Below are 114,607 nucleotides of genomic sequence, written 5' to 3'. Positions count from 1 at the left end.
CCGATCACGAATTCGGTATTGCGCCAGATGGTTTCGGCATCGTGCTCGACCCAGCCCGGCCGTGGGAACAACTGCTCGTGCTCGCGCTGCCCGAGGCCGGCGATGCGGCCGGAGCGGTCGAACACGATGCACCGGCTCGAGGTTGTTCCCTGATCGATGGCGGCCACGAAGCGTCGCATCCGTGCAGGCTACTAAACCTCGCACGCGCCGCGCATCACATCGCCGCGGGGCCCGGCGGTGGACTAGGGTAGTAGCGATTACCGACGGGTAACGCAGGACGATCCCACCGAACCAGTGCGGAGGAAGTCGAGCGATGAACGAGAAATCACACGGTCAGCACACCGGCGAACTGGGGCCCGAGCAGCGGGAGGCCAGCTGGGAAAGCTTGGGCGCCAAGCATTTCGACGTCATCGTGGTCGGTGGCGGGGTCGTCGGCGCGGGCATCGCCCTCGATGCCGCCACGCGGGGCCTGGAGGTGGCCCTGGTGGAGGCGCGCGATCTGGCCTCGGGCACGTCGAGCCGTTCGTCGAAGATGTTCCACGGCGGCCTGCGCTACCTCGAGCAGCTGGAATTCGGGCTGGTCCGGGAGGCGCTGCGGGAACGTGAGCTCAGCCTGAAGACACTGGCCCCACATCTGGTGAAACCGCTGCGGTTCCTCTACCCGCTGACCCACCGCGGCTGGGAGCGGCCCTACGTCGCCTCGGGCCTCGTGCTCTACGACACCATGGGTGGTGCGAAATCCGTTCCGGGACAACACCATGTGACGCGGTCGGGCGCGCTGCGCCTGGCGCCGGGGGTGCGCCGGGACGCGCTGATCGGCGGGGTCACCTACTACGACACCGTGGTCGACGACGCCCGCCACACCATGACGGTGGCCCGCACCGCCGCCCACTACGGTGCGGTGATCCGCACATCGACCCAGGTCGTGAACTTCCTGCGGGAGGCCGACCGGGTGGTCGGAGTGAAGGTGCGCGACAGCGAGAATGGGCGCACCACCGAGGTCCGTGGGCACGTCGTCATCAACGCGACGGGCGTGTGGACCGACGAATTGCAGGCGCTGTCGCATGTTCGCGGCCGGTTCCATGTGCGCGCGTCCAAAGGCGTGCACATCGTGGTCCCGCGCGATCGGATCGCCAGCGACGCCGCGCTGATTCTGCGCACTAAAACCTCGGTGCTGTTCGTGATTCCGTGGGGCAGCAATCACTGGATCATCGGCACCACCGACACCGACTGGAATCTTGACCTGGCCCATCCGGCCGCCACCAAGGCCGATATCGACTATCTGCTCGAACGGATCAACGAGGTGCTCGTCACCCCGCTCACCCACGACGACATCCAGGGTGTGTACGCGGGGCTGCGTCCGCTGCTGGCCGGGGAGAGCGACGAGACGTCCAAGTTGTCGCGCGAGCACGCGGTGGCGCAGATCGCGCCCGGCCTGGTCGCCATCGCGGGCGGTAAATACACCACCTACCGGGTCATGGCCTACGACGCGGTGGATATCGCCGCCCACGACATTCCGCAGCGGGTGTCGTCCTCGATCACCGACAAGGTGCCGCTGCTCGGCGCGGACGGTTACTTCGCCCTGCTCAACCAGACGCCGCAGCTGGCACAGACCTACGGTGTGCACCCCTACCGGATCGAACATCTGCTCAACCGCTACGGAGCCTTGATCACCGACGTACTCGATCTGGCCGAGGGCAAACCCGAACTGCTGCAGCCGATTACGGACGCACCCAGCTACTTGCGGGTGGAGGCGGTCTACGCTGCGGCCGCTGAGGGGGCGCTGCATCTGGACGACATCCTGGCCCGCCGCACCCGGATCTCCATCGAGTTCTCCCACCGCGGCACCGAATGTGCCGACGAGGTGGCGCGGCTGGTGGCGCCGGTGCTGGGCTGGGACGAGGAGCAGATCCGGCGCGAGGTCGGTACGTACAACGCCCGGGTCGACGCCGAGATCCGGTCCCAGACCCAGCCCGACGACGTCTCGGCCGACGCCTTGCGCGCCGCCGCGCCGGAACCTCGTCCGGAGATTCTGGAACCGGTGCCGCTTCCTCAGGGATAACGGTTAGGGCGTGGTCGACGTGGGCGCGGAAGTGTGGCCGGAATACGTGGGGCCCGTACTCGCCGAGTGCTGCAGGGCATAGGTGAACAGCACCGTGGCCGCGATGGCGATGGCGGTGATCAGCAGCTGAGTGACGAGCCGTGTGCTACGACGCATCGCGGTGCTCGCATATGTCATCTGCCCTGCTTCCCGACTGGTGACGATCTGTGTCGCCCCTATGTCGCATCCACGCTCCGAAACGTTAGCGGCGGAAGGAAATGTAGCTATCGATCGGCAAACAGTACGGTTCATCCCGGTCAGCGGCGAGCCCGGCGTGCGGCCCTCGGTTCCGGGGTCTCGGGTGCGGGCTGACAGCGGGGGCAGAAGTAGATGCCGCGTTCGGTGGCGGTGGTGGCGGCGGCATCCGGGCCGAACATACGGACGAGGATCATCGATCCGCAGCGCCGGCAGGGTTGGCGCTGCCGGCCGTAGACCACCGCGGGCCGGGGTGGATGGTGTGCCGCTCGCTCGAGGATGCGGTGCGCGGCGTCGACGAGTCCGGGGAGGTCGGGCACGGCCCCGACCGGAGTGGCCGGGTGGATCCGCTCGGCGAAACAGATCTCACTGCGGAAGATGTTGCCGACTCCGGCCATGACGGTCTGATCGAGCAGGGCGAGCCCGATCGGCCGCTCGGGGTCCGCGCGCAGTCGGCGGACCGCCTCGGCCGCATCCCAATTCGGGCCCAGGAGATCCGGGCCGAGATGATCGACGGCGGTGTGCTCGTCGGCGAGCGGGAGCACCTCGACCAGGCCGAGGGAGAACCCGACGGCTTCGATGTCGTCGGTGGCGAGAATCAGTCGCGCGGTGAATCCGGGTTTGGTCCACCGCTGGCCGGGGCGGTAGACCCGCCAGGTGCCCTCCATCTTGAGATGGGTGTGGATGCTGACTCTCTCGGTGCGCACGAACAGGTGTTTGCCGTAACTGCCGACGCTGTCGATCCGGCTGCCGCGCAGATCCAGGGTGGCATAGCGTGGGACGCGAAAGTCACTGCGAGCCAGCGTCTTTCCCGCCAGTGCGGTCCGCAGCCGCGCCGCCGCGAGGTAGACGGTATCTCCTTCCGGCATCGCCGTTCACCCCCTGGGTCGCCGGGGGGTGCGCGCCGGTCTCATGCTGTGCTCCGGAGCCGGAAGCCCCGGGGAGTGGCGTGGAATCCGGCGTCGGTGAGGAATGTGGCGAAGGTGTTGCCGTGCACCGATTCCCCGTCGACCCGTTCGACGACCAGTGAGTCGATCCGGCGGTCGTGGACCAGAGCCGCCAGCGCGGCCGCGGCCTCGGTACGGATCTCGGGGTCCTCGGTGAAGGTGAGCAGAGTCTTACCACCGCGTTCCAGGTACAGGGCAAGTTCGCCCGCGGCCAGGACGACCAGGGCCCCCGCCTTGCGGCCCGGACGATGTCCGGCTCCCTCACCCGCGTTCTTCGGCCACGGCAGGGCGGCGCCGTACGGATTGGCCGGATCGCAGGCGGCGAGGGCGACCGCGCCGACCCGGCCGGTGTCGCCGCCGACCCGGTCGGAATCGTAGGAGCGCAGCCGATCCACCACGTCGGTCGTGGAGAACTGCGCCCCGCCGAGAGTATCGACGAAATAACCGCGCCGGCAGCGCCCGCGATCCTCGAATTCGGTGAGCACCCGGTACATGAGCGCGAAGCCGCCCGGAATCTCCTCGTTCTGCACCGCGCCCCGGGTCAGCACCCCGTAGCGCTCCAGGAGAAGATCGGCGGTGGCGTGGGCGCGAATGGTGTTGTCCGGCAGGCGCTGTGGCAGCAGCGACCATCGACCGGCCACCGCGGGCGGGCCGGTCCGGGTCGGCATGGCCGGTCGCGGCAGATACATGCGCCCGCGCGGGGTGCGCCGCGGGGTGCGGTGGGCGGTGGTGCTCCGGGTGGTGCCGGACAGTCGCGCCCGGACCGGGGCGAAGGTGTCACCGGACAGATACCCCGCCCACACCAGTTCCCACAGTGCCGCCGCGACGGCCGCGTCGTCGAGCACCCCGGTGGCGTCGGACAGTTGCCGGAAGAAGTAAGCGCCGCCCGCGACCGCGACGATCCGGTTGCCGCCGAACGCACCCGGTTCGATGGCGGCCGAGTCGTCGGCATCGAGCGCCACCGCGTCACCGACTCCCGCCGTCAGCTCCGCACCCAACGCCGTCAGCAGGCGCAACTGCACATCGGTGAAGTCGATCTCCTGCGGCGGCGCCAGCGTGACCGGCGCCTGATCCGCCGGATGCAGGCCGATCCAGCCGTCCTTGGCGGTGATGGCGCCGTGGCCGGACCAGAGCACCTCACCCGAGGCGGTGAGTTCGTCGAGCATCGCCGGTGTGTAGTCACGCACCCGCGACGGTAGAATGAGCGACTCCCACGCCGAAGCCGGAATCGGCACGCCCGCAAGCTGTTCCACCACCGCGGCCACACCGTCCACGCCGCGCAGTGTCGAGGTGCCGATATGCTGCCATGCCGGCAGGAACCGGCCGAACGCGCCCGTGGATACTGGCTCGACCTCCTTGCGTGCCGCGGCCAGCGAACGGCGGCGCAGCCGGCGCAACACCTGCGCGTCACACCATTCCGCACCGGCCGAACCCGGCGTGAATTCCCCTTCCACCACCCGCTTCTCGGCCCCGAGGTGATGCAGGGCGGTGGCGGCGACGGCCGGGCCGATCCCGAAGCGCCGGGCGACGGCGTCGAGGGTGAACGGGGCGTGGGTGCGGGCGTAGCGACCGATCAGATCGCCCAGGGGATCGGCGACCGGTTCGATGAAGGCCGCCGGGGTGCCGATCGGCAGGGGGACGCCGAGGGCATCACGCAACCGGGCGGCGTCCTCGATCGCCGTCCACCACCGCGATCCCGCGAACGACACCTCGAGAACGCGCCTGGCCTGCAGCAATTCGGCGAACCACGGGTTCGGGTCGGCGGTGCAGCGCGCGGCCGCCTCGGCCGGGGTGAGCGGTCCGAGTAGTCGCAGCAGGTCGGCGAGCCCTTCCGCGTCGCGGGCATGGCGTTCGGGGGTCAGGCGCTGCAGTTCGCGTTCGGTCAGTTCGAGGACCGCGGCGTCGAGGAGTTCGCGCAGTTCCACCCGCCCCAGCAGTTCGGCGAGCAGGCTCGAATCCAGCGACAGCGCGGCCGCGCGACGCTCGGCCAGCGGGCTGTCGCCCTCGTACATGAACTGGCCGATGTAGTCGAACAGCAACGCGTTGGCGAACGGTGACGGGGCGGCGGTCTCCACTTCGACCAGTCGCAGTTTGCGCCGTGCCACGTTCGTCAGCAAGTCCCGCAGGGCGGGCAGGTCGTAGACGTCGCGCAGACATTCGCGCACCGTTTCCAGCAGGATCGGGAAGTCGGGGAATTTCCTTGCCACATCGAGCAATTGGGCCGCGCGCTGGCGCTGCTGCCACAGCGGCGCGCGGCGGCCGGGATCCCGGCGCGGCAACAGCAGCGCCCGCGCCGCGCATTCGCGGAAGCGGGAGGCGAACAGCGCCGATCCGCCCACCTGCTCGGTCACCACGTCGTCGATCTCGTCCGGTTCGAAGACGAACAGTTCCGCGCCCGGCGGATCGTCGGTGGTGTCGGGCAGCCGGACCACGATGCCGTCGTCGGAGGCGGTCGGTGCGGCATCGACCCCGAATCGCTCCCGCAACCGCGCTCCCACCGCAAGCGCCCACGGCGCATGCACCGGTAGACCGTAGGGCGAGTGCAGGATCAGCCGCCAATCCCCGAGTTCGTCGCGAAAGCGTTCGACCAGCAGCGTGCGATCGGTCGGCAGGTGACCGGTGGCCTGCCGTTGCTCGGCCAGCAGTGAGACCAGATTCGCCGTCGCGAAATCGTCCAGGCCGGCGGCGTGGACGAGCTGTTCGAGTTCGACAAGTTCGCCGCCCTGCGCGACGGTCTTACCGGCCGTGCGGACGAATTCGCCCAGGGCCGCGCCCAATTCGGCCGGGCGTCCGAGGGAATCGCCGTGCCAGAAGGGGAGTCGGCCCGGCAGGCCGAACGCGGGGGAGACGAGGACCCGGTCGTGGGTGATCTCCTCGATGCGCCAGCTCGTCGCGCCGAGGGCGAACACATCGCCCACGCGCGATTCGTAGACCATCTCCTCATCGAGTTCGCCGACCCGCGACGCCTTTTCGCCGACCATGAACACCGGGAACAGGCCGCGGTCGGGAATCGCGCCGCCGGAGGTGACCGCGAGGCGCTGAGCGCCGGGGCGCCCGGTCAGGGTGCCCGCGTCGCGATCCCACACCAGGCGCGGACGCAGCTCGGCGAATTCGTCGGAGGGATATCGACCCGACAGCAGGTCCAGCACCGATTCGTACGCCGAGCGCGGCAGCGCGGCGAAACTGCCTGTCCCCCGGACCGTTTCGAACCATTCGTCGACATCGATCGGTTCCAGTGCGCAGGCGGCCACGGTCTGCTGGGCGAGAATGTCGAGGGGATGGGCGGGGATCTTCAACTCCTCGATCTGTCCCGCCGTCATCCGCATCGACGCCACCGCGCAGTGGATCACATCGGTGCGGTGTTTGGGGAAGATCACCCCGCGCGAGATCTCACCCACCTGATGTCCGGCGCGACCGACCCGTTGCAGCCCACCCGCGACCGACGGCGGTGCCTCGACCTGCACCACCAGATCCACCGCACCCATATCGATACCGAGCTCGAGGCTGCTGGTCGCCACCACGCACCGCAACCGGCCGCTCTTGAGGTCGTCCTCGATGATGGCGCGCTGTTCCTTGCTCACCGAGCCGTGATGGGCCCGGGCCAGCAGCGGCGCCGCCCCGTGATTGACCTCGGTCGGCGCCCCGAGCTGGGCGGGCGGCGCGTGCTCGCGGCGTGGCGCGGCCTCCTCCGCCTCGTCGGGTTCGGCAATTCGCTCGGCATATTCCTCGTTCAGCCGCGCCGTCAAGCGTTCGGCCAGCCGACGCGAATTCGCGAACACGATCGACGAGCGGTGCGCCAGCACCAGATCCACGATCGCGGCATCCACATGCGGCCAGATCGACCCCGGCTGATCGGATTCGTCCGGCTCGGTCATATCCGCCACCGGCACCCGCACCGACAGGTCGAACGTCTTCGGCGCCGGCGGCGACACGATCGTGATCGGCGCCGAGCCGACCAGAAAGCGCCCCACCTCCTCCGGCGGCCGAACCGTCGCCGACAACCCGATGCGCTGGGCGGGCCGCTCGGTGAGCTGATCGAGCCGGGCCAGCGACAGGGCCAGATGTGCCCCTCGCTTGGAACCGGCGATCGCATGGACCTCGTCCACGATCACGGTGCCGACCTGCGACAACGTCTCGCGGGCCGCCGAGGTGAGCATCAGGTACAGCGATTCCGGGGTAGTGATCAGGATGTCGGGCGGCCGGCGCTGCAGGGTCCGGCGGTCGGCCGGGGTGGTATCGCCCGACCGCACACCGACGCTGATCTCCGGGGCGGGCATACCGAGCCGTGCGGCCGTGCGGGTGATACCCACCAGGGGTGCGCGCAGATTGCGCTCGACATCGACCGCGAGGGCCTTGAGCGGGGAGATATAGAGGACGGCGGTGCGCTGCGGACCGTCCGTGGGTTCGCGGGTGGCGAGCCGGTCGATCGCCCACAGGAAGGCCGACAGAGTCTTACCGGACCCGGTCGGCGCGATCACCAGCGTGTGTTCTCCCGCGGAGATCGCCTCCCAGGCTCCCAGCTGGGCGGACGTGGGCGCGGGGAACGCACCGTCGAACCACTCCTGGGTCGGCCGGGAGAACTGCTGCATGGGTTCAGTGTGCACCCGGGCACCGACATCGAGACCCGGCGGCGAAGTCCCTCGGGCGCATTTCCCGGGCTCGAGCTCGCCGGACGCGGTCGCCGACGCGGACGGATCGGCGCCGGTCCACGGCTCGTCCCGATAGGCTGGCCGCCACTGCGGTGGCTACCGACGATGGGACCGACATGAGCGAGCGCCCCGACACTGTGACCGAGATTCCGGCCGACCCCGCACAGGTGACGAACGACCCCGCCAACCCGCCGGTCCCACGCAGCACGATGCTGCTGGAATTGGTGCCGGTCCCGGTGCGCGATATCGACCGGGGAATCGAGTTCTATCGCGATCGGCTCGGCTTCCATCTCGACGTGGACGTGGCTCCGGCGCCGGGCGTGCGGATCGCGCAGCCGACGCCACGCCCGGCATATGGCCGACGAACCGGGCCGCTTCCCGCCGCTGCCCCGTCCCCGCCTCGGCGCTCCACGAATGGTGCCCGCCGGCGGACCGGGACACTGGCTCGAGCGTCAGCTTCGCGGCCGATGAGCGCGCAACTGGAATCGGAGATCGCCGCCGTGCGAGCGTCAAGACCTGCCGGACCCGGCGGGCCGAGGTGGCGGTGCCGCAGTATCTCGATCCCGTCGACCTCGCGCGGGCGGCCGCCAGCGAATCGGTCGTGCGCATGGTGCGCGGCCTGTTCGACGGCGACCGGGCGCTGCATCCGGGCGATGCGGCGGTGCGGGCCGCCTACGAGGATCAGGTCCGCGCCATCGCCCGCGAACCGGAGCGTTGAACGCTCAGCCGAACTGAATGCCTTGTGCCAGAGGCAGTTCGGTGGAGTAGTTGACCGTATTGGTGGCGCGGCGCATATACGCCTTCCAGGAGTCGGAGCCCGATTCGCGCCCGCCGCCGGTCTGCTTCTCACCGCCGAACGCGCCGCCGATCTCCGCACCCGAGGTGCCGATGTTCACATTGGCGATGCCGCAGTCGGAACCGTCGGCGGCCAGGAATCGTTCCGCCTCGCGCTGGTCACTGGTGAAGATGGCCGACGAAAGCCCCTGTGGCACAGCGTTGTGCAGGGCGATCGCGGAATCCAGATCGTGATAGGTGAGCACGTAGAGAATCGGCGCGAACGTCTCCTCGCGCACGACCGCGGTCTGAGCGGGCATCCGGATGATCGCGGGACGTACATAGTAGGAATCGTCGCCGCCGACCTCGACGCGCTCACCGCCGCAGATCAATTCGCCCCCGTCGGCGAGCGCACGGTCGATCGCCGCCCGCATCGCGGTGTGGGCGCGGCCGTCGATCAGCGGCCCGACCAAGACCGAGTCGTCGAGCGGATTGCCCACGGGCAGTTGGCGATACGCCGCGCCCATCCGATCCAGCAGTGGCCCGGCGATATCCACGTGCGCGATGACCCGCCGCAGTGTCGTGCACCGCTGTCCGGCCGTTCCCGCCGCAGCGAAAACCACGGCCCGCGTGGTGAGGTCGAGGTCCGCGGACGGGGTGACGATCGCGGCGTTGTTACCGCCGAGCTCGAGCAGGCACCGGCCGAAACGCGCCGCGACCCGCGGTGCCACCGCCTGCCCCATCCGCACCGATCCGGTGGCGCTGACCAGAGCCACCCGTTCGTCGTCGACGAGCTGGGTGCCGACCTCGGTGCCACCCTGGATCAGCTGGTGGATCTGCGGGTCGGCGCCGACGTCGAGGGCCGCGCGCCGCAGCAGCGCATCGCAGGCCAGTGCGGTCAGCGGTGTCGTCTGCGAGGGTTTCCACACCACGGTGTCGCCGCACACCAATGCGATCGCGGTATTCCACGACCAGACCGCGACCGGGAAGTTGAACGCCGAGATCACCCCGACCACCCCGAGCGGATGCCATGTCTCCATGAGTCGATGCCCGGGCCGCTCGGAGGCCATGGTGCGTCCGTAGAGTTGGCGGGACAGACCGACGGCGAATTCGCAGACGTCGATCATCTCCTGCACCTCACCGCGCGCCTCGGCGCCGATCTTGCCCGCCTCCAGGGTCACGAGTCCGGCCACCGCGTCGAGATTGTCGGTCAGTAGTCGTCCCAGCCGCCGCACCACGGCGGCGCGTTGCGGCGCGGGGACGGATCGCCACCCCTGAAAAGCGCTGTGCGCCTTGTCGATCGCGCAGGTCACGTCGAATGCCGAGGTGGCCGGGACGCGCATCAACTCACCGCCGGTGATCGGTGTGCGGGCCGGCAGATCGCCCGAATCGACCGGGTCGACGCCGAGTTCGAGCAGCAGGCGCGCGGCCCGGTCGCGCAGTTCGCCGGTGGTGGGCAGAACGGGTGCGGATGTCATCTGCGGCTCCGTTTCCGAAATCGGTTGATGGGGGACTTCGCACCGGTGGGAGATCGTTTCCGGCCCCGGCCACCGCCCGCTGGGTTAGCCTTCGCTGATGGCGGATGCACCTGCGAAACCTGTTCTCGACGACATCGATCGGCTCCTGATCCGCGAATTGATGGCCGACGGCCGGGCCACGCTGTCCAATCTCGCCGAGAAGGCCAGTCTGTCGGTATCCGCGGTGCAGTCGCGCGTGCGCCGGCTCGAGGCTCGCGGCGTGATCCGCGGATATTCCGCGAAGGTCGACCCGGAGGCGTTGGGACAACTGCTGTCGGCATTCGTCGCGATCACTCCTCTCGATCCCTCACAGCCCGACGATGCTCCCGCCCTGCTCCAGCACATCCCCGGCATCGAGGAATGCCACTCGGTGGCGGGGGAGGAGAGCTACATGCTGCTCGTCCGGGTGGCCTCGCCCCGGCATCTCGAACAGTTGCTGCAGGAGATCCGCGCCACCGCCAATGTTCGCACCCGAAGCACCATCATTCTGCAGACATTTTATGACAGATGATACCTGATCGTAATTTATACGTTTGTTCGTAGTGAAACCGTAAATGTTTTCGTATCCTGTGGGTGTGACCCTCGAACTGGAGCGCCCCGGAACGGCCGACGCGGAGGTCACGAACCCGGCGTCGGTCACCGCCTCGCGCGTACACGACATCCTGTCCGCCCACATGCTCGCCGACGGTTTCGATCTGGTGCTGGACCTGCGCAGATCGCGGGGACTCGATCTGGTCGACGCCCGCGACGGCACCGTCTATCTGGATATGTTCGGCTTCTTCGCCTCCTCGGCGCTGGGGATGAACCATCCGGCGCTGGCGGCGAACGCCCGCTTTCGCGCCGAACTCACCAGGGCGGCGCTGAACAAGCCCAGTAATTCCGACGTCTATACGGTCGCGATGGCGCGCTTCGTCGACACCTTCGCGCGGGTCCTCGGCGACCCGGCACTGCCCCATCTGTTCTTCATCGACGGTGGTGCGCTGGCGGTCGAGAACGCGCTCAAGGTCGCCTTCGACTGGAAGAGCCGCCACAACGCGATGCACGGCCGCCCGGCCGAACTGGGCACCAAGGTGCTGCATCTGACCGGAGCGTTCCACGGCCGCTCCGGCTACACCCTGTCCCTGACCAATACCGACCCGGTCAAGACCGAGCGATTCCCGGCTTTCGACTGGCCGCGCATCGAGACCCCCTATCTGCGTCCCGGCGTCGACATCGAGGTCGCCGAGCAGCGCGCGCTGGCCCAGGCCCGCGCCGCATTCACCGAAAATCCGCACGACATCGCCTGTTTCATCGCCGAGCCGATTCAGGGCGAGGGCGGTGACCGGCACATGCGACCGGACTTTCTCCGGCGCATGCAGCAGCTGTGCCACGAACACGACGCGCTGTTCATCGTCGACGAGGTGCAGACCGGCGTGGCGATGACCGGGTCGACCTGGGCCTACCAGCAGTTGGGCCTGCGACCTGATGTGGTCGCCTTCGGAAAGAAGACGCAGGTCTGCGGCATCATGGCCGGCGGGCGCGTCGACGAGGTGCCCGACAACGTGTTCGCGGTGAGCTCGCGGCTCAATTCCACCTGGGGCGGCAACCTCGCCGATATGGTGCGGGCCCGTCGCATCCTCGAGGTGATCGAATCCGAGGACCTGGCTACCCGCGCGCAGGAGCTGGGCGCGCTGCTGCTCGACCGGTTGCGCGCGCTCGCCGGCCGGCACGCGCGGCTCACCGACCCGCGCGGTCGCGGACTGATGTGCGCGGTGACACTGGATTCCGCCGAGCTGCGCGATGCCGTCCTCGCGGAGGTGCGCGAGCGCGAACGGGTACTGTTCCTCGGAACCGGCGAGCGCGGTATCCGGTTCCGGCCGCCGCTGACGGTCACCGCCGACGAACTCGAGCGGGCGGTGGATGCCCTGGACCGCGTCCTCACGGGCATGGCCGATCGGTGACGATTCCCAGGCGCGCGGGAACGGGTCCGGACCGTCGTTGTGGCACTTCACCAGCGCTTTTCCGCTGGCGGGTAGTCAATAAGGGTACTGGTCGGTAGCCCCCACTGGAATTTCGCCGGGCTGCGCCACTGGTTACACTCCGGGACATGACGAGTGTCCAGAGTCAGCCTTCGCCGGGTTCGGCGGGCGCCCCCGATATCCACACCACCGCAGGGAAGCTGGCTGATCTGCGCAATCGGCTGGAAGAGGCCAAGCACCCGATGGGTGAGGGCGCGGTCGAAAAGGTCCACGCCAAAGGCAAGCTGACCGCGCGTGAGCGCATCCTGGCCCTGCTGGACGAGGGTTCGTTCGTGGAGACGGACGCGCTGGCCCGGCACCGCAGCGTCAACTTCGGCCTGGAGAACAACCGTCCGCTCGGCGACGGCGTGGTCACCGGCTACGGCACCATCGACGGCCGCGACGTCTGCATCTTCAGCCAGGACTCGACGGTGTTCGGCGGCAGCCTCGGTGAGGTCTACGGCGAGAAGATCGTCAAGGTGATGGACCTCGCGCTCAAGACCGGCCGCCCGCTGATCGGCATCAACGACGGCGCCGGCGCTCGCATCCAGGAGGGCGTGGTCTCGCTCGGCCTCTACGGTGAGATCTTCCACCGCAACATCCAGGCCTCCGGCGTGATCCCGCAGATCTCGCTGATCATGGGCGCGGCGGCCGGCGGGCACGTGTACTCCCCGGCGCTGACCGACTTCGTCGTGATGGTCGACCAGTCCAGCCAGATGTTCATCACCGGGCCGGACGTGATCAAGACCGTCACCGGTGAAGAGGTCACCATGGAGGAGCTGGGCGGCGCCCACACCCACATGGTGAAGTCCGGTACCGCGCACTATGTCGCCTCCGGCGAGCAGGACGCGCTGGACTGGGTCAAGGACCTGCTGAGCTACCTGCCCAGCAACAACCGCGCCGAGGCGCCGCGCTTCCCGGCCAGCGACCCGATCGTCGGCGCGATTGAGGATTCGCTGACCGACGAGGATCTCGAACTCGACACCCTGATCCCGGATTCGCCGAACCAGCCCTACGACATGCACGAGGTCATCCGGCGACTGGTCGACGACGACGAGTTCTTCGAGGTGCAGGCCGAGCGCGCGATGAACGTCATCGTCGGCTTCGCCCGCATCGACGGCCGCAGTGTGGGTTTCGTGGCCAACCAGCCCACCCAGTTCGCCGGCTGCCTCGACATCGACGCCTCGGAGAAGGCCGCGCGGTTCGTGCGCACCTGCGACGCGTTCAACATTCCGATCATCACGCTGGTCGACGTTCCGGGCTTCCTGCCGGGCACGGGCCAGGAGTACAACGGCATCATCCGCCGCGGTGCGAAGCTGCTCTACGCCTACGGTGAGGCCACTGTGGGCAAAATCACGGTCATCACTCGCAAGGCCTACGGCGGCGCGTACGACGTGATGGGCTCCAAGCACATGGGCGCCGATGTGAACCTGGCGTGGCCTACCGCCCAGATCGCCGTCATGGGCGCCTCGGGGGCAGTCGGCTTCGTCTACCGCAAGAAGCTGCAGCAGGCCGCCGCGGAGGGCGCCGATGTCGACGCGCTGCGCCTCGAGCTGCAGAACGAGTACGAGGACACGTTGGTCAACCCGTACGTGGCGGCCGAGCGCGGCTACGTCGACGCGGTGATTCCGCCCTCGCACACCCGCGGCCAGATCGTCTCCGCGCTCCGCTTGCTCGAGCGAAAGATGGTTACTCTACCGCCGAAGAAGCACGGCAACATTCCGCTCTGATCCGACGATATGTGCGGTAGCGGAGGCAGACTTTCCGGGAGAGTGGCGAGTTCGTACCGCGCACGATTGCCGCATCCGGGTGAAGATGGTAGGAAAAGGCCTCATTCGATGGGGGCCGCACGAATACCGTTCGCGGCGTGGGTTCGTCCCGCGCCGTGAACGCCGGGCCCTCTCGGTCCGGCACAGACAGGAGGAGTTGGCGCTGTGACGGCTGTGGCTGACGAAGAGATATTGCGCGCTGCCGAACTGGATTTGGCGGTCGACGAATTCGGTGACGGCGACACGAAGCTCGCATCCGACACCGCGGCCGTCGAGGCCGAGGTCGGCCACGGGCCGGTCATCCGCGTTCTGAAGGGTTCACCGACCGACGAGGAACTCGCCGCCCTGGTCACCGTGTTCGCCGTCGCGGGCGCGAACGCCGCCGCGGCGCCGCAGGATCCGGGCCCGGTGGACAACTGGGGCCGGCCCACCATGATGCACCGCGGCACCTCGCCGTTCTCCCCCTACGCCTTCCCTTATCTGTCGCACATCCGCGGCTGACGTGACGGGATTCGTTCTCGGTTCCGCTTCGCCGGCGCGACTGCAGGTGTTGCGCGCGGCCGGGCTGGATCCGGTGGTGCGAATATCCGAGGTCGACGAGGACGCGGTCGCCGCGGCGCTCCCGCCGGACACACCCCCCGCGGGCGTGGTGACCGCTCTCGCCCGAGCCAAGGCCCACACGGTCGCCGCCGCATTGGTCGCCGACGCCGCCGCGTCCGGAGAAAGCCCGGCCGCCCCGGATTCCAATGGCCTCGTCGCCGCCAGAGCCCCGCGATTGGTGGACGACTGCGTGGTCGTCGGTTGTGACTCGATGCTGCTGGTCGGTGGCGTACTGCAGGGCAAGCCCCATACCCCCGACATCGCTCGCGCCCGCTGGGCCGAGATGGCCGGGCGCAGTGCGGATCTGCTGACCGGCCACTGTGTGCTGCGCGTGCGGGACGGCGCGATCGTCGCCGCCGCCCAGGACTGCAGCACCACCACCGTGCATTTCGCCGAACCCGGCCCGGCCGAGCTGGATGCCTATATCGCCACCGGTGAGCCGCTGCGGGTGGCCGGCGCGTTCACCCTCGACGGAATGGGTGGCTGGTTCGTCGACCGCATCGACGGTGACCCGTCCAGTGTCATCGGGATCGGCCTACCGCTGCTGCGTCGCCTCCTGGGCGACGTGGGCGTCGGTATTGCGCAGCTGTGGGTCCGTGCGCAGCTGCGGGCCGACGCGATTGGCTGACGGCGTCGGTAGTCGCGGCCCGGTCCCGGCCTGATCGGGGATGTCGGCGGGATCCGGCAACGTGCTCGACAGTGCCTCCAAGTGGATCACGCACAAATCCGGGCCCACGAACGGGTGCAGCCGGACGTTGACCGCATCGCGTCCGCCGTTGCGGTCCAGCACCTCGCGCATCAGGCCCTGATGCACACCGCAGACCACCTCGGAGTGGGTGCGCGCCAATTCGCGCAGCGGGCAGGCGGTCAGACGGATGTTGAGCTGGTTGCCGGTTTCGGAGGCGGCATCGCGCTCCGGGGCGAAACCCAGTTCGGAGCTCACGGTCACCGCGATGTCGCGCGCATCGTCGAGCGAGGCGATGGGCTGTTCGAGCTGTTCGACCTTGGCGCCCCACGCCCGCCCTGCCGTCACGGCCACATCGGAACGCCGGCGGGGATCACTGCCGAGTTGATCGGCCAGCACCTGCGCGAGATCCTGATAACCGACCGATCGCTGTACGGCCGTATATCCGATGCGCGGGCGGCCGCGGCCGCGGGGCGGCTGCTGGAATTGGCGGACCAGCGACTCCCGGGTGAGAACATCCAGATGAAAGCGGACGGTGGTGACGTGCTGTCCGGTGATGCGCGCCAGTTCCTGGGCATCGAGAGGCTCGCTGGCGCCGCGTAGGATCGCGAGCAGGCGCCGTCGTGGCCAAGAATCGGACATAGCTCACCCCTCCTCCCATGTGACTTTATCGGACGAAGCTGCGACTTAATCGCGCTTCACCCGATTCGTGATGTGAAACCGCCGGCGCGCATTGTTCGCACCTACGATCGGTACTGCCCAGCCGCCCATCGTCTACCGCGCGTGAAGGATCTTCCACCGTGCCCGTCGCTCCGGACTCTCATCCATCCTTCGGCTCTCATGCATATCCACAACGATTGGTAACCACTGAGTGGCTGTCGGCAAACATCGGTACGCCAGGCCTCGCGATCGTCGAGTCCAACGACGACATCCTGCTCTACGACATCGGCCATGTGCCAGGGGCGGTCAAGATCGATTGGCGGGCCGAGCTTACCGACCCGCTCACCCGCGACGTGATCGACGGCGCCCGTTTCGCCGAACTCATGCGTGCCAAGGGCATCGCCCGCGACGACACGGTCGTCGTCTACGGCGACAAGGCCAACGGCACTGCCGCCGCCACCGCCTGGGTCCTCGGCCTGTTCGGGCATCCGGATGTGCGGCTGCTGGACGGCGGCCGGGACGCGTGGATCTCCGAGGCCCGCGACACCACCTTCGAGGTGCCCGACGTCGGGCTGGGGGATTATCCGGTCATCGAGCGCGACGATCGGAGCGGCCGGGCCTTCCTCGGGGATGTGCGCGCCTGTCTGAACGAGGGTGGAACGGGCGTCGGGCTGGTCGACGTGCGCGCGGTGGGGGAGTACACGGGCGACGACGACCGCATCCGGGACCGTCCGGAGGAACAGTCACTGCGCGCCGGGCATATCCCGACCGCGATCAACATCCCGTGGACCGCGGCCGTGGGCGCCGACGGCCGATTCCGCGGCCGGTCGGAGCTGGGGGAGATCTACGCGCCGCTGCTCGGCGCCCAGGACATCATCGTCTATTGCCGCGTCGGCGAACATTCGGCACACACCTGGTTCGTACTGACTTCGCTGCTGGGCGTGGCGAACGTGCGCAACTACGACGGCTCCTGGACCGAGTGGAGCAACGCTGTGCGCACGCCGATCGTCAAGGGAAGTGAACCGGGTTCGGCTCCGGCCGCCGTGTCGGCGGCGGCGCCGTCGGTCTAAGGTGTTGTTCACGTCACGGGGGCCCGGGCTACTGTTCGGTAGCCCCATCCCTGTTCGGAGTCTGTTGGCACACTGCCTACACTCACCCGAGATGTAAGTTGTCCAAAGCACAGGAGGCTCAGTGCCCAGCCATGCCAGCGCGCAGATCACGAAAGTCCTGATCGCCAATCGGGGCGAGATCGCGGTGCGTGTGATCCGGGCCGCCAAGGATGCCGGTATCGCCAGTGTCGCCGTGTACGCGGAACCGGACGCGGACGCGCCATTCGTCAAATTGGCCGATGAGGCATTCGCACTCGGGGGGCAGACCTCGGCCGAGTCGTACCTGGTCTTCGACAAGATTCTCGACGCGGCGCGCAAATCCGGCGCCGACGCGATCCACCCCGGTTACGGCTTCCTTTCGGAGAACGCGGATTTCGCCCAGGCCGTCCTGGACGCCGGGCTGATCTGGATCGGCCCGTCGCCGCAGTCGATTCGCGATCTGGGTGACAAGGTCACCGCCCGCCACATCGCCGAGCGCGCGCAGGCCCCGATGGCCGCGGGCACCAAGGATCCTGTGAAGGACGCGAACGAGGTCGTCGAGTTCGCCAAGCAGTACGGCGTTCCGGTGGCCATCAAGGCCGCGTTCGGTGGTGGTGGCCGCGGCATGAAGGTCGCCCACACCATCGAGGAGATTCCGGAGCTGTTCGACTCCGCCACCCGCGAGGCGACCGCCGCCTTCGGCCGCGGCGAATGCTTCGTCGAGCAGTACCTGGACAAGGCCCGCCACGTCGAGGCCCAGGTGCTGGCCGACAAGCACGGCAACGTCATCGTCGCCGGCACCCGTGACTGCTCGCTGCAGCGCCGGTTCCAGAAGCTGGTCGAGGAGGCGCCTGCGCCGTTCCTGTCCGACGAGGTCCGCGCCAAGATCCACGAGTCCGCCAAGCGGATCTGCAAGGAGGCCGGCTACTACGGCGCCGGCACCGTGGAGTACCTCGTGCAGGGCGAGACCGTGTCGTTCCTCGAGGTCAACACCCGCCTGCAGGTCGAGCACCCGGTGACCGAGGAAACCTCCGGTCTGGACCTGGTGCGCTGGCAGTTCCGCATCGCCAACGGCGAGGAGCTGACCATCAAAGAGGACCCGACACCGCGCGGCCACGCGATCGAATTCCGCATCAACGGTGAGGACGCCGGCCGGGGCTTCCTGCCCGCACCGGGCCCCGTCACCGTTTACAAGGAGCCCTCGGGCCCCGGCGTGCGCGTCGATTCCGGCGTCGTCGCCGGCAGCGTGATCGGCGGACAGTTCGACTCGATGCTGGCCAAGCTGATCGTCACCGGCGAGAACCGCACCCAGGCGCTGGAGCGGGCCGCGCGTGCGCTGGCCGAATACGAGATCGAGGGCCTGGCGACGGTGCTGCCGTTCGACCGCCACATCGTGACCAACCCGGCGTTCGTCGGTCGTGTCACAGCTGACGGCTCCGAAACTTTCGACGTCTACACCAAGTGGATCGAGAACGAGTGGGAAAACACCATCGAGCCCTACACCGGTGGCCAGCCCATCGAGGACGAGGACGAGGGTGCGCGCCAGACGGTGGTCGTCGAGGTCGGCGGCCGTCGCCTCGAGGTGTCGCTGCCGGGCCACTTGACCGTGGGCGCGGGTGCGGCCGGCGCCGCGGGCAACGGGGCGGGTGTGATCCGCAAGAAGCCCAAGCCGCGCAAGCGTGGTGGCGCGGGCGCCTCGGCCGCCTCCGGTGACGCCGTGACCGCGCCGATGCAGGGCACCGTGGTGAAGGTGGCCGTCGAAGAGGGCCAGTCGGTCGAGGCCGGCGACCTGATCGCCGTGCTCGAGGCCATGAAGATGGAAAACCCGGTCAACGCGCACAAGTCCGGTGTGGTCACCGGTCTGGCCGTCGAGGCCGGCGCCGCCATCACCCAGGGCACCGTGCTCGCCGAAATCAAGTAGGTAGTAAGCGATTTCGTGAAACCCCGCTCCGCAACGGAGCGGGGTTTTCGCGTTCCGGGTCCAGGACCGACGGCAACCGGCGTCGGGACGGGTCCGGCGGCGAGCATGGCTCGCATGCCGGTGCGGGGTGATGCCGCACCGCTCGTGGTGCCGGATGCGGGAGCCGCCCGTCGCTATCGGCGCGGGCTGCCGCAGGGGCCGACTCGTCCCGCGCCAGACCTAACCGGCGTGCGGGTGTTGTTTTCCGGACTCTGTCGGTGTGCTGTGCTGGTCCTCGGAATAGCTTGTGACATGCGGGATTTGGAAGGGTGGCGGCAGCACGCCGGTGGGGAAGGGCAGTGGCCGGCGCGGTGGGATGACCGCGGTGGTGTATTCCGGTTCCGGGGTCGCCGGTGCCGCGGTGGTCGGTGCGGGTGTGGTCGCTTCGGGACGGGTGGTCGACTGCTGGTCGGAGGGGGTGCGGGAGCCGCTGCTCAGCAGGGCCGTGCATCCGGCGACGACCGCGAGGACGACGATGGCTGCGCCGGTCAGCGCGGCCGCGATGGTGAGAACCGAACTCCGTGGCGGTGCCGGTGAAACCTGCCGTGCCGCACCGCGCGGCCGCTCGGCCGCGGCGCCCGCGTATCCAGGCACGGGGGCCGGTTCGGAGTCGAATCGCCTGGTTGTCGCGGGTTGTCCGGCCGCCAGGGGCGTAGGGCCGAGTTGTCCGCGTGCCGCTGGCGCGGGGCCGAGCTGCTGCCCGGTCGCCTCCGATATCGCGCGTGGATCGGGGATCTGCGACGGCTCGGATTGCAGTACCGGAGGTGTGTGGTCGACGGTGGTCGTCCCCACTGCGGCTCGGGCCGCCGCGGCCAGCTCGCCCGCGGTGCGGTAGCGGTCGTCCGGCCGCTTCGCCATCCCTCGGGCGACGACCGCGTCGAGCGCGGCGGGAACGTGAGCGGCGACCGTGGAGGGGCGCGGCGGAGGCTCGTGCAGATGGGCGTGCAGTTGCCGGACCGCGTCGGTATCGCCGAACGGCCTTCGCGCGGTGAGGCATTCGTACAGCACGCAGGCCAGCGAGTACACGTCCGAGCGGGAGTCACCGTGCCCGGTGAACCGTTCCGGCGCCATATAGGCGAGCGTGCCGACAGTGAAACCCGTTGCGGTGATGGTGGTTTGACCCGCCGCGCGAGCTATCCCGAAGTCGATGAGATACGCGAACCCGCTCGTGTGCACGATAATGTTGGCGGGCTTCACGTCCCGGTGCACCAGCCCGGCGGCGTGGGCGGCATCGAGTGCCTCGGCGATCTGCGAGATCAGATCGACCGCCTCCGGCGCCGCCATCGCACTCGACCGCACCAGCCGCGCCAGATCCACACCCGGGATGTAGGCCATATCCAGGTACAGCCGCCCGGCGTATTCGCCGAACCGATGGATCGGTGCGATATGCGGATTGTCCAGATGCGTTCCGATCCGGGCCTCGCGCTCGAACCGCCGCCGGTAATCCGCGTCCTCGGCAGCGCTCCCGGACAAGATCTTCAGCGCAACAGTCCGCGCATCCGCCGGATCGTACGCCAGCCATACCTCCCCGGCCGATCCCCGGCCGAGTAGTCGATCGAGCCGGTACCGCCCGAATTCCCGCGGAGTCATCGCATCCGCCCGAGGTGCGTACCGGGCCGGAGGAAGGCGCCGGGAGCCCGGCGGCTGGCCGCTGTCGTGCGCGTCCGGAGCCTCGCACCGCTGATCTGCGGGCGCGTATCGGTACCCGGCTGTGGTGCTCGACCGGTCGTCGCGACGACGAGCGGGGCGGCAGCGGTGCCGATGCCGCGCTGGCGGAACATGGGACCGACGATAGTGCGGATGTGCGGCCGGCGGTACCGCGGGTGGACTGCCGCGGCGACGGGCCCGCTCACCCGCGCCCCGCGCGGTAATCTCGTGCCATGGCTGATTCTCCCGACGTCCGCATCGGTACCGCGGAGCGCGAGCAGGCGATGCAACGCCTGTCGGAGCACTTCGCCGCCGGGCGCTTGTCGGTCGCCGAGTTCGACGAGCGCAGCGGCCTCATCGCGGCGGCAGTGACGCGGGGTGATCTGGCACCGGTGTTCAGCGACCTCCCGGCCGCCGTCCCGGAGCCGCCGGAGCCGCCGGAACCGGCCGCTGCGCAGCCGGGTGGCCGCCGCGAATTCGCCGGTTCGATGATGGGCTTGGTGGTGATCATCGCGCTGGTGCTGTTCTTCACCACCCATACCTGGCTGTGGTTCCTGCTGATCCCCGCGGCCGGCATCATCACCGGCGGCCTCCAGCAGCGCGGCCACGATCGCCGGCTGCTCGCCGGCGACGACCACCGCCCGCTCGACCGCCGCCGTCGGCGCGACCGTCGCCGGAGGCTCTGATGGAACCGATCGAAATCAACGCCGGCAGTTGGTATCTGCGTGCGCTGCGTGCCGACGACCGCATCGACGACCGCCCGGCTCTGGCCGACGGCGGCATCACCGATCCCGGCTATGTCGACCGCCGTGCCCGCGAATGGGCGGAACAGACCGGATATTCGTGGGCGGTGTGTGAGCCGACTACCGCGGAGCTGGTCGCCGAGATCGTGGTGACGCCGCAACCCGATGGCACCGCGGAGATTTCGGGCTGGTCGCGCGAGGGCTACGATTCCGCGCTGCAGTCCGGCCTGACCGCGGTGAGCCGCTTCGTCGCCGGAGCCCTGGGCCTGCAACCTCTGTGAGGCTCGCCGAACACCTTGCACCGCAGCACTTTTCGCGACGAGCGGCAGGGCTCGCCGCTTAATTCGGTGGATTGCCGGGTGTCCGTACCCGTACGGTGAAGACTCCGAAATCAAGCACTGGGGAGGTGCGCGATGTGGGAGTGGAGTAAATCGGTCGCGGAACGGGCCACCGCGACAGCGTGGACCCGGTCGGCCGGAGAGCCGGAGCCGACCGTCGTGGATCCGGAAGTCCGGGCCGAGCGGCCGGAGGAGCAGGCGCCGGAAGAGCTCGGCGAGTCGGCCTCCGACGCCGTCATGGCATTCGGCGGAGCAGGCGCCGGCGGACTGGTGCGCTCGATTCATCTGCCGGAGTACGACCTGGCCCGATGAGAGGAACCGGGAGGCGGGTGCCGCTCAGATGCCGGCACCCGCGTCCTGGTGCCGCCCCCGGCGGGACCGTCCGATGCGGAGCGGCACAACGACCGTCCGAGCCGGCAGGAGTAGCCTGCGAGGCGTGCAGAGGCCACCGTTGGACGTCGATATCCTGCGACATGCCGTCGCCGAACAGCCCGACCTGTCGTTCTTCTCCCGCATCGATGTGGTGGAGTCGACCGGTTCGACCAACGCGGATCTGATCGGCGAGGCCGGCGATCCGTCCTCCGATCGACGGGTGCTGGTCGCCGAATATCAGGACCGCGGTCGCGGCCGCCACGAACGGTCGTGGGTGAGTCCGCCGCGCGCACAGATCGCGATGTCGATTCTGGTGCGGCTCGGCGGTATCGAGCCGGCCGTCCTCGGCTGGTTGCCGCTGCTGACGGGTGTCGCCGTCGTCGACGCGGTCCGCGAGACCACCGGACTGGACGCAAACCTCAAGTGGCCCAATGACGTTCTGATCGGCGGCCGTAAGGTGGCCGGCATCCTGGCCGAGGTCGCCTCCGGTGCGGGTGCGCCGGCGGTCGTGGTCGGCGTCGGGCTCAATGTGAGCCTCACCGAGGACGAACTGCCTGTGCCGCACGCCGTTTCGCTGACCCTGGCCGGTGCGGAGAACGCCGATCGCAACGAGTTGGTCCTCGCCCTGCTGCGCGCCTTCGCCCGCCACTTCACCGAATGGCGGACGGAGAACTGGAATGTCGCGGCGCTGGCCGACGCCTACCGTGCCCGCTGCGCCACCCTCGGCGCCGACGTGCGGGCGGAACTGCCCGGCGGCGAGGTCATCACCGGCGTGGCCACCGATATCGACGCCTACGGCCGCCTGATCATCGGCGATCGTTCGGTATCGGCGGGCGACGTCACTCATCTTCGCCCGGCATAGCGGGCCGGATCAGGGGGTAGGGTTCGCGTATGAGTTATCCGGAGGAGCTGCTCGCGCCGGACGAGCAGCTGCTACTGCACCGTCATCCGCATTGGAAGATGTTGTTCTTGCCGGCGCTCACCTTCATCCTCGCCACGGCGCTGGCCGGATTCCTGAGCGGGCTGGCCTGGCGCAACACCGAGGGCACCACGCGCAACGCCGTTCTCATCGCGATCGTCGTGGTGTGGGCGCTGCTGGTCGTGTGGCGTTGCCTGTCGCAGGTGATCCGTTGGAAGTCAACGCATTTCATCATCACCGATCGGCGGGTGCTGGTGCGCGAGGGCGTGCTCACCCACACCGGCATCGACATTCCGATGAACCGCATCTCCAGTGTGCAGTTCCGCCACGGGTTGTCGGACCGGTTGCTCGGCACGGGCACCCTGATCATCGACGCCGCCTCGGGCGATCCGTTGGAGTACGACGACATTCCGAACGTGCAGAAGGTGCATTCGCTGCTATACCACCAGGTCTTCGACAACCCGCACGGTGATCCGGGCCACGAGCAGTATCAGGACCCTCGCTACGGCCGCCGTCGGTAGCGGCGGCCGCGGTACGGTGGCGCACGCCCGATCGGCCCGGTTCGCCAGTAATCTTGTGCTGTGACCGCCGTACTGCTGGCCGAGGACGATGAGGCCATCGCCGCTCCGCTGTCGCGAGCGCTGGGGCGCGAAGGCTATTCGGTAACCGTCGAGAGCTTCGGCCCCGCCGTGCTGCGCCGGGCGCTGGAGGGTGAACACGATCTGCTCATCCTCGACCTAGGGTTGCCCGGTATGGATGGCCTGGAGGTGTGCCGCCAGGTCCGTGCCCGCGGCGCCGATCTCGCGGTGCTGATGTTGACCGCCCGCACCGACGAGGTCGATTTCGTGGTGGGTCTGGACGCCGGCGCCGACGACTATGTCGGTAAACCGTTCCGTCTTGCCGAACTACTGGCCCGCGTGCGAGCCCTGTTGCGGCGCAGCGGCATCGGCGACGAGGCGGTGGAGATCGGCGGGGTGCGGCTCGAGCCCGCGGCACGTCGGGTGCTGGTCAACGGCCATGAGGTGAATCTGGCCAACAAGGAGTACGAGCTGCTCAAGGTGCTCATCGACCGCGCCGGGCAGGTCGTGCCCCGCGAGACGATTCTGCGCGAGGTGTGGGGCGATGCCGATCTACGCGGCTCCAAAACCCTCGACATGCACATGTCTTGGCTGCGCCGCAAAATCGGCGACGAGGGCCCGGTCGCGGAGCGGCGTATCGTCACAGTGCGCGGTGTCGGTTTCCGCTTCAACACCGATTGATCGCCGATGCGGCGCCGAATTCTGCTGTCCATGCTGGCGGCCTTGACCCTCACCACCGTGGTGCTGGGTATCCCCCTGGCGTTCACCGCCTGGCAGTGGGTGGCCGATATCACCCGCAGCGATCTGCGCGCCCGTCTGGATCGCATGTCGGTGGAGATCGTCGGCCAAGAGCGTGAGGACGGGTTGGTCCACGGCGTGCTCGACCTGCGCTCGGTGCGGCCGCTGATTCCGTCCGGCGGACGTCTCACGATCATCTATCCGACCCCCGAGGACGCCGCGCTGCGCGTGGACGCGGGTGCGCCGGAGGTCGAGAACCCGGTGGTGGAATCGCTGTCGATGGGCACGTCCGGTTCCCTGCGACTCGAGGTGCCGGCCGCCCCCATGCATTCGATGCAGCGGCAAGCGGTGGGCGCGGTGGCGCTGGTGGCGCTGGCCTCGCTGGCCGCGGGCGCCGCGGTGGCGGTGGTGACCGCGCGTCGGGTCGCCGATCCGTTGCGGGATGTGGCCGCGCGCGCCGCCCGGCTGGCGAAGGGCGATTTCCGGCCGGACCCGCGTCGGCACGGGATCACCGAGCTCGACCGGGTCTCGGATGTGCTGGACTCGGCCACGGTGGAGATCGCGGGCCGGCTGCAGCGCGAACACGCGCTGGTCGCCGATGTGTCCCATCAGTTGCGCAGTCGCCTGACGGCGGTGCGGCTGCGCCTCGACGAATTGTCGGCGCATCCGGACCCGGCGGTCGTCCAGGAATCGGAGGAGGCGATGGCGCAGGTCGATCGGCTCACCGAGGCGATCGACGAACTGGTTCGCGATTCCCGCGACCAGGACGCCGCCGATCACGAACCGGTTCCGGTGGTCGCGGAATTGCGCGGGGTCGTCGCCGAATGGCGGCATCCCTTCGCCGAGGCCGGTCGCAAACTCGTGCTTTCCGGCGATCCGGCGCTGCGCGCACCGGTGACCGGATCGCGGTTGCGCGAGGCGGTGGCCGTACTGGTCGACAATGCGCTGGTGCACGGCGGCGGTGACTGTTCGGTGTCGGTGCGCACCGTCTACGGCGGGCCCGACCGGGAACCGCTGGTGGCGGTGGAGGTGGCCGACGAGGGTGAGGGGGTCAGCGACGAACTGGCACCGCACATCTTCGATCGCGGTTTCTCCGGCGCCGGATCGACCGGGGTGGGGCTGGCGCTGGCGCGCGCGCTGATCGAAGCCGACGGCGGCCGGTTGGAACTACAGCGACGGCGTCCGGCGCTGTTCGCGGTATTCCTCGGTAAGCCGACCGCGGGGCGGTCGGGTAACGGCGTCATCGGGGAGCCCCGCTGAACGGTGGGTTCAGCTGAAGCCGAGCGGTTTCTCTTCCTCGTACAGTTCTTCGAATTCTTCGACCAGTGCGTCGATTTCGTCGGGGAACACCCAGCGCTTCATCGCCCAGAATCGGAACACCATCTGCAGGATGTTGCCGATGATGAAGGCGCTGACGAAGTCGGCGATGTTCTCCACGGTCAAGCTGACATCGGGAACGTGCAGATGGAAGAAATACCGCGAAGCCCACAGCGGGAGATTCGACAGCAGCACACCGATGGCGCTGACCACGAAGAACAACAGGGCCTCGTGGTGCTTCTCACGACCGCCGCGACCCTTGAATGACCATTCCCGGTTCAGGATGTAGGACGCGATGACCGCGATAACTCCGGAAATGATCTTGGCCGTGATCGGTTTCGACTCGAGAACCGTCAATTTGAGGATGTAGAAGATACCGCTGTCGATGACGAAAGTGGTCGCTCCGACAATCGCGAACTTGATCAGCTCGTGATGACGAATAGCGAGGTCCCGTAGCGTTTTGGGCAGGATGTTGACCACATCGTCGACAAATGGCACCCGGTGAGTCTACGTCCGCCCCGCGTCGGGCAATCAACCCGCACTCATCCCCGCGTGTGGGCGCATGACAACATGGTGGGCTGTGAGCGAGCGTAGTGGGCCATCGATGGACCCCTCCACCGGGGTGCACGAGGTTGCCGAAGGTGAACCGATGCCGGTTTCGCGCAGTTTCGAGGGCGGTGGAATGCCGACCGTCGCGATGATCGGCGGCGGGCAGCTGGCGCGAATGACGCATCAGGCGGCCGTGGCGCTGGGGCAGCGCCTGCGGGTCCTGGCCGAGCGACCCGACGATCCGGCGGCCCAGGTCAGCCCCGAGTTGGTGCTCGGATCGCATACCGATCTCGCCGCCCTGCGCAAAGTTGCCGTCGGTACGCACGCGGTGACCTTCGATCACGAACATGTGCCGACCGAGCATCTGCTGGCGCTGGTGGCCGAGGGCGTGAACGTGCAGCCTCCGCCGGCCGCGCTGGTCTACGCCCAGGACAAGCTCGCGATGCGGCGCAAGCTGGCCGGGATGGGAGTCCCGGTTCCGGCGTTCACCGCGGTCGAGGCGGTCGCGGACGCCACCGGATTCCTCGCCGAACACGGTCCGTTCGTGCTGAAGGCGGTGCGGGGCGGCTACGACGGGCGCGGCGTGTGGATGATCGACGACGCCGCGGAAGCCGAACGCGTCGTCACCGATCAGCTCGGGCATGGTGTGACCTTGCTCGCCGAGCAGCGGGTGGATCTGAAGCGTGAGCTCTCCGCGATGGTGGCGCGCTCGCCGTTCGGGCAGGCCGCGGCCTGGCCCGTGGTCGAGACGGTGCAACGCGAGGGGCAGTGTGCCGTGGTGATCGCGCCCGCGCCGCAACTGTCGGACGAGGCCGCGACCGAGGCCGAATCGCTGGCCCTGCGACTGGCCGCCGAACTCGGCGTCACCGGCGCGATGGCCGTCGAGCTGTTCGAAACCCGCGCCGGTGATCTGCTGGTCAACGAGCTGGCCATGCGCCCGCACAATTCCGGGCACTGGGGGATGGACGGTGCCGTCACCGGACAGTTCGAACAGCATCTGCGTGCGGTTCTCGACTATCCGCTCGGCGCCACCACGCCGCTCGCGCCGGTGACGGTGATGGCGAACATCCTCGGCGCGGCCGAGGCGCCGGCGATGTCGATGGACGAGCGGCTGCACCACCTGTTCGCCCGGATTCCGGAGGCGAAAGTGCACCTCTACGGCAAGGGCGAGCGCCCGAAGCGCAAGATCGGGCACGTGAACATCCTCGGTGACGACGTGGCCGAGGTGCGGGAGAAGGCCGAACGGGCGGCGCACTGGATGTCGCACGCGGTGTGGACCGATGGATGGGATCCCCATGAGTGACAACGTGGAGGGCGCAGCTGTGTTCGATGGTCGCTCCGCAGGCTCCGCTCCGGCGGTCGGCCTGATCATGGGCAGCGATTCCGATTGGCCCACGATGGAAGCGGCCGCGGAAGCGTTGGCGGAGTTCGGGATTCGCTTCGAGGTCGGTGTCGTCTCGGCGCATCGCACGCCGCAGCGCATGCTCGACTACGCCCGCGAGGCCGCCGGTCGCGGCGTCAAGGTGATCATCGCCGGTGCCGGTGGCGCCGCCCACCTGCCCGGCATGGTCGCCTCGGCCACCCCGCTGCCGGTGATCGGCGTCCCGGTGCCGCTGAAGTATCTCGACGGCATGGACTCCCTGCTGTCGATCGTGCAGATGCCCGCCGGCGTCCCCGTCGCCACGGTGTCCATCGGCGGCGCCCGCAACGCGGGCCTGCTCGCCGTCCGCATCCTCGCCGCCGCCGACCCCCACCTGCGCACCCGCATGGAACAGTTCCAGGCCGACCTGGAAAAACTGGTCCTCGACAAGGACGAAGCCCTGCGCACCCGCCTGCTGGGCTGAGATGGTGCGGGTCTATCGCCCGGCCGAGTGATCTCGCGAGAACATCGGTAACTCATCGGGCACGCCCGGACGGTAACCGAACGCCTGACCGCCGGTCCGAAGCGCGAATGTCGCTGCGCCCAACGACACGCAGAAGTTCCCAGGGACTCGGCACAGCTACCGTTGTGGGGTGCCCAGCGACAATCCGACCCCCGTTCGTGCTGCCGACGCCGCGGAGTTTCGGCTGGCTGTGGTCGATCACGCGTTGCGGCTGTTCGCGGAGCAGGGGTACGAGGCGACGACGGTGGACGAGATCGCGGAGGCGGCGGGGATTTCGCGGCGGACGTTCTTTCGGCAGTTCCGGTCGAAGGAGGATGTGGTCTTCGCCGATCACGAGGAGCAGCTCGCCCGGGCGAAGGCGTATCTGGCTGCGGCGCAGGGTGATCCGTGGGACGCCGTGCGAGAGGCGGTGGTCGGGATCTTCGAGCGGTTCACCGAGACCAGGGAACTGGCCGCGCGCCGGTATCGGGTCGTCCGGCAAGCGTCGGCGCTGCGCGATCGCGAGATCGTGACCGTTTTCCGGTACGAACGGCTGTTCACCGACTATTTGCGCGATCGGCTGCCCGAGGTGCCCGATCTCGCGCTGATCCAATTCAGTGCGGCCGTCACCGCCACCCACAACTATCTGCTGCGCCGCATGGTGCGTGGTCGATCCGAGGCGAGCGCGGCCGATTTGCGTGCGGCGGTCCGGGCGATCGCGCCCCCCGGTGCGGCCTCGGAACCGGGCGAGATGGTGGTGGCGGTCTTCCCGCGCGAGATGCCTGCCCGGCAGGTCGCCGACCTCCTGGCCGACCGCCTCGATAATCTGTGAACCGGGCCGCTGGATCCAAGGATTGGCACTGAGTGCCACCGAGGATGGCGGCTATCCCCTCACGTCGTCGCCCTCGGACGGCGTATACTCGAATCCGACTGGCACTGAGTGCCGAGGTGCGCCAGTGTAGTGCCGGGATTCGCGGACCAGGCGAATCGAAACCCCACGACCAGGAGTGAACCCATGGCGGGCAACCCCGATTTCGAACTGTTCAAGTTGGACGACATCCACGACGAATTGCGCGCGGCGATTCGCGGCCTGGCCGAGAAGGAGATCGCCCCGCACGCCAAGGATGTCGACGGCAACGCCCGGTTCCCGCAGGAGGCGCTGGACGCGCTGAACGCCGCGGGCTTCAACGCGGTCCACGTCCCCGAGGCCTACGGCGGCCAGGGTGCCGACTCGGTCGCCACCTGCATCGTGATCGAGGAGGTCGCCCGCGTCTGTGGTTCGTCCTCGCTGATCCCGGCCGTGAACAAGCTCGGCACGATGGGCCTGATCCTGCAGGGTTCCGAGGAACTGAAGCAGAAGGTGCTGCCCGACCTCGTCGAGGGCAAGATGGCCTCCTACTGCCTGTCCGAGCGCGAGGCCGGTTCGGATGCGGCTTCCATGCGCACCCGCGCCAAGCGCGACGGTGACGACTGGGTGATCAACGGTTCCAAGTGCTGGATCACCAACGGTGGCCAGTCCACCTGGTACACCGTGATGGCGGTGACCGATCCGGAGAAGGGCGCCAACGGCATCTCCGCGTTCATGGTCCACAAGGACGACGAGGGCTTCGTGGTCGGCCCGCTCGAGCACAAGCTGGGCATCAAGGGTTCGCCGACCGCCGAACTGTACTTCGAGAACTGCCGCATCCCGGGTGACCGGATCATCGGCGCCGAGGGCACCGGTTTCAAAACCGCGCTGCAGACCCTCGACCACACCCGGCCCACCATCGGCGCGCAGGCCGTCGGCCTCGCCCAGGGTGCGCTGGACGCCGCGATCGCCTACACCAAGGAGCGCAAGCAGTTCGGCAAGGCCATCTCCGATTTCCAGAACACCCAGTTCATGCTCGCCGATATGGCGATGAAGGTCGAGGCCGCGCGCCTGATGGTCTACACCTCCGCCGCGCGCGCCGAGCGTGGCGAGGAGAACCTGGGCTTCATCTCCGCCGCCTCCAAGTGCTTCGCCTCCGATGTGGCGATGGAGGTCACCACCAACGCCGTGCAGCTGTTCGGCGGCGCCGGCTACACCACCGACTTCCCGGTGGAGCGAATGATGCGCGATGCCAAGATCACCCAGATCTACGAGGGCACCAACCAGATTCAGCGTCTGGTCATGTCGCGCCAGCTGCTGCGCTGATCGCGGGCTCGCTCGACGACGCGGGCGGTGCCGGGGAACGACCCGGCGCCGCCCGCGTCGCCTTGTGACATCAACCGAGGCGGCCCCGCTTCGTGGCGCGTCGCGCACAGCGAGTTGTCAGGACGAGTTACGGTATCGAAGCGCCGAATTCAGTGAATTACCGGCAATTTTCGCTGGTAGAACGGTAATGCCACGAAAATCTCTGCGACGTACTTTCAGATGCAATTTCAAATGTTCGTTCAATCGCAATCGGGCGAATTCGGAATTGTCCCAACGGCTTTCGCGGCGCACTATTGATGCATGGCAGGCGTGGAGATCACCGACAGGTTCGTCCGCCGCACCCTGGACAACGGGCGAATCGAAGAGGTCACCTGGCTGGAGCTGACCGAGGTGCGGATCATCACCACCGCCGACGGTCCCTTCGCCGACGACGTGTTCTTCGTACTGATCGGTGTGCGCGGGAACGGTTGCGTGGTACCGCATTCCGCTGCCGACACCGAGTTCCTGGCCCGCCTGCAGAAACTACCGGGCTTCGACAACGCCGCCGTGATCCAGGCGATGGAGACGATCGGCGACCGCCAGTTCCTGGTCTGGCGGCGCCGCATCTGACGCGGACGCCGCAGGACAACCGTGGCGCCGCAGGAGGGCCGCTAGGCGACCAGGTCGGCGTATTCGCGATGGTCGCCGATGTACTGCTCCACGTACCAGCAGGTCGGCACCACGGCGAAGCCGTTGTCGCGGCAGTCGGTGAGCGCGTATTCGACCAGTTGCGCCGCCACCCCGCGCCCGCGGAACTCGGGGAAGGTGAGGGTGTGGTTGAGATCGCGAATCGGCTTGTCGCCCGCGCTGCTCTCGGCGTAGTCCGCGTAGCCGGCGAGAGTGTCGTCGATGTAGATCTCGTAGCGGCCGGCGGCCGTATTGTGCTCGAGCCTGGTCGTCATATCACGTAGAACTCCCTCGTCGCCTCGATTTGTTCCGGTCTCCGATGTGGCGGACCGCTACAGCACCGCGCCCGGGTTGAGAATGCCGTGGGGGTCCAGGGCCTCCTTGATGCGGCGGGTCAGATCCATCACCTCCGGACCGACCTGATCCGGCAGCCACGCCTTCTTCAACCGGCCGACGCCGTGTTCGCCGGTGATCGTGCCGCCGAGCGCGATGGCCAGGTCCATGATTTCGCCGAAGGCCTGATGCGCGCGTGCGGTCTCGTCCGCATCGGCGGGGTTGTAGACGATCAGCGGGTGGGTGTTGCCGTCACCGGCGTGCGCGATCACCGAGATCAGCACCTCCCGACGCTCGGCGATCTCGGCGATAGCCATGACCAGCTCGCCCAGGCGCGGCAGCGGCACGCCGACGTCCTCGAGCAGCAGCGGACCCTTGCGTTCGACCGCGGGAATCGCGAATCGCCGTGCGGCGCAGAACGCTTCGCCCTCCTCGGGGTCCTCGGTCCGGAAAACCTCGGCGGCTCCGGCGCTTTCGCAGGCCTCGGCGATGATCGCGGCCTCCCGGGCACGGTATTCGCCGGGGGCGTCGGAGCGGGCCACCAGCATCGCGGCGGCCTCGCGATCGAGCCCCATCCCCATCTCGTCCTCGACGGCGTTGATCGCCACCGAGTCCATGAATTCCAGCATCGAGGGACGCAGCCGGGCCGCGATCGCCTCGATCGCCGCGGTGGCCGCGGTGAGGGTGGAAAACGTGGCGACCACGGTGCTCTGTTGCGGCTGCGCGGGGAGCAACCGCAGCGTCAGTTCGGTGATGATGCCGAGGGTGCCCTCGCTGCCGACGAACAGTTTGGTCAGCGACAGCCCGGCGGAATCCTTGAGTCGCGGCCCGCCCAGCCGGACCACCGTGCCGTCGGCGAGTACCACCTCCATACCCAGGATGTAGTCGGTGGTGACGCCGTATTTCACGCAGCACAGCCCACCGGCGTTGGTGGCCGCGTTGCCGCCGATCGAGCAGATCTCGAACGACGACGGATCCGGCGGGTACCACAATCCATGGTCGGCAGCCGCCCGTTTGACCTCGGCGTTCAGCAGTCCGGGCTGGGTGACGGCGGTGCGGGTGACGGGATCGACCGTGATCTGCCGCATGCGCTCGGTACTCACCAGCAGTGCGCCGTCCTGTGCGGTCGCGCCGCCGGACAGTCCGGTGCCGGCGCCGCGCGGCACCAGCGGGACCCGATGTTCGTGCGCCCAGCCGACCACGGTCGCGACCTGTTCGGTGGTCAGCGGCCGGACCAGTGCCGCCGGCATTCCGGCCTGTGGATCGAGCGCGCGGTCGTGGCGGTACCCGGTGAGGATGTCGGGATCGGTGACGACCGTGCCGTCGGGAAGCCGGTCAACGAGTGCTGCGATGTCCACACCCCGAACCTACGTGTTCGCGCGGGATTCGTGCGCAGTACACTGCCGCGGTGTCCGATGCCAAGCTAGAGATCCAGATGCTCCACGACCGGATCATGGTTCGCGTTTCCCAGGAGGAGGGCGAACGACGCAGCAGCGGCGGCATTCTGATTCCCGCCACCGCGCAAGTGGCGAAGCGGCTGACCTGGGGTGAGGTCAGTGGGGTGGGTTCGCATGTGCGCAGCGTGGGCGTCGGCGACCGCGTGCTGTTCAGCGCCGAGGACCAGTTCGAGGTGGAGGTGCAGGGTCAGGCCTACCTGGTGCTGCGCGAGCGCGATCTGCATGCGGTGGCGAGCGAACGCCCCGAACACGGCACCGGCCTGTACCTGTAGTCGGCACGGAAAGCCCCCGGCTGGGTAGCCGGGGACATCGAGCGCATCAGCGGGTGCGTCGCGGCAGCGCCAGCGCGGCGGCGAGCACCACGCCGAGGACCACGATCCCGGCCACCGCGGCCCTCTCCATGGCGGTCACATAGCTGCCGGTGGTGTGCGCCGCGCCCAGCGACGAGAAGAAGATGACGCCGAGAACGGTTGCGCCGATGGCGTTTCCGAACTGCTGCGCGGTGGTGAGCACACCGGCCGCCATCCCGGCCTGCGGCGCGGGGATGCCCGAGGACAGCACGGCCGAGACCACCGACGGGATGGTCATCCCATTGCCGAGGCCGACGATCATCATGCCCGGAATCAGCGCGAGGGCGCTCACCTGTGTGCCCATGTCGGCCAGCACCGCCAGGGTGATTCCCAGGCCGGTCAGGCTGGTGCAGGTTCCGATCACCATGACCCGGTTCCCGAACCGATTGGCGACCCGCGGTGCCAGGAACAGCGAACTGCCCGCGAAGCACAGTCCCAGCGGCGCGAAAGCCAGACCCGCACGCAGCGGCGACAACCCGAGGCCGCCCTGCAGCATCAGCGTCAGGCAGAGCATGAAGCCGGCGAAGAAGGTCAGATAGCCGCCCGCGATCACGAGGCCGAGACTGAACCCGCGTTCGCGGACCATGGCGGTGTCGAGGACCGGTTCCCCGCCGCGGCGTGCCAGCCGGTTCTCGTAACGCAGGGTCGCCAGCAGCACCGGCGCCGCAGCCGCCATCGACACCCAGGTCCACAGCGGCCAGCCCTCCGGCCGGCCCAGTGTGATCGGGATCAGCAGCAGTGCCAGCGCCGCGGAAATGCCCACGGCGCCAACGGGATCCAGTCGCGCCCGGCGAGTGCTGCCGGTGCGGGGGAGCCAGCGTGCGGCCAGGGCGGCCGCGACCAGTCCGATCGGCACGTTGATGAAGAAGATGGTCCGCCAGCCCCAGCCGAACAGATCGGCGTCGAGCAGGACGCCGCCGAGCACCTGGCCCGCGACCGCGCCGAGGCCGATGGTGGCGCCGAACGCGGCCATCGCCCGGGGCCGTTCGAGCGGCGGGAACAGGGTGTTGATCAGCGCCAGCATCTGCGGCACCATCAGCGCCGCGGTGCCGCCCTGCAGCACGCGTGCACCGACCAGCGCCCAGGCATCGGTCGCGAGGCCGCAGACCAGCGACGCCACCGTGAAGGCCAGCATGCCGACCACGAACAGGCGCCGATGACCGAACAGGTCGCCGAGCCGGCCGCCCGTGATCAGGCCCGAGGCGTAGGCGAAGCCGTAGCCGCCGACGATCAGTTCCAGCGCCGCTTCGCCGGCGTTCAGATCGTGTTGTAGCGAGGAGGCGGCGACATTGACGACGAACCAGTCGAACATCGCCATGAACATGGCGCTCAGCACCACCGGCAGCACCCGCCAGCGCGCCGGGTAGGGCATGGGGTCGGCGGGCGGCGTGCGCAGAAGCGGTGGGGCGGTCGATGTTTCGAGGGTGGGCATATCGGACTCCCCGGAATCGGTCGAGAGTGTCGACGGCGCCGCGCTGCGCCGCTGGATGCGGATCGGTCTCCGCGAGGGATGTAACTAACTAGTTGGTTAGGACTATTCCAGCGCCCGCGACGTCGTGTCAACCAATTAGTTGGTTAGCATCGATGACATGCCCCCGCGCGATCCCGAGGCCACCAAGGCCCGCATCTTCGAGGCTGCGACCGAGGAGTTCGCCGCCCACGGGATCGCCGGTGCCCGCGTGGATCGCATCGCCCGCAACGCCAAGGCAAACAAGCAGCTGATCTACGCCTACTTCGGCGACAAACAGCAACTGTTCGAGCAGGTGCTGGAAAAGGCGATGATCGATGTGGCCGCGGCGGTCTCGACCGATATCGACGACATCGACGCCTGGGTGGACGCACATATCGCCTACCACCGCGAACATCCGGAATTCCTCCGGTTGCAGATGTGGGAGGCGTTGGAACTCGCGCCGGACCAGGTCACCGCCGGCGAGGCCCGCGCGCGCCGGTACCGGGACAAGATCGAGAAGGTCGAGGCCGCGCAACGGCGGGGACTGCTGCGCGACGATATGCCGCCCGGCTATCTGCTCACCCTGCTGACCGGGCTGATCAACTATCAGCAGGCGCTCCCGCAGTCCCGGCGGTTCGTCGTCGGCGGTGCCGACGATCCGGCGGAGCTGCGCAACTGGGTGCGCGATGCCGCGCGCCGGATCGTCGCGCCGCGCGCGGATGCTTGAGCCGAACTCTCGCTACCGACGCGCGGCGATCTCCGTTTCGAGGCGGCCAGGTCGGTGGTCAGCGCTGCGCCGGCGAAAGCGGCGCTGCGGGTCAGCTGCGTCGGGCCGTGCCCTCGACCAGCGAGAAGATGCTGGTGCGGCAGTTGCGCGAGCTCGAGGCCGACGGTCTCGTGACCCGGACCGTATTCGACACCGTCCCGCCGCAAGGGGAATACGATCCGACCGCCGAGGGACGCGGCCTCGTGCCGGTGCCGACCGCACTGTACGGACGGCGAAAAGCGGTGTGAGCGAACGGGATCACCCTCGGCTGCGCGGTCGCCCGAACGGAGAGCGATCGGCGGCGGCCGCCGAATTCACCCGCCGGCCAGCACCTCGGTGCATGCGCCGTCGATCACGACGGCATCGTCGTCGGTCAGCGCCCAGTGCGGTGTTCCGGATGCGCGCAGGCGTGCGGCCAAGCGGGTGCCGTGGCCTTCCGGGTCGGTGGCCGGCGAATTCACATGCGGCACGATCGCCCGGTCCACCACGCCGAGTCCGTCCCAGCGAGTGTCGATCCCGCAGGCGGCCCGGACCTCGGCCGGGTCATCGGCGTCCTCCAGACCGCGCAGATCGGGAGTCAGCAGGCAGGCGCCCGCGCTGTAACCGGTGTAGGCCAGGACGTCCTCCGCCAGCAGTTCACGCAGCACGAGATCGGCCGCGCTGCGGGCGAATTGGGCACGCAGGACGAATGTGTTGCCGCCACGTACCCAGAGCGCGGGATAGCCGCGCAGCACGTGCTCCAAGTCCGCCGGGCGGCCCACGTATTCGCGTAGATCGACCACCTCGGGCCGAAATCCGCAGCGCCGTAGGGGAGTCAGATCGCTGGTCACCGCGCCGGACCAGGCCGACGGCCAGGCGTCGCAGGCATTCGGAATCACCGCGATCCGCCCGGGCCCGCCGACCAATTCGGCGAACCGGTCGTAGTGGGCGCCGAATCGGTAGCTGGACAGGAAGAGTCGCACGGCGAGTCAGATGGTGAACGCGAGATTCGCGGCGATCCGCTCACCCAGTTCACGGTCACCGTCGAGCTCGATCTCGTCGCGATGGTCTGCGGCGGCAGTGCGCCCGCCGCAGAGGCGGGCGAACAGGCTCGAACTCAGCCGAATGCCGGTGTCGGCCGGACGATCGGGAGCCGCAACGATTTCCGCGCGCCCGTCGACGCGGATGTGGACCGTCCGGGCGACGGGACCGGTGGTCTCGATCGTGATGCGGGACCCGTCGGGCGCGCCGCCACGCTTGACCACCACACGCCCGAGGAACGGTTCGATCTCGTCGAGCGCGATCTCGGCGCGCCGCCCGCCCTCGTCCATACCCAGGGTTTTCGCATCGCCACCGAGCGTGTCGGTGATGTCGAGCTGATGCATCCAGCAGTCGAACAACCGCACCCGCGTGAGTTCCGCGCGGTCGAGTGAGGCTGTGTTCATGAACGAGTCTCCCTGTCGGTCGGGTCGAGTCGATCCGGCTCCGCGCCCAGCCGGTCGAGCCCGGTGCGGAGCGCGGCCGCGGTGGCCGTCGGATCGTGCGGGCGCCGCAGCAGGAAGCCGCGGGCGAAGGCGAACAGGTCACCACCGCGGCGCGGCACCACGTGCAGGTGGACGTGGTGCACCGTCTGGAAGGCCGCTTTACCGTCGTTGAGTACGAGATTCGCGCCGTCGGCGCCGAGATCGCTGCGCCGCAACGCCTTTGCGATGCGATGGCCTACGCGGAACAGATCCGCGCCCAGCTCGGCGTCGAGTTCGTCGAGGTGGGCGGCATGGCTTTTCGGAATCACCAGGGTGTGTCCCCGGGTGATCGGCCGGATGTCGAGGAAGGCGTACACGCGCTCGTCCTCGTAGATCCGCGTCGCAGGCGCGTCGCCCGCGACGATCCGGCAGAAGATACAGCCACTCACCACGCAGACATTACGGCGGAAGGCGTACCCGGTATAGCCCGCTTCCGCGCTGCGCGAGCGGGGAATGGAGAGAGAAGGCGTGGTGTGATGTGATGTTGATCTCAACTAATCTCACCGGCCTGCCGGGTACAGTTGCGAGAATTATTCCGGAACTTACTGGAAAGTAAGTTCTGCTCGGCCAGACCCAAACAGGCGGCCCACCTGGACATCAGGGGGCCAGCTTGCCGTCACAAGTAAGGAAGTTGACCAGTGGAGACAACGCAGGGCGCGAACGAGGGCGCGCAGCCCGGCGACGACAGTCGCGCGTCGCACCGCACGCGTGTCGGTGTGGTTCGTGAGACCAATGCCGACGAACGACGCGTCGCGTTGGTGCCGAAGATCATCCCGAGCCTGGTGAAGCAGGGTGTACAGGTCGTCGTCGAAGCCGGCGCGGGTGTCGGGGCATTGATTCCGGACGAGGCTTACGAGGCCGCGGGCGCGACGATCGGTGATCCGTGGCAGGCCGAGGTCGTGGTGAAGGTGGCCCCGCCCAACGACGCCGAGATCGCCAAACTGTCGCAGGGCCAGACCCTGATCGGATTCCTGGCTCCGCGCAACGCGGACAACAAGATCGGCGCGCTGCAGAACGCGGGCGTGCGCGCCTTCGCCGTGGAGGCGATTCCGCGGATTTCGCGCGCGCAGGTGATGGACGCACTGTCCTCACAGGCCAATGTCGCCGGATACAAGGCGGTGCTGCTGGCGGCGTCGGAGTCGACGCGGTTCTTCCCGATGCTGACCACCGCGGCGGGCACGGTGAAGCCGGCGACGGTGCTGGTGCTGGGCGTGGGGGTCGCGGGTCTGCAGGCCCTGGCGACCGCCAAGCGCCTCGGTGCGCGCACCACCGGGTACGACGTGCGGCCCGAGGTGGCCGATCAGGTGCGGTCGGTGGGCGCGCAGTGGCTGGATCTGGGCATCGACGCGGCCGGTGAGGGTGGTTACGCCCGCGAGCTGACCGAGGACGAAAAGGCCCAGCAGCAGCAGGCTTTGGAGGATGCGATCAAGGGTTTCGACGTGGTGGTCACCACCGCGCTGGTGCCGGGTCGCCCGGCGCCGCGATTGGTGACCGCCGCCGCGGTGGAGGGGATGAAGCCCGGCAGCGTGATCGTCGACCTCGCCGGTGAGACCGGTGGTAACTGCGAGTTGACCGAACCCGGCAAGACGGTGGTCAAGCACGGTGTCACGATCTGCTCGCCGTTGAACCTCCCGGCGACCATGCCCGAGCACGCCTCGGAGCTGTACTCGAAGAATATCGCGGCGCTGCTCGAGCTGATGCTGAAAGACGGCGAGCTCGAGCCCGATTTCGGCGACCAGGTGCTCGCCGATTCCTGTGTGGCCGGTGCGCCGAGCCGTCCCGCCGACTCCGAGGAGCAGGGCTGATGTATACCGAGCTGTTGGCCAATATCGCGATTCTGGTGCTGTCCGGATTCGTGGGTTTCGCGGTGATCTCCAAGGTGCCCAACACCTTGCACACGCCGCTGATGTCGGGCACCAACGCCATTCACGGCATCGTGGTGCTGGGTGCGCTGGTGACCCTCGGCAAGGTCGATCATCCGTCGGTGATCACCCAGATCATTCTGTTCGTCGCGGTGGTATTCGGAACGCTGAACGTGGTCGGTGGTTTCGTGGTGACCGACCGCATGCTGGGGATGTTCAAGGGCAAGAAGCCCGCTGCGTCGGGCGCGGAGCGCCCTGGTAATACCGAGAAGGCGGGCCGCTGACTCATGGACAATCTGGTCAACATCCTTTATATCGTCGCGTTCTCGCTGTTCATCTACGGTCTGATGGGGCTGACCGGCCCGAGGACCGCGGTGCGCGGTAACTGGATCGCGGCGGTCGGTATGGGCATCGCGGTGATCGCGACGTTCATCTCCATTCGCGACACCTCGAACTGGATCATCATCATCGCGGGCCTGGTTGTCGGTGTGGCGCTGGGTGTTCCGCCGGCGCGGTTCACCAAGATGACCGCGATGCCGCAGCTGGTGGCGGCGTTCAACGGTGTCGGTGGTGGCACCGTCGCGTTGATCGCGTGGTCGGAATTCCTCAACAGCCAAGGCTTTTCGCGGCTGCACGAGCAGCCCACCGTGCACATCGTGATCGGCTCGCTGTTCGCGGCGATCATCGGCTCGATCTCGTTCTGGGGCTCGCTCATCGCGTTCGGCAAACTGCAGGAGATCCTGCCCGGCCGCCCGATCGGACTCGGCAAACTGCAGCAGCCGCTGAACCTGCTGCTGGCCGCGGGTGCGATCGCCTCGGCCGTGGTGATCGGTATCGGCGCCACCAAGGACGGTGTGCCGTGGTGGTGGATGATCCTGCTGCTGGTGCTGGCCGCGGTGCTCGGTTTGATGGTGGTGCTGCCGATCGGCGGCGCGGACATGCCGGTGGTCATCTCGCTACTGAACGCGCTGACCGGTCTGTCCGCGGCGGCCGCCGGTCTGGCGCTGAACAACACCGCGATGATCGTGGCCGGCATGATCGTCGGCGCGTCCGGCACCATCCTGACCAACCTGATGGCCAAGGCCATGAACCGGTCCATCCCGGCCATCGTCGCGGGTGGTTTCGGTGGTGGCGGCGGTGCCGCCGCGGCCGGCGGCGGTGAGCAGAAGCAGGCCAAGGCCACCTCGGCCGCCGACGCCGCGATCCAGATGGCCTATGCCAACCAGGTGATCGTGGTGCCCGGCTACGGTATGGCCGTCGCTCAGGCCCAGCACGCGGTCAAGGAGATGGCCTCACTGCTGGAAGCCAAGGGTGTCGAGGTCAAGTACGCCATCCATCCGGTCGCGGGTCGTATGCCCGGCCATATGAACGTGCTGCTGGCCGAGGCCGAGGTCTCCTACGACGCGCTCAAGGAAATGGACGACATCAACGGCGAATTCTCGCGCACCGACGTGGCTTTGGTGATCGGCGCCAACGACGTCACCAACCCCGCCGCGCGCGAGGACTCCTCCAGCCCGATCTACGGGATGCCCGTGCTAAACGTCGACCAGGCCAAGAGCGTGATCGTGCTGAAGCGGTCGATGAACTCCGGCTTCGCCGGCATCGACAACCCGCTGTTCTACGCCGACCACACCTCCATGCTGTTCGGCGACGCCAAGAAATCCGTCGCAGCCGTCACCGAGGAACTCAAGGCGCTGTAACGATCGCCTCGGCTCCGGCCGCGCTGCTCGCCGCTTCCGGCGACGGTGGGCGCACGCCGCCTCCCGTCCGTGGGTGGCGGACTAGAGTGGCCCGCAAAGCGCGGTGGTGCCGTGAGCGCGGCACAACAACCGGAAGGGGTCGAGATGACGGTTCGGGAGCGGTTCGACCTGCCTGCGGTGGGCGATGATTCGGCGGTCTACGGGACGCCCTATCGAACCCCAGAGGGCGCCACGGTCATCCCGGTGACGCGCCCCGGCGGAAAATTCCGGCGCGCCCGGCCGCTCGGCGTCTTCGTCATCGAGGACGGGAACACCGGCTGGCACGCTGTCACCGACGACACCGCCATCGCGCTGCTGGGCATCTTCGTCGGCTTGGTGGCGACGACGCTGTCCTTGGTCGCGGTCGTGCGGAATCCGCCGTGGCCGAAGGTGACGATTCGGATCGACCGCAAGGAGCGCTGACCAGCGTCATCGCCGCCAGGTGTCGGTGCGCTCGGCAGCGTCGAGAAACGCGTCGACCATGCGGTGGTTGAGCGCCGCGAGCCGACGCAGATCCTCGGTCGACCAGTCCGCCAGCGCGTCGCGCATGTGGCGGCGGCTCACCGCGCGGATCGCGTCGACGGTGGCCCGGCCCTCGTCGGTGATGCGCACGCGCTGTGCCCGGCGGTCCTCCGGATCGGTCACGCGGGCGACGTAGCCGGCCCGTTCCAGGCGCTGAATCTGGCGCGTGACATGCGGCGCCTCCACACCCAGGCAGGCCGCGAGCTCACCCATGCGCATGGGCTCCTCGGCGTCGGCGAGCATCTGCAGCAGCGGCACGTTCGCGCGGTCGAGATTCACCCCGGCCGCGGCGATGGTCCGATCGTGCCGTCTGGCCCGGGTGAGCAGGTGCGCGATCCGGGTCAGGGCGTGCTCGAGTTCCACGATGTAGTCGGCATCGACCACCGATTTGGGACTTCCTTCGGAACGCGGCACAGGGTCATTCTACTACTCAACTTACTTAAGTTAGGTAAGTATGCGGCCAGGGTATTCAGCGGCGCTGGGAACCCTTGCCGTCCAGCATGTTCCGATGGGCGAGAGCGGAATCGCCAGCGGGATCAACTCCGCTGGTGCGTACGGCGGGCAGCGGTATCGCCGGCGCCACTGCGGCACAAGCACGAACGATAGCGGCTAGGCCGACTTTCACCTGATCCCCGCGAGCAGTTCGCCGTGCGAGACGCCCTGTGCCGCGGGAAGTTTCCCGCCGAGCCGGTTGGGGATCCGCCAGAGCGGGGTAGCCACGACACCGGGGAGACGGTGTTGACGCGCACGCCGCGCGGGGCCAATTCCTCACCGAGGCGTTTGCTCGGCGTCGACAGGTTCGGCCGGAGTGCCGTCCCCGACGGTTCGTGCGAACCAGGCGCAGAGCAGGACGGCTGTCAGGGGGAAGGTGAAGGCGAGGGTGAGGGAGGTGAGTTGGGCGAGCCAGCCGATGACCGAGGGGCCGGCGAGGAAGCCGAGGTAGCCGAGGCCGAAGACCTTGGACATGTCGGTGGCGGCGGTGGGGGTGCCCAGATTGCCCGCGGCGGTGAAGATCTGGGGGACGCCACCGGCGAGGCCGAGGCCGGCGAGGATCCAGCCCGCGAGGCTCAGCGGCAGCCACGGTGAGAGCATGATGACCGCGAGACCGGCTGCGCCGAGGACCGAACCCCAGCGGACGACGGCGATGCGGCCGAACCGTTCGCTGACTCGGTCCGCGGTGAAGCGACCGACGGTCATGGCGATGGAGAACGCGCCGAACGACAGGGCGGCGGTGGCATCGCCGACCCCCAGATGTTCGTGCGTCTGCAGGGCGCTCCAGTCGTTGGCCACGCCCTCGGCCATCAGCAGGGCGAAAGCGATCGCGGCCAATGCCAGTACCTTCGGCGGGAGCAGACGCCGGATTCGCCGCCGCGCGGTGGATTCGTCGCGTCGCGCACCGGTGCGGGAATCCGGGGATGGCACGGCGGATTTCACATCCGATTCGCGAGCCGCCGCGGCGACTGGGCCCGCGTGGTCGGCGGCCGGTGCGGCGTATTCGGCCACCTCGCCGCTCGGTTCGACGTGCGAGGTCGTGTGCGGGCGGGGGAGCAGACTCGGCACACTGGCCAGCATCACCAGCAGGCCCAGCACCGCCGCGACCGCGAAACTCACCCGGGTATCGGCGCCGGCGTGCATGGCCGCCGCGCCGGCGAGCGAACCGACCAGACCGCCGCAGGAGAAAAGCGCGTGAAACGCGGCCATGATCGGCCGGCTGTAAACCCGCTCGACCTGCACGGCCTGGGCGTTCATCGACACGTCGAGCGCGCCGTTGCCGAAACCGAAGATCGCGAGCGCGATGGCGAGCTGGATGGGCCCCGTCGCCCACGCCGGCCCGCTCACCGCCACGACCAGCCAGGTGACGGCCGCGCCGACCAGGACCCGGCTGCCGAAGCGGTCGGCGAGCGGACCCGCCGCCTGCATACCGACGATGCTGCTGCCGGCCATCACCAGGATCAGTAAGCCGAGTGTTCCGTGCGATACCCCGGTGCGTTCGGTGATGACCGGAATGTGCACCACCCACATCGCGGCCAGGAACCCGTTGAGCGCGAAAGTCGCGAACACCGCTGCCCGCGCGCGGCGAGCGGCCGGAGCAACCGTCCCGCGCCGTGTCGTCTCCACCGATGAATGCATCGAGTCGACGGTACCGGGCGCGCACCGATTCTTCACCGCGCGAGGCGCGAGGGGCGGTGCCGGACCGGGTGGCCCGGCACGCGGATCCCCTTGGGGCCCAACACCCGAAGCGTCTGCCCCGCGGGTACGACTCCGGAGCGGAGGAGTGCGTCGAAGCGTCGTTGATTCGGCGGCGCCGACCGCGGTCGGCGGCTCCCCGTCTCCCGAACGATCACGGCATCGTCGACGTCACCGCACGGGCCCCGGATGTAACCGGTTTCGATTCGAGTGTATGACCTACCACCGACACGTTTCGGCGGCGCGCCGGGTTCACCTGCCGTCTCCGCCCGCGTCGCTCCGGTCGCGTCACTATTGTCGGGGCGGTGACCATACAGCAGGACTATCCGGTGCTCTGGCCGGTGCCGACCCGATGGGCCGACAACGACCACTACGGCCACGTCAACAACGTGACCTACTACTCGTACTTCGACACCGCGGTCAACGCCTGGTTGATGGCCGCGACCGGCACCGACATCCGGGAACTGCCCGCGATCGGCGTGGTCGCCCAGACCTCGTGTCAGTACCTGGGCTCGCTGAGTTTTCCCGACCAACTACGGGTCGGGCTGCGAATCAGCCGCCTCGGTCGCTCCAGCATCACCTACGACCTGGCGATCTTTCGCGTCCTGGACGCCGGCTCCGCCGCCGACACCACGGGTGAAGATCTGGAGTTGGCCGCCACCGGCACCTTCGTGCACGTCTACGTGGACAACGAGACCCGCAAATCGGTGGAGATCCCGGCGATCATCCGCAGCGCCGCCGCCGCACTGGTGACCGGCGAGGCCCGGTGACCAGCGGGGCCGGCGTCCCGGGAACCTCAGACCCGGCCCAGCAGGGTCAGCGGATCCTCGAGCAGTGAGGCCACCGTGGACAGGAACCGCGCGCCGAGTTCCCCGTCGATCATGCGGTGATCGAAGCTCACACCGAGCGTGGTGATCCACCGGATCGCCGGTTCGTCGCGGTACACCCAGGGGCGTTTCCGGATCGAACCCAGGCACAGAATCGCGCCTTCGCCCGGATTGACCAGCGGTACACCGGTATCCACACCGAAGACGCCGACATTGCTGATAGTGAAGGTGCCGCCGCGCAGATCGGCCGGTGTCGCCGAGCCGGCGCGTGCCACATCGGCGAGCCAGCCGATCTCCCGGCACAGCTCGCGCAGGCTCAGCGACTGCGCCTCCTTGATGTTGGGGACGAGCAGCCCGCGCTCGGTGGCCACGGCGATGCCGAGATTGACGTAATGCTTGGTGACGATCTGATTGGCTTCGCCGTCCCAATAGGAGTTGATCCCCGGGAATTCGGCGATCGCCGCCAGCGTCGCCTTCGCCACCAGCGCCAGCGGAGTGAGCGACAGCCCGGTGAAGGAGTCGGTGCTGCGCAGGTGGTCGAGCAGTTCCATCGAGGCGGTGAAATCGGTGGTCACGAACGCGCTGGCCTGCGGGATGGTGCGAGCGCTGGTGGTCATGGCCGCGGCGATGCGCTTGCGGACGCCGTTGACCGGAGCGCGGGTTTCGCGTTCGCTCGGCGTCGGCCGGATGACGCCGCCGTCGGGCCGCATGGTGGGCACCGGTGGGGCGGCCGGGCGCGGCGCATCGGTGGCCTCCTCCTCGGTGCGCACCCGGCGCGGCGGCTGCGATACCGGCACCGCGTGGCGCACATCCTCGACCGTCACCGCCCCACCCGGACCGGAGCCGGCCACGAACGCGATATTGATTCCGAGTTCCCGAGCCAGCTGGCGGGCGGCCGGAGTGGCGGGCGGGCGGCCCGGGAACTCCGGCGGGATCTCCTCGCTGCCCGTCGGCGCGGCCGAATGCGGCTTCGCCGCACCGTTTTTCGACGCGGAGCGACGCCGGGTGGGCGCTTCGGCCTCGGGGCCGTAACCGACGAGCACCGACGTGCGGCCTTCGGCGGACGCTCCGGAAGTTCCGCCGGGCGCCCCGGAAGTTCCGCCGGCCGTCGTGGAAGCTCGGCCGGTCGCCGCATCGGTGCGCACTCTGATCAACGGCGCGCCGACCGCCACCGTTTCACCGGGCCGGGCCAGCAGCTCGGCGACCTGCCCGGCGAACGGACACGGTAGTTCGACCTGTGCCTTGGCGGTTTCCACCTCGGCGATGGTCTGGTTGAGTTCGACGGTATCGCCGACGGCTACCGACCAGGAGATCAGTTCGGCCTCGGTCAATCCCTCCCCGAGATCGGGCAGCCGGAACTCGAGTATGTGATTGTTGTCGTCCACAGCAGGGTCTTCCAACGGGCACCTCTGTCCGAACGGTTATCAGGCGGTGTATGTAGGGCCTGATGGGGAGGACCTACGTGGTTACGCTGCGCTTCCGCCTCCGGTCCTCGACCCCATCAGGCGGCGAACGTTCGATCGACCGCATCGAGAATGCGATCGGGGTCTGGCATGTGGTGCCGTTCGAGCTTAGCCGGGGGATACGGGATGTCGAAGCCACCGACGCGCAGGACCGGCGCCTCGAGATAGTAGAAACACCGTTCGGCGATACGGGCGGCGATCTCGGCGCCGAGCCCGGCGAAAACCGGCGCCTCGTGCGTGACGATCAGCCGGCCGGTGCGGCGCACCGATTCCTCGATGGTGTCGAAATCGATCGGCGACAGGCTGCGCAGATCGATCACCTCGAGTGAATGTCCCTCTCCGGCCGCGATTTCGGCCGCGGTCAGCGCGGTGGCGACCATCCCGCCGTAGGCGACGACGGTGGCGTCGAGGCCCGACCGGCGGATACGTGCCCGCTCCAGCGGGAGCGGATCCGCGTCGAGGGCGGTGAAATCCACATCGGCCTTGTCCCAATAGCGCCGCTTGGGCTCGAAGAAGACGACCGGGTCGTCGCATGCAATCGATTGGCGCAACAGTCGATACGCATCCTCGGGCGTGCTCGGCGAAACCACGCGCAGTCCGGCGGTATGCGCGAAGTACGCCTCCGGTGACTCCGAATGATGTTCGACCGAACCGATTCCGCCGCCGAAGGGAATCCGGATGGTGATCGGGGCGCGGACCTTGCCCTGCGTGCGGTAGTGGATTTTGGCGACCTGCGAAACGATCTGGTCGAAGGCCGGGTAGACGAATCCGTCGAACTGGATCTCGCACACCGGCCGCAAACCGCGCAGTGCCATTCCGAAAGCCGTTCCGATGATGCCGGATTCGGCCAGCGGCGTGTCGATGACGCGATTGTTGCCGAAATCCTTCTGCAGCGTGTCGGTCACTCGGAAGACGCCGCCGAGCCGTCCGATGTCCTCACCCATCAGTACGACCTTCGGATCGTCCTCCAAGGCCCGGCGCATTCCGGTGTTCAGCGCGTTCGCGAAGGTGGTGATCATGCCCGTACTCCTTCCTCGAAACCCGCCAGGTATCCGGCGTACTCGTCGCGCTCGGCGGCGATCAGGGGATGCGGGGTGGTGTAGACGTGCTCGAACAACTGCATCGGATCCGGATCGAGCATGTCGATGGTCGCGGTGCGGACCGCGGCGCCGACCGCGTCGGCGCGTGCGGTGACCCGCCGCTCGAAGTCGCTGTCCCACAAACCCTCTCGCTCGAGCAGCCGGCGCATGCGGTCGATGGGGTCGCGGCGCTTCCACAGCTCGGTTTCCGCGGCCGAACGGTAGCGGGTGGGATCGTCGGCGGTGGTGTGCGGGCCCATCCGATAGGTGATGGCCTCGATGAACGAGGGGCCGCCGCCGGCGCGGGCGCGGGCGACGGCCTGCCGGGTCACCGCCAGCACGGCCAGCACGTCGTTGCCGTCGACCTGCACGCCCGGTATGCCGTACCCGTAGGCGCGCCGGACGATCGGCGTCTGGCTCTGCACCTGGACCGGTTCGCTGATCGCCCAGTGGTTGTTCTGGCAGAAGAACACCACCGGCGCACTCCAGGAGGCGGCGAAGCCGAGCGCCTCGGCGATATCGCCCTGACTGCTGGCGCCGTCACCGAAGTAGGTCAGCACCGCGATCTCCGCACCTTCGAGATGTGCGGCGTAGGCGTAACCGGTGGCGTGCAGGCCCTGGGAGCCGACGACGATGGCCGGATTGGTCATGTTGATCTCGTCCGGATCCCAGCACGAATGCGCCACGCCTCGCCACAGCCGGGTGATGAGACTGGGATCCACGCCGCGGCAGTAGGCGACACCCGCCTCGCGGTAGCTGCAGAAGACGTAGTCGTCGTCGTGCAGCGCGCGGGCCGAGCCGATCTGCGATGCCTCCTGCCCGAGCAGCGGGGCCCACAAGCCGAGCTGACCCTGCCGCTGCAGTGCGGTGGCCTCGACGTCGATGCGGCGGGTGACGACCAGGTCTTCGTACAGTTCGCGCAGTTCGGCCGGACCGATGTCCGCGATCAGGGCCGCGTGCTCGCGGTCGAGAACGCGGCGCCCGTCGGGCTGAACCAGTTGCACGGGATAGGGGTTCGTCCCGGTGGCGTGCCTGGTTGTGGTGTTGTGCGCGGTGGTGTTGTGCGCGGTGGGGTTGTGCACAGCCGTCACCTCCTTGTTGCCGCGTATGACGGGGTATCCGTCCTCGCGATCCGGCGGACTGCTCTTCGCCAGCTGTGTGCTGTACCTCACAGCATCCACGATTGAGCGGGCTGCGCAAGTGGCAACACGCGAACTGTGCAGAATGCTCGGTCTGGACGGGGTCGGAGCTGTCATACTGCGTCACATGCCCAGTGCCGAACCCGCTCCGGCGACTATCGACGCCACCGACGCCCGGCTGCTGCTGGAACTGGTTGCCAACCCTCGTGCCACCGGGGTGGAACTGGCCACGCGGCTGGGGCTGTCCCGCAATACCGTGCAGGCCCGGCTGGCTCGATGGGAGGCCGCCGGTGTGCTGGCCGGATTCGAGCGGCGGGTCGACCCTCGCGCCCTCGGTTACCGGCTGGCGGCCTTCGTCGCGGTGGTGGTCGATCAGCATCGGCTCGCCGACGTGGTGGCCGAACTCGCCGAGATCCCCGAGGTCACCGAGGTGTGCGGCACGACCGGGCCGACGGATCTGACCGTTCGCGTGGTCGCGCGCGACGCCGACGATCTGTATCGGATCACCGGCGCGATCCTGAAGATCGCGGGCGTGCAGCGCACCAATATGGCGCTGGTGATGCAACAGTTGGTCGGGCCGCGCACCGCGCCGCTGCTGCAGCGGCTGGCCGGAGCCGACGAGGCGGCGGCATCACGAAAGGACACCGGACGAAACGACACCGGACGAAACGACACCGGACGAAACGACACCGGACGAAACAATGCAGGGCGATCCGATGCCGGCGCGAATTCGGTCCAGTTCCGGCGTACTGGCCGCTGACGGCAGGGCCGGCCGCCCGCAAAGATAGCTCGGTGACTGCCACCGCCGATTCCGCATCCCGTCCGCCCGACGTTGCCGAGGCGCGGACGGGCTTCCAGGCGGTCGAGGACGAGCACCGGCCCGGCGGTGCCGGACCGGCGATCGGCGCCGGAATCATCGCGGCGCTGGTCGGTTTCACCGTTGGCGGCCGCGCCCTCGGCCCATCCCGATCCGCGGCGGCGGTGGGTGGTCACGATGGCCGCCGGGGCGTCCTACCTGGTGCTGGCCCCCGCCGCCGCGGCGCTGGTCGCGCTCGCCGCCGTCGCCCCCGCCGGCGTGCTGGAAACCGTTGCCGGACTTGCCCTCCTCGGCACCTTCGCCGCCGCCCTCACCGCGGCGCTCGGGGTGGCCGAACATCGCGTCGCGGCCACGGTGACCTTCCTGGTCTCGGCCTCCGGGATCGCGGTGTTCGGCATCGGCGCCGCGTTCTGGGCGGTGGTCGCGGGCCTGGTCGTGCGGTGAATGCTGACCCGGCGGGACGCGCCCGTGTCGTAGGCTGACACGTGTTCGCGTCACGGGTACATCTGTTGACTGAGGAGCCGGGCTTGACCGCGGTACTGATCTCCCCCGAAGAACTCCGGAAATCGCTGGTGGACAGCGAGAACCGGATGCATCTGCTGGATGTGCGATGGGCGCTGGGCGATCCCGACGGTCCCCAGCACTATCTCGCCGGCCACATTCCCGGCGCGATCTTCGTCGATCTGGAGACCGAGCTGGCGGCCCCGCCCTCCCCGGCGCACGGCCGCCACCCGTTGCCGACGCTTACTCACCTGCAGAAATGCGCGCGCAGCTGGGGGTTGCGCACCGGGGAGCCGACGGTCGTCTACGACGCCACCGGCGGTATGGCGGCCGCGCGGGCGTGGTGGCTGCTGCGCTGGGCGGGCGTGCGCGACGTGCGTATTCTCGACGGCGGCCTGCCCGCGTGGGAGCGCGGCGGCGGCGATCTGGCCGTTGGCACCGAACCCGACCCGACGCCCGGCGACGTCGTGCTCACGCCCGGCAATATGCCGGTGGTGGAGGCCGACGAGGTTGCGGGCTGGCCGGGCGCGCTGCTGGACGCGCGAGCCGGGGAACGCTATCGCGGGCAGGTCGAGCCGATCGACCCGCGCGCCGGCCACATTCCCGGCGCGGTGAGCGTGCCGACCGCGGAAAACCTTACGCCCGAGGGCACTTTCAAATCCCCGGACCAGTTGCGGGCGCGGTTTTCCGAGCTCGTCTCCGGTCCGGTGGCGGTCTACTGCGGATCCGGGGTGACCGCCGCGCATCAGATCGCGGCGCTGTCGGTCGTGGGAGTGTCGGCCGCGCTGTACCCGGGTTCGTGGTCGCAGTGGTCGTCGGATCCGGAGCGCCCGGTCGCCACGGCACTGGATTGATCAGCCCACGGCCCCGGCCGCGAGGGCCGCGCGCCAGTCACCGTATTCGCTGATGTCCTTCCCTTCGGCGGCCGCGGTCCCGTCACATCCGAATGCGGTGTGCCAGGTGCCGTCGTCGAGTTCGACGGCGCCCAGCTGCATCGGCGCCGGTAGTGCGGCGAGGAAGCGGCCGAGGGCGGCGGGGGAGAGCAACCAGCGTTCGCCCGCGACGGACGCACCACCCTCGCACCGGGTCACCGCGGGTTTCGGTGGCGTGGTGTCCAGGGCGGCGAGGCGATAGGCCGCGGCCGTGCGGACCGGCCCGGCCCAGCGCGCGCCGAGCGCGGGCAACTGGTGTGCCAACGGCTGGCCGCGCAGATGTGCCCCGAATACGATCAACTCGCACATCGGCGCCACCGCCAGGGGCCACGGCCGCGTGATCTCCGCATCGCCGGTGATCGACACGGCGATGTCCAATGCCACCGCATCCTCGAACGGACGCGCGAAAACGGTCACACCGAAACAGGATTCGCCGGCCATCCCGGCCGGTACGGCCACCGCGCACAGATCGAACAGATTGCAGAAGTTGGTGTAGGTGCCCATGCGGGAGTTGATTCCGATCGGATCCGCCTCGACCTGCGCGATGGTGGGATGCATCGGGGCGGTCGGCGCGAGCAGGGCGTCGGCGTCGCCCAGGCCCTCCATCGCGAGGGCGCGCAAGCGCTCGAGTTCGGCGCGATCGGCGACCAGCCGATGCGCCGGAATCGCGCCCGCGGCGCGGATGATGCTCGCGACGGTGGGGTCGACGGCGTCGGGTCGTGACTCGATGAATTCGCCTACCGCGGCGTATCTTTCGGCGACCAGCGCCCCGTCGTAGAGCAGCCGGGCCGCGGCCAGGAACGGCGCCGAGTCGATCTCCACGATGCTCGCGCCGCGCCGCCGGAGCACGGCGACGGTCCGCTCGAAAGCCGCCCGCCACACCGGGTCCAGTTCCGGCAGGTCGGCGAAGATCGCGACGGTCGGGCGCGGCGGCGCGGCCAGCCTGGTGTCGGCGGGCCAGGCGCGCCCGGGCGCCCCGGCGGCCATCACCCCCATCGCCTGGTCGGCCCGTGCCGGGTCGGCGGCGAAGATCGTCACGCAATCGTAGGAACCGCAGGCCGGGACGACCCCCTCGGTGGAGACGACGCCCACGGTCGGTTTGATGCCGACGATGCCCTGCAGCGCCGCCGGAACGCGCCCGGAACCCGCGGTATCGGTGCCGATGGCGAGATCGGCCGCACCGGTCGCGACGGCTACCGCCGATCCGGAACTCGAACCGCCCGAAATGAATTCGGGTCGCCGCGAATCGGCGACCGGACCGTAGGGCGAGCGGGTGCCGACCAGACCGGTGGCGAACTGATCCATATTGGTCTTGCCGACCACCACCGCACCCGCGGCGCGCAGGGCCGCGACCGCGGGCGCGTCGCGGTCGGGCAGATAGGCGTAGTCCGGGCAGCCGGCGGTCGTCGGCAGGCCGGCGACGTCGACGTTGTCCTTGACGGCCAGCCGCAGACCTGCCAGCGGGCCGGTGCCGCGCGGGCCCGGATCGTCGGCACAGCGGTGAATCCAGGTGCTCACGTCGGTATCCTCATCCTCGTTCGTGTAATTCGCCCGCCGCCTGCCACGAATCGCGCTCGGCGGCAAACGCTTCCGCCTGAACCGCGCGGAAGGCGGCGATGGATTCGGCATGGGCGGACAGGAAATCGCGATATTCTGCGAGGCGGAATTCGCCCTCTTCCGCACGTAGTACGCCACGGCCGCGGGCGACGTCGGCCCGCAGGTCCAGCAGTTCCTCCGCGGATACCGGGTACCAGCGGATGCGATCGAAATACCGCAGTAGCCAAGGATCTTCGGCCTCGCCGGTGGACCGGTGGTTCCACACCTGTGTGGTGCGGCCGACGAATTGATATCCGCCTGGGCCCTCCATGCCGTAGATGCACAGGTAAGCGCCACCGATGCCGACCGCGTTCTCCGGCGTCCAGGTGCGGGCCGGATTGTATTTGGTGGTGACCAGGCGATGGCGCGGATCGGTCGGCGTGGCGACCGGTGCGCCGAGGTACACGTCGCCGAGCCCGAGCACGAGGTATTCGGCGGCGAAGACAGTGTCGAAAACGTCTGCGACCGTGTTCAATCCGTTCATCCGGCGAATGAACTCGATATTCCACGGGCACCACGGCGCATCGGCCCGCACGCCGTGCATATAGCGGGTGATGGCCTCCCGCGTGGCCGGATCGTCCCACGACAGCGGCAGGTGCACCGTGCGGCTCGGCACCACCAGCTCCGTGGCCGCGGGCAGGGCGGATTCGGCCTCGCGCAGCAGGCGAACCAGTTTCGGCGTGGCCAGCCGGTCCGGATCGAAACGCACCTGCAGCGAACGGATTCCGGGTGTCAGTTCGGTGATCCCCGGCTCGGCATATTCGAGCAGATGCCGGTGCAGGGCGTGGACGCGGGCGCGCAGCCCGAGATCCAGTGTCATATCACCGTATTCGACGAGTACGCCGTCGTCGCCGGCGCGACGGTAGGTGACGGCGGTGGTGTCGTCGGCGTCGGCGCTGGCCAGGATGCCGTCGTCGCCGTCACCGCCGTCGGACAGCACGATCGGCCAGTCGGCGCGCCGGGCCGGGCCCAGAGCCCGGATCGAAGCGGCCCGGTCGGCCCGCACCGGGACGAAGCGCACGGTGTCACCGGGACAGAGCTGGCCGAGTTTCCAGCGCTCTGCCGCGACAACCGTGACGGGACAGACGAATCCGCCGAGGCTGGGGCCGTCCGGCCCCAGCAGGATCGGCGTATCACCGGTGAAGTCCAGGGCGCCGACCGAATAGGCGGTGTCGTGGATGTTCGAAGGATGCAGTCCGGCCTCGCCGCCGTCGCTGCGCGCCCAGTGCGGTTTCGGCCCGATCAGCCGCACTCCGGTCCGATCGGAGTTGAAATGCACCTCGTAGTCGGTGCCGAGGATGGTGTCGATATCGGCCCGGGTGAAGAATTCCGGTGCGCCGTGGGGACCCTCGGTGACCGCGAGTTCCCATCGTCGCGTCAGTACCGGCTGCTCGGCCATCGGCACCCCGGCCCCGACGATGCCGGTCGCCTCGCCCAGGGGTAACCGGTCGCCGGTACGCAGGGCGGTGCCGGTGCCGCCGCCGAATCTGCCGAGCGTGAAAGTGGCCGTGCTGCCGAGATATTCGGGCAGGTCCAGGCCGCCGGCGAACAAGACGTAGGTCCGCATACCCGGCCCCCGCACGGCGCCGACATCCAGCGTGCCGCCCGCCGGGACCTCGACGGTGCGCCACTGGCGTACGCGCTCGTCGTCGACGGTCACCGTCGCGGGCGCACCGGTCACGCACACCCGGGTCGCGGTGCGGAACCGCAGCGCCGGCCCGGCGAGGGTGCATTCGAGCCCGGCCGCGCCCTCGTCGTTGCCCAGCGCCCGGTTGCCGAGCCGGAACGACAGATCGTCCATCGGTCCAGACGGCGGCACCCCGACGTGCCAGTATCCGACGCGGCCCGGCCAATCCTGCACGGTGGTGAGCATCCCCGGCCGCACCACCTCGATGCCGGCCGCCTCCGCCTCCAGAGTCGTTGTGCCGATCTCGATTTCGGTCGCTACCGTCATCGCGTCACCACCATGCGTACCGGCGTCGGATCGAATCCGTTGCACGGGTTGTTGATCTGCGGGCAGTTGGAGATCAGGACGAGGGTGTCGATCTCGGCACGTAGCGTCACCGACTTACCCGGTGCGGAGAGCCCGTCGACGATGCCGAGGGTGCCGTCGGCCTCGACCGGAACGTTCATGAACCAGTTGATGTTCGAGACCAGATCGCGCTTGCCGAGCCCCCAACGCAACGCCTCGGTGAGGAAGTTCTCCACGCAGGCGTGCTGATGGCGGGTGTGGTGGCCGTAGCGCAGCGTGTTGGATTCCTGCGAGCACGCGCCGGCGATGGTGTCGTGGTTGCCGACCTCGTCGGCGACCACGGTCATCAGTGCCGTTCCCGATTCGGCACGGAGCACGCTGCCGGTGGTCAGGAAGATATTGCGTTGGGCGGCGACGGTCGCCTGGGCGCTGTAGCGGTCGGCGTGATCGGCGGCCGAGTAGAGCAGGCAGTCCACCGCCTGGTTGCCGTAAAGGTCGATGATCTGCCACTGCTGACCCGCCCTGACCACGGTCGACCACGGTGCGCAGGCGGCCACGGTCTCGTCCAGGACGACGGTGCGTTCGGTAACGGTGGTCATGCGATCGCCTCCGGATCGTGTGCGGCCAGCCAGGCCTGTTCGGTGTTCTCCACGGCCCGGCGATATTCCGGCTCGGTGTCTTCGGTGCCGTCCGGCTCCCCGGCGTCGCGCCAGGCGACGACGTCCAGCGGCGTGGCGGGCCGGTCGTCGAGCGGATGCGTGCCGTTGGCGATCAGGACGGTCAGCGGCAGGTGGATCAGCAATTCGACCGAGCTGGCCGGGCCGGCGCTGCCGGTGGCGGTGAGGGTGCCGTCCGCGCCGACCCGCACACCGCGGAACAGTGCGACCGAGGGGCCGATATCGCGCGGTGTGAGACCGTGTTTCGCCCCGGCGACCCGCAGAGTTCGCCGTACCTCCGGGGTCGGGCCGCACAGCGTGTCGTGCCGGCCGGACGTGTCGGCGACGATCGTGGCGAGGACGCGACCCTGATCCGACAGCAGCGGATGGCCCGGGCCCGGGTAGGCCTGCCACGGCACCTTGATCGTGTCGGCGACGTTCAACCGTTCCCAGGGTGCCTCGGCCCGCAGGAGCAGCAGGTGGGCACCGGCCGCGCCCTCCGGATCGGCCAGCCGGAGGCGGGTGCCACGGGCGAGCACCGCGGTCGTGTAGCCGTTACCCGGAACTCTTTGGGCGAAGGTCACTTTCGCTGGATCGAGGCCGTCCGGCAGGTCGGGGCCGGCGACGGTCGCGGCCGCGGCTTGCGCTCGCGCGTGGTCGCGGGCGCCGACGGTGGAGGCGGTTGCGGACATGGGGTCTCCTCGCAGTCGGATGGAAAGGTCAGGCGGGTTGCGGCGCGGGCCGGGCCTCGGCAGCCGCGGCGCGGGGTGTGACGATGCGGTGCACCACCGCGCCCACCGCGACGGTCAGGAGCAGGAACAGCGGCGCGGCCCAGCGCATCCACCAGCCGCCACCGGCGGGCGTGTACACTTCCGCGCGCGGCCAGGCCAGGTTCACCGCCATCGCGATGCCCCACACCACCGCCGCGACGTTCACCGCGATGCCGTAGCGACCCAGCGAGAACAGGCCGGGTTCGGCGGCGGGCAGCCCGCGCAGCCGCCGGATCAGCAGTGGCACGGTGACCAGCAGATATGCCACGTACAGCGTCACGATGCAGACGCTGGCCAGCGTCGCGAACAGCGCGGCGTTGCCGAGGTTCACCACCAGTAGCGCCACGGCGAGCACGCCGATGATCACCGCGGGCAGGATCGGGGTGCCGAAGCGCGGGTGCACGGCGGCCAGCCGGGACGCGAACGGCAGGCGGCCGTCGCGGGCCATCGAGAAGATCAGTCGTGAACCCGCCGTCTGAATGGCCAAGGTGCACACCGTGATCGCCACCGCGACACAGCCCAGCAGCACGGTGCCGGCCGGACTGTCGAGTTTGGCGGTGATCACGTAGGCCAGTCCGTCGGTGGCCAGGTGGCCATCGCTGACGCTCGGTGCGGCCATCAACGCGCCCAGCAGGAGCAGGCCGCCGCCGAGGGCGGAGGCGGCGAGCGCCAGCAGGATGGTCCGCGGTGCGACCCGGCGCGGATTCTTGGTCTCTTCGGAGAGTTCTCCGGCGGAATCGAATCCGACCATCACATAGGCGGCCATCAAGCCGGAGACCAGAAACGCCGCCCAGTACGGGCCGGGCGCCGCTTGGTCGGTCTGCAGAACCACATCGGCGCCGCGTTCGGTATGGGTGAAGAACAGGGCGATGACGGCGAGTACACCGACGATTTCGACGGTGACGCCGATCGAGTTGATCCGGGCCATCAGATCGATGCCGATCACATTGATCACCGTCGTGATCACCAGCAGCACGCTGCCCAGCAGGACCGCGTTCGCCGCGCCGTCGGTGGAGGTGAGGGCGGTATCGGTGCCGACCAGCTGGAAGCCGCTCCAGATCGAGGGCAGGACCACCTGCAGGGCGATGGCGGCCGCGGCGGCGGTGACGACCTGCGCGATGATCATCATCCAGCCCGCGAACCAGCCGACCACCTCACCGGCGAGCCGGCGCGACCACTGGTAGATGCAGCCCGAGATGGGATAGCGCGCGGCGAGTTCCGCGAAATTCAGCGCGACGAGGAACTGGCCGGCGAACACGATCGGCCAGGTCCAGAAGAACGCGCCGCCGCCGAATCCGTAACCGAATCCGAAGAATTGGAAGATGGTGGTGAGGATCGAGACGAAGGAGAATCCCGCGGCGAACGAGGCGTAACGGCCGAGTTTGCGATGCAGCACCGGCTGATATCCGAAACGTTCGAGATCGGCGCTGTCACCGATCGGGGATTGCGAGGGGGGATCGAGTGCGATGGCCATGGGCTGTCCTTCGGCGTCGCGGCCAATATCTATCAGGTGACAGTTTTGCGGGCGGGATCGCGCTTTCGGTGACGGCCGTGTATCGCTTGCGGTAACCCGCGTAACGTCTGCGTTGCCGGTATTTCTGTCGAGTGACAGATATTTCACAACCGCAGGTGGGACGCGGTGCGCGGTACGGTGCCGGTCCGCGCGGCGATGGCGATGGCAGGATGAGACGGTGACACACCTGGGTCCGGGCCGTCCTCGCGCCGATCAGCGCAGCCGTCGCGGGCGGACACCGCGCGCCGAGATCCTCGACGCCGCAGCGGAATTGTTCACGGCCAACGGGTACGGCAGCACCTCCACGCGCGGCATCGCCGACGCGGTCGGTATCCGGCAGGCGTCGCTCTATCACCACTTCGCCGCCAAGGACGACATCCTGGACGCGCTCCTCGCCGAAACCATCACCGGCCCACTGGAATTGGCCGAGCGGTTGCGTGCCGAACCCGATCCGGCCGCGGTGCGGCTGTACGCACTGGCACGGGCCGACGTGCGCCAGTTGTGCGCCGCCAAATGGAATCTCGGTGCGCTGTATCTGCTGCCCGAACTGCGCAGCGACCGATTCGCCGACTTCCGCAGCCGCCGGTCCCGGTTGCGCCGCCACTACGAGGAACTGGCGGCGGCGGCGATCGAGGACGCACCCGCCGGCGTCCCCGGCGCGCACGTCCTGCCCTTCCGGATGGTGGAAATGGTCATCAACATTCGCTCCGACGAGGGCGCCGCACCCGACTACGCGGAAACCACCATCCCCGATGCCGCGCTGCGGGTACTCGGTGTCACCGACGACCCGGCCGTGCTGCGCGCCGCCGCCCAGCGGCTACTCCGACGCCTGGACTCCGGCGAATAGTGCTACCGGCTCGGCACACGGTTCGCGGGTATGCGCCGAGCTCCCCGGCTCGACGACGCCATCGCCGACCGTGCCGTCTCGTCCGGCCGCCGCGCACGCCCGACCGGCCGCCGGGCCGACTTCCCAAGGTCCGGGCCGACCGGTGGCGACGGTAGCTGCGTGCCGTGGCCCCACCGGCGGGTTGTCGCATCAGGGACACTGCCGGGCTATACGGGCGAGCGTGGTGTGGTCGGCTTCGGTGATGGGCAGGCCGTACTGCGCAGCCGTGGTGAGGTATTTGCCGGCGTAGAAGCAGTGATAGGCGCCGGCGGGTGGAAGCCAGTCGGCGGGGGTGCGATCGCCTTTGTCCATATTGGCCGGGCCGTCGACGGCCAGCAGATTGAATTCGATGTCGTTGGCGAAGCGCACCCGCTGCTCGGGCGACCAGGCCGCCGCACCCATATCCCAGGCGGCGGCCAGCGGGTAGACGTGGTCGATCTGCACCTCCCGGGCCCGCGCCTTGTCGAAGGTGATCCAGCGGCCGGTGTACGGATCCCGCAGCGTGCCCGCGAGCACCACACAGTCGTGTGTACCCGGCCGGAATCGCACCTCGCGCAGCTGCCGTGCCAGCACTCCGTTGCGCGAATCGCACCCGTCGTGGCCGCCCGGCCCGTCCTGATCGTCCGACCACGCCGGCCCGAATACGCATCCGTGCCCCGCTCCGCAGTCCCGGTCGTACCCGCCCGGATGCGGCCGCCGCGCCACCACGGCCACCGCCCCCAGCAACTGCTCGATCCGGGCTCGGCTCGGACTCCCCGGCGCCGGCTCCGGCCCGCCGAACACCCCACACGCCGCCACGGTCGCCAGCACGACGATCCCCGCCGCCCATCCGAACCCCCGTCCCCACCGCATGACCCAGATCTACCGACCCCGCCCGACAACTTCCGCACCGGAAGCCATGCACAGGGTGCGTTCGTTCGATACGTCCGGATAGCGCGCTGCGGTACGGCCGGGCACTACCCGCACGCGCCGTCTGTGCGCTCCTCGCCGCCGTGCAGGTGCTGTTGCGCCGATCCGTCCGCGCAGCGCACCACCACGCCCGCGGCCGATCGGATAGACAGATCGGATATACACCGGGCCAGTCCGGTGCCGAACGGCACGCGCTCGCCTCCGTGCCGGACACGGCCGGGTGTGTCGGTGGAGGCTGATTGGATGGGGACATGCTGCACGGTTTGTGGTCGCCCGGATCGGGGTTGGTGCTCTGGCGCCCGCCCGGGGCGGCGGCACAGCTGGACACAGGGGGTGAGCTGCCCGATCCGCTGGGGACGATAGCGCGGACTGCGCGGTTTCGGCATCGGGTGCGGGTCCTGGTGGCGGGAGATTCCGGGCCGGAGGTCGCCGAGGTGCGGGGGCACGCCCTGGCGCCGGAGGTGGCCGCCCAGGTGCTCACCCAGCCGCTGCCCGAGACAACGGTAGCGGCGGATCTGCGGTTTCTCGCGCATGCGGCCCGGGGACTGCGGCGCTGGGTGCGGGCGGGGCGGATCGTGCCCGAGCTGCATCGCGCCGACGGCGAGTGGTGGGTGCGGTGGCGGCTGGTCGGCGGGCGGCGGCAGCGGGCCTGGCTGGCCGAACTCGCCGCGGCGATGCCGCCGGCGCTGCGGGTGCCGGATGCGCGGTCCGCGGCCTCGATCCTCGAGGTTTTCGTCGCCGAACTCGCCGACCCGCTCGTCCGGCTCGAGCTGAGCGTCCGGGAACCCTCGCATCCGCTGACAGCCGCGCTGGTCGCGGAGGTCCCGCTGGAATCGGGATCGCACCGGGTGGCCTCGGTGCTCGACGAGTGGCGCGCGAGCCTCACCGCCGGCGAGCCCGAACTGGTGCTGCGCCTGCTCGAACCGGACGACGATCCCGACGACGACCCGCAGGCGGTCGACGCCCTGTGGCGGCTCGAAGTCTGTCTCCGTTCGGAAGGCGAAGCGCCGCAACCGGTTCCGATCCAGGGCGACCCGGCGTTGATCCGGCTCGCCGGAGAGAAGGTGGCGGCCGCGATCCAGGCCTACCCGCGGTTACAGCAGGTCCCGCGCGATCCGTACGGGATGGACTTTCTACTCCCGACGCCGGTGGTGCAGGAGCTGGTCGCCCACGCTGCGCACGAATTGCGTTCGGCGGGTGTGCACCTGATGCTGCCGCGCGCATGGCGCATCGTGTCGCCGAGTATGCGCTTGCGGGTGCAGTCCCCGGCAGCCACCGAAACCGCGGTCGGACTCAGCGGGCTGCTCTCCTACCGCTGGGAACTGGCCCTGGGCGATACCGTCCTCACGCCGGCGGAAATGGGCCGGCTCATCCAAGCCAAATCGGATCTGGTGCGGTTGCGCGGCCACTGGGTGCAGGCCGATCAACGCAGCCTGGCCGCCGCGGCGGCCTATCTGGAGGGCAAGGTCGACGAGCGCCCGGCGACCCTGACCCAGTTGCTCGGCGAGATCGCGGCCACGCAGGTGCGCCAGGTGCCGATCGAGGAGGTCACGGCGACCGGCTGGGTTCGCGAACTGTTCGACGGAGTCCACTCCGGCGATCCGGTCGACCCGCCCGCCGGCTTGAAGGCGCAGTTGCGCCCCTACCAGCTGCGCGGACTGTCGTGGCTCGCGACGATGAGCCGTCTCGGCTGCGGCGCCATTCTCGCCGACGATATGGGCCTCGGTAAGACGGTGCAGGTGCTCGCGCTACTCCTGCACGAGAACGAGAGTCCCGCAACCGCTTCCGTCCCGGGGCCGACCCTGCTGGTGTGCCCGATGTCGGTGGTCGGCAACTGGCAACGCGAAGCCGAACGCTTCGCCCCAGGGCTGCGGGTGCTGGTGCATCACGGCTCGTCACGCCGCTCCGGTCCGGAATTGGATGCGGCCGTGGCCGATTCCGATCTGGTGCTCACCACCTACGCGCTGCTGGCGCGCGATGTGGAGGAGTTGAAGCGCCAGCCCTGGGAACATGTCGTCCTCGACGAGGCCCAGCACATCAAGAACGCCGGCACCCGTCAGGCCCGCGCCGCCCGCGCGATTCCGGCCCGGCACCGGCTGGCGCTGACCGGAACTCCGGTGGAGAACCGGCTCGAGGAATTGCGGTCGATTCTCGATTTCGCGGCGCCGAACGTGCTGGGCAAACCGTCGGAATTCCATGCCCGCTTCGCGGTGCCGATCGAACGCGAACACGACGAGAACGCCGTCAGCCGCCTGCGCGCCGTCACCGCACCGTTCGTCCTGCGCCGGGTGAAAACCGATCCCGCGGTCATCTCGGATCTGCCGGAGAAGTTCGAGATGACGGTGCGCGCCAACCTCACGGTCGAGCAGGCCGCGCTGTATCAGGCGGTGGTCGACGATATGCTCGCGCAGCTGAAGGCTTCCCGGGCCACCGGCTCCAGCGCGGTGAACATGGCTCGCCGGGGTGCGGTTCTGGCCGCGCTCACCAGGCTGAAACAGGTGTGCAACCATCCCGCGCACTACCTCGGCGACGGGTCGGCGCTGCTGCGGCGGGGGCGCCACCGCTCCGGGAAGCTGGCGCTGGTCGAGGATGTGCTGGAGTCGGTGCTGGCCGAGGGGGAGCGGGCGCTGCTGTTCACCCAGTTCCGGGAATTCGGCGATCTGATTACGCCGTATCTGAGCGAGCGGTTCGGCACCGCGATCCCGTTCCTGCACGGCGGTGTCGCCAAGAAGCGCCGCGACGGGATGGTGGAACGCTTCGCCGAGCCCGACGGACCGCCCATCATGGTTTTGTCCCTGAAGGCCGGTGGTACGGGGCTCAATCTCACAGCCGCCAATCACGTGGTGCACCTGGATCGCTGGTGGAACCCGGCGGTGGAGAACCAGGCCACCGACCGCGCCTTCCGCATCGGTCAGCGCCGCGATGTGCAGGTGCGCAAACTGGTCTGTGTCGACACCATCGAGGAGCGCATCGACGATATGCTCACCGGCAAACAGGAATTGGCGAGTCTCACCGTCGGGACCGGGGAGAACTGGATCACCGAACTGAGTACCGACGAATTGCGCGATCTGTTCATGCTCGGCGCGGAGGCGGTCGGCGAATGAGTCCGGCACCCGAAAACCCGGTCCCCGATTTCAGCGTCTACGGGAAGCGCCGCCCGGTACGCGGCGGCGTCGAACCACGCAGCCGCCGTGGCTCTTTCGCACGAACCTGGTGGGGCCGGGCCTTTCTGGAAGCCGTGGAGGAGGTCGCGGACGCCGGCCGGCTCTCCCGGGGGCGCACCTACGCGCGCTCGGGACAGGTCGTCAGCTACCACATCGAGCCCGGGGCGGTGGCCGCCGAGGTTCAGGGCAGTCAACCGCGGCCGTTCACCTCGGTGTTGACGCTGCGGGTGTTGCGCGACGACCGGCTGGACGAACTGGTCGAGCAGGTCCGCGGCACACCGGGCATGCTCGCCCAGCTCGCCTCCGGCGCCCTGCCGCAGGAACTCGGCCCGCTGTTGCTGCCCGGCACCGCCGCCGAACTCGATTTCTCCTGCACCTGCCCGGACGATGGCTGGCCCTGCAAACACGTCGCCGCGCTGTGCTACATCGTGGCCGAACGCCTCGACGAGTCCCCGGCCATCATGCTGACCCTGCGTGGCCTCGATCTCGACACCCTGATTCGCGGAGTGCAGGACGACAGCGGCCCGACGATTTCCGACGACATCTACGGCGAGAACATCGTGCTGCCCGAGCTGCCGGCACCGCAGTTCCGTGCGGCGATCGAGGACCTCGATCCGATTCCCCTGCGGCAGGCGTTGCGGATGACCAGTGCGGACGAAGCGGTCGCCGAGGCCGGCATGCGGGAACTCCGTGCTCTGTACCGCGCCCTCGAGAGCTCCGGTTAGCCCATATGCTGGCTTCGTGTCCGAGGATCTCGTCGACGATCTGAACGCCGCGGTCGCGCTGCGGCGCCCGGTCCGCCGGGTGGTCTCGCTGGTCCCGTCGCTGACCGAGGCGATCGCGGCGAGCCGTCCGGAGTTGCTGCTCGCCGCCACCGACTGGTGTACCCATCCGCCGGAGCTGGCGGTCGAACGGGTGCGGGGGACGAAGAATCCGAATCTGCGCCGGATCGCCGAGCTGGCGCCGGATCTGGTGGTGTGCAATCAGGAGGAGAACCGCCGCCTCGACGTCGAGCGGATGCGCGAGGCGGGAATTCCGGTGTGGGTCACCCGGATTCGCACAGTGGATGAGGCATTCACCTCCATGACGCGGCTGTTCGAGATCGCGCTGGGTGGCCCGGCGCCGTCATGGCTGCACCAGGCCCGCGCGGCTTGGTCCGCGCCCGTGCCGAACCCGCCGATCGATGCGGTGATCCCGATCTGGCGTAAGCCATGGATGGTGGTCGGCCGCGACACGTTCACCGCGGACCTGGCCGGCCGCCTGGGGCTGAACCTGGTACACGCCACGGGTCCCGAACGCTATCCCACGGTGACGGAAACCGAACTGGTACAGGGCGTTCGGCTGGCGGTGCTGCCGGACGAGCCGTACGTGTTCACCGTGACCGACGGTCCGGAGGCGTTTCCGGGCATACCGGTCGCCTTGGTGAGCGGGCGCGATCTCACCTGGTACGGCCCGTCGCTGGTCGAGGCGCGCGAGCGGCTGACCGCTCAGCTGGCCCGCGTGCTCGGCAGCTGAGCCGGGGTGCCCGCGAACACGTAGTCGCCGAGGTCGAAATGGATAGCGCGCCACGCCGCTTCCACGGTGCTCATCGGCTTCAGCGGCACATCGCCGTGTTTGTCGAAGTAGTAACTGTTCGAGACCGCGCAGCTGCCCTGCCAGAAGACCTGTCCGTCGCGGCGTTGGAGCACTTCCCGGAAGTATGCGGCCTCAGGCCAGCAGTTCCGCGTCGATGCCGTAGGTTCGCTGGGCGTTCGTGCGGAAGACCTGCTCGAGCTCCTCGGCGCTGCCGCCGCGGTCGGCCAGGACGTCGATCACGGCCTGCGCGCTGTTGGCGATACTCGTAATCGGTTTGTCCACAGGGTAATTCGAACCCCAGATGAGCCGCTGCGCACCGAAGACGTCGAAGGCGTGGTGCAACAGCGGCGCGGTGCGGTCCAGCAGCTCGGAGACGGGGGTCGCAAGGCCCCGCATCGGCACCGGATGGCCGAGGATCGGCATGGCCAGCCCACTGACCTTCGCCATCACATTCGGATGTGTTGCGAGCGTGGCGATATCGTCGCGCCACTGCACGAACAGTTCGCGGCGCCGGCCCGGTTGGGTGCCGGTGCTCTTGCCGACCGGGCCGAATATCCCGGCGGGCGTGCCGAGATGGTTGAGCACGATGGTCACCTCGGGATAGCGCCGGGCCAGGGCGGAGACCTGCGGGATCTGATGCGAGTAGACCCACGCCTCGAACGACAGGCCGCGTTCGGCCAGAACCGCGAAGCCGTCGAGGAAGGCCGAATCGGTCAGTGCGCCCTCGGCCCGGCAGAACGACCGCACCCCGGGGTCCGGATGGTGGGCGACCATGGTGCGGATACCGCGGAACAGCGGCGACGCGGACTGATGCTTGTCGATGAGTTCGGCGAATCCGGGCGCCGCCGGATCCCCGCTGCCGATGATCGCGCCCAGCGCCGGGGTGTCCACCCCGAACGGCAGGCTGGCCACCCACCGCGTTTCGTCGGCCTTGGCGTCCGGCGCCCGCCCGGCCCACTCGACCTCGATGTGCACCAGCACCTCCACCGGCACCGACCCCAGGTCTTCGCGATAATCCGCGGGCAGGTACGGCCGCAGATACGCATCGGGAATGCCGACGAAATCGCGGTCCCGCTTGGGGGCCAGGCGCGCGGCCTTGTCGACCGGCACCGGCACGAACCGGAACAGTTTCGCCAGCATGCTGAAATCCCGCGGGGTGTTCAGCGGATCCCACTGATGGATATGTGCGTCCACAACGCTGATACCGGCGAGGTCCATGGCGCCCTTCCGTCGCGTTCGACTGTCCGCTCTCCGGCATTGTCACACGGCCGCACACACCGGCGGGCCACATCCGAACCCTTGTCACACATTGCGGCGGTATTGCCCGCCGACGGTGAAGAAACAGTCGGTGATCTGCTGCAGCGTGCATACCCGCGCGGCGTCCATCAGCACGTCGAAGACGTTGTCGTCGCTGCGTGCGGCGGCCTCGAGCCGGGCCAGGGCCGCCTGCGCCGGCTCGCGATGCGCGGTGACGAATTCCTCGGTGCGGCGCAGCTGCGATTGTTTCTCGGCCTCGGTGCCGCGGGCCAGTTCCAGCACCTGATGGGTTTCCCCGTTCGGATTGCGGAACGTGTTCACCCCGATGATGGGCAGCGTGCCGTCGTGCTTGCGATGTTCGTAGCGCATCGATTCATCCTGGATGCGCCCGCGCTGATATCCGGTCTCCATCGCGCCCAGCACCCCGCCGCGTTCGCTGATCCGCTCGAATTCGGCGAGCACCGCCTCCTCCACCAGGTCGGTCAGTTCGTCGATGACGAAACTGCCCTGCAGCGGATTCTCGTTCATCGCCAGGCCCCATTCCTTGTTGATGATCAACTGGATGGCCAGGGCGCGTCGCACCGATTCCTCGGTCGGGGTGGTCACCGCCTCGTCGTAGGCATTGGTGTGCAGGCTGTTGCAGTTGTCGTAGATGGCGATCAACGCCTGCAGGGTGGTGCGGATATCGTTGAAGTTCATTTCCTGGGCGTGCAGCGAACGCCCGGAGGTCTGAATGTGGTACTTCAACTTCTGCGAGCGGTCGTTGGCGCCGTACTTGTCGCGCATGGTGATCGCCCAGATCCGCCGGGCCACCCGCCCGATCACCGAATACTCCGGGTCCATGCCGTTGGAGAAGAAGAACGACAGATTCGGTGCGAAATCGTCGATGGCCATGCCACGCGCCAGATAGGCCTCGACATAGGTGAATCCGTTGGCCAGGGTGAACGCCAGCTGACTGATCGGATTCGCGCCGGCCTCGGCGATGTGATAGCCGGAAATCGACACCGAGTAGAAGTTGCGCACGCCGTTGCGGACGAACCATTCCTGGATATCGGCCATCATGCGCAAACTGAATTCGGTGGAGAAGATGCAGGTGTTCTGTCCCTGATCCTCCTTGAGGATATCGGCCTGTACGGTGCCGCGTACCGTGGCGAGGGTGCTGGCCCGGAGCTCCGCGGCCTCGTCGCTGCTCGGCTCGCGTCCGTTGTCCTCCCGAAATCGTTGCAGCGCTTGGTCTATCGCGGTGTTGAGGAAGAAGGCGAGAATCGTCGGCGCCGGACCGTTGATGGTCATCGAGACCGAGGTGCTCGGTGCGCTGAGGTCGAAGCCGTCGTAGAGGGCGTTCATATCGTCGACGGTGGCGATGGAAACCCCCGAGGTGCCGACTTTTCCGTAGATGTCGGGTCGCGGGGCCGGATCGTGGCCGTAGAGGGTCACCGAGTCGAAGGCGGTGGACAGGCGTTTGGCCTCGGCGTGTTCCGAGAGCACCTTGAACCGCCGGTTCGTGCGGAACGGATCGCCCTCGCCGGCGAACATGCGGGCCGGATCCTCGTTGTCGCGCTTGAACGCGAACACGCCGCCGGTGAACGGGAACCGCCCCGGCAGATTCTCCGAGCGCAGGAAGCGCAGCAGCTCGCCGTGATCGGTGAAGCGCGGCAGCGCCACGCGCGGTATCGAGTTGTCCGACAACGTGGTCCGCCGCAGCGGGGTGCGAATCTCGCGGTCGCGGACCCGGACCACCTGTTCCTCGCCGCGATACGACTCCACGGTGGCGGGCCAATCCCGCAGCAGCGCGGCGGATCCGGGGCTGAGTTCCCCGCTCGCCCGCGCGAGCAATCCGGACACCGTTCGACGTGCAGCCGAAAGATCCTCCGCCGCCGAGAGTTCCGTGCCGGCCGGATCGTCGGTGGCTCCCGCCGGCAGTTCCGCCAGTACCTGTTCGAGGCGCTGCACCCGCTGGGCCGCAGCCACCTGCCGCCGGGTCTCGGCGTGGTAATCACGGACGGTCTCGGCGATCTCGGCCAGGTATCGCACCCGCCCCGGCGGGATGATCTGCGCGAATCGGGTGGAGGCGCGGGTGTCGACCCGGGGCAGCACCCCGGTCTCCAGCGGCAGGCCGCGCGCACCGAGCAGCCCGGCCAGATGCTGATAGAGCGCGGTGACCCCGTCGTCGTTGAATGTCGCCGCGCTGGTGCCGAATACCGGCATATCCTCCGGCGCCGACTCGAACGCCTCGCGGTTGCGCACGAGCTGGCGCGAGACGTCCCGCAGCGCATCCTCGGCGCCGCGGCGCTCGAACTTGTTGATCGCCACCACATCGGCGAAATCGAGCATGTCGATCTTCTCGAGCTGGGAGGCGGCGCCGAACTCCGGCGTCATCACATACATCGAGATGTCGACGTGGTCGATGATCGCGGCATCACCCTGGCCGATGCCCGGGGTCTCGAGAATCACCAGATCGAATCCGGCCGCCTTGCAGGCCAGGATCATCGCGTCGATATTGGTCGGCAATTCGTGCGCGCCACGGGTGGCCAGTGAGCGGAAGTAGACGTGTTCGCTGTCGAGCGAGTTCATCCGGATGCGGTCACCCAGCAGTGCGCCGCCGCCGCGGCGCCGGGTCGGGTCGACGGCGAGGATCGCCACCCGCAATTTGTCCTGCTGGTCGGTGCGCAACCGCCGCACGAGTTCGTCTGTGAGCGAGGACTTTCCGGATCCGCCGGTGCCGGTGATGCCGAGGACCGGCACGGTCCGGCCGGCGGCCGCGGCCCGCAGTTCGTCCAGATCCGCGGCGGGCAGCGCATCGGCCTGCAGGCAGGTCATGGTGCGCGCCAACGCATATCGCTCACCCGCCAGCACCGCCTCGATGGCGGCCGGTTCGGTCGACAGATCCACATCGCAGGCCCGGACGAGTTCGTTGATCATGCCGGGCAGGCCGAGTCGCTGGCCGTCCTCGGGGGAGAAGATCCGCACTCCGGCCGCCGCCAGCCGTTCGATCTCCTCCGCGACGATCACGCCGCCGCCGCCACCGAAGATCTTGACGTGCCCCGCCCCGGCCTCGCGCAGCGCGGTCGCCAGATATTCGAAGTATTCGACGTGCCCGCCCTGATACGAACTGACGGCCACACCCTGGACATCCTCGGTCAGCACCGCGTCGACCACCTCGTGGACCGCTCGGTTGTGGCCCAGATGGATCACCTCGGCGCCTTGTGACTGCAGGATGCGCCGCATGATGTTGATCGCCGCGTCGTGGCCGTCGAACAGGGCCGCGGAGGTGACGAAACGGACGGGATGGACCGGAACGTGCAGGTCGGCCATGTAATCCTCCACCAGAGGCCGGCGCGGAACCGCCGGGCGCCTACGCTTGGCGTCCCGATAGTAGGACGTCAAATCAACTGTACTGTGATACGAACCACGGCGCCATTGGTGGCAAAAATCACATGGTTTCTAATACTTGGATGTCCAACTATAGGATGGCCGTAGATTTGGCGCACACTCCACCACCGTCGACATCGAGGACGCAGAGGCATGGTTCGGGAACTGACACATTTCATCGCCGGCAAGCATGTGGCCGGCACCTCCGGCAAGTTCGGCGACGTCTACGACCCCAGCACGGGCCAGGTCCAGGCGCGGGTGCCGCTGGCCAGTGTGTCCGAGGTCGAGGCGGCCATCGCGAATGCGGCCGAGGCGCAGCGCACGTGGGCCGCGTTCAATCCGCAGAAGCGGGCCCGGGTGCTGATGAAGTTCGTCGCTCTGGTCCAGGACGAGATGGATTCACTGGCCGCGCTGCTGTCGAGCGAACACGGCAAGACCATTCCCGACGCCAAGGGCGATATCCAGCGCGGGCTCGAGGTGATCGAATTCGCGATCGGGATTCCGCATCTGCTCAAGGGGGAGTACACCGAGAGCGCGGGCACCGGGATCGACGTGTATTCGATGCGGCAGCCGCTCGGTGTGGTCGCCGGCATCACCCCCTTCAACTTTCCGGCCATGATTCCGCTGTGGAAGGCCGGACCGGCGCTGGCCTGCGGTAACGCGTTCGTGCTCAAGCCGTCCGAGCGCGACCCCTCGGTCCCGCTGCGGCTGGCCGAACTGTTCGGCGAGGCCGGGCTGCCGGCCGGTGTGTTCAACGTCGTCAACGGCGACAAGCAGGCGGTCGACACGCTGCTGAACGACGAGCGGATCAAGGCCGTCGGCTTCGTCGGCTCCACCCCGATCGCGCAGTACATCTACGAAACCGCCACCGCGAACGGCAAGCGCGCCCAGTGCTTCGGCGGCGCCAAGAACCACGCGATCGTCATGCCGGACGCCGATCTCGACGATGTCGCCGACCAGCTGATCGGCGCCGGCTACGGCTCGGCGGGCGAACGCTGTATGGCCATCTCGGTGGCGGTGCCGGTCGGCGAGGAGACCGCGGATCGCTTGCGCGCCAAGCTCGTCGAGCGCATCGGCAAGCTGAATGTCGGTCGCTCGGACGATCCGGGCGCGGACTTCGGGCCGCTGGTCGGCCGCGACGGAGTGGACCGGGTGAACAACTACGTTCAAATCGGTGTCGACGAGGGTGCCGAGCTGGTGGTCGACGGTCGGGGGCTGAAGGTCGCGGGCGCCGAGGACGGATTCTTCGTCGGCGCAACGCTTTTCGATAGGGTCACTCCGCAGATGCGGATCTACAAGGAGGAGATCTTCGGTCCGGTGGTCGCGATCGTGCGCGCCGCCGATTACGAGGAGGCGCTGCGGCTGCCGAGCGAGCACGAATTCGGCAACGGCGTCGCGATCTTCACCCGCGACGGCGACACCGCCCGCGATTTCGCCACGCGCGTGCAGGTCGGCATGGTCGGCGTCAACGTTCCGATTCCGGTGCCGATCGCCTACCACACCTTCGGCGGCTGGAAGGCGTCCGGTTTCGGTGACCTGAACCAGCACGGTCCCGACTCGATCCGCTTCTACACCAAGACCAAGACGGTCACCCAGCGCTGGCCGCAGGGCCTGCGGACCGAACCGGCTGCGGGGGCGGGTGCCGATCACTTCGTCATCCCGACGATGGACTGACCGATGTTCGTACTCGACGAGGACGAACAGGCGATCGTGGACACCGCGCGCGGTTTCGCCGACGACCTGCTCGCCCCGAACGCCTTGGAATGGGACGAGCGCAAGCACTTTCCGGTCGACGTGCTGCGCAAGGCCGGCTCGCTCGGCATGGGCGGCATCTACGTCGGCGAGGATGTCGGCGGTTCCGGACTGCGCCGGGTGGACGCGGTGCGGATCTTCGAACAGCTCGCCACCGGCTGCCCGGCGATCGCGGCCTACATCTCCATCCACAACATGGCCGCGTGGATGATCGACAGTTACGGCACCGAGGCCCAGCGCAATCGGTGGCTACCGGGGCTGACCTCGATGGATCTGCTGGCCAGCTATGCGCTCACCGAACCGGGCGTCGGCTCGGACGCGGCGGCCCTGAGCACCAGGGCCGTTCGCGACGGCGACGACTATCTGCTCACCGGGGTCAAGCAGTTCATTTCCGGTGCGGGCAGCACCGATGTGTATGTCCTGATGGCACGGACCGACGACGCCGGCGCCCGCGGCATCTCGGCGTTCATCGTGCCCGCGGATACACCCGGTCTATCCTTCGGCGCCAACGAGAAGAAGATGGGCTGGAACGCCCAGCCGACCCGGCAGGTCATCCTCGACGATGCCCGGGTGCCGGCCGCCAATCTGCTCGGCGGCGAAGGCAACGGATTCCGCATCGCGATGAACGGTCTCAACGGCGGCCGGCTCAACATCGCGGCCTGCTCCCTCGGCGGCGGCCAGACCGCGCTGGACCGGACCGTGGCATATATGGCCCAGCGCAAGGCATTCGGGGCGCGGCTGCTCGACAACGCGGCACTGCAGTTCGACCTCGCGGATATGCGCACCTCGCTGGAGGCGGCGCGGACCCTGCTGTGGCGGGCCGCGGCGGCCCTGGACGCCGATGCCGCCGACAAGGTGGAGTTGTGCGCGATGGCCAAGCGCTTCGCCACCGATGCCGGATTCGAGGTGGCCAACAAGGCTCTGCAATTGCACGGCGGCTACGGCTATCTGGCCGAGTACGGAATCGAGAAGATCGTGCGCGACCTGCGCGTGCACCAGATCCTCGAGGGAACCAACGAGATCATGCGGGTCGTCGTGGCCCGCTCGGTGGTCGGCGCGGCATGAGCGGTCAGCACCCGGAGGAGGCAGTGTGCCTAACCACGGAGGGCGCCCGCTCATGCCGAGTGGATACGGCGTAAGGAAAGATATGACCGAAGCAGAAGTACTGTTCGACAAGCGCGACGGCGTGGGTCTGATCACGCTCAACCGGCCCAAGGCCATCAACGCGCTCAATCACCCGATGGCGCTGGCGATTCTGTCGACCCTGCGCGAGTGGGCCGTCGACGACGAGGTCCGCACGGTGGTGCTGACCGGCGCCGGGGAGCGTGGGCTGTGCGCGGGCGGCGATATCGTCGCCATTCACAACGACGCGAAAAACGCGGTGGCGCATGGTGTTTCACGGCGCGACAGCGCCGATTCGCCGAGCGGCCGGTTCTGGCGTGACGAGTACATCCTCAACGCCGTGATCGGCAACTACCCGAAACCGTATGTGGCCGTGATGGACGGCATCGTGATGGGCGGCGGCGTGGGACTGTCCGCTCACGGCAATCGCCGCATCGTGACCGAGCGGTCGATGGTCGGCATGCCCGAGACCGGTATCGGCTTCATCCCCGATGTGGGCGGGACCTTTCTGCTCGCGCGCACACCGGGTGAACTGGGCACCCACATCGCGCTGACGACGGCGCGCATGGGCGCCGGAGATGCGATCGCGGCCGGGTTCGCCGACTATTTCGTTCCCGCCGAACGCATTCCGGATCTGCTGGCCCAGCTGCGTCGCACCGATGCCGACGCCGCGATCGCGGCCTTCGCGCAGCCCGCGCCGGTGTCGGATCTGGCCGCGCAGCGGTCATGGATCGACGCCTGCTACAGCGCCGACACGGTCGAGGAGATCGTCGCGCGGCTGCAGCGCCACGATGCCCCCGAGGCGGCCAAGGCAGCCGGCGATGTGCTGTCGAAATCGCCGGTGGCACTGAAGGTGACGTTGCGTTCCCTGCGCAACGCCCGCGGGGCGGCGAACCTGGAACAGGCGCTCGATGAGGAGTACCGGGTCTCTGTGGCCGCGTTGACCACGCACGATCTGGTCGAGGGCATCCGTGCCCAGGTGGTCGACAAGGACCGCAATCCCCAGTGGTCGCCCGCCACCCTCGCCGAGGTGTCGGATGCCCTGGTGGACAGCTATTTCGCCGATCTGGGCGACCGGGAACTCGGACTGAGCGGAGCACAGGAGTGATGAGCGTGACGAAGGTGGCCTTTCTGGGCCTCGGGCATATGGGCGGCCCGATGGCGGCGAATCTGGTGCGTGCCGGATATCAGGTACTGGCCTACGACCCGGTGCCGGCCGCGCAGGAACAGGCCCGTGCCGACGGGGCGGAGGTATTCGAGACCGCCGCGGCGGCCGTGACCGAGGCCGAGATCGTGATCACCATGCTGCCCAACGGCCGCATCGTGCTCGACGTCTACGACAGTGTGCTGCCGTCCGCCAAACCCGGCACCCTGTTCATCGACTGCTCCACCATCGACGTCGCCGACGCCAAGCGCGCCGCGCACGTCGTTGTGGCAGCTGGACATCGGGCCTTGGACGCGCCGGTGTCCGGTGGTGTGGGCGGTGCCACCGCCGGCACGTTGACCTTCATGGTCGGCGGCGAGGCCGACGATTTCGCCGCGGCGCGGCCGGTGCTGGACGTGATGGGCGGCAAGGTCGTGCACTGCGGCGGCGCGGGCGTGGGTCAGGCCGCGAAGATCTGCAACAACATGATGCTGGGCATCTCGATGATCGGGCTGTCCGAGGCGATCGTGCTGGGCGAGAAGCTGGGCCTCACCCACGACAAGTTCTACGACGTGGTCTCCACCGCCTCGGGCCAGTGCTGGTCGCTGACCACCTATTGTCCGGTGCCCGGCCCGGTGCCGACCAGCCCGGCCAACAACGACTATCAGCCCGGATTCGCCACCGCGCTGATGAACAAGGACCTCGGCCTGGCCGCGAACGCCCTGCGCGACAACGGTGTCGAGGGACGATTCGGTCTGCTGGCGGCCGAGATCTACGAGCAGTTCAACCGGTCGGCGGGAGACAAGGACTTCTCCGCTATCGTCACCGATATTCGTCGCCGTTCCGGCGCGGAGCCGGGCCAGGATTCCGGCGAGTAGCCGAGAGAGGGAAACAGTGACCGACTTCGAGACCATCCTGTTGGAGCGCACCGGACGCGTCGCGGTGATCACCCTGAACCGGCCGAAGGCCCTCAACGCGTTGAATACGCAGGTGCTCACCGACATCACCGCCGCGCTCGACGAGGTGGAGGCCGATGCGGGAATCGGCGCGGTGGTGCTGACCGGTTCGGAGAAGGCGTTCGCCGCCGGCGCCGATATCAAGGAGATGCAGTCCAAGTCCTATATGGACATGTTCCTGGCCGACTTCTTCCAGGGCTGGGACCGGGTCGGCGCATTCCGCAAGCCGATCGTCGCGGCGGTGGCCGGATACGCCCTGGGCGGCGGGTGCGAGCTGGCGATGATGTGTGACATCCTGATCGCCGCCGACACCGCGAAGTTCGGCCAGCCGGAGATCAAACTGGGCGTGATTCCCGGTATGGGCGGCTCACAGCGCCTGACCCGTGCGGTCGGCAAGGCCAAGGCCATGGATCTGATTCTCACCGGCCGCAATATGGACGCCGAGGAGGCCGAACGCGCCGGACTCGTGGCCCGCGTCGTACCGGCGGCGGAACTGCTGTCCACCGCGCGGGAGGTCGCCGAGACCATCGCCGGCATGTCGCTGCCGTCGGTGATGATCGCCAAGGAGGCGGTGAACCGGTCCTACGAAAGCACCCTCGCCGAGGGCCTGCGTTTCGAGCGCCGGGTGTTCCACTCGCTGTTCGCCACCGAGGATCAGACCGAGGGCATGACCGCCTTCGTGGAGAAGCGCGCGGCGAACTTCGAACATCGCTGAGCAGTCTCATCACCGAGCACCGCTCGTAGTGGACGGCCCGGCCGCCGCCGTGTTCGCCTATCCGGCGAGTACGTGCCGACGGGGGACCGGGCCGATCTTCCCGTACGCTCATCGGCGTGAGATGGGTAGTCGCCGCGATCACAGTGGCCACCGCTGTGGTGGTGGCGGGATGCGGCGCGTCCGGGCCCACACCGGCAGCGACGAGTCCGGCCCCGGCGCCGGTCTCCGCGCAGGCACTGGCGGTCGCCGAGTGCGGGTCCGCCACCGATGCGGATGTCGTTGCGGCAACCGGGATTTCCGGCATACAGCAGGTATCGGCCAATCCGCTGCGCTGCCGCTGGGAGGCGGCCGCGGGCACCTCGGTGACCTTCGAATGGTTCCGCGCCAGTCCGATCGCCGCGTATAACGTCACCGACCCCGCGGCCCAGGTGGCGCCGCTGCGGATCGGTGACCACACCGGCCGGATCTTCTCCACACCGCAGTGGTGTGAGGCCGCCGTCGATTCCGGTGCCGCGGATTTCGTCGACTGGCGTGCCGACGAGTCGCAACCGGCTGCGGCACAAGCCTGTTCGGCCGTGCGGCAGCTGGCCGCGGCGACCCTGGCGAAGGCGGGGTGACGGCGATGCGCCGAGCTGGCCGGCTCCTCGTCGCGGTGGCGTTGATCGCCGCCGCGGTCGGATGTTCCTCGGGGCCGATTCCCGCGCAGCGGCCGGTGCAGGCCGAGGACGGACTACTGCAGGGTTGCGGCCCGGAAACCGATGCCGAGATCGCGAATCTGGTGCACGCCACCGCCGTTCACCGCGAGGGCGGGCCGACCGTCTGTGCCTGGGAGGGCAACTACCCGGACGGCGGCGTCGTCGACATCACCTACGCCTGGTTCGCACAGGACTCGTTGTTGCGCGACGGACAGGTCGCCGCGGCGTTGGGCTACCGCACCGAGCATCTGGTGATCGGCAGTTTCGGTGGCCTGATCTGGCACGATCCCCGGGACCCGGGCAGTTGCGGGGTGTCGGCCGCCGATTCCGGGACCGTCACCTACTGGGTGCAGAACCGCTCCCGTCTCGCCTCCCCGGACCCGTGCGTCGCGGCGACGGACGCCGAGAAGGCCACCGTCAAACTCGACGGATGATCCGCCGTTACTTGCCGGGTGCGGGTTCGGCACTGGTACCCGCGACCTCCACGGGACGGGCCGGTGTGCCGTCGTGCGCGGGCCGCGCCGCCTCGTGCCCGGTGACCAGCAAGCCGGTGACCGTCGCGCCGAGCGCCGCGGTCACCGCCAGCGCCGCGACCACTTTGCGTCGCGATACCGCCGGTCGCGGGGTCGAGGCCGCCGATCCGCACTGGGGCGGGGTGAATCGGATACCGCGCACCCGGCGCGCCGACGGTTGTTCGGTGGCCATCAGCACCGCGCCGCGGGCGGAGACGAAATCCGGCTCCGGATCGTAGATCACCGGCAGATCCAGCAGCTGCTCGAGCGACTCCCGGATACTCGGGCTGCGTGCGCAGCCGCCCAGCAGCGCCACCGCCCGTGGCGGGACCCCGGTCTCCTCGATCAACTGCCGCACATACGACACCGAATGATGGATCCCGGCCGCGACCAGATCGTGGAAGTCGCTGCGGGTCACGACGATTCGCGTGCCCGAGCGGGGATCGCCGGCGGTCACCACCCGGGTGGCGCTGAGCTGTTCCTTGTATTCACGCCCGGTGGCATTGTCGATCTCGACACCGCTGTGCGCGAGATGCCAGCGCAGCAGGGCGTCGTGGCCGTCGCCGCCCAGGAGGGTGCTGCGCTTACCGGCCAGAATGGCCTGGGTGCGGCAATCGGCCTCGGTGAGGGTGAGCCCGGAGCTGCCGAGGTCGTAGAGCAGCACCGCGCCCTCGTCGGGCAGCTGTCCGCTGAACCGCAGATAGCGCAGCTGGGCCGGCGGTTCGTCGATGATGGTGAGCCGGCTGCGTTCGGCCGCCGCCCGGATGGCCTCGGCGTGCAGCGCGCAGCGGGAGGTGACGGCGATGCCGGTGACGAATTCGTCGCGTTCGGCCGCGGAGGCTCGCATCGCGTCGATCGCCTCGAAGACCGGCTCCTCGACCCCGGCTCCCGCGCGGCGTGCGACCACGCAGCGTTCGATCGGCGGCAGATGGGGCTGATCCGAGTGGGTGAGCATGGCGCGCGCGCCACCAGCGCCCGCCGACACGCCCAGGACCAGCACCATGGCGTCCATGGTGAACCTTTCGGCCGCCGATGGGAAGGCAGCGCCCCGGGATGTCGCTGCAGGAATGCTGGCAACCCGGCCGTCAGGCCCAGCGAGTCGGCGTGTCGCCGCTGTCGAAGTCCCCCGCCTCGCGCCGGAATTCCGCCAGCAACTGCAGCAGGAGGTGGAGACGCTCCGGAGGTAGTCCCGGCCGGGCGAAGACCTTCTCGTTCAACTCCCGGGTCGCCGCCGCCGCCAGATCGCGCCCGGCGGCCGTGATCTCGATCAGGGTTGCCCGGCGGTCGCTGGGGTGTGGTACTCGTTTGACCAGTTGGGCGGCTTCGAGCCGATCGACGGTATTGGTGACACTCGTCGGGTGGACCTGCAGCCGGGCGCTGGCCATCGCCATCGGCAGCGCCCCGGTCTTGCTGAAGCTGAGCAGCGTCAGCAGTTCGTAGCGGGAAAAAGTCAGTCCCGACGGGCGCAGTGCCTCGTCCACCCGGGCCATCACGATCTGCTGGGCACGCACCAGGGAGGTCACCGCGGCCATCCCGTCGGCGACATCGGCCCAGCCGTGCGAGGTCCACTGGCGGTGGGCCTCTTCGATGGGGTCCAGCGGAAGCGGGCGAGGTGCGGCCATACCGCCGAGTGTATTTGCCCGTCCGCTCCCACGCTGCGGTCCGGAGTCGCCGAATCGGTGATTCAGGACAGTCCCGAAAGATCACCGAGGACAACATGGTTGCGATCGGCGGTGCTGCCCAGTGTGTATTCGGGCATCAATCCGAGATATTCGGCCCGGCTGCGGGTGCTCCACCGCCGCGCGTCCGGGGTGCGGGTTTTGTAGAAATTGACCATGTAGCCGCCCTCGAAGAGGCGCAGCAGGGTGTAGCCGCCCGGATACTCCTTCAGCGCGCCCACTTCAAGGAATTCCACCCGGAGCGGGATGTCGGGCCGGGTGCGGCGATTACGGTGGGTGTGGCCCGCGTGGTGGAAGAACACCCCCGGCGTCGATCGATACAGCTGCTGCAGGGTGAGCGCGTCCGTTCGATTCAGCACGAAATTCGGCCCGGCGAGATTGGTCAGGCCCGATTCCGCGGTGACCGGATGATGTCCGAAGACGACCGTCGGCCGATCGGGGTCGCGGTTCAGCGATTCCCGCAGGCGATCGAATTGCTCGGGACCGATACTGCCTCCGGATCCGTCGAGTTCGGTGGTGTCGAGCCCGATCAGCCGCAATCCACCGAGCCGGTGTTCGCTGAATTGGGCGGGGGGAAGGAAGGATTCGCCCCAGCAGTCGTAGTGATCGGCGGTCACGGCGGGGCAGACGGCGTAGTCGGCGCCGGTATGCGGCCGGTCGTGATTGCCGCGCGCGGCGATCCAATCCCGCCCCTCGATTCCCCAGGCGTCCAGCCGGTTTCGTATCGTCCGGGTCTGCTCGGGAGTAGCTTCCGCGGTCAGATCACCGGCAAGGATCAGATGGTCGGCGCCGCGATCCGGCCGGCGGAGATCGTCGAGCAATGCCGCGAGCATCACCTCGGGATACGGCGGCAGTCCCGGCTCCTGCCGCACGCCCGGCGGTTGGCCGGCGGCGATGATGCCGCTGGTCTCCTCACCCATGTGCACGTCGTTGCAGAGAGCGAGGGTGCGCAGCAGCCGGCCCGGGGGAGCGACCAGAGTGGTGAATTCGCCGGCGCATTCGGGTGCGCCCGGGAGATGGGTGACCAGCTCCGGCGCCGGTACCGCCCGCACGCCGTCCGACCACGCCTCGAATCGATACCGCCGGCCCGGTTCCAGGTTGTCGATCTGGGCGTAGTGATACGGCGTCCGATCGGCCGCCACGGCAACCGTCCGGGCGGGTCCGGTGGAATCCGCAGGAGCCAACCGGATTTCGGTGCCCGCATCGACCGGTACCGGTGCTCCCGCCGCATCGGCGGCCAGGGTCGTCCAGGTGATGATCGCCGACGTGTCGGTGATCGTGACCACCTCGAGATCGGTCGCGCGCAGTGAATTCTCCTGTGCCCGAGCCGAACCCGGGAGTACGAGCGGTGCGGCGGCCGCGGCGGCCAACGCCGCCAGCAGCCGGCGTCGATTCGGCCCGCAGCAGGTCATCGTCGCTCCCTCGGGGGTGGTCGGTTCCGATCCAGAGCCGACCCTACCCAGACCGGCGCCATACCGCGTTCCGGGTCGCGAACCCACCCGGTAGGTTGGCTAGCCGGTCGCCTCGGCGCAATTTCCGATCGGAAGGACGGTCCATGGCATCGGCGCAGCAGCACGAACGCTCCCGGCGGAAACTCGTGCTCGGCGTGGTGGCGCTGGCCGCCTCGGCGATGGTCACCGCCTGTTCGGCGTCGTCGGACGAGCCGGAGATCGTGGTCTACAACGCGCACGATCAGCGCCTGACCCGGCAGTGGGCCGACGCCTTCACCGAGCAGACCGGGATCCGGTTGACGCTGCGCGACGGCGCCGATGCCGAAGTCGCCGACCAGGTGCTGGCCGAGGGGGACCGATCGCCCGCCGATGTGGTTCTCACCGAGAATTCACCGGCCATGGCCCGGATGGAACGCGCTGGACTGTTCGCCGACCTCGACCCCGCCACCCTCGCGCAGGTGCCCGAACGGTTCCGTCCGAATTCGAGGCACTGGACCGGAATCGCCGCGCGCGCAACGGCTTTCGTCGTCCATCCGGCCGATATTCCGTCCGCCGAGCTGCCCGACGGATTGCTGGACCTGCAACAGCCGCAGTGGCACGGCCGCTGGACGGCGGATCCGCACGGCGCGGATTTCCAGGCGATCGCCGCGGCGCTGCTGGAACTCGACGGCGAGAACACCACGCGCGCGTGGCTGCACGGGGTGAAGGACAACGCATCCGTCGCGCCGAACGGTTTTGCCGCACTGAAATCCGTCGGCGCGGGCGGGGTCGGCGGCGCGCTGGTCTTCGCCACCGACTGGTACCGCGCACAGCTCGCGCCCGAGCGGATCACCGGTCCCTCGGTGCCGCATTATTTCCGCGGCGGCGACCCGGGCGGGTACCTCTCGCTGTCCGGTGCGGGCGTGCTGAAGTCGAGCCGGCACGCGGCCGACGCGCAGCGGTTCGTGCGATTCGTGACGGCCGCAGCCGGCCAGCGTCTGCTCAGCGGCGGTGCGGCCATGGAGTATCCGGTGGCTCCCGGAGTGCCCGCCGACCCGGCGCTGCCGCCGCTGGATGCATTGGACCCGCCGCGTGTGAATCCGAGCGACCTCGACCCGGACAGGGTCGAGGCGCTGATGCGCGAGGCCGGGCTGCTGTGATCCGCTACGAAGCGGTCAGGTCGTAGCGGTACCTGCTCGTCGGGATGACATCGAGGTCGCGATCGGCGCCGAAGGTGGCAACGCCGGCCATCATGCGCCCGGCGCGGCGCTGCAACTCCGCGTCGTCACCACCGCTGCCCCAGAACGCGTGCTGGTCGGTCAACGCATCCATCGGGAACAGTTCCTCGACCAGCGCGTCCACCCGCGGGCCCGGAGTGACCGCGGCGACCACGGTGTTCTGCACATAACCGAAGGTCGCCTGGGTTTCGATGGCCACGGTGGTATGCCGATCCTGCCAATTGTGCAGCCATTCGGCGCGGCTCAGTTCCTTCGGAATCCGCAGCAGCGCGATATTGGCCAGCGCGTCGTAGCGGGTTCCGTCCGGGGGCCGCGCGGTCGTGAGCGGTTCGCGTTCCGCCACGATCCAGCCGTTGATCCGCTCGGCGACGCCGCTGAGCACATCGGTGATCGGCCCGTTCTGCCCTTCGCTCCAGACCGGTAATTCCGTCCACCGCGCGACACTCGCGATTCGCCGAACCCGGTCCCGCTCACCGGGACCGAATCGGATGCCGGATCGCCGCGATCGTGCGACGGTCCGGAGGGGTCGGTCGCCTACAGTGAGAGCGACATTCATCCGGTGAGAGGAGACCAGGTGCGCCGCATACTGTTCGCGATGACGCTGTGTGCCGCTGTACTGCCCGCGCTCGCCTGCTCCGCCGAGGCCGACCGCGCACCGGCGGGTACCTCAGCGCCCGCGTCCGCGCCCGCGGCTGCCGACCACGGCACCGACGGCACGATCGAGGTGGTGGCCACCCACGGTCCCGAGAAGTACGCCGCCGCCGGCCTCGCCGCGGGGATCACCACCTGTCAGGCCGGTTCGGTGCTGGCGACCCTGACCACCGGCCGCGACGGCAAGGCCCACCAGGATGTCGCCGCCGACTGCTATCAGGTCCAGGTGACATCGGTTCCGATGGGATGCCGGTTGGCCACCGACACCGCCAAGAAGGTCGATGTGGTGGCCGGCCGGACCGCGACCGCGGAGTTCGGATTGGCCTGCGCCTGAGCGCATGTCACCGGTTGGCGAGTTCGGCGAGCCGGTAGGCCAGCGTTGTGCGCACCGCCGGAACGCGGGTGACCAGGCGGATCGCGGTATTGCGCAGCATGCGGGCCGGTCGCGGGCGCAGGGTCGCCATCCGGGTCATGCGATCGGTGAAGGCGACCACGTCCAGCGCGACCGGGCGACGGGTGCGCTCGTACTCGTCGAGCAGCGCGGCGGGTTCACCGCTCAGGACCCGGGCCAGCAGCGTGCCCAGTAGGGCGGCGTCCTGAATGCCGGTGTTCATTCCCTGCCCACCGGCGGGGCTGTGCACGTGTGCGGCGTCTCCGGCCAGCAGAATCCGCCCGGCGCGGTACCGCTCGGCCACTCGGTGATGTACGCGGAAACGCGAGCTCCACAACACCTCTCGTACCGTGGCGCCCGGGCAGCGGGCATCGAGCAGCGCTTGCACCTGCGCGCGGGTGGGCTGTTCGGGCGCTTCGGCGACGGTGGCGACGATGCGGAAACGATCGTGCTCGGGGTCCGGCAGCGGCGCGACGACGGTGATGCCCTCCGGCGAGACGTGCAGCGATACTTCGTCACGGGGTGCGGGCCAGTCCATCCGCACATCCGCGAGGGCGAACGATTCCGGATAGGTGGCGCCGGTGAATCCGATTCCCGCCGCCTCGCGGACCCGGCTGTGCATCCCGTCCGCCCCGATGACGTAACCGGCCCGGATCGACCCGGATTTCCCTGTGGCATCGGTGAATTCGACGGTGACCGCCTCCTCGCCCGGTATCACCGCGGTGACCTCGACGGGCCGCAGAACCGTTCCGCCCGCCCGGTGCAGCCGGTCGAGCAGGACCGCCTCGGTCGTCTCCTGGCCGATCATCAGCGTGTAGGGGAACGGTGTCGGCAGCCCGGAGAAGTCGATGGTGGTCAGCCGATCGGTGCCTTCGTACATGACGAAGCGCGGTACCTCCAGGCCGCGGCTGTGCAGGGCCGCGGCGATGCCGAATTCGTCGAGTACCTCCAAGGTCCGGGCGTGGACCACCGCGGCGCGGGACGTGTTCGCCCCGGCGGCAAGCCGATCCAGCACAACCACGTCGGCGCCGGCATCGGCGAGCGCGATCGCGGCGGTCAGCCCGGCGGGTCCGGCGCCGACGATGACGACCGCGGCGGTGGCGGGCACGGTGCTGTTCATGACTACTCCCTCAGTTCACCAACGTATGTTGGCCAACAGTTGTTGACATCGAGATTAGAACCGTGCGCGCTGGAAAGTCAACAGTTGTTGGCCTACGGTTGTGGGCATGAGTGAGGACACTGCGCCACGCCGCTCGGACGCCACCCGCGCGGCGATTCTGGAGGCGGCCCGCCGGCATTTCGCCCGCGAGGGATTCGCCAAGGCGACCATTCGGGCCATCGCCGCCGACGCCGGCATCGATCCGTCGATGGTGATGCGGTACTACGGCAACAAGGACGGCCTGTTCGACGCGGCGCTCGATGTCGATCTCGGCCTCCCGGATCTGGCGGCGGTGGCCGAGGACGAGTTGGGCGAGACGGTCGCGCGACGTTTCCTGGAACTCTGGGAGACGCCACCGAGTAACGAACTGCTGCTAACCCTCTTGCGGTCGTCGGTGTCGGACGAGACTGTGGCGCAACGGTTTCAACGTGTTTTCGCCGAACAGCTGATGCCGATGGTGACCCGGGTCGGCGATCCCGCGGACGCGCCGCGGCGAGCCGGGTTGGTGGTCTCGCAGATTCTGGGGCTGGCGGTGTGCCGCTATGTGCTGCGCCTGCCGCCGGTGGTGGCGTTGACGGCCGAGGAGATCGTCGCGGAGATCGGTGCGACGGTGCAGCGGTATCTGGTGTCGGTGCCGATGTGAGACGGGCCGGGAGGAGATATGAGAATGCCCCGAGTCCGGCGTTGCGGGCTCGGGGCGTCAGGGCTGCGGTGCGGTCCTCGAGTGTCGGCGCACGGCATCTACCTCCGTTCGATCGGGTGGATGCTGTCCTGGTCGGTCAGCTGTAGAGACGCTCGACGAATGCGCGCAGGTTGGTGCGCACCCGCTCGGCCTTCTCCTCGTCGGTCAGATCCTCGCGGTAGCGGTTGCCCAGCGCCGGACGCTTCTTGTTGCGCGCGTACAGCGAACAGGCGAGGTCGGTGCACATGTAGATGCCGATCGAATTACCACGCCGCCCGGATTCGCCGACCTTGGGCGCTGTGAGCAGCGACACGCCGCTACCGGTGTGCGTGGTCAGGCAGATCGAGCACAGCTGGGCCCGGCCGGATCCGCCCGTCTCATAGCGCATCGCCACGCCGACCAGCCGATCGTCGTGCGGGGTCACCAGATACGCTCGGCCCGGCATCGACCGATCGTTCCAGCCGAAGAAGTCCAGATCGTCCCACGGTTGCGCGTCGAGATCCCGGGGGACCGGCATGCGTTTGGCATCGCCCTTGGAACAGTTCGCGAACGACGAGCGGATCTCGCGTTCGGTCAGTGGTTGCACGTGTTCACTCCCTTCCGAATGGATGAATGGAAAACGGAGCGAGGCTACGACCACCGACCGCTGCGGGCAATCGAATATCGGCTCAACCGGTGGTGCGCAGGCCGGCGAGGGTGACCGTGATCAGCCGTTCGGCCGCATCGGGTGATGTTTCGCACGCGACGCCGATCCCGTGGCCCAGGCGCAACAGATCGCGTGGTTCGATTTCCGGGCGAACCAACCCGGCTTCCTGAGCCGGTTGCAGGACCGAGGTCGCGGCGTCGGTGATCAGTTTCGAGCACAGCGTGAAGGTCTGCGATCCGTGGTCGATGGCGGCCTTGAGGGTCACCGCCAGACTGCGTTTGTCCATCACGAACCGCACCTGGGCGCGGAACCACTGCTCCAGAGCGTCGAGAGGGCGGAGGGTTTCGGTCAGTTCGGCGGCGAGCTCGGCCAACGCCTCGATGCTCGATCGATAGACGGCCTCGATGAGCGCGTCCCGGTTGGGGAAGTGCCGGTAGAGCGTGCCTGGCCCCACCGCGGCGCGGCGGGCCACCTCGTCGAGGGGCGCCTCGGGGCCGTGTTCGGCGAACGCCTCCCGGGCGCATTCGAGTATGCGCTCGTAGTTGCGCCGCGCATCCGCGCGCATCGGACGCGGCCGCGCCGCGCGCCCGGACCCCTGTGTCGACGGTGCGCTCACGATTCCTCCAGTGGAAGCGGACGAACTCTCCGCTTAGTCTTGCGTAACCGGAGAACTTCTCCATATGCTATCTCCCTTTGGAAACGGAGATATTCTCCGATTAGTTCCGCATCCGAGGGGCTTCGCTCTGTTCTCGGGAGTGTCCAGTGCGGGATTCCCCGGAGCGGTGACCGCGACGGGTGCGGTGGCCGCGCTGGTCTACGGCTTCATCAGCGCCGCGGCGCACGGCCGGGGCGATGTGACGACGATGCGCGCGGTGGCGACGATGTTGATGGGATGCGGTATCGGCCTGGCATTTTCGCCGCTGAACGTGATCGCCATGGCGAACGAGGCGGCCGGTGCGGCGGGTGGTGCGCCGCAGACCTTGCGGCAGACCGGTGCGGCGCTGGGCTGGCGGTACTGGTCACGGTATTCGGCACCGCGGTCCGGGCCGCATCCGGCTCGGCCGTACATGTGCTGGTCTCCGGCATCGCGACCGCCTTCGCCGCTCGCGGTGCTGACATTGCTTGTGGCGTCGACATTTCCGCGTGTGCGGGCGCGGCGGTGAGCGCCGGGACGGCGATATCCAAGATCAACTTCGGGCATATCGGACGATTCGAAACTCGTTGTCGCGCAGTGACTTATCCGATATACGACTCACAGGAACCTTTATGATTGCCGTGCGAAACTCGTCGCGATGCTCACCTATCTCGAAGCGATGGTCATCGGCGCGGTGCAGGGTTTCACCGAGCTGTTCCCGATCTCCAGTCTCGGACATTCGGTTCTCGTGGCGGCCTGGCTGGGTGGACGATGGGGAGCCTTGGCCGACCGGGGCGGAACCGAATCCGCCGCAACCTATTTGGCGTTCGTCGTCGCTCTGCACGTGGCGACGGCGGTCGCACTGGTGATCTACTACCGGCGCGACTGGTGCGCGATCATCGTCGGATTCGTCGAGATGGTGCGGACCAGGCGGCTGGATACCGTTCCGCAGCGGCTGGCCTGGTTGATCACGGTCGCGACCGTGCCGGTCGCGGTGCTCGGCCCGCTGCTGGAGCATCCGCTGCACGACGTCTTCGCGGCCCCTGTGTGTGCCGCGGCCTTTCTGACCGTCAACGGCGTGGTGCTGGTCGTCGGCGAGGGGCTGCGTCGCCGCAACGAGCCCACCCTCGCCGAATACGGCCGTCGCTTCGCCCTGAATCAGGCCAACATCCGAACTCGCACGGCGACAACGCTTTCCCTGCCGCAATCCGACCGACGCCTCGCGGCCCTCGATTCCCGGGACGCGGTCGGCATCGGACTGGCCCAAGCCGGCGCCCTCCTCACCGGCTTCAGCCGGGCCGGCCTCACCATGGTCGGCGGTCTCTGGCGCGGCCTGGAGCACGAACACGCCGCCAAATTCGCCTTCCTCCTCGCCACCCCCGCGATCTTCGGCGCCGGGATAGTCGACCTCCCGGACCTGATATCCCCACGCGCCGAGGTGATCTGGGGGCCGATCCTGGTCGGCGCGGTGGTTTCCGGTGTCACGTCCTGGTTCGCCGTCCGCTACCTCGAACGCTACTTCCGGACTCGAACCCTGTTGCCGTTCGCGGCGTACTGCGTGATCGTGGGGGTGGTGTCGATCATTCGATTCGGGTGAGTCGCGGGCCGCTAGCGCGCCACGGCGGGGCTGTTGTGATACGCGGCAACCGTCCACTTGCCGTCGCGCTGGTGCAGAACCCAGGTCGCGTTGACGTACCGGTCGGCGGGGACGTCGGTTTCACCGGCGAACACAATCGCGGCCCTGCTGACGACCACGGCGTGGTCCGCGCCGAGGAAACGGATATCTCCGATGTCGTCGGTGACAGTGGAGTTCGCGAGAACGGTCGCGAAACTGTCCGCCATACCCTGCCGGACCTCCGCTCGGCTGCGCCGATAGGTCCCCGGCATGATCACCGCGGCGTCCTCGGCGTAGTCCGCGACGAAAGCGTCGGCGTCCCCGGCCGCCCAGGCCTTGTACTGATCGGCCAAGATCTGCGCGATGGCGGCCGAGTCGTCGGTTCGAGTCGTGGTCATGGCATGTCCTTCGTTCGTCGGCGCGGCCCTCGTTCGGGCCATACACCTCTCCGACGCGCGAGCATTTCCCGAATCGACAAACGAGAAAGGTCCCGACCGGGTTGGTCGGGACCTTGCGTTCTGTGCCCTCGGCAGGATTCGAACCTGCGGCCTTCTGCTCCGGAGGCAGCCTTGGCCGATTTTTCGAGGTCTGACCTGGGGTGCCGATGTATCGCGATCATTCGTTTTCGTATGTCGCAGTCCGGGGTGATCGGCGCAACTTGTGACACTGTGGTGACACCGAGCATGCACTGGCGAGCTTCGTTGTTCCGGGCGAGCCAACGTCAGGACGGCTGATGTGGCGTCATGCTGGGCGCGGCGGGTCGACGCCCGGCCATCTCGAAGTGCGGATGGGTCACCTCCCCTGGCCATCTGTTGCATGATTGGTGTTAAGAGCAGAGCGAGAGGAGGTGCGCGGCTATGGGTGACGACCGTGGTAGGGACACCGTCACTATCGACTTGGAAGGGAAGGATTTCGACCCGCGCGCTCTTGCTGACGCGATCATTGCCATCGAGCGCATCGTGAAGAGCTTCGATCACGACATGCGACTCGAGCCACACGGGCGAAGTGAACTCGGCCTTCAATACCTGTGGTTCGGTAGCGCGCACGTAACCATCTCTGCTCCATCGGACGATATCGACACGCTGCAAAGCGGGTTAGACGAGCTCTCGCTGCATCCGGCCATCCCGCCAGGATGGAGTCGCAAGGGGGTAGAAGCGCTGGTTGACCTCGGAAAGGTCAAAAACAAGCGTGGCATTCACCTGGTGGCTCTGACCACGAGCAGAATGGTGGCGCGAATCGATGACGTGATACAGCGCAACGCCGAGAAGGCTCTCGCTCCTGCTACCGTCTCGCTCGGGGCTGTGCGGGGAGTGTTGTACCGCTACACGAACGACGAGACAACGAGCCACCGGTCGGCAGCGCTGCGGGATTACAGGACAGAAGACGTGGTGGCGGTGAACTTTCCAGCCGAGTTGGCGGGGCAGTTCAAGCAGTCTCTAGATGCGGAAGTCGAAGTGTGGGGCGAGGTTTCCCGCGATGAGGAAGGTCGACTCCTCAAGATTCGCGCTGAAGGGGTCGAGATCTTGAATCATGCTGTTCGAGAGCGGGGAGCCGGTTCGGTGATGGGACTATTCGGGCCTGACTGGACAGACGGGCACGATCCGGTCGACTGGGTCAGGACGCAGCGTGACTAAATCACTTCCCCGCGTCGCTGTGGACACATGTGTTGTGGTCGACCTGCTAACCAACGTTGATCCGGTTCGTGCCGCGAACGCGGGGTACCTGCTTGACGGGCATGGCACGCGCTACGAGATTGTCCTTCCAGCAATCGTTCTTACCGAGATTGCAGGGACGGGCGAGATCAGGGGTAACCACCTGCCGGCCGATGTCCGGGGAGAACGCGTCGCCGCCGCTATCAGCTGGATTTCGGCAAGTCGATTCATCGTGGCGGAGCTATCTGAGCGACTTGCACGCAAGGCCGCTGACCTTGCCGTCGAACATCAGTTAAAGGGGCCGGACGGCTCGGTGCTCGCAACGGCCATGGCGTGGAGGTGCGGGAGTCTCTACACGCGGGATAACGGAATCTTGAAGTGCGCTGGGAAGTTTGATGATCTCAAGATCCTTGAACCGCAAGCCCCTCCAGAACCAGAGTTGGACCTCTTCTCGGCCGTTCCGGCCTAGCGGGACCACGTGGGCCCTGGCGGTGGTCGGGTTGCGCACATGGGTGGGCTGGCTCCCGCCTGCCCCATAAGGCCTGCCCTTCTCGCGTAGAGGCTCCGGGGTCAAGGGTGGGCGAATGCCCATCACGTAGTGACGCGTAGCGCCCTTGACGCTGGAGGGGCGCGGGAACACAATGCAGGCCGACCACAGTCAGGGCCACGCGGCCGAAGGTCGCGCAGTCAGTAGATGATCGGCGAGCAGTGTGGCGGCTGGTATGGTCTGTGACGCGAGCTCCCGGCTGTTCTGGGAGGGCCTTCCCGGTGTGAAAGCGGACCACGTTTCTAGGGCCGGCCATAAATCTCACGGCATAGCCGGTACGCCTGGTCCAGCGGATCCGGTTCATTCTTCGTATCTGGAGTGAACCGTGTTCGCAGTGGTTGTATGCGTCTGCATCACATTGATTGTCCTCGCGACTCTCGGCGTTGGGGCGTTGATCTTCTACGTCTGCGCTGGCGCGTCTGTCCTCAGCCGACAGAGCGCAAAGGACCTGGACGCCCTGACCGCCTTCGTGAAGGCGATGCCGAGTCCTGCGTTCTGGCTCTCGGCCGTCAAGATTTCGCTTCCATCAGTTCATGAGCCGCACGAGGAGTGAGATGACACCAGATCGGTCTCCCACCTTCTATCTATAGATATAAGGCGAATTCGGCAGCGACTCAACGCAAGTTGTGGCGGAAACCCGGTGCGGACGGGAAGGACCGTCGTCCGCACCGGGTAACCGGTGTCCCGATGTGACCAGCATCGGGGTGATCGGCTGGAGTCGACGTCGTTGGCGACTCACTCACCGGCGGCGGTGCCGGTGGCCGAAGTGGTGGGAAGGGGGCCGGAGCCCCCTCGGGGTCACTCGTAGGCGGCTGCGGGGTCGTAGGTGTCGGCGGCGGCCTGGTTGGCGAGGTCCTGGGCGTGGTGCGGGTGGCAGCGGTAGGTGGTGCGTCCGAACCGGGGCATCGGGTGGATTTCGGTGGCGGGGGCGTCGCAACCGCGGATTCCGCAGACGGATGTGGTGGTGCTCATCGGGAGGTCCTTCCTCGTTGCTGTGGTCGATCTGGGCTTGTCCAGACCGCCGGTGTGGGGTGCGGAAAAGGGTGGGCGAATGCCCATCACGAAGTGACGCGTAGCGCCCTTTGGAGTGCCCTGCGCCGGTGGTATGCCTTCGGCAGATCGTCCACTGCAATGGGGAAGGATCGGTGAGCGCCGGAACCTGCTGGTGCGGAACCGAACTGCGCCGGCACCGGCACCGTGATTCTGGTGAGCTTCCTCGGATATCCGGCTACCGAGGGCGACCACAGCCGGTCGACTGAGCTGGTGGCCGGCCGATTCGGTCCTCGGCTGCGGGAGGCCCGGTCGGGTACGGCAGACGTCGTGCCCAGCACTGCCACGTCGTTGCATGAAGTGGTCAGAGAGGGAAAGTCGGCGTTCTGCCACGTCGCCAGAGCGGCGCCGACGCGCCCGACGCGCCGCCCTTGATTCGAGAACTCCCGATGGACAACGAGATGGCGGAAGTCCTCAAGCGGGCTCGTCGTCGTCAGGCGGCCGACAAGCTTCAGCTGGGGGAGGCGTATCAGGATCTCGGCTACGTGGCGTGCAACGAGGATGGCACCCCCTACCATCCGGACACCTTGACCCATCGGTGGGCGCGGGCGGTCAAGCGTGCTGGGGTTCGTCACATTCGGCTCCATGACGCTCGTCACACCTGCGGCACGACGATGCACCTGCGCAAGGTTCCCCTGGCGGTCATCGCGGCCTGGCTGGGCCACGCTGACGCGAGTGTGACAGCGAGGATCTACACCCATTCCCAGGCCGACGCGCTGAGGGACGCGGCGAGGAGTTTGGGCGAGGTTGTGACAACTCGTGACACTGAGGCTGTCTGAGGTGACAGACAAGAGAGGCCCCCGACCGGTGAACTGCTGGTCAGGGGCCTTTGTTGTGTGTGCCCTCGGCAGGATTCGAACCTGCGGCCTTCTGCTCCGGAGGCAGACGCTCTATCCCCTGAGCTACGAGGGCGGGGATTGGACCCGGTCGACACCAGTGGATACGTCGTCCGATCGGGCGGGGAAAGCGTATCGCATCACACGGCGTGCGCCAAAAGACAGGTCCGAGCAGGGATTCAGCGGCGGCCCGGCGCTAGCGCGTCGGCATCGGGGCGCCGGGCATGCCGGGGATAGCGGGAATGCCCGGGATATCGGCGGGGAGTTCGTCCATCTGACCGGTGGGCGGGACGGCTTTCTCCTTGTCGGCGTGGTGGCGCGACTTGGGAACGAAATAGACGACCAGCGCGACGACCAGGGCGGCGATCACCACGACCGCGCCGACCAGCGCCCAGGGAACACGCCGGTGCTTCGGAGGGTTGGAATTGCCGTTGTATGCCCCGCCGGGGGCGGATTTCGCGGCGGCACGAATCGCCTTGGCTGATTTCGCGCTGGTGTTCGGCATCGGCGTAGCGCTCTCTTCGGGTGTGTCGGAGGGGTACGGGTGCGGCGGGCCGGGACCGCCGGTGCCGGATGCCGGGTGCGCCGAGCAGGTGCCCGCTGGCGGCGCACACCCGCTCGGACCATAGGATAGAGACTCGTGACTCCAGCTGACCTTGCAGAACTCCTTCGTGCGACCGCGGCGAAGGTGCTCGTCGAACGTGGATCCGACCCTGCGGTCCTGCCCGACGAGGTCAAGGTGGAGCGTCCCCGTAATCCGGAACACGGAGACTATGCCACGAATGTGGCCATGCAGGTGGGCAAGAAGGCCGGAATGAATCCGCGCGAACTGGCCGGTCTGCTGGCCGACGCGCTGGCCGCCACGGACGGCATCGAATCGGCCGACGTGGCCGGTCCGGGCTTCCTGAACATCCGTCTCGCCGCGGCTGCTCAGGGCGCCATCGTGGAGCAGATTCGCGCCGCGGGCGCGGCCTACGGCACCGCGCGGGCACTCGCCGGCACCAAGATCAACCTGGAGTTCGTCTCCGCCAATCCGACCGGCCCGGTCCATCTGGGCGGTACTCGCTGGGCCTCGGTCGGCGATGCGCTGGGCCGCATCCTGGCCGCTCAGGGTGCCGACGTGACTCGCGAGTACTACTTCAACGACCACGGCGCGCAGATCGACCGCTTCGCCGAATCGCTGGTCGCCGCCGCCACCGGCGCGCCCACCCCGGAGAACGGCTACGCCGGTGCCTACATCTCCGAGATCGCGGGCCAGATCACCGCCGCGCATCCGGACGCGGTGACGCTGCCGTCCGACGAGCGGCACGAATTGTTCCGCCGCGAGGGTGTCGAGCTGATGTTCGCCCACATCAAGCAGACGCTGCACGATTTCGGCACCGATTTCGACGTGTACTTCAACGAGAGCTCGCTGTTCGCCTCGGGTGCCGTCGAGAAGGCGCTCGACCAGCTCAAGGCCTCGGGCAACCTGTACGAGAAGGACGGCGCCTGGTGGATCGCCAGCACCGAGTACGGTGACGACAAGGACCGCGTCGTCATCAAGAGCGACGGAAAGTCCGCCTATATCGGCGGCGATATCGCCTACTTTCAGAACAAGCGCTCGCGCGGGTTCGACCTCTGCATCTACATGCTCGGCGCCGACCATCACGGCTACATCGGCCGGTTGAAGGCGGCGGCGGCCGCGTTCGGCGACGATCCGGACACCGTCGAGGTGCTGATCGGCCAGATGGTGAATCTGGTGCGCGACGGTGTGGCGGTGCGGATGAGCAAGCGCGCCGGCACGGTCGTCACTCTCGACGATCTGGTCGAGGCGATCGGCGTCGACGCCGCCCGCTACGTGCTGGTGCGCAGTTCGGTGAACTCGAGTATCGATATCGATCTGGATCTGTGGACCAAGCAGAGCAGTGAGAACCCGGTCTACTACGTGCAGTACGCGCACGCCCGCACCTGCGCGGTCGCCCGCAATGCCACGGAATTCGGATTCGCCGGTGTCACACCGGATCTCGGGCTGCTGTCCGCCGACGAGGAGGGTGAGCTGATCCGCACCCTCGGCGAGTTCCCGGCCGTGGTGGCGAGTGCGGCGAGCCTGCGCGAACCGCACCGCGTGGCCCGCTATCTGGAGGAACTGGCCGGCGCCTACCACCGCTTCCAGACCAACAAGACGCTGCGGATCCTGCCGCAGAACGACGACCTGGTCCTGCCGGTCAATGCCGCCCGCCTGCAACTGGTCGACGCCACCCGTCAGGTGCTGTCCAACGGTCTGGCGCTGCTGGGCGTATCCGCCCCGGAGCGCATGTGAACCGCCGTCGGTCAGGTCATCGTGTGAGGAAGGAATTATTGTGAGTGCGCATCCGGCGGGACCCCGGCACGCCGAGATCCCCCACGCCCCCAACTTGCCGGAGCGGCCCGCGGATCCCCGCGCGATGATCGACCTGCCCGAAAAGGTCTGGCCCCGCAACGCCTCTCGCGATGCCGACGGGGTGGTGCGCCTGGCCGGTATGCCCGTCACGCAGCTCGCCGCCGAATTCGGCACGCCGCTGTTCGTGGTCGACGAGGACGACTTCCGTTCCCGCTGCCGCGATATGGTCCGCGCCTTCGGTCCAGGCGCGCGAGTTCACTACGCGTCCAAGGCATTTCTGTGCGGCGAGATCGCGCGCTGGGTGCGTGACGAAGGCCTGCACCTGGACGTGTGTTCCGGCGGTGAACTGGCGGTGGCACTGCACGGCGGCTTCCCCGCCCAGCGAATCGCATTGCACGGCAACAACAAATCGGTCGCCGAGCTCGAGCAGGCCGTCGCGGCGGGCGTCGGGCACGTCGTCGTCGACTCGCTGATCGAAATCGAGCGCCTGGAGGCGGTGGCCGCCCGTGCGGGCGTGGTGCAGGACGTGCTGGTCCGCGTCACCGTCGGCGTGGAAGCGCATACGCACGAATACATTTCGACTGCGCACGAGGATCAGAAGTTCGGCTTCTCGATCGCCGGCGGCGATGCGATGGAGGCATTGGCCCGGGTCTTCGAGGCGGACAATCTGCGCCTGGTCGGCTTGCACAGCCACATCGGATCGCAGATCTTCGACATCGACGGCTTCGAGATCTCCGCGCGGCGCATGTTGCGACTGCTGCGCGATGCGATCGAGAAGTTCGGCGTCGAGCGCACCGAACAGATCGCGATCCTGGATCTCGGTGGTGGGCTGGGTATTTCGTATCTGCCGAGCGACGATCCGCCGCCGCTGGACGACTTCGCCGCGAAGGTGCGCAACCTGGTCGAGGTGGAGGCGGCGCAGATCGGCCTGCCCACCCCGACCATCGCGGTGGAGCCCGGCCGCGCGATCGCCGGCCCCGGCACCGTCACCCTCTACGAGGTCGGTACCACCAAGGACGTCTCGCTCGACGCGGGCGCACAACGCCGCTATGTCAGCGTCGACGGCGGGATGAGCGACAACATCCGTCCCGCGTTGTATCAGGCCGACTACGACTGCCGGCTGGTCTCGCGCTCCAGCGAGTCCGCCCCCGTGGTGGCACGCGTCGTCGGAAAGCATTGTGAGAGTGGCGATATCGTCATCCGGGACACCTGGATGCCGGCCGACGTCGGGCCGGGGGACCTGGTTGCGGTCGCGGCCACGGGAGCGTACTGCTATTCGATGGCCAGCCGCTACAACATGCTCACCCGCCCGGCCGTGGTCGCGGTCCGCGGCGGGCAGGCGCGGCTGCTGCTGCGCCGCGAGACGGTGGCGGATCTGATGAGCCTGGAAGCGACGGAGGTGCACTCATGACCGAGGCGACGAACCAGGCCCGAGGCGGTGCGTTCGGAATCGAACATCCCATCGGGGTCGCGGTGCTCGGCATGGGCAATGTCGGCACCGAGGTGGTGCGCATCCTGCGCGACCACGCCGACGACCTGCGCTCGCGGGTCGGCGCCCCGGTAGTGCTGCGGGGCGTCGCCGTGCGGCGCCTCGACGTCGACCGCGGCATTCCGGCCGAGCTGCTGACCATCGACGCCGAAGCGCTGGTCGCCCGCGACGACGTCGACCTGGTGGTCGAGGTGATGGGCGGTATCGATCCGGCACGCAAGCTCATCCTGTCCGCGCTCAACGGCGGCAAGTCGGTGGTGACCGCGAACAAGGCGCTGCTGGCCGACTACACCGGCGAGCTGGCCGCGGCGGCCGAGGGCAGCCGCGCCGACCTGTACTTCGAGGCCGCGGTGGCCGGCGCCATCCCGGTGGTGCGCCCGCTGATCCAGTCGATGTCCGGTGACCGGGTGAACCGCGTGGTCGGAATCGTCAACGGCACAACGAATTTCATTCTCTCGGCGATGGACGAGACCGGCGCCGACTACGCCGATACGCTCGCCGAGGCGACCCGGCTCGGCTACGCCGAAGCCGATCCCACCGCCGACGTCGAGGGGTACGACGCCGCCGCCAAGGCCGCGATCCTGGCCTCACTGGCCTTCCACACCCGCGTCACCGCGGCCGACGTCTACCGCGAGGGCATCTCGAAGATCACCGCCGAGGACCTGGAGACCGCGGCGGCGGTCGGCTGCACCGTGAAGCTGCTGGCCATCTGCGAGCGGATGCCCGGTGGCGAGCGGCTGTCGATGGACGGTTCGGCGGTGGCCGTGCCGGGTGAAGCGGGCAGCACGCCCGCCGGCAAGGACCGGGTGTCGGTGCGCGTCTACCCGGCACTGATCCCGCGGCGGCATCCGCTGTCGTCGGTGAACGGCGCCTTCAACGCGGTGGTGGTCGAGGCCGAGAACGCCGGCAGGCTGATGTTCTACGGCCAGGGCGCGGGCGGCGCGCCGACCGCCTCTGCCGTCATGGGCGATCTGGTGATGGCGGCCCGCAACAAGTTCTACGGTGGCCGCGCGCCGGGTGAATCGGTTTATGCTGAGCTGCCGATCGCGCCGATCGGCGACATCCCGACCCGCTATCACGTGAACCTGCAGGTTGCCGACCGCACCGGGGTTCTGCAGGCGGTGTCCGGCAAATTCGCAGAGCACGGTGTCAGCATCTCGACGGTCCGCCAGGAGGGACACGACGAGGGCGCCCGACTGGTCGTGGTCACCCACCACGCACCGGAGTCGGCGCTGGCCGATACGGTGGCAGCACTTGCCGAGCTGGAATCCGTCACGTCCGTGACCAGCGTCTTGAGATTGGAAGGCACCGAGGAATGAGTCAGACAGGAGCGCCGCCGTCGGCCGGGGCCGTGCACACTCCGTGGCCGGGGCTGATCGCCGCCTATCGGGAACGCCTGGCGGTCGGCGCCGACTGGGAGCCGGTCACCCTCTACGAGGGCGGCACGCCGCTGGTGCCCGCGAATCACCTGTCCGAACTCACGGGCTGTGAGGTGTATCTCAAGGTCGAGGGCCTCAACCCGACCGGTTCCTTCAAGGACCGCGGCATGACCATGGCGATGACCGATGCCAAGGCTCGCGGTCAGAAGGCTGTACTGTGCGCGTCCACGGGTAACACCTCCGCCTCGGCGGCGGCCTACGCCACCCGGGCCGGCATGCACTGCGCGGTGCTGATCCCGCAGGGCAAGATCGCGATGGGCAAGCTCGCGCAGGCGGTCATGCTCGGCGCCAAGATCATTCAGGTCGAGGGCAATTTCGACGACTGCCTCGAGCTGGCCCGCAAGGTCACCTCGGACTTCCCCGAGGTCGGCCTGGTGAACTCGGTCAACCCCGCGCGCATCGAGGGGCAGAAGACGGCGGCCTTCGAGATCTGCGACGCCCTCGGCAAGGCCCCCGATGTGCACGCCCTGCCGGTCGGCAACGCGGGCAATATCACCGCGTACTGGAAGGGCTATAGCGAATATCACGCCGATGGCCTCACCACGAGCCGTCCGCGCATGCTCGGTGTGCAGGCCGCTGGGGCCGCGCCGCTGGTCAACGGCGCGCCGGTGAAGGACCCCGAAACCATCGCGACCGCGATCCGGATCGGCGCGCCCGCGTCCTGGAACAGCGCGGTGGCCGCCAAGGAGCAGTCCGGCGGCGCCTTCCGGGCCGCCACCGACGAGGAGATCCTCGCCGCGTACCGCCTGGTCGCGAGCACCGAGGGCGTCTTCGTGGAACCCGCCTCGGCCGCGAGCGTGGCCGGTCTGCTGGCCGCGCGCAAGGAGGGCTGGCTCGATTCCGGGCTCACCGTCGTGTGCACCGTCACCGGCAACGGTCTCAAGGATCCCGACACCGCGCTGCTGGGTATGCCCGCGGTCGAGGCGATCGCGGTCGATCCGGTAGCGGTGGCTCGCGAGCTCGAGTTGGCCTGAGTTGAGTGCGCGCGAAGGTCAGCTCAGTGAGCGGGCGCGGCGAGTCGGACCCGCGGCGCCTTCGTCGGGCGGCGCCGAGCGACAGCACGGTGCCGTGGTGACGCGAACCCTGCCGGCCGGAATCACCGTCACCGCCCGGGTGCCCGCCTCCAGTGCCAATCTCGGACCCGGATTCGATTCGCTCGGTATCGCTTTGGGGCTGTACGACGAAATCGTGGTATGTACCACCGATTCCGGGCTTACCATCCGAGTGGAGGGTGAGGGCGCCGACGACGTTCCCTGGGGGCCTTCGCATCTGGTGGTCCGGGCGATCGAACGCGGGCTGGAAGCCGCGGGTGTCTGGGCCGACGGACTGGATGTGGTGTGCCGCAACGTCATTCCGCATTCGAGAGGGTTGGGGTCCTCGGCCTCGGCGGTCGTCGGCGGACTCGCCGCCGCGCGCGGACTGGCCGCGAAATTCGACCCGGCGCTGACGGGTTCGGATGCCGAATTGGTGCAGCTGGCTTCGGAATTCGAGGGACATCCCGACAACGCCGCCGCCAGCGTGCTCGGCGGCATCGTGGTGTCGTGGACCGAATCCGACCGGGCCGGCGAACTCGACGCGAGCAGCTCGGTCGAGCACTACCAGCGCGTCTACCGTGCGGTGCGGCTGGATCCGCACCCGCGGCTGCGCGCGACGGTGCTGATTCCGCAGGAGCGGTCCTCGACGGCGCACACCCGCGGCCTGCTGCCGGAGATGGTGCCGCACGGCGACGCCGCGTTCAACGTCAGCCGCGCCGCGCTGTCGGTGGTCGCTCTGACCGAGCGTCCCGACCTGCTCCTGCCCGCGACCCAGGACCGCCTGCACCAGGGTTATCGCGCCACCGCGCTGCCGTTGACCACCGCCTGGATCACCCGGCTGCGCACCGCTGGACTCGCCGCGATGGTGTCGGGCGCCGGTCCTACCATCCTGGCGCTGAGCACCGGAGAATTTCCGGACGACCTGCGCAAACTCGCCGAGGACGATGGTCTGCGTGTGGTCGAACCCGACATTTCCGCGGGTGTACGCGTGGATTGATGGCGTGGCTGCCTTGCTGACGTGGTCATACAGAGCTATCCTGAGCACGTCCGTACATCGTGCGCGTCAGACGCCGGTGCTTCATCAGGGCAATCGCTCCAGCAGGCTCCTTGCTCAAGCTCGGTGGCTCGGGGGCTCGAATCACTCGGGACTTCGACCTCGACGTCGGGGACAGCGACTGGAATGATCACTCCCACTCAATGAACCGGTGGCCGTGACCAGGTGGTGATTCCATCGGTCCGGCGGGGCAGGCGATACGGCATCCGAGCTCGGCACAGTGATCGGGCTTCGGGACGAACCCTCGAATATGCACACGGCAATCGAGGGAAGGAAAGGATCTCCGTGACAGATACGGACCTGCTCGCGACACCCGGGGTAGACACTGCAAATCCCTCGGACGGCCGCGAAAGTGACTCCGGACAGATTTCGAAGATGAGCGAACATACCGACGTCGCACGATCGGGGCTGACTGGAATGTTGTTGCCGCAGTTGCGTGCGCTTGCCGGAGAGCTCGGTATCCGAGGCACATCCGGAATGCGTAAGGGCGATCTCATCGCCGCCATCAAGGAAAACCAGGCTTCCGGCGGCAAATCCGCGCGTGGCGGCCGGGGCGATGCGAAATCCGCCGGAGCGGAAGCGGGCGCCGAGCCCGCCGCGAAGTCCGCGTCGAATGCCGGCGCTGCTGCCGAATCCGGTGCGGCCGCGAAGACCGAGTCTTCCCGGACCTCCGAGAACGCCGCCGAGAACGCCACCGAGTCCGCCGGCAAGGGCCGCGCCAAGAACGATGCGCCGAAGAGCACCCGCAACGGTGCCGCGCGCGGTCAGCAGCAGACTCTCGACGGTGTCGGCACCGAGACCGCGTCCGCCAACGCGGAAACCGCGGAATCGGCTGCGCGCCCGGCCGATTCGGGGGACGAGTCCGGCCGTGACGGTGGCCAGCGTGGCCGCGGCCGCCAGCGACGTGGCCGCGACCAGCGTGGCGAGGGCGGCGACAGCCGTGGCGAGAACCGCGGTGGTGAGGCTCGCGCCGAAACCAAGACCGAACCGAAGGCCGAGGGCGGCGACGCCAAGCCGGATCAGGAGTCGGGCGATCGTCGCCGCGACCGCAACCAGTCCGGCGGCCAGAACCAGGTCGGCCAGAACGGCGCCGCCCGCGGTGGCGACCGTGGCGGTGACCGTGGCGGTGACGACGAGGAAGGTGGGCGCGGGCGCCGCGGCCGCCGGTTCCGGGAGCGTCGTCGTGGCGGGCGTGACCGTGAGGGCGGCGAGGGCCGCGAGGTCGAGATCCGCGAGGACGACGTCCTGCAGCCGGTCGCCGGCATTCTCGACGTGCTGGACAACTACGCGTTCGTCCGCACCTCCGGCTACCTGGCGGGCCCGAACGACGTCTATGTGTCGATGAACCTGGTGCGCAAGAACGGCCTGCGCCGCGGCGACGCGATCACGGGTGCGGTGCGTGCTCCGCGCGAGGGCGAACAGGGCAACCAGCGGCAGAAGTTCGATCCGCTGGTGCGGCTGGACACGGTCAACGGCTCGGATGTCGAATCCGCCCGCCGCCGGCCGGAATTCAACAAGCTCACCCCGCTGTATCCGAATCAGCGGCTGCGGCTCGAGACCACGCCGAACAAGCTGACCACCCGCGTGATCGACCTGATCATGCCGATCGGTAAGGGTCAGCGCGCGCTGATCGTGTCGCCGCCGAAGGCGGGTAAGACCACGATCCTGCAGGACATCGCGAACGCGATCGCCACCAACAACCCTGAGTGCTACCTGATGGTGGTGCTGGTGGACGAGCGTCCCGAAGAGGTCACCGATATGCAGCGCTCGGTGCGCGGCGAGGTGATCGCGTCCACGTTCGACCGTCCGCCGAGCGACCACACCTCGGTCGCCGAACTCGCCATCGAGCGGGCCAAGCGCCTGGTCGAGATGGGCCAGGACGTCGTCGTGCTGCTCGACTCGATCACCCGGCTGGGTCGTGCGTACAACAACTCCTCGCCGGCCTCGGGTCGCATCCTGTCCGGTGGTGTGGACTCGACCGCGCTGTACCCGCCTAAGCGGTTCCTCGGCGCGGCTCGCAACATCGAGAACGGCGGCTCGCTGACCATCATCGCCACCGCCATGGTGGAGACCGGTTCCACCGGTGACACGGTGATCTTCGAGGAGTTCAAGGGCACCGGTAACGCCGAGCTCAAGCTCGATCGCAAGATCGCCGAGCGGCGCGTGTTCCCGGCCGTCGACATCAACCCGTCCAGCACCCGCCACGATGAGCTGCTGATGTCGCCCGACGAGATGGCGGTCATCCACAAGCTGCGCCGGGTGCTCTCGGGCCTCGATTCGCAGCAGGCGATCGACCTGCTCATCGACCGTTTGAAGAAGTCGAAGAGCAACGTCGAATTCCTGATGACGGTCTCGAAGACCGCGCCGGGCGCCTTGGACGAATAGGAGAGCGGTACGTCTCTCCGTGCCCGGTGCGCACCGGTAGGTGCCGCTCGGCTCGCGATAATGCGGCCCCGCTTCGGCGGGGCCGCATTGCTGTCCGCGGTAACCGTGCACGTCGATGATCGCGTCGTGGGTCGGAGCGTGGCGGGGTCGGCGAATAGAACAACACGCCGATCACTGCGGCGCCGGTGATCAGGCAGATCAGAATCAGGGCGGTGACGCCGGTGATGGATCCGGTGGAGACCGAGGTCGCGGCGAATTCGTAGGGCCGATCCGGTCCGGCGGGCGTCGCGACGGTCGCGCGGGGCGGGGTGCCGGAGGCAGTCAGCCACCCGGTGAGTACGAGTCCGCCCAGCGCGGCCAATACCGTCGCCGCGCCGATCTCCTTCGTATGTCCACGGCCCGGCATCGGGCGGGTGTCACGGTCTCCCCGGCGGAGGTCTCCGAGGCGGGGCTCGCCGACGGCCGGGGCGCGAGATCTCCTACTCGCCCCCCGCGCGGTGTGGAAAATCACTGCTGTCCCTCGGATCGTCGGTTCGATTGCGATGGGTCTTCTTCTGCCACGAATCTACGAACAAATGTGTTCATATTCCCGAGTAGCCGACTACTCGTTTTCAGGATCGCTCGACAACCGCGAGTACGCGTGCCGTTACTTCCTTGGGGTGTGTCGCCGTCCGGGGCGCGCCGATGCCGGAACAAATACGGTGCGGGGTGCGTTGTGAGAGCGTATCGGCGGTTCTGGCATACTGGACCGTCGGTGCGTCTGCGATCGGCAGACCATCCCGCCTAGTCGGTTCCGGTTCACGTCCATGACGGCAGCACGGCAGATACAGCCGTGGGTTCGGGCGACCCGGGGCCAGATCGAGAGGACACCCATGAAGGCAGGAATTCACCCGGCATACGTGCCGACCACCGTTGTCTGCGGTTGCGGCAACACCTTCCAGACTCACAGCACCAAGGAGTCGGGCCACATCACCGTCGAGGTCTGCTCGCAGTGCCACCCGTTCTACACGGGCAAGCAGAAGATCCTCGACACCGGCGGCCGCGTCGCCCGCTTCGAGGCCCGCTACGGCAAGCGCGCCAAGAAGGCCGAGGGTTCGGAAGCCAAGTAGCTGCCCCGCCAACGCCCGTCCTGCATTCGCAGGCCGGGCGTTGGTGCGTTTATAGGTGACCGAAAGCTCCCAGCAGGAGGCATAATCCGCCATGGCCGACAAGATCACGGCCCCATCCGCCATCGACGACATTCTCGCCGAGCACGCCGGCCTGGAAACCCAGCTGTCGGATCCGGCGCTGCACAACAATCCGGCCGAGGCTCGTCGCGTCGGTAAGCGGTTCGCCGAGCTGGCGCCGATCATGTCGACCTACACCAAACTCACCGCGGCACGCGACGATCTGGCCGCCGCCCGGGAGTTGGCAGCCGACGATTCGTCCTTCGCCGCCGAGGTGCCCGGCCTCGAACGGCAGGTCGAGGAGCTGGAGAAGACGCTCACCGATCTACTCGCCCCGCGCGATCCGCACGATGCCGACGATGTCGTGCTCGAGGTGAAGTCGGGAGAGGGCGGCGAGGAGTCGGCCCTGTTCGCCTCCGATCTGGCCCGCATGTACATCCGCTACGCCGAACGGCACGGCTGGAAGGTGGAGGTGCTCGACGCCAACGTCTCCGACCTGGGCGGATACAAGGAAGCGACGCTTTCCATCAAGAGCCGCGAGCCCAGTCGCGACGGCGTCTGGTCCCGGCTGAAGTTCGAGGGCGGGGTCCATCGCGTGCAGCGCGTGCCGGTCACGGAATCGCAGGGCCGCATCCACACCTCCGCGGCCGGCGTGCTGATCTATCCCGAACCCGATGAGGTCGAACAGGTCCAGATCGACGAATCCGATCTGCGCATCGACGTCTACCGCTCCTCTGGTAAAGGCGGCCAGGGCGTCAACACCACCGATTCCGCGGTCCGCATCACGCATCTGCCCACCGGCATCGTCGTGACCTGCCAGAACGAACGCTCGCAGCTGCAGAACAAGATCCGCGCGATGCAGGTGCTCTCGGCGCGGTTGCAGAGCCTGGCCGAGGAACAGGCCGAGGCCGATGCCGCCGCGGGCCGTGCCTCACAGATCCGCACGGTCGACCGCTCCGAGCGCATCCGCACCTACAACTTCCCCGAGAACCGCATCACCGACCACCGCATCGGCTTCAAGGCCCACAATCTGGATTCGGTGCTGGACGGCGAACTGGACGCGCTGCTGGATGCTCTCGGCGAAGCCGACCGCGCCGCGCGGCTCGCGGCGCAATGATGCCGGTCCCGGGCGAGGCGGGCAAGCACCGGCTGCCGCTGCGACCCGCGATCGCCGACGCGGCCCGCACGCTCGCGGCGGCCGGGGTGCACAGCCCGCAGATCGACGCCGAATTTCTGGCCGCCTTCGTCCTCGAGGTCGAGCGGTCGCGCTTGGCGCTGATCCCGATGGTCACCCCGGAACAGCTCGAACGGTTTCTCAAACTGGTGGCCCGCCGGGCCGAGCGGGTGCCGTTGCAACATCTGACCGGCGCCGCCTCCATGGGTGAGGTGGATCTGGCAGTGGGCCCCGGCGTCTTCATCCCGCGACCGGAGACCGAGCTGCTCTTCGCGTGGGCGCTGGCCCAGCTCGAGGCGGCCGGACACGAGCATCCCCCGATCGTCGTCGACCTGTGCACCGGATCGGGCGCGCTGGCCCTGGCCATCGCCAACGCCCGTCCCGACGCCGAGGTGCACGCGGTCGAAATCGACCCCACCGCAAGGCAATGGGCGCAGCGCAACGCCGATCGGCAAGCCGCGCAAGGAGATACGCCGATCGTTCTGCATGCCGGCGATGTCACCGACGCGCGGGTGCTGGCCGAGCTGAACGGCCGCGTCGACGTCGTGGTCGCCAATCCGCCCTACATCCCGTTCGGCGCGCGGCTGGATCCCGAAGTGGCCGAACACGATCCGCATCTCGCGCTGTTCGGCGGCCCGGACGGACTCGAGGTGATCGCCCCCATGGTCGCCACCATCGCCCGGCTGCTGCGGCCCGAGGGCGTGACCGCCGTCGAACACGACGACTCGCACGGTGCCCAGGTCGCGGCGCTGTTCGCCGGACACGACGGATTCTCCGACATCGTCGAACATCCGGATCTGGCCGGCCGGCCGCGCTTCGTCGCCGCGCGCCGCACTCGCTGACGCGTGGATTGCCGAGAATTTGCGCGAAGCCGGGCAACGTGCCGTGAAACACATTCAATAGACTCACCGCCGTGAGTACCGTCTACGACTGCTCCGATCCCGATTCTCGTGCCGCCGGATTGACCGCCGCGCGGACCACCTTGAAATCCGGACGGCTGGCCGTCATCCCTACCGATACGGTCTACGGAATCGCCGCGGACGCGTTCGATTCCACGGCTGTGGCCGGTCTGCTCGCGGCCAAGCGGCGCGGGCGCGACATGCCCGTGCCGGTGCTGGTCGGTTCGTGGAACACCATCGACGGACTCGTCTTCTCCGTACAGCCGCAGGCGCGCGATCTGATCCGCGCCTTCTGGCCGGGCGGGCTGAGCCTGGTTGTGCAGCAGGCGCCCTCGCTGGCCTGGGACCTCGGCGACGCGCGCGGCACGGTGATGCTGCGCATGCCGCTGCACCCGATCGCGCTGGAGCTGTTGCGCGAGGTCGGCCCGATGGCCGTATCGAGCGCCAACGTCTCCGGGCAGCCGCCCGCCACGACGGTCACCGAGGCGCGACACCAGCTCGGGAACCAGGTTGGTGTCTACCTCGACGGCGGCCCGGCCGAACACGGCGTGCCTTCCACGATCGTGGACCTGACCGGCGACCGCCCGCGGGTGCTGCGGGCCGGTGCGGTGACCGTCGCTCAGGTCGCCGAGGTGCTGGGCATGGCCCCGGACGAACTCTCGCCCGAGACCACCCGCTGACGGCCTGGTAGATGGTTTTCAGTCAGGGTGCGGTCGTCCCGCTGCGCGAGCTGCTTCTGGTGCTGCTCGTGTCCGCGGTGGTGACGATGTTGTCCACCGGCGGAATTCGGGTGCTGGCCATCGGTTTCGGCGCCATCGCGGTGCCACGCGATCGTGATGTGCATCTCGAGCCGATTCCCCGCATGGGCGGGGTCGGCATCTATCTGGGCGTACTGGCCGCGGTGCTGTTCGCCCATCAGCTGCCGGCGCTGCGCCGCGGTTTCGACTATCCGCGCGATATTCCGGCCGTGCTGGTCGCGGGCACGCTGATCGTCCTGGTCGGCATCGTCGACGATCGCTGGGGCCTGGACGCGCTGACGAAGTTCGTGGGCCAGATCTCGGCCGCCGGGGCGATGGCCGTGATGGGCCTGAGCTGGGTGGCCATCTACAACCCGTTCAGCAACACCACGGTCGTGCTCGACCAGCTGCAGGGCTGGGTGGTCACGGTGGCCATCACCGTCACCATGATCAACGCGATGAACTTCGTGGACGGCCTCGACGGTCTCGCGGCGGGGCTGGGGCTGATCGCCGCCGCGGCGGTCTTCGTGTTCACCGTGGGTTTGCTCTACCAGCAGGGCGGTGCGACCGACGGCTATCCGCCGGCCCTGCTGGCCGCCGCGCTGGCGGGCGGATGCCTGGGATTTCTGCCACATAATTTCCATCCGGCCCGAATATTCATGGGCGATTCCGGATCGATGTTGATCGGTTTGATGCTCGCCGCGGTGTCGACCGGCGCATCCGGCCGAATTCCGCTCACCGGATACGGGCCGCGCGACATCGTGGGTCTGCTTTCACCGCTGTTGCTGGTGGGAGCGGTGATGTTCATTCCGGTATTGGATCTGGTGCTGGCAATCGTGCGTCGCGTGCGCGCGGGTGTGAGTTTCTCCACTCCGGACAAAATGCATTTGCATCACCGTTTGTTGCAGATCGGCCATTCGCACCGCCGTGTGGTGTTGTTGATCTACCTGTGGGTCGGCGTGCTCGCATTCGCGGCCGTGGGAACCTCCTTGATGGACCGTCGTGTGGTGGTTCTGCTGTTCGCGGCGGGTTTGGTTTTCGCCCTGGTCGTGACGGCCCTCCCATCGCTGCGCGAAGTGGTCGGGCTCCGCGGTCGCCGCAAGTAAGGAACGGGTAAAGTGGCTCGACGTGAGCACGGCACCCGAATCGCACCCCGACGCGCCACTACGAGCAGCGCTGCGTTACGGCATCACCGGATTGTGTGTGCTGGTGGTGGTTTCGGTCGTCGCCGGCTCGATCGTCGCGGGCTGGGCCGGTTTCTGGGGCGCGCTCATCGGATCCGCGATCGGTGGCTTCTTCATTCTCACCACGGCCGCGCTCGTGCTGTTCAGCGCGAAATTGGATTCCGGCATTCAGGGCATGGTCATGCTGGCGAGCTGGATCGGCAAAATACTGGTCGTGATGGTCGTGGTCGCGATCTTGCACCAGTTCGATTTCTACAGCCCCGGCACCCTCTTCCTGACCGTCGTGGGGGCGTTGCTGATTGTTCTCGGAGCCGAGACGTACGGGCTTCTGCGTCAACGTGTTCCGGTGGTCGACCCGCCCGCGGGGTCCGCCGACCAAGATCGTTCGAACGTCTGAACAAGACCCCCTACACGTTGTCGTAGATACCTTGGTAAACTCTTTACCGTAAGCATCCGAACCAACGGGGCCGACCGCATCGTCGCCGGTGCGAGAGGTTATGCTTGCTGCTGTGCCGGTCCTTCGGTGAGAAGTTCCGGCCCTGCACCGTCGACGATGTCGCCGACGTACAGACGCCACGGCGGGATTTCCCGCGCAGCTGCTGACGAACTTCGAGCCGACCTGAGTCGACCCACCTGATCGTCAATGTCCGATCGAACCGCGAGATGGAACATGTCTCGCGGCCCGAACACGGGAGAGAACGCTGAGCGTCACCACTTTGGCGGGCGAGTTCCACGCGCCTTCGCTGCAAGACTTCTTCCCTCCAGCTGTGCTGTTCGAGGGGACGCCTTTCGAGCTCGACCGTTTGATGCTGATTCGCATCATCATGGCGGCAGTCCTGGTCGCGGTCATGTTGCTCGCATTCCGGAGCCCGCGCCTGGTGCCGCGCGGACTGCAGAACGCCGCGGAAATGGGTCTGCTGTTCGTTCGGGAGCAGATCTGCGACGAGGTGCTCGGCAAGGAAAGTGGCCGCCGGTATTTCCCGCTGATCGCCACGATCTTCTTCACGGTGCTGTTCCTGAACTTCTCCAGCGTCATCCCGTTCTTGAACATCTCCTCGAACGCACGCGTCGGTATGCCGTTGGTGCTGGCGGTCATCGCCTATATCGCCTTCAACTACGTGGGTATCCGCAAGTACGGCTTCTGGAAATACATGCGCTCGTCCATCGTCGTGCCGAATGTTCCGGTCGCGCTGCACGTGCTGCTGATTCCGATCGAGTTCATCTCGACCTTCATCCTGCGTCCGTTCACGCTGACCGTCCGACTCATGGCCAACATGCTGTCCGGTCACATCATGCTGGTGCTGTTCTTCAGCGCCACCCAGTTCTTCCTCTTCGACGCCGCTTCGTGGATGAAGATCTTCTCGCCGTTCTCCTTGCTCGCGGGATTCGGATTCACCCTGTTCGAACTCCTGGTGATCTTCCTGCAGGCCTACGTGTTCGCGCTCCTGACGGCCGTCTACATCGGCCTCGCGCAGCACGCCGACTCGCACTGACCGCACGACCGCACAAGAACTGCCCCACCGGCCGCCGGGCGGGTGGGCAACAGAAAGGGAAAGAAATCTCATGAGCCTCTCCTACGTGGCCGCCGAACTCGCCCAGACCTCGGATCGGGTCAAGGGCTACGGCGCTATCGGTTACGGTCTGGCCGCGATCGGCCCGGGTGTCGGCGTCGGCATCGTCGTCGGTAAGGCGATCGAGGGCATCGCCCGTCAGCCCGAGCTGCAGGGCACCATCCGGACCAACATGTTCCTGGGTATCGCGTTCACCGAGGCCCTTGCGCTGATCGGTCTCGTCGCCGGCTTCATCTTCTGATTCCGATGAACAGCATGTACTTGCTCGCCGAGAATGCAGAGGACAAGAACCCTCTGATTCCGGAGCCATACGACATCGTCTGGTCGGTGGTGTGCGTTGTCGTCATCGGGATCCTGTTCTACAAGTACGTGGTTCCTCGATTGACGAAGGTGCTCGACGAGCGCTCGGAGAAGATCGAAGGCGGCATGGCCAAGGCCGAGGCCGCACAGGCCGAGGCGCAGGAAACCCTGCAGCAGTACCAGCAGCAGCTGGCCGAGGCTCGGCTCGAGGCCGCGCGCATCCGTGAGGAAGCGCGTACCCAGGGCCAGCAGATCCTCGCGCAGCTGCGCTCGGAGGCTCAGGCCGAAGCCGATCGCATCGTCTCCGCCGGTCAGGCCCAGCTCGACGCGCAGCGTCAGCAGATCGTGGCCGAGCTCCGGTCCGAGCTCGGCCGCACCGCGGTCGACCTGGCCGAGAAGATCATCGGGCAGTCCGTGGCGGACGAAGCCAAGCAGGCGGCGTCCATCGATCGGTTCCTCACCGAGCTGGATCAGAAGGCCGGCATCGGGGTCGGAAGGTAACCTGCGCCTGAGAGGTCTTGTCGGTGACGCAAGTCACCGGCGCCCGACCGCTCCGGGCCCCGGAATTCAACACAGTGAAAGTGGGAAGCATGTACGCAGCGAGCCGCGAGGCGAGTTCCCGTGCGAGGGAAGCTCTTTCGGCCGCACTCACCGGGAGTGGCTCCGTCGCCGCCACGACGGGCTCCGAACTGTTCGCCGTAGTCGCCGTGCTCGACGACCAGCGTTCGCTGCGTGTGGCGCTCGCGGATAAGTCGGTGTCGAGTTCGGTGCGTGCCGAACTGGCCGAACGCGTGTTCGGCGGCAAGATCAGCGCGGCCACCCAGGCCGTGCTGACCACTGCCGTCGCCCAGGACTGGTCTCGGACCCGAGATCTGGTCGACACCCTGGTGCTGCTCGGGCAGGAGGCGCTGTTGCGCGCCGCGGCCGACCGCGGACGTATCGACGCCGTCGAGGACGAGTTGTTCCGGCTGGGCCGCACCGTCGAGGACAACCCGGATCTGGAGCAGGCGCTCACCGATCGCGGTAAGCCGGCGGCCGCCAAGCGCGACCTGCTGGCGCGATTGCTCACCGGCAAGGTCGAAGACATCACCATGCAGCTGGCCGAGCAGGCGGTCGGCCGGTCGCGCGGTGATGTCGGCGTCGCCTTCGATCAGTTGTCCGGCCTGGCGGCGTCGCTGCGCAAGCAGATCGTCGCGCACGTTCGTTCGGCGACGGCCCTGACGCAGCAGCAGCGGGAGCATCTCGCCGCATCGCTGCAGCGAATCTACGACAAGCCGGTCACCATCCACGTGCAGGTCGATCCGGCACTGCTGGCCGGTGTCGTCGTGCGCATCGGCGACGACGTCATCGACGGCAGCGCCGTCGGCCGACTGCAGCGCCTGCGCCAGGCCCTGGCCTAGCCGAGCCATCGAGCCCGGCAACCACCCCGACATTCCAGACCACAGCGAGAGCAGGAAGAACCATGGCGGAGCTGACGATCTCCCCCGATGAGATCCGTAGCGCGATCGAAAGCTACACCCAGAGCTACACCCCCGAAACCTCCATCGAGGAAATCGGCACGGTCACCGACACCAGTGACGGCATCGCGCACGTCAGCGGCCTGCCGTCCGCGATGACCAACGAGATCCTCGAATTCCCCGGCGGTGTGCTGGGTGTCGCGTTGAACCTCGACCCCGACGAGATCGGTGCGGTCATCCTCGGTGAGTTCGACGGCATCGAAGAGGGCCAGCAGGTCCGCCGCACCGGTGACGTGCTCTCGGTGCCGGTCGGCGACAAGTTCCTGGGCCGCGTCATCAACCCCCTCGGCCAGCCGATCGACGGCCTGGGCGAGATCGAGGCCGACGAGCGCCGCGTGCTGGAGCTGCAGGCCGCGACCGTGCTGGAGCGCCAGCCGGTCGAGGAGCCGATGGCCACCGGCATCACCGCCATCGACGCGCTGACCGCCATCGGCCGCGGCCAGCGTCAGCTGGTCATCGGCGACCGCAAGACCGGTAAGACCGCGGTCTGCATCGACGCCATCCTGAACCAGAAGGCCAACTGGGAGTCCGGCGATCCGAAGAAGCAGATGCGCTGCATCTACGTCGCGATCGGCCAGAAGGGTTCCACCATCGCCGGCGTGAAGTCCGCGCTCGAGGCGCACGGTGCGATGGAGTACACCACCATCGTCGCGGCCCCTGCCTCCGACTCCGCCGGTTTCAAGTGGCTCGCGCCCTACACCGGTTCCGCGCTCGGCCAGCACTGGATGTACCAGGGCAAGCACGTCCTGATCGTGTTCGACGACCTGTCCAAGCAGGCCGAGGCCTACCGCGCCATCTCGCTGCTGCTGCGTCGCCCGCCGGGCCGTGAGGCGTACCCCGGTGACGTCTTCTACCTGCACTCCCGTCTGCTGGAGCGTTGCGCGAAGCTGTCCGACGAAATGGGCGCCGGTTCGATGACGGGTCTGCCGATCATCGAGACCAAGGCCAACGACATCTCGGCGTTCATTCCGACCAACGTCATCTCCATCACCGACGGCCAGGTCTTCCTCGAGTCCGACCTGTTCAACAAGGGTGTGCGCCCGGCCATCAACGTCGGTACCTCCGTCTCCCGTGTCGGTGGCGCCGCGCAGACCAAGGGCATGAAGAAGGTCGCCGGTTCGCTGCGCCTGGAGCTGGCCTCCTACCGCGAGCTGGAGGCGTTCTCCGCCTTCGCCTCCGACCTGGACGCCGCCTCGCTGGCTCAGCTCGAGCGCGGTGCACGTTGGGTCGAGCTGCTCAAGCAGGACCAGTACTCGCCGGTCGCCGTCGAGGACCAGATCGTCTCGATCTACCTGGTCGACGCCGGTTTCTACGACTCGGTGCCGGTCGGCGACATCCGCCGCTTCAACTCCGAGCTGCTGGAGACGCTGCACCGCGCCGCGCCGCAGGCCTTCGAGTCGATCGCCGGTGGCAAGGTTCTCGAGGGCGAGGCCGCCGACGCGATCAAGACCGAGACCGAGCGCTTCAAGCAGGGCTTCCTGGCCTCCGACGGCAGCCGCGTGGTCAACGAGGCCGACGCCGGTGAACTGGACCACGAAGAGGTCGAGTCGCTGTCGGTCACCCGCAAGCACGTCGAGAAGTAAGCGGTTCCGATGATGCTTACTGATCAGACACGCGAGGGGAGTGTGAACCGCTGATGGCAAGCTTGCGCGAACTGCGCTCCCGTATTCGTGGTGTGAGCTCGATCAAGAAGATCACCAAGGCTCAGGAGCTGATCGCCACTTCGCGAATCAGCAAGGCCCAGGCTCGGGTCGCCGCCGCGAAGCCCTATGCGGAAGAGATCACCAAGGTGCTCGGCGAATTGGCCAGTGCCTCATCGAATCTCAACCATCCGCTGCTGACCGAGCGGCCGACTCCACGACGTGCCGCCGTCCTGGTGATCACCAGTGACAGCGGTATGTGCGGTGGCTACAACTCGAACGTGCTCAAGCGCACCGAGGAACTCATCACGACGCTGCGCTCCGAGGGCAAGGAGCCGGTGCTGTATGTGATGGGCAACAAGGGCCTGACATACTACACCTTCCGCAACCGGCCGCTGGCCGGTTCGTGGACCGGGTTCTCGCAGCAGCCGCACTACACCGATGCCTCGGCCGCATGCCATCACCTGGTGGATGTGTTCATGGCGGGTTCCGATACCGAGGTGGAGGCCCCGGGCGGCGGGACCATGGAGGGCGTGGACGAGATCCATATCGTCTACACCCGCTTCGTCTCGATGTTGTCGCAGGTGCCCGAGGTTCGCCGGCTCGCTCCGATCCAGGTGAGCTTCGTCGACGAGAACTTCGAGCTCGGCGAGGACATGCTCACCGACTCGCCGGACGCGAAGATCACCTCGCTCTACGAGTTCGAACCGGATGCGGACAAGCTGCTCGGCGCCCTGCTGCCGAAGTACATCAACACCCGCATCTACTCGTCGTTGCTCGAGGCCGCGGCCTCGGAGTCGGCCGCGCGCCGCACCGCAATGAAGGCTGCCACCGATAACGCCACCGAGCTGGTCAACACTCTGACCCGCGAGGCGAACTCGATCCGGCAGGCCAACATCACGCAGGAAATCAGTGAAATCGTCGGCGGCGCGAACGCGCTGGCTGCGTCCTCGGACCGCGACTAAGCCCCCACGGAAGAGAAAAGATGACCGCAGCTGTCACCCAAGAAAACGCAAGCCGGGCGGGCGCTGGCACAGGCCGCGTCGTCCGGGTCAACGGCCCCGTTGTGGACGTCGAGTTCCCGCGCGGCGCCATCCCTGAACTGTTCAACGCGCTGCACGCCGACATCACCCTGCCGTCGGTGGCCAAAACCCTGACCCTCGAGGTCGCGCAGCACCTGGGCGACAACATCGTCCGCACCATTTCGATGCAGCCGACCGACGGCCTGGTCCGCGGCATCCCGGTGTCCGACACCGGCAAGCCGATCTCGGTTCCGGTCGGCGACGTCACCAAGGGCCACGTGTTCAACGCCCTCGGCGACTGCCTCGACACCCCCGGCCTGGGCCGCGACGGCGAGCAGTGGGGCATCCACCGCCAGCCGCCGGCCTTCGACCAGCTCGAGGGTAAGACCGAGATCCTGGAGACGGGCATCAAGGTCATCGACCTGCTGACCCCGTACGTGAAGGGCGGCAAGATCGGTCTGTTCGGTGGTGCCGGTGTCGGCAAGACCGTTCTGATCCAGGAGATGATCACCCGTATCGCGCGTGAGTTCTCCGGTACGTCGGTGTTCGCCGGCGTCGGTGAGCGCACCCGTGAGGGCACCGACCTCCACCTGGAAATGGAAGAGATGGGCGTCCTTCAGGACACCGCCCTCGTCTTCGGCCAGATGGACGAGCCGCCGGGCACCCGTATGCGCGTCGCGCTCTCCGCGCTGACCATGGCGGAATACTTCCGCGATGTGCAGGGTCAGGACGTGCTGCTGTTCATCGACAACATCTTCCGTTTCACCCAGGCCGGTTCCGAGGTCTCGACCCTGCTGGGTCGTATGCCTTCGGCCGTCGGTTACCAGCCGACCCTGGCGGACGAGATGGGTCAGCTGCAGGAGCGCATCACCTCGACCCGTGGTCGTTCGATCACCTCGATGCAGGCGATCTACGTCCCCGCCGACGACTACACCGACCCGGCGCCGGCGACCACCTTCGCCCACCTGGATGCGACCACCGAGCTCTCCCGCCCGATTTCGCAGAAGGGTATCTACCCCGCCGTCGACCCGCTGACCTCGACCTCGCGAATCCTCGAGGCCTCGATCGTCGGCGAGCGGCACTTCGCGGTGGCCAACGAGGTGAAGCGAATCCTGCAGAAGTACAAGGAACTGCAGGACATCATCGCGATTCTGGGTATGGACGAGCTCTCCGAAGAGGACAAGGTCCTCGTCGGCCGGGCGCGTCGTCTGGAGAAGTTCCTCGGCCAGAACTTCATCGTGGCTGAGAAGTTCACCGGTCAGCCGGGTTCGGTCGTGCCGCTGGAGCAGACCATCGACGACTTCGAGCGGGTCTGCAAGGGCGAATTCGACCACCTGCCGGAGCAGGCGTTCAACTCCTGCGGTGGCCTGGACGACGTCGAGGCGGCCGCGAAGAAGATCGCCGGGAAGTAGTCCACCATGGCGGATATGTCAGTTGATCTGGTCGCCATCGAGCGGCGGCTGTGGTCGGGAACGGCGAGTTTCGTCAGCGCCCAGACCACGGAAGGTCAGATCGGTATTCTGCACGGCCACGAGCCCGTACTCGGCCAACTGGTCGAGGGTGGGATCGTGACCATCGACAGCACCGAGGGCGAGCGGATCGTCGCGGCCGTGCACGGCGGCTTCTTCTCCTGCACGGGCGAGGCGGTCCGGATTCTCGCCGAATCGGCGGAATTCGCGGGTGATATCGATCTCGACGCCGCCCGCGCGGTACTGGCCGATCCGAATGCCTCGGAGCAGGAACAGAATGCGGCGACCGCGCGAATTCGCGCGGTGGAAGCGATGAGCGCCTGACGCGAAAGCCTCAGGGCGACAACCGAATAGCGCTACCGTGTGGCGGTCCGGCTCTCCGGGCCGCCACACGGCGTTTCCGCCGGAGCTCGCTCGAATCCGATGAGGAGGAGTCCGGCGGTGTGCTGGACCTGAAAATGCCCGTCGACTACGGCCAGGAATCGCACGAGAACGTCAACCGCCGAGAGCGGGACCGGCCACACCCTGGCCATGGTGATCGTCTGGGATGCGCCCTTCACCATGGGTTGAGCGCGACCCGATGCGGGCGCGAATACGGGGCCCATCGTGAACCCCGCGCACAGCCAACCGTGACGGGCTTCGAATGCCCTTGTGCGAGTGTGCCTCTGATCACCTTCCTCCGTATCGGCGAATCGGCCGATATCCTCGTTTGTGGAACGGATGTACCGGCTGTGTGCCGCGGCGGGCTGGTTTGTAGACTCCCTGCGGGAGCGGCCTTGTCCGGGGATGGCACGGCGCTGGCGACGGCACAGGGGCGAAGCGAAGGGACGGACCTGGATTGCGGACCGGGATGGTGCTTCTGATCATTCTGGTGCTGCTGCTGGTCGGCGTAGCGCTGGTGTCGCTGTATCGCCTGGTCATGTTGCGCCGAGGTGGAACCGCGGCGATTCTGCGCGTACTTCCGGCGCAGGGTGGCCAAGGGTGGCGGCACGGTCTGATTCGCTACGGCGAATCCCGGCTCGTCTTCTACAAACTCACCAGCCTGAAGGTAGGACCGGATTCGACCATCCGGCGGCTGGGCATCGAAGTGGTCGATCGGCGTTCTCCGGTGGGCGACGAGTACGACATCATGACCGACGACATCGTCGTGATCGCGGTCTCCGACGGTGACGGCAGTTATGAACTCGCCCTGGATCGCCCTGCGCTGACGGCATTCCTGTCCTGGGTCGAATCGCGGCCCTCCGAACGCATCCGGCGCCGTCCGGGACGTTGACCCAGAAATAGGTGGTCACCAGCAATGAGTGTGCATCTGACCAAGATCTATACCCGGACCGGAGACGACGGCACCACCGGTTTGAGCGACTTCTCCCGGGTTCCGAAGACCGATCCGCGACTGGTTGCCTACGCCGACTGCGACGAGACCAATGCCGCACTCGGTGTGGCTCTCGCCCTGGGGCAGCCGGAATCGCGCATCGCCGAGGTGCTGCGCCAGGTGCAGAACGATCTGTTCGACGCCGGCGCCGATCTGTCCACCCCGGTCGTGCCGGATCCGAAATATCCGCCGCTGCGGATCACCCAGTCCTATATCGACCGCCTGGAGCGCTGGTGTGACGAGTTCAATGCCGAACTTGCTCCGCTGAATTCGTTCATCCTGCCCGGCGGGACGCCGTTGGCCGCACTGCTGCACACGGCCCGCACCGTGGCACGCCGGGCCGAACGCGCGGCGTGGGCAGCGGTGGACGCACATCCGGACGACATCAGCGTGTTGCCCGCGAAATACCTCAATCGGCTGTCCGATCTGCTGTTCATCCTCGGCCGGGTGGCCAACCCGGACGGTGACGTGCTGTGGCGGCCCGGGGGATCGGAGACCGGCGGACCGGCCGCGACCGACCAGCCCTCCCGTTAGGCTGGCCCCCGTGAGTGAACGGTTTCTGGTGACCGGGGGCAGTCGGCTGGTCGGCGAGGTCGCGGTGGGTGGCGCGAAGAACAGCGTCCTCAAGCTGATGGCCGCCGCCCTGTTGGCCGAAGGCACGACGACGATCACCAACTGCCCGGACATCCTCGACGTGCCGCTGATGGCGGAGGTTCTGCGCGGTTTGGGCTGTGATGTCACCGTCGACGGATCAGTGGTCGCCATCACCACCCCGGCCGAGCCGAAGTATCACGCCGACTTCCCGGCGGTGACGCAGTTCCGCGCATCGGTCTGCGTGCTGGGGCCGCTGATGGCGCGGTGCAAGCGCGCGGTCGTCGCGCTGCCCGGCGGTGATGCGATCGGGTCCCGTCCACTCGACATGCATCAGGCCGGTCTGAGATTGCTCGGCGCGACCAGCGAAATCGAGCACGGCTGCCTGGTCGCGCGCGCCGACGAGCTGCAAGGTGCGCGCATCCGGCTGGATTTCCCGTCGGTCGGCGCGACCGAGAACATCCTCATGGCCGCGGTCCTCGCGGAGGGGGAGACGGTGATCGACAACGCCGCGCGCGAACCCGAGATCGTCGACCTGTGCACCATGCTCACCCGGATGGGCGCCCGCATCGACGGCGCCGGCACCTCGGTGCTCACCATCTCCGGCGTGCGCAAACTCGCGCCCACCACCCATCAGGTGATCGGCGACCGGATCGTGGCCGCGACCTGGGGAATCGCCGCCGCGATGACAAGGGGCGACGTGCGCGTCACCGGCTTGAACCCCAAGCACCTCTCGCTGGTGCTGGACAAGCTGCGTTCGGCGGGGGCGCGAATCACGTTCGAACCCAACGGTTTCCGGGTGGAACAACCGGAGCGGCCGCGTGCGGTGAACTTCTCCACCCTGCCGTTTCCGGGCTTTCCCACCGACCTGCAGCCGATGGCGATCGGCCTGGCGACCATCGCCGACGGGACGTCCATGATCACCGAGAACATCTTCGAGGCGCGCTTCCGCTTCGTCGAGGAGATGATCCGCCTGGGCGCCGACGCCCGCACCGACGGCCACCATGCCGTGGTCCGGGGCATCCCGCGGCTGTCCAGTGCGCCGGTGTGGTCGTCGGATATCCGCGCCGGCGCGGGTCTGGTGCTCGCGGGTCTGGTCGCCGACGGCGTCACCGAGGTGCACGACGTCTTCCATATCGACCGCGGCTACCCCCATTTCGTGGAGAACCTGCGCTCGCTCGGCGCCGAGGTGGAACGGGTCGGAACGCCGGCGTAGTCGGCCGTACATCCGAAAGACCTTCCTGACCAGGCGATTTGACATAGAATCAACCGCCACGTAACTTATTCCAGGTCAGAGCGACACGGACGCCGACCCGGAGCCGAGAGGCCCGGGACAACGAGGTCGGACGAGGAGCGCCTGACAATCACACTGGTTCGGTAAGAGGGACCCCGATTTTGTCGGGAACTTCTGGCTGAGCTAAGCTGTAAAAGTTGCCCAACCGATCGACCGGGAAGAATCCTGCGAGATTGCTGGTGCGTGTGTTCTTTGAGAACTCAATAGTGTGTCGATGAATGTCAGTGCCAAATATTTATTTTGGTTCCGTTCATCCTCTCCCCGTGAGGGTGACGGACATTTTTGTCAGCTATTTTCCGGCTGGCGTTTTAGTTGGGTTTTCGGACTCTGGTTCGAGATACTTCTGATTCACTCTTCGGGGTGTT

109 protein-coding genes, 1 tRNA gene and 3 pseudogenes (1 of these 113 cut by a window edge) are annotated in these 114,607 nt (G+C 68.0%); 74 read left to right on the top strand and 39 right to left on the bottom strand.

The window, feature by feature from the left end:
- Positions 1-179: the 5' end (the start) of a glycerol kinase GlpK gene (gene glpK / locus C5E41_RS20570; protein ID WP_104377430.1), read on the bottom strand. 1,321 nt of this gene lie to the left of the window's left edge; the window shows 179 of its 1,500 coding nt (coding positions 1-179); its start codon is at positions 177-179; its stop codon lies off the left edge, out of view.
- A 134-nt stretch (positions 180-313) separates the two neighbouring features.
- Here glpK and glpD point away from each other — a divergent pair, with 134 nt between their 5' ends.
- Complete coding sequence (gene glpD / locus C5E41_RS20565) at positions 314-2,062, top strand: glycerol-3-phosphate dehydrogenase (RefSeq protein ID WP_104377429.1); 1,749 nt, start codon at positions 314-316, stop codon at positions 2,060-2,062.
- Positions 2,063-2,065: 3 nt separating this feature from the next.
- Here the strand turns inward: glpD and C5E41_RS33995 are convergent, their stop codons facing one another.
- From C5E41_RS33995 to C5E41_RS20555, 3 genes are all read right to left on the bottom strand, one after another.
- Positions 2,066-2,239, bottom strand: a complete 174-nt coding sequence (locus tag C5E41_RS33995; protein WP_181063336.1) for a hypothetical protein — start codon at positions 2,237-2,239, stop codon at positions 2,066-2,068.
- 119 nt (positions 2,240-2,358) lie between these two features.
- A complete protein-coding gene (locus C5E41_RS20560; RefSeq protein WP_104377428.1) occupies positions 2,359-3,165 on the bottom strand; it encodes a DNA-formamidopyrimidine glycosylase family protein in 807 nt (268 codons plus the stop codon).
- 41 nt (positions 3,166-3,206) lie between these two features.
- Positions 3,207-7,832 (bottom strand): ATP-dependent helicase, encoded by a 4,626-nt coding sequence (locus C5E41_RS20555; protein WP_104377427.1) that lies wholly within the window; start codon positions 7,830-7,832, stop codon positions 3,207-3,209.
- Between the two features lie 604 nt (positions 7,833-8,436).
- Between C5E41_RS20555 and C5E41_RS20545 the strand changes: the two genes are divergently transcribed.
- On the top strand, positions 8,437-8,610 hold the full coding sequence (locus C5E41_RS20545) for a hypothetical protein (RefSeq protein ID WP_181063335.1): 174 nt from the start codon (positions 8,437-8,439) through the stop codon (positions 8,608-8,610).
- A 4-nt stretch (positions 8,611-8,614) separates the two neighbouring features.
- Here the strand turns inward: C5E41_RS20545 and amaB are convergent, their stop codons facing one another.
- A complete protein-coding gene (gene amaB / locus C5E41_RS20540; RefSeq protein WP_104377426.1) occupies positions 8,615-10,144 on the bottom strand; it encodes an L-piperidine-6-carboxylate dehydrogenase in 1,530 nt (509 codons plus the stop codon).
- Positions 10,145-10,241: 97 nt separating this feature from the next.
- Between amaB and C5E41_RS20535 the strand changes: the two genes are divergently transcribed.
- The 5 genes from C5E41_RS20535 (at position 10,242) to C5E41_RS20515 (ending at position 15,177) form a co-directional block, all read left to right on the top strand.
- Positions 10,242-10,694: an Lrp/AsnC family transcriptional regulator gene (locus C5E41_RS20535; protein WP_030513603.1), complete on the top strand. Its 453-nt coding sequence runs from the start codon at positions 10,242-10,244 to the stop codon at positions 10,692-10,694.
- Positions 10,695-10,737: 43 nt separating this feature from the next.
- Positions 10,738-12,123, top strand: coding sequence for an L-lysine 6-transaminase (gene lat, locus C5E41_RS20530; protein WP_104377425.1), 1,386 nt, complete (start codon positions 10,738-10,740; stop codon positions 12,121-12,123).
- 146 nt (positions 12,124-12,269) lie between these two features.
- A complete protein-coding gene (locus C5E41_RS20525) occupies positions 12,270-13,910 on the top strand; it encodes an acyl-CoA carboxylase subunit beta (protein WP_104377424.1) in 1,641 nt (546 codons plus the stop codon).
- 204 nt (positions 13,911-14,114) lie between these two features.
- On the top strand, positions 14,115-14,450 hold the full coding sequence (locus C5E41_RS20520) for an acyl-CoA carboxylase subunit epsilon (protein WP_104377423.1): 336 nt from the start codon (positions 14,115-14,117) through the stop codon (positions 14,448-14,450).
- Position 14,451: 1 nt separating this feature from the next.
- Positions 14,452-15,177 (top strand): Maf family protein, encoded by a 726-nt coding sequence (locus tag C5E41_RS20515; RefSeq protein ID WP_104377422.1) that lies wholly within the window; start codon positions 14,452-14,454, stop codon positions 15,175-15,177.
- On the opposite strand, the gene C5E41_RS20510 is transcribed toward C5E41_RS20515, so the two are convergent.
- A complete protein-coding gene (locus C5E41_RS20510) occupies positions 15,085-15,876 on the bottom strand; it encodes a helix-turn-helix transcriptional regulator (protein ID WP_104377421.1) in 792 nt (263 codons plus the stop codon). The two genes, C5E41_RS20515 and C5E41_RS20510, sit on opposite strands and share 93 nt — an antisense overlap.
- A gap of 158 nt (positions 15,877-16,034) precedes the next feature.
- On the opposite strand from C5E41_RS20510, the gene C5E41_RS20505 reads away from it, so the two are divergent.
- Together C5E41_RS20505 and C5E41_RS20500 are read left to right on the top strand one after the other, a co-directional pair.
- Positions 16,035-16,964, top strand: coding sequence for a sulfurtransferase (locus C5E41_RS20505; protein ID WP_104377420.1), 930 nt, complete (start codon positions 16,035-16,037; stop codon positions 16,962-16,964).
- Between the two features lie 121 nt (positions 16,965-17,085).
- Positions 17,086-18,903 (top strand): acetyl/propionyl/methylcrotonyl-CoA carboxylase subunit alpha, encoded by a 1,818-nt coding sequence (locus tag C5E41_RS20500; RefSeq protein WP_104377419.1) that lies wholly within the window; start codon positions 17,086-17,088, stop codon positions 18,901-18,903.
- Positions 18,904-19,122: 219 nt separating this feature from the next.
- Here C5E41_RS20500 and C5E41_RS20495 read toward each other — a convergent pair whose 3' ends face one another.
- Positions 19,123-20,532: a serine/threonine-protein kinase gene (locus tag C5E41_RS20495; RefSeq protein WP_104377418.1), complete on the bottom strand. Its 1,410-nt coding sequence runs from the start codon at positions 20,530-20,532 to the stop codon at positions 19,123-19,125.
- A 290-nt stretch (positions 20,533-20,822) separates the two neighbouring features.
- Between C5E41_RS20495 and C5E41_RS20490 the strand changes: the two genes are divergently transcribed.
- From C5E41_RS20490 to C5E41_RS20460, 7 genes are all read left to right on the top strand, one after another.
- Positions 20,823-21,275, top strand: a complete 453-nt coding sequence (locus C5E41_RS20490; RefSeq protein WP_104377417.1) for a DUF1707 SHOCT-like domain-containing protein — start codon at positions 20,823-20,825, stop codon at positions 21,273-21,275.
- Positions 21,275-21,613 carry a hypothetical protein gene (locus C5E41_RS20485; RefSeq protein WP_104377416.1) on the top strand — a complete coding sequence of 113 codons (339 nt, stop codon included), beginning with the start codon at positions 21,275-21,277 and terminating at the stop codon, positions 21,611-21,613. Before C5E41_RS20490 ends, C5E41_RS20485 begins: the two co-directional genes overlap by 1 nt.
- A gap of 132 nt (positions 21,614-21,745) precedes the next feature.
- Positions 21,746-21,982, top strand: a complete 237-nt coding sequence (locus tag C5E41_RS20480) for a hypothetical protein (protein WP_104377415.1) — start codon at positions 21,746-21,748, stop codon at positions 21,980-21,982.
- A 124-nt stretch (positions 21,983-22,106) separates the two neighbouring features.
- On the top strand, positions 22,107-22,904 hold the full coding sequence (locus C5E41_RS20475) for a biotin--[acetyl-CoA-carboxylase] ligase (protein ID WP_258081112.1): 798 nt from the start codon (positions 22,107-22,109) through the stop codon (positions 22,902-22,904).
- A 29-nt stretch (positions 22,905-22,933) separates the two neighbouring features.
- On the top strand, positions 22,934-23,482 hold the full coding sequence (locus tag C5E41_RS20470) for a PH domain-containing protein (RefSeq protein ID WP_104377413.1): 549 nt from the start codon (positions 22,934-22,936) through the stop codon (positions 23,480-23,482).
- 60 nt (positions 23,483-23,542) lie between these two features.
- A complete protein-coding gene (locus C5E41_RS20465) occupies positions 23,543-24,220 on the top strand; it encodes a response regulator transcription factor (protein ID WP_030513615.1) in 678 nt (225 codons plus the stop codon).
- A gap of 6 nt (positions 24,221-24,226) precedes the next feature.
- Complete coding sequence (locus C5E41_RS20460) at positions 24,227-25,537, top strand: sensor histidine kinase (protein WP_104377412.1); 1,311 nt, start codon at positions 24,227-24,229, stop codon at positions 25,535-25,537.
- A 9-nt stretch (positions 25,538-25,546) separates the two neighbouring features.
- On the opposite strand, the gene C5E41_RS20455 is transcribed toward C5E41_RS20460, so the two are convergent.
- A complete protein-coding gene (locus C5E41_RS20455) occupies positions 25,547-26,092 on the bottom strand; it encodes a GtrA family protein (protein ID WP_104377411.1) in 546 nt (181 codons plus the stop codon).
- A 151-nt stretch (positions 26,093-26,243) separates the two neighbouring features.
- Here C5E41_RS20455 and C5E41_RS20450 point away from each other — a divergent pair, with 151 nt between their 5' ends.
- The 5 genes from C5E41_RS20450 to C5E41_RS20430 all read left to right on the top strand — a co-directional run bounded on the left by C5E41_RS20450 (position 26,244) and on the right by C5E41_RS20430 (position 30,787).
- Entirely contained in the window at positions 26,244-27,446 is a 1,203-nt protein-coding gene (locus C5E41_RS20450; RefSeq protein ID WP_104377461.1) for a 5-(carboxyamino)imidazole ribonucleotide synthase, read from the top strand.
- Positions 27,439-27,987, top strand: coding sequence for a 5-(carboxyamino)imidazole ribonucleotide mutase (gene purE / locus C5E41_RS20445; protein WP_439956423.1), 549 nt, complete (start codon positions 27,439-27,441; stop codon positions 27,985-27,987). The genes C5E41_RS20450 and purE overlap by 8 nt, the downstream gene beginning before the upstream one ends.
- Before the next feature lie 169 nt (positions 27,988-28,156).
- Positions 28,157-28,837 carry a TetR family transcriptional regulator gene (locus tag C5E41_RS20440; RefSeq protein WP_104377410.1) on the top strand — a complete coding sequence of 227 codons (681 nt, stop codon included), beginning with the start codon at positions 28,157-28,159 and terminating at the stop codon, positions 28,835-28,837.
- Between the two features lie 183 nt (positions 28,838-29,020).
- Positions 29,021-30,178 carry an acyl-CoA dehydrogenase gene (locus C5E41_RS20435; RefSeq protein ID WP_104377409.1) on the top strand — a complete coding sequence of 386 codons (1,158 nt, stop codon included), beginning with the start codon at positions 29,021-29,023 and terminating at the stop codon, positions 30,176-30,178.
- A 300-nt stretch (positions 30,179-30,478) separates the two neighbouring features.
- Positions 30,479-30,787, top strand: coding sequence for a hypothetical protein (locus C5E41_RS20430; protein WP_104377408.1), 309 nt, complete (start codon positions 30,479-30,481; stop codon positions 30,785-30,787).
- Positions 30,788-30,828: 41 nt separating this feature from the next.
- On the opposite strand, the gene C5E41_RS20425 is transcribed toward C5E41_RS20430, so the two are convergent.
- Positions 30,829-31,119 carry a GNAT family N-acetyltransferase gene (locus C5E41_RS20425; RefSeq protein WP_104377407.1) on the bottom strand — a complete coding sequence of 97 codons (291 nt, stop codon included), beginning with the start codon at positions 31,117-31,119 and terminating at the stop codon, positions 30,829-30,831.
- 57 nt (positions 31,120-31,176) lie between these two features.
- On the bottom strand, positions 31,177-32,535 hold the full coding sequence (locus tag C5E41_RS20420; RefSeq protein ID WP_104377406.1) for an FAD-binding oxidoreductase: 1,359 nt from the start codon (positions 32,533-32,535) through the stop codon (positions 31,177-31,179).
- 50 nt (positions 32,536-32,585) lie between these two features.
- Here C5E41_RS20420 and C5E41_RS20415 point away from each other — a divergent pair, with 50 nt between their 5' ends.
- Positions 32,586-32,906, top strand: a complete 321-nt coding sequence (locus C5E41_RS20415; RefSeq protein WP_030513633.1) for a GroES family chaperonin — start codon at positions 32,586-32,588, stop codon at positions 32,904-32,906.
- 46 nt (positions 32,907-32,952) lie between these two features.
- On the opposite strand, the gene C5E41_RS20410 is transcribed toward C5E41_RS20415, so the two are convergent.
- Entirely contained in the window at positions 32,953-34,416 is a 1,464-nt protein-coding gene (locus C5E41_RS20410) for an MFS transporter (RefSeq protein WP_104377405.1), read from the bottom strand.
- 157 nt (positions 34,417-34,573) lie between these two features.
- Between C5E41_RS20410 and C5E41_RS20405 the strand changes: the two genes are divergently transcribed.
- Together C5E41_RS20405 and C5E41_RS36250 are read left to right on the top strand one after the other, a co-directional pair.
- Positions 34,574-35,161 carry a TetR/AcrR family transcriptional regulator gene (locus C5E41_RS20405; protein ID WP_104377404.1) on the top strand — a complete coding sequence of 196 codons (588 nt, stop codon included), beginning with the start codon at positions 34,574-34,576 and terminating at the stop codon, positions 35,159-35,161.
- A 107-nt stretch (positions 35,162-35,268) separates the two neighbouring features.
- Positions 35,269-35,448, top strand: coding sequence for a winged helix-turn-helix transcriptional regulator (locus C5E41_RS36250; protein WP_439956424.1), 180 nt, complete (start codon positions 35,269-35,271; stop codon positions 35,446-35,448).
- Between the two features lie 66 nt (positions 35,449-35,514).
- On the opposite strand, the gene C5E41_RS20395 is transcribed toward C5E41_RS36250, so the two are convergent.
- From C5E41_RS20395 to C5E41_RS20385, 3 genes are read right to left on the bottom strand one after another with little or no spacing between them, the layout of a single operon-like run.
- Entirely contained in the window at positions 35,515-36,162 is a 648-nt protein-coding gene (locus C5E41_RS20395) for a Type 1 glutamine amidotransferase-like domain-containing protein (protein ID WP_104377403.1), read from the bottom strand.
- A 6-nt stretch (positions 36,163-36,168) separates the two neighbouring features.
- Positions 36,169-36,624, bottom strand: a complete 456-nt coding sequence (locus C5E41_RS20390) for a hypothetical protein (RefSeq protein ID WP_104377402.1) — start codon at positions 36,622-36,624, stop codon at positions 36,169-36,171.
- On the bottom strand, positions 36,621-37,091 hold the full coding sequence (locus tag C5E41_RS20385) for an HIT family protein (protein WP_104377401.1): 471 nt from the start codon (positions 37,089-37,091) through the stop codon (positions 36,621-36,623). Before C5E41_RS20385 ends, C5E41_RS20390 begins: the two co-directional genes overlap by 4 nt.
- A gap of 327 nt (positions 37,092-37,418) precedes the next feature.
- Here C5E41_RS20385 and C5E41_RS20380 point away from each other — a divergent pair, with 327 nt between their 5' ends.
- From C5E41_RS20380 to C5E41_RS20365, 4 genes are all read left to right on the top strand, one after another.
- Positions 37,419-38,507 (top strand): Re/Si-specific NAD(P)(+) transhydrogenase subunit alpha, encoded by a 1,089-nt coding sequence (locus C5E41_RS20380; RefSeq protein WP_104377458.1) that lies wholly within the window; start codon positions 37,419-37,421, stop codon positions 38,505-38,507.
- Positions 38,507-38,848, top strand: a complete 342-nt coding sequence (locus C5E41_RS20375; RefSeq protein ID WP_104377400.1) for an NAD(P) transhydrogenase subunit alpha — start codon at positions 38,507-38,509, stop codon at positions 38,846-38,848. Before C5E41_RS20380 ends, C5E41_RS20375 begins: the two co-directional genes overlap by 1 nt.
- Before the next feature lie 3 nt (positions 38,849-38,851).
- The gene (locus C5E41_RS20370) at positions 38,852-40,264 is read left to right on the top strand and encodes an NAD(P)(+) transhydrogenase (Re/Si-specific) subunit beta (protein ID WP_104377399.1); all 1,413 of its coding nucleotides are present in this window, start codon (positions 38,852-38,854) and stop codon (positions 40,262-40,264) included.
- A gap of 144 nt (positions 40,265-40,408) precedes the next feature.
- Positions 40,409-40,726, top strand: coding sequence for a hypothetical protein (locus C5E41_RS20365; RefSeq protein WP_104377398.1), 318 nt, complete (start codon positions 40,409-40,411; stop codon positions 40,724-40,726).
- Positions 40,727-40,732: 6 nt separating this feature from the next.
- Here the strand turns inward: C5E41_RS20365 and C5E41_RS20360 are convergent, their stop codons facing one another.
- Both C5E41_RS20360 and C5E41_RS20355 read right to left on the bottom strand, forming a co-directional pair.
- Positions 40,733-41,239 (bottom strand): MarR family winged helix-turn-helix transcriptional regulator, encoded by a 507-nt coding sequence (locus C5E41_RS20360; protein ID WP_104377397.1) that lies wholly within the window; start codon positions 41,237-41,239, stop codon positions 40,733-40,735.
- A 354-nt stretch (positions 41,240-41,593) separates the two neighbouring features.
- Positions 41,594-42,955 carry an MFS transporter gene (locus tag C5E41_RS20355; RefSeq protein ID WP_104377457.1) on the bottom strand — a complete coding sequence of 454 codons (1,362 nt, stop codon included), beginning with the start codon at positions 42,953-42,955 and terminating at the stop codon, positions 41,594-41,596.
- A 362-nt stretch (positions 42,956-43,317) separates the two neighbouring features.
- Between C5E41_RS20355 and C5E41_RS20350 the strand changes: the two genes are divergently transcribed.
- Complete coding sequence (locus C5E41_RS20350) at positions 43,318-43,782, top strand: acyl-CoA thioesterase (RefSeq protein WP_104377396.1); 465 nt, start codon at positions 43,318-43,320, stop codon at positions 43,780-43,782.
- Positions 43,783-43,808: 26 nt separating this feature from the next.
- On the opposite strand, the gene C5E41_RS20345 is transcribed toward C5E41_RS20350, so the two are convergent.
- From C5E41_RS20345 to pdhA, 3 genes are all read right to left on the bottom strand, one after another.
- The gene (locus tag C5E41_RS20345) at positions 43,809-45,224 is read right to left on the bottom strand and encodes a dihydrolipoamide acetyltransferase family protein (RefSeq protein ID WP_258081110.1); all 1,416 of its coding nucleotides are present in this window, start codon (positions 45,222-45,224) and stop codon (positions 43,809-43,811) included.
- A gap of 116 nt (positions 45,225-45,340) precedes the next feature.
- Positions 45,341-46,321 (bottom strand): alpha-ketoacid dehydrogenase subunit beta, encoded by a 981-nt coding sequence (locus C5E41_RS20340; RefSeq protein WP_104377394.1) that lies wholly within the window; start codon positions 46,319-46,321, stop codon positions 45,341-45,343.
- Positions 46,318-47,385, bottom strand: a complete 1,068-nt coding sequence (gene pdhA / locus C5E41_RS20335) for a pyruvate dehydrogenase (acetyl-transferring) E1 component subunit alpha (RefSeq protein ID WP_258081118.1) — start codon at positions 47,383-47,385, stop codon at positions 46,318-46,320. Before pdhA ends, C5E41_RS20340 begins: the two co-directional genes overlap by 4 nt.
- 262 nt (positions 47,386-47,647) lie before the next feature.
- Between pdhA and C5E41_RS20330 the strand changes: the two are divergent.
- The 3 genes and pseudogenes from C5E41_RS20330 to C5E41_RS20320 all read left to right on the top strand — a co-directional run.
- Positions 47,648-48,130: pseudogene (locus tag C5E41_RS20330) on the top strand (Lrp/AsnC family transcriptional regulator); the annotation flags it as partial.
- Positions 48,131-48,460: 330 nt separating this feature from the next.
- Positions 48,461-48,781: pseudogene (locus C5E41_RS20325) on the top strand (benzoate/H(+) symporter BenE family transporter); the annotation flags it as partial.
- A 95-nt stretch (positions 48,782-48,876) separates the two neighbouring features.
- Positions 48,877-49,692: a sulfurtransferase gene (locus tag C5E41_RS20320; RefSeq protein WP_104377455.1), complete on the top strand. Its 816-nt coding sequence runs from the start codon at positions 48,877-48,879 to the stop codon at positions 49,690-49,692.
- Here C5E41_RS20320 and atzF read toward each other — a convergent pair whose 3' ends face one another.
- The 5 genes from atzF to C5E41_RS20295 are packed head-to-tail and all read right to left on the bottom strand — an operon-like array spanning position 49,693 to position 56,238.
- Complete coding sequence (atzF, locus tag C5E41_RS20315) at positions 49,693-51,288, bottom strand: allophanate hydrolase (RefSeq protein WP_258081108.1); 1,596 nt, start codon at positions 51,286-51,288, stop codon at positions 49,693-49,695.
- Between the two features lie 10 nt (positions 51,289-51,298).
- On the bottom strand, positions 51,299-53,320 hold the full coding sequence (locus C5E41_RS20310; protein ID WP_104377390.1) for a 5-oxoprolinase/urea amidolyase family protein: 2,022 nt from the start codon (positions 53,318-53,320) through the stop codon (positions 51,299-51,301).
- On the bottom strand, positions 53,317-53,937 hold the full coding sequence (locus C5E41_RS20305) for an urea amidolyase associated protein UAAP2 (protein ID WP_062994039.1): 621 nt from the start codon (positions 53,935-53,937) through the stop codon (positions 53,317-53,319). The genes C5E41_RS20310 and C5E41_RS20305 overlap by 4 nt, the downstream gene beginning before the upstream one ends.
- Entirely contained in the window at positions 53,934-54,686 is a 753-nt protein-coding gene (locus tag C5E41_RS20300) for a DUF1989 domain-containing protein (RefSeq protein WP_104377389.1), read from the bottom strand. Before C5E41_RS20300 ends, C5E41_RS20305 begins: the two co-directional genes overlap by 4 nt.
- A gap of 28 nt (positions 54,687-54,714) precedes the next feature.
- Positions 54,715-56,238: an amino acid permease gene (locus tag C5E41_RS20295; RefSeq protein WP_104377388.1), complete on the bottom strand. Its 1,524-nt coding sequence runs from the start codon at positions 56,236-56,238 to the stop codon at positions 54,715-54,717.
- Positions 56,239-56,455: 217 nt separating this feature from the next.
- Here C5E41_RS20295 and C5E41_RS20290 point away from each other — a divergent pair, with 217 nt between their 5' ends.
- Complete coding sequence (locus C5E41_RS20290; protein WP_104377387.1) at positions 56,456-57,124, top strand: TetR/AcrR family transcriptional regulator; 669 nt, start codon at positions 56,456-56,458, stop codon at positions 57,122-57,124.
- Between the two features lie 189 nt (positions 57,125-57,313).
- Here the strand turns inward: C5E41_RS20290 and C5E41_RS20285 are convergent, their stop codons facing one another.
- Positions 57,314-58,015: an HNH endonuclease family protein gene (locus C5E41_RS20285; RefSeq protein ID WP_104377386.1), complete on the bottom strand. Its 702-nt coding sequence runs from the start codon at positions 58,013-58,015 to the stop codon at positions 57,314-57,316.
- 308 nt (positions 58,016-58,323) lie between these two features.
- On the opposite strand from C5E41_RS20285, the gene C5E41_RS20275 reads away from it, so the two are divergent.
- The 3 genes from C5E41_RS20275 to C5E41_RS20265 are packed head-to-tail and all read left to right on the top strand — an operon-like array spanning position 58,324 to position 62,751.
- Positions 58,324-61,176: a DEAD/DEAH box helicase gene (locus tag C5E41_RS20275; protein WP_104377384.1), complete on the top strand. Its 2,853-nt coding sequence runs from the start codon at positions 58,324-58,326 to the stop codon at positions 61,174-61,176.
- Positions 61,173-61,961: an SWIM zinc finger family protein gene (locus C5E41_RS20270; RefSeq protein ID WP_104377383.1), complete on the top strand. Its 789-nt coding sequence runs from the start codon at positions 61,173-61,175 to the stop codon at positions 61,959-61,961. Before C5E41_RS20275 ends, C5E41_RS20270 begins: the two co-directional genes overlap by 4 nt.
- 16 nt (positions 61,962-61,977) lie before the next feature.
- Positions 61,978-62,751, top strand: a complete 774-nt coding sequence (locus C5E41_RS20265) for a helical backbone metal receptor (RefSeq protein ID WP_104377382.1) — start codon at positions 61,978-61,980, stop codon at positions 62,749-62,751.
- Here the strand turns inward: C5E41_RS20265 and C5E41_RS20260 are convergent.
- From C5E41_RS20260 to icmF, 3 genes and pseudogenes are all read right to left on the bottom strand, one after another.
- A pseudogene (locus C5E41_RS20260) lies at positions 62,724-62,942 on the bottom strand (NAD(P)/FAD-dependent oxidoreductase); the annotation flags it as partial. The gene C5E41_RS20265 and the pseudogene C5E41_RS20260 sit on opposite strands and share 28 nt — an antisense overlap.
- A 1-nt stretch (position 62,943) precedes the next feature.
- On the bottom strand, positions 62,944-64,029 hold the full coding sequence (locus C5E41_RS20255) for an amidohydrolase family protein (RefSeq protein ID WP_104377381.1): 1,086 nt from the start codon (positions 64,027-64,029) through the stop codon (positions 62,944-62,946).
- A gap of 84 nt (positions 64,030-64,113) precedes the next feature.
- Complete coding sequence (gene icmF, locus C5E41_RS20250) at positions 64,114-67,383, bottom strand: fused isobutyryl-CoA mutase/GTPase IcmF (protein WP_104377454.1); 3,270 nt, start codon at positions 67,381-67,383, stop codon at positions 64,114-64,116.
- A 210-nt stretch (positions 67,384-67,593) separates the two neighbouring features.
- Between icmF and C5E41_RS20245 the strand changes: the two genes are divergently transcribed.
- The 7 genes from C5E41_RS20245 (at position 67,594) to C5E41_RS20215 (ending at position 74,258) form a co-directional block, all read left to right on the top strand.
- Positions 67,594-69,114, top strand: a complete 1,521-nt coding sequence (locus C5E41_RS20245) for a CoA-acylating methylmalonate-semialdehyde dehydrogenase (RefSeq protein WP_104377380.1) — start codon at positions 67,594-67,596, stop codon at positions 69,112-69,114.
- Positions 69,115-69,117: 3 nt separating this feature from the next.
- On the top strand, positions 69,118-70,257 hold the full coding sequence (locus C5E41_RS20240) for an acyl-CoA dehydrogenase family protein (protein ID WP_104377379.1): 1,140 nt from the start codon (positions 69,118-69,120) through the stop codon (positions 70,255-70,257).
- An 82-nt stretch (positions 70,258-70,339) separates the two neighbouring features.
- The gene (locus C5E41_RS20235) at positions 70,340-71,422 is read left to right on the top strand and encodes an enoyl-CoA hydratase/isomerase family protein (RefSeq protein ID WP_104377378.1); all 1,083 of its coding nucleotides are present in this window, start codon (positions 70,340-70,342) and stop codon (positions 71,420-71,422) included.
- Positions 71,422-72,336, top strand: coding sequence for a 3-hydroxyisobutyrate dehydrogenase (mmsB, locus tag C5E41_RS20230; protein ID WP_104377377.1), 915 nt, complete (start codon positions 71,422-71,424; stop codon positions 72,334-72,336). Before C5E41_RS20235 ends, mmsB begins: the two co-directional genes overlap by 1 nt.
- Positions 72,337-72,352: 16 nt before the next feature.
- Positions 72,353-73,129, top strand: a complete 777-nt coding sequence (locus C5E41_RS20225; RefSeq protein WP_104377376.1) for an enoyl-CoA hydratase — start codon at positions 72,353-72,355, stop codon at positions 73,127-73,129.
- A 116-nt stretch (positions 73,130-73,245) separates the two neighbouring features.
- Positions 73,246-73,746 (top strand): DUF3558 family protein, encoded by a 501-nt coding sequence (locus C5E41_RS20220; protein ID WP_181063334.1) that lies wholly within the window; start codon positions 73,246-73,248, stop codon positions 73,744-73,746.
- A 5-nt stretch (positions 73,747-73,751) separates the two neighbouring features.
- Positions 73,752-74,258, top strand: a complete 507-nt coding sequence (locus C5E41_RS20215; protein WP_146097618.1) for a DUF3558 family protein — start codon at positions 73,752-73,754, stop codon at positions 74,256-74,258.
- A gap of 7 nt (positions 74,259-74,265) precedes the next feature.
- On the opposite strand, the gene C5E41_RS20210 is transcribed toward C5E41_RS20215, so the two are convergent.
- The 3 genes from C5E41_RS20210 to C5E41_RS20200 all read right to left on the bottom strand — a co-directional run bounded on the left by C5E41_RS20210 (position 74,266) and on the right by C5E41_RS20200 (position 77,427).
- Positions 74,266-75,348: an Hsp70 family protein gene (locus C5E41_RS20210; protein ID WP_258081107.1), complete on the bottom strand. Its 1,083-nt coding sequence runs from the start codon at positions 75,346-75,348 to the stop codon at positions 74,266-74,268.
- A gap of 73 nt (positions 75,349-75,421) precedes the next feature.
- On the bottom strand, positions 75,422-75,958 hold the full coding sequence (locus tag C5E41_RS20205) for a MarR family winged helix-turn-helix transcriptional regulator (protein ID WP_104377373.1): 537 nt from the start codon (positions 75,956-75,958) through the stop codon (positions 75,422-75,424).
- A gap of 62 nt (positions 75,959-76,020) precedes the next feature.
- Positions 76,021-77,427 (bottom strand): metallophosphoesterase, encoded by a 1,407-nt coding sequence (locus C5E41_RS20200; protein ID WP_104377372.1) that lies wholly within the window; start codon positions 77,425-77,427, stop codon positions 76,021-76,023.
- Between the two features lie 143 nt (positions 77,428-77,570).
- Between C5E41_RS20200 and C5E41_RS20195 the strand changes: the two genes are divergently transcribed.
- Complete coding sequence (locus tag C5E41_RS20195) at positions 77,571-78,605, top strand: extracellular solute-binding protein (protein ID WP_146097617.1); 1,035 nt, start codon at positions 77,571-77,573, stop codon at positions 78,603-78,605.
- Between the two features lie 4 nt (positions 78,606-78,609).
- Here C5E41_RS20195 and C5E41_RS20190 read toward each other — a convergent pair whose 3' ends face one another.
- Positions 78,610-79,065 carry an EthD domain-containing protein gene (locus C5E41_RS20190; protein WP_181063333.1) on the bottom strand — a complete coding sequence of 152 codons (456 nt, stop codon included), beginning with the start codon at positions 79,063-79,065 and terminating at the stop codon, positions 78,610-78,612.
- A gap of 192 nt (positions 79,066-79,257) precedes the next feature.
- Here C5E41_RS20190 and C5E41_RS20185 point away from each other — a divergent pair, with 192 nt between their 5' ends.
- Positions 79,258-79,668, top strand: a complete 411-nt coding sequence (locus C5E41_RS20185; RefSeq protein WP_104377370.1) for a hypothetical protein — start codon at positions 79,258-79,260, stop codon at positions 79,666-79,668.
- Positions 79,669-79,675: 7 nt separating this feature from the next.
- Here C5E41_RS20185 and C5E41_RS20180 read toward each other — a convergent pair whose 3' ends face one another.
- Positions 79,676-80,845, bottom strand: coding sequence for an FAD-dependent oxidoreductase (locus C5E41_RS20180; protein WP_104377369.1), 1,170 nt, complete (start codon positions 80,843-80,845; stop codon positions 79,676-79,678).
- 106 nt (positions 80,846-80,951) lie between these two features.
- On the opposite strand from C5E41_RS20180, the gene C5E41_RS20175 reads away from it, so the two are divergent.
- Positions 80,952-81,527 (top strand): TetR/AcrR family transcriptional regulator, encoded by a 576-nt coding sequence (locus C5E41_RS20175; protein WP_181063332.1) that lies wholly within the window; start codon positions 80,952-80,954, stop codon positions 81,525-81,527.
- A gap of 136 nt (positions 81,528-81,663) precedes the next feature.
- On the opposite strand, the gene C5E41_RS20170 is transcribed toward C5E41_RS20175, so the two are convergent.
- Positions 81,664-82,152, bottom strand: a complete 489-nt coding sequence (locus C5E41_RS20170; protein ID WP_104377367.1) for an FBP domain-containing protein — start codon at positions 82,150-82,152, stop codon at positions 81,664-81,666.
- A gap of 82 nt (positions 82,153-82,234) precedes the next feature.
- Positions 82,235-82,828 carry a TetR/AcrR family transcriptional regulator gene (locus tag C5E41_RS20165; protein WP_258081106.1) on the bottom strand — a complete coding sequence of 198 codons (594 nt, stop codon included), beginning with the start codon at positions 82,826-82,828 and terminating at the stop codon, positions 82,235-82,237.
- 139 nt (positions 82,829-82,967) lie between these two features.
- Here C5E41_RS20165 and C5E41_RS34520 point away from each other — a divergent pair, with 139 nt between their 5' ends.
- On the top strand, positions 82,968-83,375 hold the full coding sequence (locus C5E41_RS34520; RefSeq protein ID WP_219823213.1) for a hypothetical protein: 408 nt from the start codon (positions 82,968-82,970) through the stop codon (positions 83,373-83,375).
- Between the two features lie 129 nt (positions 83,376-83,504).
- The gene (locus tag C5E41_RS20155; RefSeq protein WP_104377365.1) at positions 83,505-84,443 is read left to right on the top strand and encodes an undecaprenyl-diphosphate phosphatase; all 939 of its coding nucleotides are present in this window, start codon (positions 83,505-83,507) and stop codon (positions 84,441-84,443) included.
- An 11-nt stretch (positions 84,444-84,454) separates the two neighbouring features.
- Here the strand turns inward: C5E41_RS20155 and C5E41_RS20150 are convergent, their stop codons facing one another.
- Positions 84,455-84,859, bottom strand: a complete 405-nt coding sequence (locus C5E41_RS20150) for an SgcJ/EcaC family oxidoreductase (RefSeq protein ID WP_104377364.1) — start codon at positions 84,857-84,859, stop codon at positions 84,455-84,457.
- 459 nt (positions 84,860-85,318) lie between these two features.
- Between C5E41_RS20150 and C5E41_RS20145 the strand changes: the two genes are divergently transcribed.
- Positions 85,319-86,095, top strand: coding sequence for a hypothetical protein (locus C5E41_RS20145; RefSeq protein ID WP_104377363.1), 777 nt, complete (start codon positions 85,319-85,321; stop codon positions 86,093-86,095).
- A complete protein-coding gene (locus C5E41_RS20140) occupies positions 86,088-86,582 on the top strand; it encodes a type II toxin-antitoxin system VapC family toxin (RefSeq protein ID WP_308706131.1) in 495 nt (164 codons plus the stop codon). Before C5E41_RS20145 ends, C5E41_RS20140 begins: the two co-directional genes overlap by 8 nt.
- An 876-nt stretch (positions 86,583-87,458) precedes the next feature.
- Here C5E41_RS20140 and C5E41_RS33990 read toward each other — a convergent pair.
- The gene (locus C5E41_RS33990; protein ID WP_181063330.1) at positions 87,459-87,632 is read right to left on the bottom strand and encodes a hypothetical protein; all 174 of its coding nucleotides are present in this window, start codon (positions 87,630-87,632) and stop codon (positions 87,459-87,461) included.
- Positions 87,633-88,099: 467 nt separating this feature from the next.
- On the opposite strand from C5E41_RS33990, the gene C5E41_RS20130 reads away from it, so the two are divergent.
- Entirely contained in the window at positions 88,100-88,489 is a 390-nt protein-coding gene (locus C5E41_RS20130; protein ID WP_104377360.1) for a tyrosine-type recombinase/integrase, read from the top strand.
- Between the two features lie 60 nt (positions 88,490-88,549).
- On the opposite strand, the gene C5E41_RS20125 is transcribed toward C5E41_RS20130, so the two are convergent.
- Both C5E41_RS20125 and C5E41_RS20120 read right to left on the bottom strand, forming a co-directional pair.
- Positions 88,550-88,622 (bottom strand) — tRNA-Arg (locus C5E41_RS20125).
- 120 nt (positions 88,623-88,742) lie between these two features.
- Positions 88,743-89,051 carry a hypothetical protein gene (locus C5E41_RS20120; protein WP_104377359.1) on the bottom strand — a complete coding sequence of 103 codons (309 nt, stop codon included), beginning with the start codon at positions 89,049-89,051 and terminating at the stop codon, positions 88,743-88,745.
- Between the two features lie 135 nt (positions 89,052-89,186).
- Here C5E41_RS20120 and argS point away from each other — a divergent pair, with 135 nt between their 5' ends.
- From argS to murA, 23 genes are all read left to right on the top strand, one after another.
- Positions 89,187-90,845, top strand: a complete 1,659-nt coding sequence (gene argS, locus C5E41_RS20115) for an arginine--tRNA ligase (protein WP_104377358.1) — start codon at positions 89,187-89,189, stop codon at positions 90,843-90,845.
- Between the two features lie 40 nt (positions 90,846-90,885).
- Entirely contained in the window at positions 90,886-92,316 is a 1,431-nt protein-coding gene (gene lysA / locus C5E41_RS20110) for a diaminopimelate decarboxylase (protein WP_104377357.1), read from the top strand.
- A complete protein-coding gene (locus tag C5E41_RS20105) occupies positions 92,313-93,713 on the top strand; it encodes a homoserine dehydrogenase (protein ID WP_104377356.1) in 1,401 nt (466 codons plus the stop codon). The genes lysA and C5E41_RS20105 overlap by 4 nt, the downstream gene beginning before the upstream one ends.
- Positions 93,710-94,807 carry a threonine synthase gene (gene thrC, locus C5E41_RS20100; RefSeq protein WP_104377355.1) on the top strand — a complete coding sequence of 366 codons (1,098 nt, stop codon included), beginning with the start codon at positions 93,710-93,712 and terminating at the stop codon, positions 94,805-94,807. Before C5E41_RS20105 ends, thrC begins: the two co-directional genes overlap by 4 nt.
- Positions 94,808-94,904: 97 nt before the next feature.
- A complete protein-coding gene (gene thrB, locus C5E41_RS20095) occupies positions 94,905-95,864 on the top strand; it encodes a homoserine kinase (RefSeq protein ID WP_104377451.1) in 960 nt (319 codons plus the stop codon).
- A 432-nt stretch (positions 95,865-96,296) separates the two neighbouring features.
- Complete coding sequence (gene rho, locus C5E41_RS20090) at positions 96,297-98,306, top strand: transcription termination factor Rho (protein WP_104377354.1); 2,010 nt, start codon at positions 96,297-96,299, stop codon at positions 98,304-98,306.
- 872 nt (positions 98,307-99,178) lie between these two features.
- Positions 99,179-99,415, top strand: a complete 237-nt coding sequence (gene rpmE, locus C5E41_RS20085) for a 50S ribosomal protein L31 (RefSeq protein WP_030518286.1) — start codon at positions 99,179-99,181, stop codon at positions 99,413-99,415.
- A 91-nt stretch (positions 99,416-99,506) separates the two neighbouring features.
- Positions 99,507-100,589, top strand: a complete 1,083-nt coding sequence (prfA, locus tag C5E41_RS20080) for a peptide chain release factor 1 (protein ID WP_104377353.1) — start codon at positions 99,507-99,509, stop codon at positions 100,587-100,589.
- Positions 100,586-101,488 (top strand): peptide chain release factor N(5)-glutamine methyltransferase, encoded by a 903-nt coding sequence (gene prmC, locus C5E41_RS20075; RefSeq protein WP_258081105.1) that lies wholly within the window; start codon positions 100,586-100,588, stop codon positions 101,486-101,488. The genes prfA and prmC overlap by 4 nt, the downstream gene beginning before the upstream one ends.
- Before the next feature lie 71 nt (positions 101,489-101,559).
- Entirely contained in the window at positions 101,560-102,225 is a 666-nt protein-coding gene (locus C5E41_RS20070) for an L-threonylcarbamoyladenylate synthase (RefSeq protein WP_036498542.1), read from the top strand.
- An 11-nt stretch (positions 102,226-102,236) separates the two neighbouring features.
- Positions 102,237-103,388 (top strand): MraY family glycosyltransferase, encoded by a 1,152-nt coding sequence (locus tag C5E41_RS20065; protein ID WP_104377351.1) that lies wholly within the window; start codon positions 102,237-102,239, stop codon positions 103,386-103,388.
- 97 nt (positions 103,389-103,485) lie between these two features.
- The gene (locus C5E41_RS20060) at positions 103,486-103,863 is read left to right on the top strand and encodes a hypothetical protein (RefSeq protein WP_308706105.1); all 378 of its coding nucleotides are present in this window, start codon (positions 103,486-103,488) and stop codon (positions 103,861-103,863) included.
- A 370-nt stretch (positions 103,864-104,233) separates the two neighbouring features.
- Positions 104,234-104,959, top strand: coding sequence for a F0F1 ATP synthase subunit A (atpB, locus tag C5E41_RS20050; protein WP_258081104.1), 726 nt, complete (start codon positions 104,234-104,236; stop codon positions 104,957-104,959).
- Positions 104,960-105,029: 70 nt separating this feature from the next.
- A complete protein-coding gene (locus C5E41_RS20045; protein ID WP_025347580.1) occupies positions 105,030-105,278 on the top strand; it encodes an ATP synthase F0 subunit C in 249 nt (82 codons plus the stop codon).
- A 5-nt stretch (positions 105,279-105,283) separates the two neighbouring features.
- Positions 105,284-105,838: a F0F1 ATP synthase subunit B gene (locus C5E41_RS20040; RefSeq protein WP_104377348.1), complete on the top strand. Its 555-nt coding sequence runs from the start codon at positions 105,284-105,286 to the stop codon at positions 105,836-105,838.
- Positions 105,839-105,927: 89 nt separating this feature from the next.
- On the top strand, positions 105,928-106,737 hold the full coding sequence (locus C5E41_RS20035; protein ID WP_104377450.1) for a F0F1 ATP synthase subunit delta: 810 nt from the start codon (positions 105,928-105,930) through the stop codon (positions 106,735-106,737).
- 62 nt (positions 106,738-106,799) lie between these two features.
- On the top strand, positions 106,800-108,437 hold the full coding sequence (gene atpA, locus C5E41_RS20030; RefSeq protein WP_104377347.1) for a F0F1 ATP synthase subunit alpha: 1,638 nt from the start codon (positions 106,800-106,802) through the stop codon (positions 108,435-108,437).
- Positions 108,438-108,490: 53 nt separating this feature from the next.
- Positions 108,491-109,459 carry a F0F1 ATP synthase subunit gamma gene (locus C5E41_RS20025; RefSeq protein ID WP_104377346.1) on the top strand — a complete coding sequence of 323 codons (969 nt, stop codon included), beginning with the start codon at positions 108,491-108,493 and terminating at the stop codon, positions 109,457-109,459.
- A 20-nt stretch (positions 109,460-109,479) separates the two neighbouring features.
- Positions 109,480-110,928: a F0F1 ATP synthase subunit beta gene (gene atpD, locus C5E41_RS20020; RefSeq protein ID WP_104377345.1), complete on the top strand. Its 1,449-nt coding sequence runs from the start codon at positions 109,480-109,482 to the stop codon at positions 110,926-110,928.
- A gap of 6 nt (positions 110,929-110,934) precedes the next feature.
- A complete protein-coding gene (locus tag C5E41_RS20015) occupies positions 110,935-111,309 on the top strand; it encodes a F0F1 ATP synthase subunit epsilon (protein ID WP_030518274.1) in 375 nt (124 codons plus the stop codon).
- Between the two features lie 526 nt (positions 111,310-111,835).
- Complete coding sequence (locus C5E41_RS20005) at positions 111,836-112,258, top strand: DUF2550 domain-containing protein (RefSeq protein ID WP_062994002.1); 423 nt, start codon at positions 111,836-111,838, stop codon at positions 112,256-112,258.
- Between the two features lie 24 nt (positions 112,259-112,282).
- Positions 112,283-112,891, top strand: coding sequence for a cob(I)yrinic acid a,c-diamide adenosyltransferase (locus C5E41_RS20000; RefSeq protein ID WP_104377342.1), 609 nt, complete (start codon positions 112,283-112,285; stop codon positions 112,889-112,891).
- A 10-nt stretch (positions 112,892-112,901) separates the two neighbouring features.
- Complete coding sequence (murA, locus tag C5E41_RS19995) at positions 112,902-114,164, top strand: UDP-N-acetylglucosamine 1-carboxyvinyltransferase (RefSeq protein WP_030518271.1); 1,263 nt, start codon at positions 112,902-112,904, stop codon at positions 114,162-114,164.
- Positions 114,165-114,607 lie beyond the last annotated feature (443 nt).

Source organism: Nocardia nova (assembly GCF_002933465.1).
GTDB lineage: Bacteria > Actinomycetota > Actinomycetes > Mycobacteriales > Mycobacteriaceae > Nocardia > Nocardia nova_B.
Note: the sequence above shows the minus strand (reverse complement) of the source record. Positions and strands in the feature narration are given on the sequence as shown.

Bases quoted from the DNA above. Each gene is read 5' to 3' on its own strand.
- glpD (WP_104377429.1), top strand. From the start codon at position 314: ATGAACGAGAAATCACACGGTCAGCACACCGGCGAACTGGGGCCCGAG.
- C5E41_RS33995 (WP_181063336.1), bottom strand. From the start codon at position 2,239: ATGACATATGCGAGCACCGCGATGCGTCGTAGCACACGGCTCGTCACT.
- C5E41_RS20560 (WP_104377428.1), bottom strand. From the start codon at position 3,165: ATGCCGGAAGGAGATACCGTCTACCTCGCGGCGGCGCGGCTGCGGACC.
- C5E41_RS20555 (WP_104377427.1), bottom strand. From the start codon at position 7,832: ATGCAGCAGTTCTCCCGGCCGACCCAGGAGTGGTTCGACGGTGCGTTC.
- amaB (WP_104377426.1), bottom strand. From the start codon at position 10,144: ATGACATCCGCACCCGTTCTGCCCACCACCGGCGAACTGCGCGACCGG.
- C5E41_RS20535 (WP_030513603.1), top strand. From the start codon at position 10,242: ATGGCGGATGCACCTGCGAAACCTGTTCTCGACGACATCGATCGGCTC.
- lat (WP_104377425.1), top strand. From the start codon at position 10,738: ATGTTTTCGTATCCTGTGGGTGTGACCCTCGAACTGGAGCGCCCCGGA.
- C5E41_RS20525 (WP_104377424.1), top strand. From the start codon at position 12,270: ATGACGAGTGTCCAGAGTCAGCCTTCGCCGGGTTCGGCGGGCGCCCCC.
- C5E41_RS20510 (WP_104377421.1), bottom strand. From the start codon at position 15,876: ATGTCCGATTCTTGGCCACGACGGCGCCTGCTCGCGATCCTACGCGGC.
- C5E41_RS20495 (WP_104377418.1), bottom strand. From the start codon at position 20,532: ATGACTCCGCGGGAATTCGGGCGGTACCGGCTCGATCGACTACTCGGC.
- C5E41_RS20490 (WP_104377417.1), top strand. From the start codon at position 20,823: ATGGCTGATTCTCCCGACGTCCGCATCGGTACCGCGGAGCGCGAGCAG.
- C5E41_RS20485 (WP_104377416.1), top strand. From the start codon at position 21,275: ATGGAACCGATCGAAATCAACGCCGGCAGTTGGTATCTGCGTGCGCTG.
- C5E41_RS20480 (WP_104377415.1), top strand. From the start codon at position 21,746: ATGTGGGAGTGGAGTAAATCGGTCGCGGAACGGGCCACCGCGACAGCG.
- C5E41_RS20470 (WP_104377413.1), top strand. From the start codon at position 22,934: ATGAGTTATCCGGAGGAGCTGCTCGCGCCGGACGAGCAGCTGCTACTG.
- C5E41_RS20460 (WP_104377412.1), top strand. From the start codon at position 24,227: ATGCGGCGCCGAATTCTGCTGTCCATGCTGGCGGCCTTGACCCTCACC.
- C5E41_RS20450 (WP_104377461.1), top strand. From the start codon at position 26,244: ATGCCGGTTTCGCGCAGTTTCGAGGGCGGTGGAATGCCGACCGTCGCG.
- purE (WP_439956423.1), top strand. From the start codon at position 27,439: ATGAGTGACAACGTGGAGGGCGCAGCTGTGTTCGATGGTCGCTCCGCA.
- C5E41_RS20435 (WP_104377409.1), top strand. From the start codon at position 29,021: ATGGCGGGCAACCCCGATTTCGAACTGTTCAAGTTGGACGACATCCAC.
- C5E41_RS20430 (WP_104377408.1), top strand. From the start codon at position 30,479: ATGGCAGGCGTGGAGATCACCGACAGGTTCGTCCGCCGCACCCTGGAC.
- C5E41_RS20425 (WP_104377407.1), bottom strand. From the start codon at position 31,119: ATGACGACCAGGCTCGAGCACAATACGGCCGCCGGCCGCTACGAGATC.
- C5E41_RS20410 (WP_104377405.1), bottom strand. From the start codon at position 34,416: ATGCCCACCCTCGAAACATCGACCGCCCCACCGCTTCTGCGCACGCCG.
- C5E41_RS20405 (WP_104377404.1), top strand. From the start codon at position 34,574: ATGCCCCCGCGCGATCCCGAGGCCACCAAGGCCCGCATCTTCGAGGCT.
- C5E41_RS20390 (WP_104377402.1), bottom strand. From the start codon at position 36,624: ATGAACACAGCCTCACTCGACCGCGCGGAACTCACGCGGGTGCGGTTG.
- C5E41_RS20375 (WP_104377400.1), top strand. From the start codon at position 38,507: ATGTATACCGAGCTGTTGGCCAATATCGCGATTCTGGTGCTGTCCGGA.
- C5E41_RS20370 (WP_104377399.1), top strand. From the start codon at position 38,852: ATGGACAATCTGGTCAACATCCTTTATATCGTCGCGTTCTCGCTGTTC.
- C5E41_RS20365 (WP_104377398.1), top strand. From the start codon at position 40,409: ATGACGGTTCGGGAGCGGTTCGACCTGCCTGCGGTGGGCGATGATTCG.
- C5E41_RS20355 (WP_104377457.1), bottom strand. From the start codon at position 42,955: ATGCATTCATCGGTGGAGACGACACGGCGCGGGACGGTTGCTCCGGCC.
- C5E41_RS20340 (WP_104377394.1), bottom strand. From the start codon at position 46,321: ATGATCACCACCTTCGCGAACGCGCTGAACACCGGAATGCGCCGGGCC.
- C5E41_RS20310 (WP_104377390.1), bottom strand. From the start codon at position 53,320: ATGACGGTAGCGACCGAAATCGAGATCGGCACAACGACTCTGGAGGCG.
- C5E41_RS20305 (WP_062994039.1), bottom strand. From the start codon at position 53,937: ATGACCACCGTTACCGAACGCACCGTCGTCCTGGACGAGACCGTGGCC.
- C5E41_RS20300 (WP_104377389.1), bottom strand. From the start codon at position 54,686: ATGTCCGCAACCGCCTCCACCGTCGGCGCCCGCGACCACGCGCGAGCG.
- C5E41_RS20295 (WP_104377388.1), bottom strand. From the start codon at position 56,238: ATGGCCATCGCACTCGATCCCCCCTCGCAATCCCCGATCGGTGACAGC.
- C5E41_RS20285 (WP_104377386.1), bottom strand. From the start codon at position 58,015: ATGCGGTGGGGACGGGGGTTCGGATGGGCGGCGGGGATCGTCGTGCTG.
- C5E41_RS20275 (WP_104377384.1), top strand. From the start codon at position 58,324: ATGCTGCACGGTTTGTGGTCGCCCGGATCGGGGTTGGTGCTCTGGCGC.
- C5E41_RS20270 (WP_104377383.1), top strand. From the start codon at position 61,173: ATGAGTCCGGCACCCGAAAACCCGGTCCCCGATTTCAGCGTCTACGGG.
- C5E41_RS20255 (WP_104377381.1), bottom strand. From the start codon at position 64,029: ATGGACCTCGCCGGTATCAGCGTTGTGGACGCACATATCCATCAGTGG.
- icmF (WP_104377454.1), bottom strand. From the start codon at position 67,383: ATGGCCGACCTGCACGTTCCGGTCCATCCCGTCCGTTTCGTCACCTCC.
- C5E41_RS20245 (WP_104377380.1), top strand. From the start codon at position 67,594: ATGGTTCGGGAACTGACACATTTCATCGCCGGCAAGCATGTGGCCGGC.
- C5E41_RS20240 (WP_104377379.1), top strand. From the start codon at position 69,118: ATGTTCGTACTCGACGAGGACGAACAGGCGATCGTGGACACCGCGCGC.
- C5E41_RS20235 (WP_104377378.1), top strand. From the start codon at position 70,340: ATGACCGAAGCAGAAGTACTGTTCGACAAGCGCGACGGCGTGGGTCTG.
- mmsB (WP_104377377.1), top strand. From the start codon at position 71,422: ATGAGCGTGACGAAGGTGGCCTTTCTGGGCCTCGGGCATATGGGCGGC.
- C5E41_RS20215 (WP_146097618.1), top strand. From the start codon at position 73,752: ATGCGCCGAGCTGGCCGGCTCCTCGTCGCGGTGGCGTTGATCGCCGCC.
- C5E41_RS20210 (WP_258081107.1), bottom strand. From the start codon at position 75,348: ATGGACGCCATGGTGCTGGTCCTGGGCGTGTCGGCGGGCGCTGGTGGC.
- C5E41_RS20205 (WP_104377373.1), bottom strand. From the start codon at position 75,958: ATGGCCGCACCTCGCCCGCTTCCGCTGGACCCCATCGAAGAGGCCCAC.
- C5E41_RS20200 (WP_104377372.1), bottom strand. From the start codon at position 77,427: ATGACCTGCTGCGGGCCGAATCGACGCCGGCTGCTGGCGGCGTTGGCC.
- C5E41_RS20195 (WP_146097617.1), top strand. From the start codon at position 77,571: ATGGCATCGGCGCAGCAGCACGAACGCTCCCGGCGGAAACTCGTGCTC.
- C5E41_RS20180 (WP_104377369.1), bottom strand. From the start codon at position 80,845: ATGAACAGCACCGTGCCCGCCACCGCCGCGGTCGTCATCGTCGGCGCC.
- C5E41_RS20175 (WP_181063332.1), top strand. From the start codon at position 80,952: ATGAGTGAGGACACTGCGCCACGCCGCTCGGACGCCACCCGCGCGGCG.
- C5E41_RS20155 (WP_104377365.1), top strand. From the start codon at position 83,505: ATGCTCACCTATCTCGAAGCGATGGTCATCGGCGCGGTGCAGGGTTTC.
- C5E41_RS20150 (WP_104377364.1), bottom strand. From the start codon at position 84,859: ATGACCACGACTCGAACCGACGACTCGGCCGCCATCGCGCAGATCTTG.
- C5E41_RS20145 (WP_104377363.1), top strand. From the start codon at position 85,319: ATGGGTGACGACCGTGGTAGGGACACCGTCACTATCGACTTGGAAGGG.
- C5E41_RS33990 (WP_181063330.1), bottom strand. From the start codon at position 87,632: ATGAGCACCACCACATCCGTCTGCGGAATCCGCGGTTGCGACGCCCCC.
- C5E41_RS20130 (WP_104377360.1), top strand. From the start codon at position 88,100: ATGGACAACGAGATGGCGGAAGTCCTCAAGCGGGCTCGTCGTCGTCAG.
- C5E41_RS20120 (WP_104377359.1), bottom strand. From the start codon at position 89,051: ATGCCGAACACCAGCGCGAAATCAGCCAAGGCGATTCGTGCCGCCGCG.
- C5E41_RS20105 (WP_104377356.1), top strand. From the start codon at position 92,313: ATGACCGAGGCGACGAACCAGGCCCGAGGCGGTGCGTTCGGAATCGAA.
- thrC (WP_104377355.1), top strand. From the start codon at position 93,710: ATGAGTCAGACAGGAGCGCCGCCGTCGGCCGGGGCCGTGCACACTCCG.
- rho (WP_104377354.1), top strand. From the start codon at position 96,297: ATGAGCGAACATACCGACGTCGCACGATCGGGGCTGACTGGAATGTTG.
- rpmE (WP_030518286.1), top strand. From the start codon at position 99,179: ATGAAGGCAGGAATTCACCCGGCATACGTGCCGACCACCGTTGTCTGC.
- prfA (WP_104377353.1), top strand. From the start codon at position 99,507: ATGGCCGACAAGATCACGGCCCCATCCGCCATCGACGACATTCTCGCC.
- prmC (WP_258081105.1), top strand. From the start codon at position 100,586: ATGATGCCGGTCCCGGGCGAGGCGGGCAAGCACCGGCTGCCGCTGCGA.
- C5E41_RS20065 (WP_104377351.1), top strand. From the start codon at position 102,237: ATGGTTTTCAGTCAGGGTGCGGTCGTCCCGCTGCGCGAGCTGCTTCTG.
- C5E41_RS20045 (WP_025347580.1), top strand. From the start codon at position 105,030: ATGAGCCTCTCCTACGTGGCCGCCGAACTCGCCCAGACCTCGGATCGG.
- C5E41_RS20040 (WP_104377348.1), top strand. From the start codon at position 105,284: ATGAACAGCATGTACTTGCTCGCCGAGAATGCAGAGGACAAGAACCCT.
- C5E41_RS20035 (WP_104377450.1), top strand. From the start codon at position 105,928: ATGTACGCAGCGAGCCGCGAGGCGAGTTCCCGTGCGAGGGAAGCTCTT.
- atpA (WP_104377347.1), top strand. From the start codon at position 106,800: ATGGCGGAGCTGACGATCTCCCCCGATGAGATCCGTAGCGCGATCGAA.
- C5E41_RS20025 (WP_104377346.1), top strand. From the start codon at position 108,491: ATGGCAAGCTTGCGCGAACTGCGCTCCCGTATTCGTGGTGTGAGCTCG.
- atpD (WP_104377345.1), top strand. From the start codon at position 109,480: ATGACCGCAGCTGTCACCCAAGAAAACGCAAGCCGGGCGGGCGCTGGC.
- C5E41_RS20015 (WP_030518274.1), top strand. From the start codon at position 110,935: ATGGCGGATATGTCAGTTGATCTGGTCGCCATCGAGCGGCGGCTGTGG.
- C5E41_RS20005 (WP_062994002.1), top strand. From the start codon at position 111,836: ATGGTGCTTCTGATCATTCTGGTGCTGCTGCTGGTCGGCGTAGCGCTG.
- C5E41_RS20000 (WP_104377342.1), top strand. From the start codon at position 112,283: ATGAGTGTGCATCTGACCAAGATCTATACCCGGACCGGAGACGACGGC.